The following is an 82,779-nucleotide window of genomic DNA, read 5'->3' on the forward strand; positions in this document are numbered from 1 at the left end:
CTGGTAATTAAATAGTAGTCTTCACCAACACGAACGACGCTGGGATCTGAATAAAAACCGGGAATAACTGGGTTTTGATAGGTGATGGGTTTTGAAGTATCTATACCTGCCTTAAAAGGGTCTGGCGGCGTGGACTGGGCGAAAGAACTAGCAGAAATAAGAAGTAAAAGAGGTAAGAAAAGAAGCTTCATCATTAAGCCCTAAATTGTTAAATCAAAGTTAACATGGGTTATAAAACAGAATATTTCCCCTTTCAATTATTAAAATTGCTGAAATCCTTGTGATTTCAGTTAGTTCCTGATTTTTACTACAAAAAGGCGGCTAGGTTGCCGATAAGACAGATGGAGTACCGTTAACATTTCCAATTAGGTATTAAAGCCGATAACTGGTATTCACAAATACACTTTAATAAGCCCCTAAAAGGGGTATTTTTAGAGAGTCAAAAAAACCGTATACCCTGTTGAGTAGTGCCTGATTATGCTAAATATATTGGAGAATATCTTGTCTTTTAATATGTTCACTTCGAATTTGTTATCAAGTGACATCAATCCTCTGCTATCTATTTTTCAAGATATTCTGAAAGATAAATCGAATACTGATATCGCTGATTTGGCCCAATTATCATCTTTTGTAGTTTTGGGGATTTTTGCGTTTTTAATTATTTATCTGTTTGTTCTCAAGTCGTCGAAAAACAAACTTGCGCGCAAGCAAGCTGCCAATGAACAAGATCTGCAAAACTTACCGACAGGCATAGTTACTCTAGATACAGACGGGCGAATCTTGAACGTAAATGGCTATGGCGCCAAGCTCTTAGGGCGAGAGATAGATAAGTTAAAAGGGCTTAATTTTGCTGAGTTGTTTCGCACAGAAGAAAAAGACAATGTGAATGACGCGCTCAACGCTGAAGAAGCAAAGATTCAAGCCACTGCCCGAGCCAGTAATCTGATTCTAGGAATAAATTTGGGCCAGATGACAGCTGCTTCAGGTTATAAACAACGCAGAATAACTTTATTTGATATTAATAACTTACAGCGGGCGTATAGCAAAGAAAAACAAACTAATAGACAAACTACTCAACTTCTCCAGCAATCTCAGCTAGGTCGTTTAACAGGTAATTTAAAAGATAAACAACTTAAGTTGGATGATATTGCACAAACCATTTGTTGTCATTACGACCATAAAAAGACAGAAGTCGAACTCGGTCAGGTGAGTGAGCGCGTACATCCAGCTGATGTAGAGTTATGGAAGCGCCTGTTAGATAATTTTGCGCTAAAAGGCCAGGCAAATGAGCAACTAAGGCTATTAACTTCAGATTGTGTACCTAACGACGAAAACTTAACTTTTTCGCTTTGCCAACTAAAATTATTCGCTATTGGTGAACCCGAAGAAGGTCGCCATAATGCATTTGAAGCTATTATTTCTACTTCTCCAGCCTTAGCAGAAAAAACAGAGCAGTTAGTTTTTGCTGAAAATCGCTATCAAGCTATGCTCAATGCAACACCCAATCCAATGTATATCATTAATGATGCTGGGCAGATTATTCAACATAACCATCCATTTAGTTCACTCGCCAGAATCGTAAATCCAAAGGCAAATTCTCAAAATCTATTTGATATGGGCGTGTTGCCAGACCAAGCATTGGCGTTGCATAAGAGTACCAATCAACTTTCGAATTTTGCTCAGCAGATTGAGTGTAAATTAGAGTGTCATGATGGCAGAGTCTTGCAAATTCGTTTGTTTGTTTCTTTCTTCAAGAAAACAGATTATTTAGCCAAAACCGAAACTCGATACGCTATCGGCACTATTGTCGATTTAACCCAGTTAGTCGATGCCAAACAACAGCTAGATGAAGAACGTGCCCAATTAGATAATCTATTAAGTTTAGCGCCGGTTGCCATTGCTACAATAGACGCTGAAGATCGCGTCATCATGGCGAACCACCAGATGCTAGAGCGCTTAAAGTATAGTGAAGGGGAACTTAAGCACGGTAATTTCTATCAATTATTTGCCGATGCGGCGCAAGCAGGCACTGCCGCGAAAAAGCTGTCGCAAACTGGCCAGTTGAGAGGTTTCCACGCTAAGCTAAAAGATAAAGAAAACAAATTACATCCAAGCGAACTTCACATTGATCTGATTAATCGAGAGAAACAAGAATATTTGTGTTGGATCGCTGACCGTTCGGATGAACAGTTCCAACAAGACAAGTTTGAAAGTCTGTTGGAAAACAGCAGTATGCCAATGGCGATTCTAGGTAATGATGGCTTTAGTAAAGTCAATGAAGCTGCAACCAACTTCTTTGCTGCCCGTGATGAATATGAGTTACGCAATTTAATGCCATATTCGACTAATTTAAATGCCGACGAATATAAAGCCGACGAGTTAAAGCGACTCATTGATCAAATTAAACTAACTGGAAAAGTATTTTCTCATACTTGGGAATATCAAGTTGGAGAAACCAAGTTGCCTTGTGAAGCTACTTTTGTGCCGATTTTCAAAGATAAACAATTAGAATCCATCTTGTGTATTTGGATGGATAAACGCGAGTTGAAAAAAATCGATCAAGCTAGAATTGAGGCGATCAATTTACAACAAGCGGCGCAACGGGAAATTCAAGAGAAACAGAAATTGCTCTCTAACAGCCAAGATCAGTTGGCGGATAAAATGCGCTCGTTGGCAAATACCGAACAAAAATTACGTTCAGTACAAGTACAGTTTGATGAAACCCGTTCCGAATATACGCAGCTTAAAGAACAGCATGAATCAGTTAATGAAAACTTAATGCAGTTACAACATCAGTATACGCAGTCTCGTAACATGCTGGCTGATGCTCAGCAAGCAAACCAAGATCTGCAACAGCAACTGGACTCTTCCAGCGAACAAGTGAAAGGCTTAAATCATCAACGTGAACAAATCGCCGAAGCACTAAGACAAAGTGAAGACAGATACAAAGATGCGAAAGCTGCCCTAGCATTGAGTGAAGAAAATGCCCGTGAATTGCAATCTCAACTGCAAGACGAAAAAGGTAAGATGAACACCTTAATTGGGCAAATGACTAAAATGAAGAATGCGGTGTCGGATAAAGATGCGCAAATACATCAGGTCAGCAATCAGATACAAGCTTTGCAGTCTCAATTGACCAGTTCAACTAACGTCACTGAGAACTTGAAACAACAGTTGGAAAATCAACGTAAAGCAAGTGAAGAGGCACAAAAGCAAAAACGCCAGATCGAAGAAACCTATAATTTAGCTCAAGCTGAATTGCGTACAAAAGAACGCCATCTTGAACACATGCAAAGTGAAATGCAAAAGCTGGAAGAAATGTCGAATCAAGAAAAAGGCGACATGCAAGCCCAGCAAGAAGCCTTGAAACAGGAGCTCTTGGCTAAACAAGATCAATTGCAGTCAACTAAAGATGCACTGTTAACAGCACAACAAGCTGCTGAACAAGAGAAACAGGCACGGGATCAACAAGAAGCTGAGTTGAAGAAATTACAGCATGAGTTGTCTGAAGCGGAAACCCACGCAGCTCAGAAGCAAGCTGAAATGGCGCAAAAAGAACAGCAACGCAGAGAGTTACAAGAAAAGCTTGCCCGTGAGTTGAAAGCCAAACAACTACAGTTACAGCAAACAGAGCAAGTTCTTAGTCAGAGCAAACAACAAACTGAAGCAGAAAAAGCTGAAAAAGAACAGCAACGTCAGCTATATGAAAAACTCAAAGGCGAGTTAAAAGACATCGAACAACGCTCTGCTGAACAAGAAGCTAAGATTAATCAAAGTGACGAGCAGTGGCAGAAAGATAAATCTGCTATGCGCGAAGAAATTGACGCTAAACGCGAGCAATTGTTACAAACCAAAACTGCCCTTGATGATATTCAACAACAGGCTGATAAAGAGCGTTTAACACGTATAGAGCAAGAGCAGAAACTTAAACAGCTAGCCCTAGAGTTAAGTGATGTTGAACAACGGGCACAAAAACAACAGCAAATGTTGGAAAGTAGTGAAGAGCAATGGCATAAGCATCACGCCGAAATTGAACAGCAGAAACAACAATTACAGAAAGCTTTGGCCGAAGCTACAGAACAAAATCAAATGTTGCAAGGTCAGTTAACGGGTAAGTTAGATGCGCTTAAACAAGCGGAGAATCAGGTTACTGAATCTCAGACGGGTGAACAGGCGTTGCAACAAGAGTTAGAGCAAGCGCGTGCCGCGCGTGAGGCTTTAGAAGAGAAAATTGCATCTCAAGCTGAAAAAGAAAAACAACTGCAACAGCAGTTATCCGAGCAACAACAGGCAATCGAGGCCAAAGAAGCTTCAATTCATGAGTTAGAAGGCAAACAAAAAGCCTTGGCAGACGAGCTAGCAAAAGTGCAGCAGGATTATGCGCAAAGTAAAGAGAGTTTATCCAATCAGCATGATAGTCATTCAAACTTATCTACTCAATTAGAGGAATTGGAAAAGGCACTGGCCGATAGCAAGCAATTATTGGCAGATAAAGAAAATGCGCTGCAAAAAGCACAGTCGGATTTACAAGACAGCCAAAGCAAGTTGTCGGAACAAGAGGAAGCTTTGATCAGTGCTCACAAACAAGAATTAGAGGACGCTTCTAAGGAAGAAGGTGCAGCTAGACGACGTCCACAAATTGAAAAATTGGATATGCCACCACGACCAACTGATTGGTTTGATTTATTGCCTTATCTTCAAAAACAAGGTGAGATTGAATCACTACCTAAGGCTCTAGCAGAACTGATTGACGGATTAGAATCTAATTTGAGTGAGACTGAATCTGCGATAGTTGAAAACGATGTATCGGGTATATTTAGAGGCACCAAAGAGCTTATTAGAATTGCTCATGAGGTAAATTCGGAGGTTCTTACAGATATGCTTTCAGACATCGAAAACGACTGTAAAAGCGGTATGGTGGACAACGTGTCAATCCGCTGGCCAGCAGCTAAACAGAGCTTAGAGAAAACCTTAAGAGTGGTATATTCCCACCTGCACGGGTAAACAAATAATAATGGAGCGGTAAGTAAATAATGGAGCCGTAGTTCATTATTTCGGGAAAATATCCTAGGGTTTTTAATTTAGTTGAGAAATAATGAACTACGGCTCCATTATTTAAATGAACTACGGCTCCATTATTTACTTTCTACCATTCGGTTTGGGGTAGGTTTCTTCTCGGAATTGTTCTTGGCCAGTCATGTCATACATGAAGTAGCCTTTTATGGTCACGGGTAAAGTGCCGAGGTCATCAAATACCTCGTCCCAGAACTGCCATCCTGCTCTTTTCCCACAATAAAAGTGTAAAAATACATTATTTTGTTGTTTTCTTGGGGCACTTTCTAAGAGACAAACTTCCTGTTCGAAAACGCGTTTGTACAAATGAGGTATTTCATAGCCTATCCAATCCATGCTGCACTTTATGGCTTTCATACGTTTGGCGTCTGGTTTTTTCTTACGTACACTCGCAGTTGGCCATTGGCTAAAGGCTTCAAACACTAATTTTGCAAGTTCATCATCCTGATAGGTCAGTATTAACGAAATATGTATGGCTGACATTGCTAGTTCTTCGCGTCTAATGCCAATAAATCAATCTTTACCAAACATACCGGATAATCAGGTTCGTATTCATAATCCTCAATATTGGTTAAACAATCAGCGTGGTTATGTTTTTCGCCATCCTGCATTCTTTCAAAAATGGCAGCTCCATCGTCATCTAGAGCAATCAAACTAGGTAAATAATAATCATAAACCACAAAGGATGCGTGGGTTGTTTGGGGAAATTCAATGAAAGCTTCAGCTTCGTAGATTTGATATCCAGCATGCCCTTCTTCGGTGGATTCGATGACTAAGTATTTTCCTCCTTGGGAAAACCCCCATAAATACGACTGGCCGACCATGGAGCTTTCTTCGTTAACGAGAAAACGAAACCTACCAGCTTGTGTTTTTTCAAATAATAAAAGGTCATCATACATAGGCTCATAACCTTGTGTTCTGGCCTCGCATAATTGGTTGTTAGAATTAGGAATTGCAAAGCATTCCAACGATAGCGTTTCCGATCCGGCTGTGACAGAAAAGGTCAACAAGCAAACTATGAAGCAACAAGCGGCGGTAAAACAAGTTCTAATCGAGAGCATCTTATTCAGTTTCGTTAATAGTTAATTAAGACCATTTCAGTGTAAGAAATATAAAATTATGCCAATCCAAATACAAGGCAGTCCTGTTTGTTTCAAATCTTTTTAAAATAGTGGAGAGCAATAGAACTTTTCATCATTCAACATTGATTTATATAGATTTATTTCCAAATAGTGAGAAAAGATTTCATAGTCTAGCATCCTAAAAGCCCCGTAATCTAATTAACCGATTGATTTTTATTGTAAAAAACAAGTGGTCCGATGTTTGCTGGGTGAATACCATCAATAAATGCTGATCGTCAATCAAGGAGTTGATCAGCTAACGTTAAAATTTTCCTGTAAATTTCCGGAGTAGTGATGTTGTATAGAGTTTTTTCAGTAATTTTCATTTGCGTTGTTTTTATCCTTCCGTCAAAGCAAGCTCAAAGTGCCGAAATCAGTAATTATTTAGGCGCGGCTTCCATAGAATACATGATGGGTTCAGGGGACCTACATGGTGTTCGAGCGGCTATTAGATTACCTTTTTACCATGAATTAGATATGCCTTGGATTGGCCCAATAAATGTTGAATATGAACTTAGTGCCAATGTTTTTGATATTCACGGTAGCTCTAACAATGAGGCAACTTATGGTGCGTCTTTTTCACCTGTATTGGTAAAACGAATAGCAGAATGGCGGAATCATTACCCAATAGACCTTGAAGTGGGTATTGGTGTTGCTTATGTGCACGATGAACGTTTTGGCGGTACTGACATTGGTAGTTCTTACCAATTCGAAGATCGAATAGGTCTTTCTATGAAACTGGGTGAAGACAGTAATGCGGAAATCGGTCTTCGCTATGTCCACTATTCCAACGGGGGGTTTAACACAAAAAATCCAGGATTAGATTTTCTTAGTTTTCTCTACTTACAAAGGTTTTAATTTACGGAACTTGGAAAAGGGTTTTTGTTCGATTTTTTTGGATAAATTTGCCAATCATATCAACAAGTTTTTTAACCTGAGCTCCCTCTAAAGCCGCTAAAAAATATAGTTAACAATATTCAATCGCCAAAAGCGTTGAGTTATCAAGATCAATTTATTATCCTAAGGTGCTGCGCTAATTTTACCGCACTAACTGCTTTTGCAGTTCAAACTTCAAATTTCAAAGGTAAAATATGAAATATCCAAGCACGCTTCCAGTAGCACAGCGCCTTATCCTCGAGCGGATAGTCGACAGCCTTTCTCAAGATCAACGAATTTTAGCCATAGGCGGTAGTGGTTCCTTTGCTTCAAATTCCATGGACGAATATAGTGATTTAGATTTGGTTATCGTAATAAACCCTGATAACTATGACGAGGTAATGCAACAAAGGATAAATATTCTAGACACAATTGAAGGTAAAATTGCCGCTTTCACAGGTGAGCACGTGGGAGAGCCTAGACTGATAATCAGTTTATTTACTCCAGGCCTAATACACGTGGATTTTAAGTTTGTTTCATTGTCTGACGCGGCAGCACGCGTAGATGATACGCAAGTTATTTGGGAAAGAAATGGTGTATTAACTGAAATCTATACCAATTCTACCCATCACTATCCTCAGCCTGATATTCAATGGATAGAAGATAGATTCTGGGTATGGATGCACTATGCCACAGGTAAAATAGCTCGAGGAGAATATTTCGAAGCATTAGAGTTCTTATCTTTTTTAAGATTTATAGTGCTTTCGCCTTTAGCTTTAAAGCAACACGGCCTTACACCTTCAGGTGTCAGATGGATTGAAAAGCGATTGCCAGAATTTAGTCAGCAATTGAAGGCAACAGTCGCGAATGTGAATCGCGAGTCTTTGGTTTCAGCCTATGAAAATGTCATTAGTATCTATTTGGAATTAAGAGAAAATGAGCAGGTCGAGATTAATCAGCAAGCGCAAACTTTAACGCTAGAATATTTTAAGCAGAAACTAACGAGCTAATCTATTCCATCACAACACAGGCAACCCCAAGGTTGCCCATGTAAAATTACACAAATTCAGCAGAATGAATCAATCTTTGTTGTTCGAACTCGTGCGTTGGGGCAACAAATGGTCTAAAACCTTCAATCATGGTTAATACATAGAGTGCGCGGTTTGGTCGACCGTTTCCATCTGCAAATCCATGAGTGCGAGTAAAAGCACCAAGAAAATAACAGGCAAAATTGTCCCAATCGTCATCAGATAACAAATGGGTACGTGCGCCTATGGTACGAACCATATGGGCAACTTTTCTTTGCATCATTTTTGCAGCGCCTGAACTGGGCCAAGGTTGTTCAACATTTAGCGGTCTGCGGTCATGTATAGAGCCTTTAGGAACGAGACGGTCGTGAAGATACTCAAGAGTTTCTAACTGAAAAACCGAACGATTAGAGTGTCTTGCTTCGATAATGACATTAGCTATCTCCATGACTGACATTTCGTTACTATTTGAGCAACTATCTATCCATTTTGCACCTTTGACTGCGTCAAGATCTCTTGGGTTCGCACCGTACTGTGCTTCAGGAATTGAATTAGCCGTTGTACGTAAACCCGTAGCGAGTTGGTTTACAAAGGCTTTTCTAAAAATGCCTTCCACATATTTACCGGTTCTCAATATTCTGGTTCTTTGTCGCACAAGCATTTGACAAAGGCCAAACTTATCCTCCTCCCAATTCCTACTCGTTAGCACTAGTCCAGACAACTTGTATTTATTGGTATACATCCAAAATATGTCTTTAAGAGATTCTTCCGCTATGGGATACCCAATCACGGCTGCTAGTGCATGATACTCTCTTTCGTTTCTTATGAGCGTTTGAAACTGCGCTAGATTTAGCATAGTTTGCGGCTCGCTAATGCGAATTTTTTTCTTCCCAAACAACGACATAAGGCAACTAATCCTTTAATAAAATAGTTCTCAGTTAAACAGATATACTTTTATTGATGAGGGAAAGTTGCAGTTGTTTAAGAAATAATTAGGATAGAAAGTTGCTAGATTCTTTTTCTTTGGAACGATTAACCATTTTGCGATATTTAAATTTCTAGCGAATAAACCACTTGAGTTTAATTATCCATTGCCTTCATTTGCGGTAAATCTACCACGATATTCACTAGGCGATATGGAAAATCGTCGATGAAATGCACGTCTAAACGCATCTGCACTCAAGTAACCGCATGCCTGAGAAATCCGCTCAAGGGGCCATTTTTTTTCAACTAAAAGTTGGCGAGCATAATCTAGACGCAAGGTTTCAATGTATTTTGCAGGCGCTTGCCCCATTTTGCGGGTGAATTGTCGATAAAAATTGCGTTCACTCATGGCACAATGATTTGCTAAATCCCCAACACTAAGCTGTCGTTGAAGGTTTTGCATAATAAAGCCCGTTAATGAGGAAAATCCGGTATCTGCTTTTTGTTGAAATTTTAGTGGTTCAGAAAACTGCGCCTGATCACCCGCTCTTCTGTAATGCACAACCAAATATCGGGCAACTTGCGTAGATATTTCAGAGCCTAAATCGTTTTCTACCAAGCGTAAGGCTAAATCAATGCCTGAGGTGATACCAGCAGACGTGGCAAGATCACCATTGTCTACATAGAGATCATTTTCACAGACCTTAACCTTGGGGTAGGTTTTGGCCAGTTCATCAACAAATGCCCAATGGGTTGTGGCTTTTTTACCATCTAACAGCCCTGTTTCAGCAAGTAGAAAAGCACCTGTACATATGCTGGCTATGCGTCTTGTTTGCGGCTTGATTTTTTTTATCCATGAACACAACTTGAGGTGATTTTGTTTATTACGAGCACCAGATCCACCTGGAATAATCAGGGTGTCTAGTTCAGAAATATCAGTAAGAGACACATCCGCAAATATCGCCAAACCAGATTCGCTTTTATAGCTTTCTTGAGACTCCCCGATAAACACAAAGTCATAAGATGCTTTAGCGATTTCCTTTGCCGCTGAGAACACTTCCAATGGCCCAACTAAGTCTTGACTGTTGAGTCCGTTAAAAAGTAAAAAACCGATCTTTTTGGTTAGCATCTAGATGCCTGTATGTTCATCAGAGTGAATTTCTAATGTAATCATATAATGATTCTCATCATTAAGGGTATCTATTGTAACCCTATGCTCCCAATTTTTGCGTTCACCGCCGTCAACGCCAATAAATTGCAGACTATTGTGTTTTTTATTATCGACTAACTTCCAATTTTTGTCTGATTCCATGGCTATTTGATAAAAGGATAATAATTGTGTATCGGTAGTTGACGATGTTGTTGCTTTATAAGTAGTGCGCCAATGACTTTTATTGCCAAAAGAATAGTCACGTTCAAAATCCACATCTTCTGGCCAATTTATATTGTTATCTGGAAAATACATGTCTGCCATTTGTGCTCTTACAAAACCACCAGTCGGGTCCCAATCGTATTCTAAATGCATGGCTAACGTGCGCGCTTTTTCCAAACCCAACACCTTGCTAACCAAGTGTAACGAAGCATCTAAACCAGAGGATAGCCCTGCAGATGTGATTATTTGTCCGTTATCGACAAAGCGTTTCTCTCTTTGCAGATTAACTTTAGGATAATCTTTTTCAAATCCATTAAGTGCTCGGTGAAAGGTGGTTGCTGATTTATTATCTAGCAGTCCTGTTTCAGCCAAAATATACGCACCAGTACAAACGGATAAAAGATACTGAGTTGAAGCCTGCATTTGTTTTAACCATTCTTTGACAGAAGCATCTTGCATCACATCATGCACATTGCCTCCGGGTACTAATATCGCGTCAACTTGAGGCATATTTGCAAAGCTAAAGGTAGGTGTGACATCCAGACCCATTACGGTTTTAATTGGTTCACCATCAGTTGAAACGGTAAAAACATCAAATCCAGCTTGCCCAAAAACTTCATAAGGCCCAGCAAAATCTATAATCTGAACATCATCGAACATGAGTATAGCGACTTTATATTTTGCGTCAGCGGAAGCGAATGTGGATGAAACTACGAGTAAAAATAGAATTAAATAATACCAAATAGTTTCTAATAAATGTTTCATGGTTGAAGTCCTTAACAATTTAACTTCAGCCTATTTTATATATTTCAATATTGGCAGTTAGCCACATTTACGACAATTTATGCCAATCATATATTTTTATAAAAACGATAACCAAAAGGTCGGACCATTTTTAGCGCAAATAGCGCCTCATTGATATCGACAAACTTAGACATGGCTTGTATTGTTCAAATCTATGTTTTCAACAAGCTAAAAATATAATCAATAGGCTTGTGCATTTTCCGAAGGACTTCAAATGACTAAACCATTTTTTTCTCTTTTCCTGATACTTCTTTCTAGTTTTATTTATGCGTCTGATAATCAATTAACACCAAGGGAAAAGGCCGATGGCTGGCAGCTGCTTTTTGATGGTAAAGACATGTCTCAATGGCGCAATTTTAAGCAAGCAGATTTAAATCCATTATGGGTGATCGAAGATGGGGCGATGAAACTCAGCGGTCCTAATGGTGGAGATATTATAACCAAGAATAGCTACAAGAATTTCGATTTCAAAATCGACTGGAAAATTGCCAAAGCAGGTAACAGTGGAATTCTCATAATGGCGGATGAAGAAGGTAAGTATATCTTTTCACATGCGCCAGAAATTCAAATTTTAGATAACGAACGCCACAGTGACAATAAACTTGAAGATCATCTTTCTGGCTCCCTTTACGATATGGTAGCGCCGCATGAATCTTCATTTAAACCTGCTGGCGAATGGAATTCTGTACGTATTCGATTGGAGGATAATCTGCTGCAAGTTTGGCAAAACGATGTCATGACCACTAATATCGTGGTCGGCAGTCTTACTTGGGATAAATTAGTTAAGGCCAGTAAGTTCGCCACCTGGGAAGGCTTTGGAAAAAATGCTCAAGGGCATATAGGTTTGCAAGATCATGGCGATCAAGTTTGGTTTAAGAACATTAAAATCAAATCTCTAGATTGATCACGATGTTTTGTATACCAAGCTAAACAACAGAAGAATAAAAATAAGGAGTTGTAACTATGTCTGATAAAGTCCATCAGGTAGTTGTCGTAGGTTCTGGCGCCGGTGGTGCTATGGCCGCCTATGAACTGACCAAAGCCGGTATTCCTGTATTAATGCTAGAAGCAGGTAGAGATTATGATCCTAAAACCGAAACACCTATGTTCAATACAAATTATCAAGCGCCGTTAATGGGCACAAGTAACGTAGACAAAGATTTCGGATTTTATGACGCTACTGTGGATGGCGGTTGGACGGTGCCTGATGAGCCATATACCACAGGTGAAGGTTCAGAATTTTTATGGTGGCGAGCACGCATGTTAGGCGGGCGGACCAATCACTGGGGACGTTATTCCTTAAGGTTTAGCGAACATGATTTTAAAGGCAAATCAAGAGACGGCTTGGGGGCGGATTGGCCGTTTGAATATGATGATATTGCCCCTTGGTATGACAAGACGGAATCTCTGATTGGGGTTTGCGGTGCAAATATGGATTTAGACGATATGCCTAAATCTTCCCCTGGCGTTTTACAACCACCGCCTAAACCTAGAGTACCCGAACTATTGGTAGCGGCAGCTGCAAAGAAGCTTGGTATAGCATTAGCGCCAATGCATAGGGCGGTATTAACTCAGCCGCTAGATGACAGACAAAAATGTTTTTATGCCACTAGTTGTGGTCGAGGTTGCTCTATCGGCGCAGCATTTCAAACCACAACCTCACTGATCCCCATGGCTAAGGCTACGGGATTGTTAGAGGTTGTAACCGATGCCATGGTGAGCCAAGTTAACACAGATGCTGATGGTAAAGTAACAGGCGTCACTTATGTTAACAAAAAGACCTCAAAATCAAATACTGTTAATGCAAAGATCGTTATATTAGCGGCTAGTGCCTGCGAAAGTGCGCGCATAATGCTCAATTCTAAAAGTGACAAACACCCCAATGGTGTTGCTAATTCCAGTGGACAGGTTGGGCGTAACATTATGGACTCTACAGGTACTGGATTAGGTGCCACTATCCCTTTATTGAAAAATCGTCCTCGGTATAACGAAGATGGTCACACAGCAAATCATTTATTTGTACCCTGGTGGGGACATGAGCAACAAGCTAAGGGCGAATTAGATTTTCCTCGCGGATACCATTTTGAAATTGGTAGCGGTTTTCGCGAACCTGGTGCTTATGTATCAGGGAATTTCCAAGGTTACGGTGATCAGTTAAAAGACGAAGTAAAATCCAATTATGGCGCCGGTGTCTATTTTGCTCTAAGAGGCGAGATGCTACCAAACGATAACTGCTATATGGAAATCGATGAGGAAGTTAAAGATAAATGGGGTATCCCAGTGGCGAAATTCCATTGGAAGTGGTCTGAACATGAAATTAATCAAGTGGCTCATGGGTTAAAAACAGCCAAGGAAATTTTAACTACAATGGGCGCCGAGGTTGGTGAATTGCCTGCACCAGAAGATGCAATTCTAAAAGGTGGACAAATCATTCATGAGGTTGGTGCTACTCGCATGGGAAAATCACCAAAAGACTCGGTTTGTAATCAGTGGGGGCAAACCTGGGATTGCGACAACTTGTTCGTGATGGATGGTGGTGTCTTTGCCTCAAATCCACATAAAAATTGTACCCTTACCATTTTGACTTTAGCCATGCGAAACGCCAATCATTTAGCTGGCCAAATTCAACAGGGAGTTTATTAAGATGACTGTTGATAAAGATAATTTTAAACAACAAGAAATGTCATACACGCCAAGCATGACTAGACGAGAAAGCCTGAAATGGTTAGGTATTTTGGCGGCCAGCGCAGCTTTGCCAAGTTTGGGAGCTTGTTCAGACGTCGTTAGCTCTAAGGATGCAAACTTAACGGCGGGGCATTGGCCGAAGTTAGATTTAGCGCCAATAAGTGCAAAGGGCTATGGTAAAGATCCTAATATGGTTATTCCGCCAGAATCACCTTGGCCGCTAACGTTATCGCAATCGCAATTACAACAAGTGGCTGTGGTGGCCGACATTATTCTGCCAGGAAAAGATGGTAATCCAGCGGCATCTAAAATCAAGGTACCGGACGTTGTAAATGAATGGATAAGTGCTCCTTATTCTGCTCAGCAGCGAGATCGAATAACCTTTTTAACACTGTTGGCTTGGTTAGATGACGAAGCAAAAATGCGGTTCAAAAAAGATTTCATATCTTGCTCTAGTGTGCAAAGACTGCAAATAATTGACGATATTGCTTATCAGCACGAGAAGGTATCAGAGGCATTTGCACCACCAACGTCTGCATTTTCACGTTTTCGCAGTTTTGTACTAGCGGCCTATTTTTGTTCGCCAACAGGCATTAAAGAATTAGGCTATCAAGGCAATGTACCCATTGCTGGGGATTACCCTGGCCCAACTGATGAGGCCATGGCACACTTAGACGATGTGCTAGATAAACTAGGTTTGTCAGAGTTTGCTTTTACTATGCCAAGCACTGACTAAAACGTTAACTTTCGACTGCAAGTCACTAAGACTTGCAGTCTCACATAATTGTTTTTACTTAGTGGATTTTCGTCATTGAAACTTATTTTGTTACCAGGAATGGACGGAACGGGAGATTTATTCCAACCCTTACTAGAGCAACTCCCAAATTCTTTAGATATTGAAGTTATTCCGTTAAATAGTTTAGAGGGGAATTCATATTCTGAACAGATAAATGAAATTGTGACTAAATTAGGCAACCATCCAATTACCCTTATAGCCGAATCCTATTCAGGTAGAATTGCTTATGAACTCGCTAGAATTCTGCGAAATCAGGTAGTACAGATAATATTTATAGCCAGTTTTATAACGCCACCTATATTTCTTTGTAAAATTGGTCAATTTCTACCAAAGAATGCTTTTAATACTAGGTATTTGCCTAGAGCGCTTCTTGATTATATTGGCTTCAGCGGCTTCGGTGACCAAGAGCTAAAGAATTGGATTTCGAGTGTCATTCAAACTGTACCTTCGAAGACCTTTCACCGACGTATTAGCAACATGGCGAATTTATCTCCCCCAGAAGAAAAGCTAGAAGTTGTAACTACTTACCTGCGCCCTACAAATGATCGACTAGTAGAAGCATCGGCTGTTAAGCAATTGACCAAATTTCTACCTAAAACAAATGTAATTAATATTGAAGGTGGGCATTTTATTGCGCAAACAAATCCCTTAATTTGTGCTCAAATAATTATCAATAGAGTCGTTGGAGCCTAATTTTTTATTGTTTTGGCTGACAAATAAAACTTGAATTTGTCCAAATTTGCCCTCATCTACGTACTTAATTGCTTCAAGAACTCAACTAATAGTTTTACGGTCTCAGTAACTTACCTTAGCATTTCACTATATTGTAGATAATTGATGTTTGATAACGTTTTGCACGATTTTTTAATAATTTGGGCTACTATAGATCCTATTGGCACTATGGCTTTGTTTGCCGGGTTGACGGCAACGCTTCCAGCGAAAGAGCGTCGAAAGACCGCTTATAAAACTATCTTGTATGCTTCATTGATTTTGATTGGCTCCATTGTACTTGGCCAAATATTGTTAACATCAATGGGCATCAGTTTATTGTCGTTTCAGGTAGCGGGTGGCATCATACTTTTCCTATTCGGGTTACAAATGATCTTTACCCACAATAATATGGACGAAACTACAGAGCCAAGACACGATATTTCCGTTTTTCCTTTGGCAATACCAGCCACGGCCTCACCCGGTGCTATTCTTGCGGTGATTTTAATCACTGATAACAATCTTTATTCTATTGAAGAGCAAATGGTTACTACTGCTACCATGCTTATTGTACTCTTAATTACCTTGGTATTGATGTTACTTTCTGGCCGCATAATAAGGATGATTGGTTTGGGCGGAGCATCTTTATTGACGCGATTAATGGGCATGATATTAGCTGCACTATCAGTTGAATTTATTTTGGAAGCGTTTGGATTAGAGCAAGGGCTTAATGCAATGGTATCCTTGGTAGGTTAGTTAATTCAGCTGATTTTGGGGCTTACAACATTCGTTGCAATTTATTTCGAGCCTTAAGCGTTGGGCATTCTAACCCCAAGGAAAATGAAGTTGAAATTTGTTGAAACTAATTTCGATATAAAGTCTTAATTAAGTGATATCCGAAGCGGGTTTTAACCGGACCATGCACTACCAAAATATCTTTTTTGAAGACTATATCATCAAATGCCTTCACCATTTGACCGCGTCGAAATTCACCTAGATCACCGCCTTTTTTCCCAGACGGACAAATGGAGTGTTTTTTGGCAAGAGAGCCAAAATCCTTCCCCTTTTTAATTTGATTTAGAATAGATTGAGCTTCGTTCTCGGTTTTTACTAAAATATGCAGCGCGCAGGCTATAGACATTATTTATCCTAAGCAACTTTATATGTATGTGCCTATTCTACTCCAAAAATACCAATTCAAATTCATTAATTATTTGAGGTGCTGGAATTTTAATAATCCTTTCTGCTTTGCCATTAACATCTAAAAATCGTTGAATTACTACGCTATCCCCCTCAATGCTGACAATTTGGTTCCCTTCTACATTCGCGATACCGTCATCTTGCCAACCACTTACCATGCGTTCGCTAACTGAAATTGGCGGTAATGAAAACACTTTATTGGTAATAGGTAATCCTGGGGTGGTACGTTTTGTTGGCAGGGCAATTATTTGATAGTTAACCGGAATATACATTTGTCCCAAAGCAGGCAAAGAAAATTGGATTATTGATTCTGAAGCTACTTCGGTAGCATATAAATCATCTCCAATCTGAACCTCACCCAAATCAAGAGTTTCTAGTTGTCCTGACACTCCTGCAACCAGCGCATCAGCGGCAATTTGACTCACTAGCTCCTTAGCTACAACGGTGACTCGTTGAGGATTCTGAGGATTATCAAAAGAGGCTGGATCTACATATAATGAATAAGAGATACTATTGTCGAGGTCAAATTGAAAGGATATTGGCGCATAAATGGTCGCTTCAAATACCTCAATGCCGTTAAAATTCCCTGAAATTTCAACACCGTAAATAAAGGCAAAGCCCGGAATTTTGTTCTTGTTGCTTGAAGAGCTGGTACTACATTAAAGTGTTGATCAAACAAAGCTAAGTTTAAATCTGAAGATGCGTTCATTAAGCCTTCTGCCATTTGTTGCGCTATTTGCGTAAACATCATGGCTGCGAGTGTTTCAAAATCCGTGCAATCCGTTTCGCAATAGTCAGGCAGCACAACTAAGGTCAAATCAAGGGACATTGGTTGACATAGGTCATCTTCAGGGTGAATTCTCAAAGGTAATTTCCGGTCGTTATCTTCAACTCGTACTAAGTAGGTAATTCCTGAAACACGAGAGTTATTAGATGAAGAGAAAGCGCTATAAGAATTGCTTTCAAATTCAATATCGTCTTGGCGTATGCGTAAAATCGCTAAATCTCCAATTCTTGAGCGAATCCAATTGGGTACAGCGGTAGTTTCATTCCAGTTGTTATCTTTAAGGTGGGATAAGGACTGCATGACAAAATCTTCGGCAAAGTGATTAAGTCCACTGCGCTCTATAGTTTATAATGTTACCGAATCTAAACTAGGGATAAATTTATTATCTTCGCTGATGCTTAATCTCAGCTGCGCGTTTTCAGAGAAATCTCCATCACCATGGGCCACTAACAATGGAGGTTGTAGAGTATCACCATTGTTTGAAACTAAATTTCCTTCCACGGCGGTTCTTTCGGGAGGGTGCCCGTGACAACCCATTAAAATGAAAGTAATAAGGTATAAAATGGCTGATCCGTTAGCAGTTTTCATAGATTGTCCTCGAGTTACTCTCCCTTTATATAAACAGTGCAGTATAAACTTTGAACAATTAAATAAGATCTATGTATTTACTACCTCAGTTAAATTAAACCTTCCTAAGCGCTTAATTTATTCGACCTTTAAAGGTCTTTAAATTTTTTGATCATAATAAAAAATCCGTCTTTCGGTTTCGTAGTAATAAAACTGCTATTGGCAGCAACAGTAGTGTCACTGTAGAGGAGATAGGAACTGTATTAGCCGGTTCTCTGACCAAAAGTACACCAAATTCCATATCTGAAAAGTCATTTGTGAAAGTTGGATGATCATCACCTATCACCACTACAGGGTCATAGTCGGAATAAAAAGACCCCAAGCTACGATAGAAACCATCGCTATCAGCGTCTTCGCCAAAGAGCATATTCGAAAAAGCAGGTCCTGGAGAAAATACAACTCCCATAATATTGGTGAAATCACGCCATAAATTGACGCCGCCTGCAGTGTGGTCAAGGGTTGCACCTACAGAAGTATTTTCATCTAACGCTGGCGACCAATCTTCAGCAGCGAAAAAAACGTTCATTAGATCAACAACTTCTTGGTTATAAGCTAATCGCCACCCTTCAGGCTGGTAAATGTTTAATGCTTGTTGAATACTCATATTTGCAGTCTCGGGCCATCTTAACCATTCTAATGAATTTCCGCTTACGATTTGCGTATCAGTATTTAAGGTAAATCCGTTGATGGTAAGCAACGACGCTTTAGTTGGAAAAGCCAAAGTAAAAAGAAATAATACCGCAATCTTTAGCAAAAAAGGTTTCATTGTGATTTACCTATGAGCATTTATTTTATCGTTACTTTAGTATAGTTCGAAAAAATTTATATTCTACCCATAGCCTCTGGCTATTCAAACGCTATTTGAATGCTTTTTCACCTAGAGGAAAAATAGATTGCTTTTTTGCAGGGGAGCAATAATCTTTTTAAAAAGTGTAATAAAATAAAACCTTGATACAAGTGAATTCAACACCAAAGCATCGTCGGATTACTTTACATTTGAGTTCAAGTATTTTGCTAACTCTTTGATTTTATTATTCTGGAATAAAACTTGCTGAGCTAATCCCACAGTCGTTTTTTATTTAGTTTTACAATGAAATTTTTATCAGTACTTTTCCTAACGGGGATATTATTCACTTCTTATACCGCTAAATCAGCGTTAGTGACTTATAACTTTGAAGGATATGCAAGCTTTGGTTATGCGGGTAATTCAACAACAGAAGGATATGTGGTTCGAAATTGGTTTGGCGCTGAACCTATAGATCCTTCGAGACCTGTGACGTCGCCGGCAAGTATTAAGTTTGCACTAACAGTCGATGATCAAAATTCACCTAATTCGTATACTTCAAGTAATGGCGCTATCGTTGCTGAATATGCCCAATATACACTGGAAAGTTTGACCTTTTGGTTAGGCACTCAAAGTTGGAGTCAAACTCAAGGTGTGCAAATGACGGTTTTAAATGGTATCGCTGAAGATCCCGGATACAATACTCATGACAGAATTTCTTTTTTTAGCCAAGAAGATTCGTTTTTAGGCCTAAACCGCAATCTATCAATGTTAAGTTCGTATTTTGTAGGTCAAGCAGATGAAAACACCTTTTCGATGTCTGATACTTCTGCGCTTGCCTTTTTTAATGACTTACATGATCCAAATAACGAGCGTAATTCACCTACAGGTACATTGAGATATTTGTGGGAAGACCCTACCACTCCAGGTTTCCAATATGTTGGCGAAATAAATTTAGGTAATATTCAACTAACAGCTGTAGAAACCGCCAACGTATCTGCGCCCACGACTTTTTTGATGTTATCTAGCATGCTGCTGATAGGTGGTTTAGCCCAAAAGCAACGTAAAAAATAACGTTAAAATCTTACGAGGAAGCTTAACAGGCTTCCTCAACTATCTATTTAGTTTTCTTGTCCAAAAAAGTTGTCAAAGCATTACTAAAAGTCGAGGCGTCGCACCATGGGTCAGCATGCCCACAGTCTTTATCTAATTCGATAAAATTAGCATCAATCAAATCAGCAAACTCTCTAGCCGGCTGAGGTGTCACAACTCGATCATCGGCACCTACAATAATCAAAAACTCACCTTTTACCTTGCTCGCAGCTAATGACATATCATTATTAAAATCCATTGCAATGTTATGGGTGAGCATAGCTTGGGTTTGTCTTATTTGATTCCAGGCTTTTCCCGTGGTCATATTAATTCGCTGGGCATTTTCATTAATTCTAGTAGCAATGATTTCTCTTGGAATATCAAGGCTTAGTTTCTCAGGCACAGCACCTAAAAGTTGTATACCCGCAAGCACTTCTAAAGGGGCATTGCATTGGCATTCTAAAAATTGTTTTAACAGCTTGTTTCGGGTGGTCCAATGCGCAATATCAAATGTGGCTAATCGAGGCGAAGCAATGGCTATAGCATATTTTGAAGAAACTTCAGGGTATTGAACTGCAAATTGAAAAGCTTGCATTCCTCCCATAGAAAGCCCAACGACAGCATATAGCTGCTCTATCTGTAAAACTTCTACAAGAAGACGATGTTGGATACTAACCAAATCTGCCATAGTAAATTGGGGAAATTTTTCGTTTGATTGGGTTGCACTGTTGGAAGGTGATGAGGAAATATGGTTGCCCAAGGCATCTATTATAATGATGAAAAATTTTTTTGGATCTATATATTCAGCGTCAGCTAAATAAGCATGTCCTTCAGAGGTACCGCCGTACCATGTTGGTACTAGAATGGCGTTAGATTTTGCTTTATTAAGGGCCCCGAAGGTTCGATAACCTATATTGCATGGAGAAATAACTTGACCAGCAATGAGCTCGCAGGATTTAAAGTGGGCATATTTTTGCTCACTCGCTGCCACAGGTTCTGATATTACAAAGTAACTAGAGAGGAATAGCAGAAACGCGTATTTAAGATAAGTGCTCACTTTACTATCCATCCTTTCCTTGATGCTTTTTTTTGTTGTACCTTAAATGACAATCTTTTACTAGGTTTGGCTTTCTTTTTCCGCAATGACTATCTTTAAAATAAATTTTATTATCAACATTTCATTGATAGTTAAGCAATTATAGCCTTCTTAATAGCCAAAAATAATAATAGTAGAATTTCTCTAACATCTTAAAAGGCAATCTAGCCTACTAAGCGCAACTAAGTTGGAGCAATTATTATGTTAGTGAACGGAAAATGGGATGCAGATTGGCAACCCGTGCAAAAGAAAGATAAAGACGGCAGATTCATTCGTCAGGTATCGTCATTTCGCAATTGGATAACCCCAGATGGCGAAGCAGGTCCGACTGGTGAAGGCGGGTTCAAGGCTGAAGCAGGGCGATATCACCTGTATGTAGCCTATATTTGTCCATGGGCATCTAGAGCATTAGCTGTGAGAGCGCTTAAACACTTGGAAGACTATATCTCAGTTTCAGTTGTTGATCCTCGCATGAGTGACCAAGGCTGGAAATTTGGTGAATACCCTGAATCTACAGATGATCCTTTAAATCAAGCCACTTACATGCATCAAATTTACACTAAGGTAGATCCTGTTTTTACAGGTAGAGCAACTGTTCCTGTGTTATGGGACAAGAAGCGCAATACCATAGTGAATAATGAGTCAGCAGACATTCTACGAATGTTAAACAGTGCATTTTCGAACTTAACCGATGCGGGACCAAACTTATATCCGTCTGAATTGGCAGCAGAAATAGACGAACTGAATGCTGAAATTTATTCCAAGCTAAACAATGGTGTATATCAGGCTGGTTTCGCTTCTAGCCAGCAAGCCTATGAAGAAGCCTATAAGAATGTATTTAGTACTTTAGATAAATTAGAAAACCAATTGTCAGACGGTCGCCAGTTTTTGTTCGGAGACAAGTTAACAGAAACCGATATTCGATTGTTTGTAACGCTAGTTCGATTTGATGCCGCCTACTATGGACTTTTTAAATGTAATCGAAATTTGATTCAGCAGATGTCATTCATGTATCCCTATATGAACCGCATTTGGCAACTACAAGGAATAGCGGAAACCGTTAACTTGGATCATATAAAGACAGGCTACTATTCCATCAAGGCGTTAAATCCAAATAAAATTATCCCCAAAGGACCTCTTGTTTAGAGGTCCTTACATCCTTAGGTATTAAATAAGCCGATTAATCTATTTAACATTCCAAAACTTTACCCCATAGGTTTCCCATAGGTTTTCCATAGACTATTAGACTGCTTATTCTTTTATGGTAGAGGCTAGGAATCTCGTGCTTCGAGATATTTTCGTGACCAAGCCAACTATCATTCAAGGAGGAACCAAGGAATGAGGAAATTTTTTGCTAACTACAAGGGCCGAGAAGCCGAATTCGTTATTCAAAAAATATTATTTTTTACCATACTCTTAATCTTCAATACGCAATTAGCTCAGGCTAGATTGGTGTTAGTGCAAAGCGATGAAGCTTTCGACAATGCTACCCAACTACAATTTTTACCTGAATACGGGTTTGGTGCAGGGCAGAGCCAATTGCAGTTTAGCGTAGGCGCTACTACCTTTGACTTCAACAATACCAGTCCAATAGGAACCTTAGGTCAGAATACTATTGTCGCTTGGAACCCAGACCCTATTATTGTGAGCTTTTCTCCTGGCGTTCAAAGCGTTGGTTTCATTTTTACCAGTGGTGAGTGCAGTGGCAGGGCCCGCTTTGTCGGTACCTTGGGGACTGAAGACCATACTTTAGAGTTTGGTGCCTTTAATTGATTTTTAGGTGCCACAGATATTGGAGACATTACATCCGCGGAGCTTTACAGTACTTGTGCATTTGGCTCATTCAGGGACATGTATTTCGATACTAATGCCATCAACCCTCCGCCAACTGAATCTGCAGATTTGGCTATAGTTCAATTACTGCCTTCAGAAGCAAGCCAAGATAATAATCCAACAGATGTTCCTTTTGACGCGGTGAATTTTGGTCCTGATAATGCGCCCGATGCCAGACTTTATGTGATTCCCCCCACGCACATGGAGATTATTGCAACCAGCCCGACAACACCAGTTAATAACGGTAATGATGCTATAGTAGAATTTGAAATCGGAGATGTTAACAATGGCTCCACCACAAGAACCACAGCCACGGTAGAGTTCCCTCCCTTTTACGCTTCAGGCACCGGCGATGAATATACGGGGTTTTTTCGTTGTAATTCTAGGCTATTGACCATAGGCACAGTGACTTCTGGCGCTATCGATAGTAATTTGTTAAACAATACAATGCTTTCCACAACGCGCTTTGATAACACTTCAAGGCAAAGTGAGCCTGAAATATGCAACAATGGCATAGATGATGATTGTGACGGTCGAACAGACTGTGCGGATAGTGGTTGTTCTTCATCGCCTGCTTGTGCGCCTCCGGTGTTTATTAATAATCCAACACCACCTGATAGATGCATAATCAATGGTAATACAGTGACTTGCTTTAATGGGGAGGATATCGATAATTTTCCCACAGATCCCAATAATATTCCTAATCCCCCACCGCCACAATCGTGCAATTTAAGAGATTTACATGACAATCCAATACCAGCGCCAGCTTGTTGTTGTTCTCATGGACCATGCGATAGAGCTCGATGTGAAGCGATAAATGCAGAACAGATACGGACGGATACGAATTGGGTAGAGCATGCGATTGAAGACCCTGATTTTCCTTCCGTGCCTGATCTAGGTGTGGTGCAGTGCTTTAGAGATGATGAAGATTCTGATGAATGGACGGTAGTACTTTATAATAAGGGAACGGCATTTGCGCATAACGCTAGCGCTCGAATAATAAATGCTCCCGAAGGAATCAATGTTATTGATGGGAATGTTCGTTTTGGTCGTTCGGATGATACAGACCCTGAAGTGATAGGTACTGTGGTTCCAATGGGAAGTACTCATAGTATAGATAAAGCGCACTTTACCGCAGATACTTCAGCCTCAGTATGTAAGGCACTTACTTGGCAAATAACCTATCTGACGTCTGATGAAGAAACATATACGATAGAAGTTCAAGTTTCCGCAGACAGGGACAACGATGGTGTAGCAGATGAAGACGACAATTGTCCTGATACAGCTAACCTGAATCAACTTGATTCCGACCAAGATGGGCAAGGAGATGCTTGTGATATTCCAGAGCCTCTAGTTTGTGGAGATTTGGATGGCGATAGGGACGTTGATAATCTTGATAGAATGCGCTTTATGTCGGCACTTCGCTCTACCAGCGACGATACGAATTACATAGAATTAGCTGATTTCGATAATAATCAACAAATCGATTTTGCGGACTACCAAGCTTGGTATAGTTGTTATACGAATTATATTTCGCAGTAACTAAGTCTGTAGTGGGTGGGTTGATGGCTTCATTCCACTCTTTAAACTCTAGACTACTGATTTAAAGTTGTTTACTTAGGATGGTTGAATCTACAAGGTTCAACCATTTTTTTCGTTTAGTCCAAAAGTACCGAGTCAACTTGTTCAAAGGTTTCAAACATTGGTTTGCCGAAATAGTAGCCTTGTTGTTTAAAAATGCCCATTTCGATTAAACGGTCTCTTTCTGCTCGGGTTTCTACGCCTTCAGCCAAAACGGTAATACCTAAATCTTTACAAAGCTGGGAAACATGAGAAACAATCAACTGTTTACGTTTTGAACTATCGATATCTCTAATCAAAGTGATATCTAACTTAATAATGTCAGGTTGTAAGGATACTAACCAATCGAGATTTGCGTGTTTAGAGCCGAAGTCATCTAAAGCGGTGCGAAAGCCCATGCTTTTATAGCTTTCGATAATATTATAAAGGTGAGGTAAGTCGGCAACATGGTCAGTTTCTACTATTTCAAAACTGATTTTATCCAAGGGAAAACCATAGTCTCTTGCCGCCGCCAAGGTTGTTCGAATACAGTGCTCAGGTTTATAAACAGCACCAGGCATGAAATTGATACTGAGGTTTTTATCTAGTTTCGCCGAAGCTGCTAAAGCGATTGATTTCACGCGGCAGGCTTGATCAAATCGATACACATTTTCTGTGGTCACTTTTTTAAGTACTTCAAAAGCTGACTCACCGTTTAAACCTCTTACAAGGCTTTCATATCCGTAAACTTCAGCTTTCTCTAAATCAACCAAAGGTTGAAATGCCATTGAAAAATTAAAGTCTAAATTTTTGCCATTTCGACAAGCGTTACAAGACAACGAAGGCGCTTGTTGTTCTGTAATATGAATGGGCAATTTATCGGTTTGAAAATAAGGTGAACTCAAGTCATTTATCCTGTTTATCAGAAAATTTAATTTGTTCGAAAATAGTCTGTCGCGCTTTCCAAATAATGTTTTTTATAACGGCAAATTGTCGTTTTTATTTAGTTGCCCCTGATCATCCAAAATATAATGCTCAAGATCATTAGCTAGAATCAAGTTTCCCGAATAATACTGCTTAGCCTCATCTTCAACTTCTTGGATATTATGTCCTTTTGTAGACTTTATTTTACTGTAGTTAAGAGCTTCTATCGAATGGTAGCGAGCACTAAAATGGGTAAGGACGAGATTGGGTATGTTATGCCTTTCAGCAAAACTAGCGACAGCCTTAGCACTGCTATGCATAGGTGATTTACCCACTTTATCGGATATTTCTTGGGTGTAGGTCGACTCGTGCATTAATACATGCGCGCCCTCAGCAACATCTGCCAGTTTTTCAGGGGTATCGTTGTCGCCTGACACAATAATGCGTTTGCGATCTTGGTTTACTTGTCGATAGTCGTTGGCAACTATAGTTCGACCATCACTAAGCTGAACGTCTATCCCTTGTTGTATTTTGCCCCACAATGGACCTTGAGAAATACCATCATCCATAAGCTTTTGTCTATCGAGTTGTACTTTTTTAATGGTCTTGGTAAACACAAATGCATGGGTAGGTACTCGATGTGAAAGTGGAACAGCCTTGACTTCAATAGCATCATCGGAAAATAAAACGCCCTTGCTGTGGGTATGAATGAACTCCATTGGGTAGTTAACAAACATATCGCTTAACAATTGCGTTTGTTTGATAAAGGTCTCAATTTCAGGTGGGCATATTATTGTTAGAGGCTCAGTACGTCCTACCATAGCCGCCGTAGCTAGTAATCCCGGCAATCCGTAGGTGTGATCACCATGTACATGAGTGATAAAAATCGCCCTTAAATTGGCTAAGGAAAGAGGTAAATGCAGCAATCTATGCTGAGTACCTTCGCCGCAATCGACTAGGTACCAAGGCTTTCTGTTGGTAATGCAAACAGCAGTTGCTGATACGTTTCTCGCTTTGGTAGGGACTCCCGATGAAGTACCTAAGATAAATAGCTCCATAAAAATGCTTGAATTAAGGTATGGTAACCAAGTTATAAAGGTTTGTTTAACAATACCTGATGTTCAAGCAACTAACATCCTTTTGTTGCTCAATTTCACAAACTTTATTGTTGTGCTTGATGCGCTTCTTGATCTGCTCGCTTGTCAATTTTATGCTGATCTTCGGACCGGCCTTGACGCCAATAACTGCTGATATAGAGCTGTTGTCTCGGCACTTGATATTCTGAACCTAGAATACTTCGTAAGGTCCGCATGGAAGAAAACTCACATGCTACCCAAACAGCTGGCGTTCCCTCTAGCCATTCAATAGCCGAAAGCGCACTGGGCAAATCTTCACCGTACTCTTTTATCCGCCAAATTATGCGCATATTGTCGGGCAAATCTAACGTCTGGATATCATCTTTTGTCGCGACTTCTATCACCACAAAGCCTTGGGTAACTGTAGGTAATTCCTCAAGGTAATTGCTGATAGCTGGTAATGATGTCATATCGCCCATAAACAACACCCAATCATAATCAGATGCTAAGGCTTTGCTAGCTCCTGGACCAGCAACCAGAATTTGCTCGCCCTTGGTCGCCTGCTTCGCCCAATAGGATGCAGGACCACTTTCAACGGTATCACCATGCAGGGCAAAATCGACCACTAAACGTAGATTTACAGGATCAAACTCGCGCACAGTGTAGGTCCGCATCACGACTTTTTGATTTTCTGTTGACGGCGCTGTTAATGCTTCACCATAACCATTAAACAAAAGCTTTATATAGCTTCCCGATTGCACCTCAGGAAATCGCTTGAGATCATCGCCAACAAATTCGATTCGGCGCATATTTGGGGTAAGCTGAACACTTTGGTCAACAGTTAATAAATATGGCATTCTTTTGTTCATAAACTCTCCTTTTCTCATTAATTGTAAATGATAATTATTATCAATTAAAAGTGAGAAAAAGTGCATTTATTGTTCGATTAAATCGAATTGCGGCTTTTTTGGAAACTAAAAAAGCCCCGGGATCAAATCTGATTCGGGGCTTGGTATACTTAGTAAAACCTTATTGAATGTTGGTTTTAAGACCTCTTCTGATTAACAGCGCATCCGTAGTAGGTTCTTGACCACGGAAAGCTTTATAGCTTTCCATTGGAGGACGAGAATTACCTACTTCAAGAATATTTTTGCGGTATCGCATACCATTTTCTAAGGTCAAACCGCCATTTTGTTGAATAAAGGCAAATGCATCAGCGGCTAATATTTCACTCCACATGTATGCATAATATCCCGCAGAATAACCACCGCCCATAGAGTGAGAGAAGTAAGTTGAGCGATATCTTGGTGGAACCGCTTCAAGATTTACACCGTGTTTTTCTAAGGCTTTTTGCTCAAAAGCACTGACATCTTCTACTTTATCGCCAGCTTTTCGCATATGCCATTCCATATCGAGTAAAGCTGCTGACATATATTCAAGGGTATCAAAGCCCATGTTAAACGTGCGAGAAGTCATAACTTTTTTCAACAAATCTGCAGGAATGGCTTCACCGGTTTGATAATGTTTTGCATAATTTGCGATGACTTCAGGGTGAGCTGCCCAGTCCTCTTCGAAAGTAGAAGGAAACTCAACAAAATCTCGTGATACTGAAGTGCCCGCTAGGCTAGGGTACGCCACATCAGATAACATTCCATGTAACCCATGCCCCAACTCATGGAACATAGTGGTGACATGGTCATAGCTAATAAGCGTGGGCTCGCCTTCAGGGGCTTTAGGAATATTCATGACATTTACCACTACTGGTTTCTTACCTAGTAGTTTAGATTGTCCTACGAAAGAAGACATCCAGGCACCGCCACGTTTACCGTCTCTGGCGTAATAATCGGCATAAAAGATTGCTTTACTTTCTCCGTCAATATCAAATAACTCATAGGCTTTTACGTCAGGATGGTACACAGGCAGATCTGGACGAGGCTCGAAGGTCACGCCATATAAACGATTCATGGTGTAGAACAATCCGTCTTCAAGCACTCGGTTAAACTCGAAATATTGACGCACTTCTTCTTCATCTAAATCATATCTGGCTTGTCTCACTTGCTCTGCATAATAAGCCCAATCCCAAGGTTTAACGTTAAAGTCTCCGCCTTGAGTGTCAATGATGGTTTGAATATCAGCGGCTTCACGCTCAACATTTGCAACCACCGCAGGCACCATGCTACCGAACATATCGAGTACTGCGTCTGGAGTTTTTGCCATTTGCGCATTTAACGAATAGTCAGCCCAGGTGTCATAACCTAATATAGCGGCTTTTTCTGCGCGAAGTTCGGTTAGACGAGCTACTAATGGACGATTATCCGTTTCACCACTTTGAGCACGATTGGCAGAAGCTTCCCAAACACGTTGTCTAAGTTCACGATTATCCAAAGACGCTAAAATAGGTTGGCGAGTAGTGTTTGTAATAGACAGTAAATACTTATCTTCTAAGCCTTCTTTTTCTGCGGCTAGTTTGGCAGCTTTAATTCTAGATTCACTCAATCCCGCTAATTCTTCAACATTCTCAACGACAACTGCGATCTTTTTAGTTTCGGCTAAAAGGTTTTGAGAAAACTGTGTTGTTAGTGTGGAGTGCTCTTCATTAATTGCACGAATTTTAGTTTTTTGCTCTTCGTTTAATTTGGCGCCTGCGCGAACAAAATCATCATAATAGACGTCAATTAACCGCATTGCCTCAGCATCCAAATCAAGTTCATCACGTTGTTCATATAGTGTTTCTATGCGTGCGAACAAATCTGCATTCAACATGATATTGTCATTATGAGCGGCAAGTTTAGGGGCTAGTTCTTTTTGAATTTCACGTCGCTTTTCATTACTGTCGGTGCCAACAAGATTATAAAAAACTCTCAGGGAACGGGTTAACAAAGCGCCACTTTTTTCCATTGCAACCAAGGTATTGTCAAAAGTAGGAGCCTCTGGATTTGCGGCGATGGCTTCTATTTCTTCAATTTTTTCAGCCATACCTTGTTCTATGGCGGGTAAAAAGTGCTTATCTTCAATGACATCAAAATTAGGCGCTTCGTAAGTCAGGTTACTTGCCGTTAATAGTGGATTATTCATAGTGTCAGTGGATGATGCTTGTTCTATAGTTGACCCTTGGCTTGTTTCCGATTGCGTAGTTGTTGGTTCGCTACATGCGGTGCCTAATAGTAGAGCACTAATTCCGATAGCTAATATTTTTTTTTGCATGGGTACTTCTCTGTCGTTTATTCTGGTTGTATTTATAATGTTTAAAGATGTTATACTATAACATCAATTCTCTTATCGTATAGATGTAAATCTATTCGATAGCTGCATTAAAAAGGGATTATTGAACAATTAAGACGTTATAAACGAATTGCTTTATACTGCTCGTTGTCTTTTTACAAGATGTCATGATAAACGGATTAACAGCTAAAAATTAAAATAAATTTCTGGGAAAACTAGTTACTAATGAAATCAAATATATTGTGCAGACTTTCTAGCATAGCAGCCTTAGCTGTATTATCCCTTGGATGTGCTAATACTGATCACCTAGCCTCAAAAGATGTAAGCCTTGTTCAACCTGCTACAATTTTACCTGCAAAAAATAACGGAGTAGCGGATACTCAAAATGTGTTTTCATTAAAAGTAGCAACATGGAACACAGAACATCTGGCTTATCCGATAGACGCAGGTTGTCGGCCTCGAAATCAAGCCGAAATTATACAGTTAAAACAATATATTGAAGCGGTGGATGCTGATATTTTTGCATTGCAAGAAGTAGCCTCTTCCCAAGCGGTTGCACAGTTATTTCCAGAAACCCAATGGCAAATTTATCTATCGGAACGCCCAGATAGTGATCCCTATGTTTGTCGCGAATCCGGTCATAACTCGACTCAACAAAAGGTTGCCTATGCGGTACGAAAAGACATTAAGGTTGATAAGGTAGAGAGTCTTTCAGCTTTTGGCTTAGATAATCCTGGTTTACGATATGGACTAGAATTGAAAGTTGATACTGCAACTGGCCCTCTATGGCTACTCAATGTACATATGAAAAGTGGTTGTTTTGTAGATAATTATAGCCGCAAAGATTCAGAAGCCTGTCAAACCTTTGCAAAACAAGCACCTATATTAGACGCTTGGATCGAAGAAAAAGAAGCAGAGCAGGCTAAGTATATGGTGTTAGGTGACTTTAATCATCGATTAAGCGCGCCTTATAATCATTTAACTCAACAATTATTGACCAATTCAGATGGTTCTGGCTCTAGCTTGAAAAATGCTACGGCCAACTTAATTGGTTGTCATCCATATTATCCTGCACCAATTGATCAGATTTTTGTTGGTGGATTAGCTAACAAATCAACTTCATTTAAAACCCAAGCGCATAATTTTACCGATATGCATCCTGACAATATGTTAAGTGATCATTGCGCAGTGTCAGTGAGCATAGCACAGCAGCAATTACCTATTACAAATGCGGTCAAATGGCTAACCCAAAGTAAGGAATATGAATTCTTAACAACCGCAATATATCAGCAGGCAGCGAATACCATTAACACCATGGATACACCAAAAGATAATTGGGTAGTGGTAATGGATGTAGATGAGACTGTGTTAGATAATAGTGCCTATCAAGTAGCGTTGGATGAAACAGGAGCGAGTTATACCTCTAAAACTTGGGATGACTGGGTCAAAAAAGAGCAAGCAGGGCTTGTTCCTGGCGTACAAAGTTTCATTCAAACAGTGTTAGCAAAAGGTGGAAAACTAGCCTTAGTAACCAATAGAAACAACGCACTTGATGCCTATACTTGGCGTAATTTGCAAGCCCAAGGACTTCCAGTTACAAAAGACAATACTTGTTTAATGGGGCGACTTGCTGAAGATAAAAGTGCAATTAATGGCACTACTATTATTAATGACAAGGACAGACGCCGTCAGTTAGTGAGTAGTGGTCAAGCGCAGTGTTTCGGAGTAACTGATAATTCTGACTGGGCCAACCCACACGAGATTGTAATGGAAGTCGGCGATAATATTGAAGACTTTACCGGTATTACCCAAGAAGAGGCAGAGATCGAAACACTCGCACCTCAATTTCCGGCTCGACTGATCTTGCTACCAAATCCTATGTATGGGTCTTGGTAATCAAAGATTTACACTTTTAAACTGTCAGGTCAGCGCGATTTAGGTGTATATCTATATTCGCTATCCTGGCAATTTTATGGCAATCACGAAGGAACTGAATGCTTGCTGAGTCACCTTTTCTATAGTTGTCATTCATGGCTAAATAAATAATGGCGGCTCGGGACATGCCAAAACTTATGCCTTTCACTTTATCTTTATCAATACCTGCATAGCCCATCATAAAACTTTCAGGGCTAGGTTGAGGAGTAACGGCTACGCCTTGCAAGTCGCTAACCGGCTTGGTGGAGCGTGGAATCAAGCTCTCGAACAAGGCTGCATATCCATATTTTTTTTGATACAGCCTTAAAAATTCTACACCACCATCTAACTCATCTTTGTCTTGGCAATATAAAACAATCTTGTCTGCCCTTTTGCTAGTTCCAGGGCCGGGAATTAACATTTTAGCTGAGCTGGGCATTTTGAACGTAGAGGGTACTTGGGAATTCATTTTCCTAACAATGGCAGTGAATACCTTTGGACAGAATAAGGATTGTGGCGTTACGTAAATGCGGTACATCGCCATATTCTTACTTCTAGGAGTACGATTCCATAAGAACTGGTCCAACATAAATGCTGGGTCTGACTTCACGAGTTCTTTGGCGGTTCTAGGTGCACGGAATCTTCTGGTAGTTTTATCAAAATAACTGTGTTGATAACTATCTTTACCAATATCTTGTAGTAGGGCAAGAGCTGCAGAATCGTTGTTTAGAAGATCTCTGAGCGAGTAAGCCATGTAAGATAGATGATCACCTCTAAAGTGAATGTCGTTTAAGCCCTGAAAGTAAAAAATCAAATCACGACTGACTAAAAATTCTGTTTCAAGTGATGTTAATAATTCACACCAATCGGGTTGCTCTATGCCTTCAAAATAATTGTAATAGTTATAGATTCGACGCGTGCATTCCGCTGCATTTTTTGCCTGCATTATGTGGTCACGATGATGCCAAGCTTTGATTGCAAATTCTAAAAAACCACCACTGGGGTCTGCCATCGAAAATTCCTTCAAATAGAGTTAAAAAAATTATTTCTATCTCTCAATACGAAGGTTGATCAGTGGAAGTTGCAGTGGCTAAAAATGCGAATAAAGCGCTAGTAGAGTATTACCAGCGCTTTACAGAAAAGACTTATAGATACTTTCTCAAAAAGTTGATATAAGCTTTTTGGGCCGCAATGCGGTTCTCTTTTTTAGTAAAGCCATGGCCCTCATCATCAAATAATACGTATTCCACTGGTACTTCATTGGCGCGCATATTTTCAACCATTTCATCACTTTCAATTTGCAACACCCTAGGGTCATTTGCGCCTTGAACGATAAGCACTGGACTTTGTATTTTATCCGCATGAAATAAAGGTGAAATCCGGGTAAGTCGCTCTTTGTCTGTGGCAGGGTCTCCTAACTCGTCATACAAGGCTTGTCTGAATGAACCCCACCAAGGTGGAATGCTTTCTAAGGTCCGAACCCAGTTGGTTACACCAAAAATGTTAATGCCTAGTTTAAACTCGTTAGTAAATGCCATGGCTGCCATTACCATGTATCCGCCATAGCTACCGCCCATAATGGCAATTTTATCTTGTTCCACCCAATCTAAAGATTGCAGATACTTTTTGGCGTACACTATATCTTGCAGGTCGTCTTCACCGTGTTTTTTATCATCTAAATGATAAAAGGTTTTTCCGTAACCTGAAGAGCCGCGATTATTCACATCAAAAATTGCGTAACCATTATTCACCAAATGTTGAATGGTTGGGTTATAGTCTTTTCGCGCTTGACCGCCTGGTCCACCATGCACTAACACAATAGCAGGTACCTTATTGTCGGCAGAGGCAGCATGAGGTCTATACAATAAGCCTGGTACAGATAATCCATCAAAACTTTCGAATCGTTCAACGGTACTTTCTACAAGTTCATCCGAGGACATTTTTGGATTGAGTGTCTTTGATAGCTTTTTGGCGCTGCTGCTCCCCAATTTGTGGTAATAAAGGTTAGACGGAGTCGAATCAGCATTAAGCAAAAATGCGATTGCTGTCTCATCTTGATTAAAGTTCACATTTTGGATAGAGCCTACAGGTAGTTCTGGCAGATCCACAGGTTGTCTGGTTTTTGTATCTATTATGGTGACTTTAATTTTTGCATCTTCATTGGTATTTACAACAATATATCTACCTTGCGGCGAGTAGTAATAATAGGTGATATCCCAATCGGTGGGGTAGGTCAATTCTGTGTTATTGGTAACAATATCGTAGGTGTAGGCTTGATAGAATTCTGAATCTTCATTGCCTGCATAGACAAGTTTATGCTTACCGGGAATAAAGGTAAGCGCGCTGTGTTCAACTTGCGCTTCAGCGTCTGTAATGAGTTTGGGTTTTTTATCGTCGTTAACCAAGTCGATTAAATATAAATCGGTTTTTTGATTCGATATGCTTTTTGAAGCAGCTAGATATCGACCATCTTGACTGATTATATCTAAAGATAAGTTTTCTGTGTTCTCATAAATGAGTGTTCGTGAATAATCTTCGGTTGAGTAACGGTAAAGATCAAACAGGTTGTTATCTCTTTCATTGGTTAAAATATATACCTGAGATTTATCGTCATTAAATGCCAAAAAGGAGGCTTTCAGATTATCTCCCGGCGTTAAATCAACAACGCTACCATCAGACTCTTGAACATAAACATGATCGAGTTCGTCACCACCTTTGTCGCTCACATATAAAAAGCGATTTTCACCATTTAACCAATCTACCACCCAGACAGAATCTTCTGTTGAATTGGTAAGTGCAATGGGATCTCCGCCATTGACAGGATATTTAAACGCGTTAAACACCCCAGATGCATCACTGGAAACTAAAATATATTCGCCTTTTGCATCAATTCTAGAGCCGAGCAAGGTTGTTGTTTCAAAAAAATCTTCTACCGAATACTGGGGAACTTCTTTAACTATCGGTTTTATTTCTTGGTTTGCTGTATCGGCTGGTGGGTTTTCAGTTTGTTCTGCTTCGTTTTTGGGCTGGCAAGCAGTTAGTAATAAGCTTGAGCATAGGAGCAGTGCCAAAATTTTTGTATTCATGGAAATTCCTTTAAACATTAGTGGCATCAAGCCTTGTTTTGTTTTTACGGCAAAATTGAGCAATTTGATTAAACTAAGAGGATTATTTAAAAATAGCAAGTAAGATCTATGCCAGCATGGCGCCCGCAGCAATCAACGTCATTAAAATCACTAACCAACGGTAGCGTTTGTCGGAGAAGCGTTTGATAATCCATATGCCGATGAAGGCTCCTAGAGCTATGGCTGGCAGTGTTATCGCATTTAAGCCAAACGAAGAAAGCGTAATCGTATCCCAAACAAAAATATGAAATGGCACCTTGAATACATTAATGACTAAGAAAAACCATGCGGCTGTACCTATATATTCATTTTTGGGCAGGCGCATACTGAGCAAATAAACTGCCATCACTGGACCTGCTAGGTTACCTATCATGGTGGTTATACCGCCCAAGGTCCCCATCAAGATAGCGAACCAAGTGTAGTCTGGGACAAATTTATTTTTACGAGTTTCTTGCCAAATCATGATGCCTAAGCTGGCAAAAATAATCAGCACCATGATTTGAGTGAAAACAGCATCCGAAATGTTGTCACCAATCAAGGTCGCAATGACTACACCTGCTGCCGCTGCAGGAAAGAGTTTATATAGATAACCCCAATTTGCGTGCCTATGGTAATAAATGACAGCAAATATATCAGCCATGATTAGCATAGGTAAAACAATACCAGCACTGCTTTTAGCACCAAAAATAATCGCCATAACAGGCACGCTCAACATGCCAACACCGTGGACACCTGTTTTTGCCATGCCAATAAAAAAAGCACTAACAAAGAGTAATCCGAGATCCCAGAGGCTTATTGCGATACCAAATACATCAATCATTTTTTATTGTTCTGCATGTCCTAACATTTTGTTGGCGTCTACCCATAGATCAAACTCATCTTCAGTAAGATAGCCTAAAGACAAGGCGGCTTGTTTCAACTTTGTGCCTTCTTTGTAGGCTTTTTTGGCGATTTCGGCTGCTTTGTCATAGCCAATATGGGGATTAAGCGCTGTAACTAACATTAATGAATTGTTCAAATGCTTATCAATGGATTTTACGTCAGGTTGAATGCCAATAACACAATTTTCAGTAAAGCTTTTACAGGCGTCACTTAACAAGGTGGCAGAATTAATCAAATTAAACGCCATCATGGGTTTAAACACGTTTAGCTGGAACTGACCACTACTACCACCAACGGACATTGCAACATCATTACCCATTACTTGAGCCGCAACCATAGTAATTGCCTCTACCTGAGTCGGATTTACTTTCCCCGGCATAATAGAAGAACCCGGTTCATTGGCTGGTAGATGAATTTCTCCAATACCGGCTCTGGGTCCTGAGCCTAACATGCGAATATCATTAGCAATTTTCATTAAGCTAACAGCAATTTGCTTTAGGGCACCGTGGCTTTCAACTAGGGCATCATGGGCTGACAAAGTAGCAAATTTATTCTCCGCGGTAACAAATGGGTGACCTGTTAACTTTGCAATTATCTGTGCAACTTTTTGGGCATAACCTTTAGGTGTGTTCAAACCCGTACCTACAGCTGTTCCTCCTAAAGCCAGTTGGCTTAGATGGGGGAGTGTGTTTTCTAAGGCTTCTAATCCATGATCTAATTGCGTTACGTAACCCGAAAACTCCATGCCAAGCGTCAGGGGCGTTGCATCCATAAAGTGGGTTCTACCAATTTTGACAATTTGCTGAAATTCATCTGACTTTTTAGCTAGTGCATCTCGTAACATCTTTACATTAGGTATGCAGTTTTCAACGATTAATTTATAGCCTGCAATGTGCATGGCGGTAGGAAAAGTATCATTGGACGATTGAGATTTATTCACATCATCATTTGGATGAATTGTTTTATCTGTGTCATTGAGGGAGCCACCTTTTAATACGTGCGCTCTGTTGGCAATAACTTCGTTTACATTCATGTTAGATTGAGTACCAGAACCTGTTTGCCACACCACTAGTGGGAATTGCTCATCAAGTTCACCAGAGAGAATTTCATCACACACTTTGGCGATTAGTTCGGCTTTTTCTTTGGATAATACTGCTAATTCTGCATTGGTTAATGCTGCCGCCTTTTTTAAATAGGCAAAGGCATAGATAATCTGCATTGGCATTTTCATTGTGCTCGATGCAATATCAAAGTTTTGTTTGGACCTCTGGGTTTGTGCGCCCCAATATTTGTCTGCCGGCACCTCAATTGCGCCGATTGAATCTTGTTCCGTTCTCTTTTTTGACATAAGACAGCCTAAATTACATTAATAGAATTAATTGCTACATGAATTAAATCAGGCTGGATTTATCTAGTTTTATAATTTCTTCAGAATACGGTTCAGTTTGCCTTGCCACTCTGGCGCTAGGCTAGATAAGGTTGCCGCCTTTTGAATATCTTGGACACTGTATTCCACACCCTTTGGTGGTTTGGTCATAAACATGATGTCTTTTACACTACAAGTTTGTTGTTCTCGATGAGACAGATTTACAGTATCACCAATAGCAACTGTGCCAGGTTCAAGTACGCGAAAATACCAGCCGGTATTGCCTTGTTCTAAAATAAAGCTATCTACTTTTTTAACATCATATCTATGATTTATTTTAGCGCAGGGCGCTCGCGGCGAACTGACCTGAAGAACTAAAGATCCCATTGTGTAAACATCGCCGATAAACACATTTTCTTCGTGCATATCGGGGATAGAAATATTTTCACCTATGGTACCAATTTGCATCTTACTGGCATGTTCAGGAAAAGCGCTTTGCAGAATTTCATACCCAAGCGTGGAATATTGATGAAACGCCATTTCAGGTCCACCGTGTAACTGTTTGTTACCTTGCTCGTCCTCTACGGCTCCCTCTTTTTCAACATGAAGTTGCTGATACGCTTGTTTAATAATGCTACTTGGCGAGCCTTTGGGACCAAAGGGCTGGGGCTTGCCAGCAAAAAGATGAGTTACCTGCATTGTTGTATAAACCTGTCGAACTAGCCTAGCTTCAGTGTATGCTAAATAACACCTTATTTGTACAGTCAAATTTTTTAATTTTTTGGTGTAAACCTTTTTGAGCTCAGTTGCGACTATAGATTCAAGACGGACACGAAAATGAGAAAAATGAGACATCACTTGAACCTAGTGACGCCGATGGAAATACAGGAATGTAATGAAGATAGCTTAATAGCTTCAGCTCGCGCTGGGGACGTTTCTGCCTTCAAAACCATTTATGAGCTGCATATAAACCGAGTTTATGGGCTATGTTTGCGCTTGTGCGCGGACAAAAGTTTGGCAGAAGACGCGGCGCAAGAGGTATTTATTCAACTGTGGAACAAATTAGACAACTTTGATGGCAAGAGCAAGTTTTCTACTTGGTTACATAGTGTTACTTCCAATGTCACTATTAGCTATATCCGTAAACAGCGGGGCTGGTGGCAACGAATGTTTGATATTGAAGCTTCCGACATAGATGAAAGAAGCGCTGACTTAATTACAGATTTAAGTGACCTAGAAAAAATGATCTATCGATTACCTGAGCGAGCTAGGTGGGTGTTTGTCCTCCATGCAATTGAAGGTTACCGGCATGAACAAATAGCAGAAACCTTAGATATTGCAGTAGGTACAAGCAAAGTGCAATTTCACCGAGCAAGAACCATGATTGAGGAGTGGATGGGAAATGAGTAAGCAAGATAGATTAACTCGACAAATCAACGAGCTTGCACGTGAAAAAACGCCACAAAGAGATCTTTGGCAAGGCGTTGAACATGCAATTACTCAAGGTTCTACCAAGGTTGAAACAAATTGGCGACCTCAACTAGCAATTGCGGCATCTCTGCTTCTAGTGGTGTTGGTTGGGTATATGGGATACCAATCAGGCATTAATACACAAAGTTCAATAATTGCAGAGCAAATGAGCGAGCAATATTTGAAACAACGAGAAGAATTATTGGTGAGTTTTCAAGATAAACCTGCCACCACAGAAAATTGGCAACAACAACTTGACGATTTAGACCGAGCAGCAGCTGCGATAAAAAGTGCGTTGCAAGAAGACCCGAAAAATCCAGCGTTGCTGCACATGCTTAAGCAGGTGTATGAGCAACAATTGAAACTGATTGAGCGTGTGCATGCGCCATCATGGCAAAAAATTTAATAGGAAAAGGTGTAATTATGACGAAGTTAACGAAATTGATATTGGGTTCAGGTATGCTCCTATTACCTCTGTGCTTAATGGCGAAAACTCAAGTCAACAAAACCTTGGACGCAGATCCTAACAGTATTGTGGAAATAGAGCACACTGCAGGTAAGGCCAGAATAGAGGGGTGGGACAAAAATCAAGTTAAAGTGGAAGGTACTTTAGGGGATGACACCGAAGAGTTTAAATTTGAGCGCAATGGCAAAACTATACAGATCATTGTTGAAACTGAAACCGGCGGCTGGGGCAATTGGGGCGGAAGCAATGTTGACGAAGATAATTTGCGAATATTTGTACCTAAGATGGCTACAATAAATTATCAATCGGTAAATGCTGATGTTGATATTTTGGATATAGCCGGAGGGGCTGAAGTAGAAGTCATTAATGGCGAAATTAAAGCCAAAAACATTGCCGGTGGACTGGAAATGACCACAGTCAATGGTGATCTTAAAGGTGATGATATCAGCGGAGACGTGGAAGTTGAAGCTGTAAATGGTGATATAAAATTCTCCCACAAAAATGGTGAAAAAGTCCAAGTCGTTGCAGTTAATGGCGATATTGAATTTGCTTCAGAGGCCAAAGACATAAAGATTGAAACGGTAAACGGTGATATGGAAGCCATTTTAACTAACGTCAATTCAATGAGCTTAGATACGGTGAACGGCAATATTGATGTTTATCTGAGTTTACTGGACGGCGCAAGAGTGCGCGCAGCCTCAGTTAGCGGTGATATGGAATTCTTTTTCGACAAAGACGTGCAGGCAAAATTTGATATTGAAGCCCATGCCGGCGGTGATATTACCAATAAGCTTACCAACCAAAGAGCGCAAGAAGCAGAGTTTGGTCCAAGATCTTGGTTGGAATTTTCAAAAGGCAATCCAAAAGCCTCAGTGAAAGTATCTACGGTAAGCGGTGGTATAACATTAAACAGTAAAAAATAATAGGTTATTAAAAAACTATCTATAACCCAGCCCAGCTTATGCTGGGCTGGGTTTTTTAAATGCATAAGACATCTTTGCTTGGTATTGCTTACGTAAACCGCAATTGCTTTTCTGTATAGACTCAGTAAGCTATGAAAAGCAAGTCTATGTGATATGGAAGTGACATGAACAATAAACATATCAGTGTATTTACGCATTCTTTGCATCAGTTACTGCAAATAATTTGTAAAATCGATTTGGCTGTAGAAGGCAACGAAGATATTTTATTTAAGCGGCTAGCGGAAGATATGTTGCCATTAATTGTTCAAGCAGAAATTGCGGCGAGTTTTGCTTTACGTGCCTGTTGTCCCATTGCTGGTGTGAAAACCTCTACCTTTGTCAAACAAGAAAAGAACTTTCAAGGGATTAAGTTGCAATTAGCCCAAACTATTGAATACATCGAAAGTTTGGATAATTCAAAAAATGATTTTTCAGTCACCATATTGGATCGGGCCGGTCCTATTCCTGTAGAGCTAAAGGCGGATGATTTTCTATTGGAATTCGCTTATCCAAATTTCTATTTTCATATCAGCATAGTGTATGCCATAGCCAGAGCTAACAATGTCCCCTTAACTAAAGGTGATTTTGATGGAAAACATCAATATCCCGAAGGTTTTTCATTTGAAGCCCAATAATCTGGAAACTGTTTAACTCTCTATATTGATAAGCCGCAATATAGTGTTTAACATGAAAATTCTGGTATGGACTAAGTATCTCACTTTCAAGGTTGGACTCTAATTGTCAAAGCTCATAGCTGAAATCAAACGTCGCCGAGTAGTACAAACCTTCGTGCCTTATTTAGCATTAGTATGGCTACTTTTGCAGATTGTCTCGGTACTAACGCCTATGCTGAATTGGCATCCATTGGTAAATACCTTGGTTGCGGTGGTGTTGTTTGCCGGAATCCCGGTGATGTTATATTTGTCTTGGTATTTTGACTTTACTGCTGAAGGACTAAAACCGGTTTTTGCATCTGATCAACAAGAAGATGAACTGGCTAAATTTGGACTTGTTCATTGGATCTTTCTGATTGCTATCACCTTATGTTCTGGCTATATAGGTTATCAAGTTTATTATGATATTAAATCAGAGCTTGATAAACAGGCTGAGCCAGAAGATGCCAGTTTCTCTGCTAATTCTATTGCGGTTATACCCTTTAAAGATAACAGTCCAAGCCAAGATCAAGACTATTTAGCACAGGGTATCGCAGAAGAAATTTCCAATCTTTTAGGTCGCTTTAAAGAGTTTAAAGTAGCCTCTACCAGTTCTACCTCACGTTTGGCTGACCAACAATTAACACCGGTAGAAATAGCAAAGTTAGTGAATGTACAAACGGTAATAACCGGTAGTGTACGCAAAAATGGTAACCAGCTAAAAGTGTTTGCTGAATTGCTAAATGCTGAAGATGGTCGGGTGTTATGGTCAGACAATTTTTCACGTAATTTTGAAGACATCTTTTTTATTGAATCAGAGATTGCCCGCTCAATTGTAAACTTGATTCAAGATAGCTATGTGACCTCAGATCAAATGGCTAATCAGGCGAGAACCCAAAGTACAGAAGCTTATGTGGTATATCTGAAAGGTAGAGAGCAATATAGCAAGCAAACTACCGAATCCATGAAGCAGGCTCGGGCATTATTTGAACAAGCCATAGGTTTGGATCCAGAATATGCTCAAGCTTATATTAGCTTGGCTGATACCCTTCTTTTGCTGTCTAAAGGCGATACTAGATTTGGCGTTTTAGATCCTGATATTGCAGTTAATCTAGCCACTGAGAAAATCAATAACGCCCTGTTGAGATCAGATACCAATGCAGAAGCTTTTGCAATTTTAGGCAAAACATTTGAATTGACTGGTAATCAACAAGACGCATTAGATGCCTATGAAAAAGCCACAGAATTAAACCCCAGTTTAGCCAAAGCCTATATGTGGAAGCATTTATTGCTTAAAAATATGGCACGCTATGCAGAGTCTTTTGAAGCGATTGAAAAAGCTATTGAGCTTGATCCTGTATCGCTCGCGACCATGTCTAATTATGCCTTGGCATTAGAGTATATAGGTGAAGTAGAAGAGGCTAAGAAACAATATAGCCTCATCAAAGAGTACTTTCCCGAATTTTCTTATACAGATGATTAGGCTTTTAGTAAGTTCCAATTTATTGAATAAAATAATAAAAAAGCAATTATAAAAGAATATGAGGTTTCGGAAGGTTTCTTTAAATCAATTATGATTGTCTATAAAAAGGTAAGTTATGAAGTATTCAAAATTCAATGTGAAATATAACAGCTGTTCTGCTGGCTTTTCTGTTATCCATATGATTGACCTTACCTGGACATAGAACAAGCTATGAGAATGACAATGTTTCTTTATTTATAACCCCCTCAACCTATTCTTATCTTTCCCAATCGGCGATTACAAAAATATAACATTCAATTTTTGTCTTGGTTTCTTTTATGTCATGGCTCAATTCATAACCGACTGAAATCTATCAAATTGATTATCGAACTCGAATAAGCCATCAGAACCCCTTTAACTTTTTTGTAAACAAATTGTATAAATGAAACACTTGTAAACGTTTACATAATCAGCTACATTTACGCAAATTTTTAAATAAGTAAAAGGGATTAGATGCAGTTAGCAGGAATCGATATCGCCATTATTCTGGCATATTTAGTCGCTATTTTAAGTATAGGTCTACTACTTAAACGCCGCGCCGCCAAAGATCTTAGTGCGTATTATCAGGGTGGAAAAACCTTGCCTTGGTACATGTTAGGCTTATCCAATGCCTCTGGTATGTTCGATATTTCAGGAACCATGTGGTTGGTTACCTTGTTATTTGTTTATGGGCTTAAAAGTATTTGGATACCATGGTTATGGCCTGTGTTTAACCAAGTATTTCTAATGGTGTTCCTATCCATTTGGTTGCGCCGTTCTAACGTATTAACCGGTGCAGAATGGATGCGAACCCGTTTTGGCGATAGCCAAGGCGGAAAGCTCTCACATTTTATCGTTATTCTATTTGCCATAATAAGTGTATTGGGATTTCTCGCTTATGGATTTGTTGGTGTAGGAAAATTCGTCGAGATATTTATTCCCTACGAAACTGTTGCCCCTTATTTGCCTTTCACACTAGCGCCAGAATTTGTACCGCATTTTTACGGCATTATCTTTACCACAATAGCAACCCTTTACGTAATGATGGGTGGCATGATGAGTATCGTATGGGCCGATGTGTTGCAATTTACGATTATGACCTTCGCATCCTTGGCAATCGGTATTATCGCTATGACACAAGTGTCACCAGAAGCGTTAAATAGCGCGGTGCCAGAAGGTTGGACAAATCCATTTTTCGGATGGAGTTTAGAATTAGATTGGTCAGCGCTGATAGCTGAAGTCAATGACAAAATTCTCTCTGACGGTTATTCACTGTTCAGTATATTTGTCATGATGATGTTGTTTAAAGGCGTTTTAGTAAGTGCTGCTGGCCCTGCTCCCAATTATGATATGCAGAAAATACTCGCCACGCGTTCACCCAAAGAAGGCGCGTTAATGAGTGGATTCGTTTCTATTGTGTTAATGCCAATTCGCTATTTCATGATTGCAGGCTTTACCGTATTGGCCATAGTATTTTATGAGCGCTTGGATTTGATGTCAGGTGGTTCACTGGATTTTGAAAACATTCTTCCAAGTGCAATTTTGGAATTTGCACCTGTAGGCATTTTAGGTATCTTGCTCGCGGGTTTGATCTCCGCCTTTATGTCAACTTTCGCGGCTACAGTAAATGCTGCACCTGCATATTTGGTTAACGATATTTACTATCGATATATCAACCCAAATGCGTCAAACAAAACCTTAATCAGAGCAAGTTATATCGTCTCTGTTAGTGTAGTGCTAATTAGTACTGTCATTGGACTCTATGTGCAAAGTATCAATAGTATTTTGCAATGGTTGGTGTCTGGACTGTGGGGCGGTTACGTAGTATCTAACGTGCTCAAATGGTATTGGTGGCGACTCAACGGCTTGGGTTATTTCTACGGCATGTTAGCAGGAATAGTCGGGGCTCTCGTTCTGCCACCTGTCGCCGGCGCCTTGTTCCCAGAATTGAGCTCGGATCTTCTGCCTCTAACAGTGTTCCCTGTGTTGTTAGTAATATCAGGTTTTATCTGCATCATGGTCAGTATCAAAACTGATTCTGATGATATCGAAGTACTTAAATCCTTCTATAAAACGGTCAAGCCCTGGGGCTTCTGGGGACCAATAAAAGAACAGGTGATGAAGGAAGATCCATCATTTGAACCAAATAACAACTTCAAACAAGACATGTTTAATGTGCTAACAGGCGTTATTGCACAAACAAGTCTGGTAGCACTCCCGATATTCATTGTGATCAAAGAATGGGGCTCACTTACAACAACTCTCGTCATTCTCGCGATAAGCGCAATTCTGCTGAAGCGAAATTGGTACAACAAACTTGATGAAAACGCAGCATGAATAAAGATTTAAATAAATACGGCTATTTCGATAACACTCAATATGAATATGTGATAACCAGCCCTTTTACTCCGTCACCTTGGATCAACTATCTAGGAAATGATGGCTTTCATGGGCTTATATCAAACACTGCTGGTGGTTATACTTTTTATCGCGACCCCAAGTTTCGTCGATTAACTCGCTACAGATACAATAACGTACCTGTGGATACCGGTGGCCGTTATTTCTATCTGACCAATAATGACAAAGCTTGGTCGTTAACAGGTCGACCAATGGACACAGCATTGGATGAATATGAATGTCGCCATGGTATGGGTTACAGCAAAATATCCTCGAGCTTCCAAAATATTAAGGCCAGTGCCACTTATTTTGTACCTTTAAATACTACAGCCGAAGTCTGTATCTTAAGCCTAAAAAACACCTCTGATAGCGAACAATCTATTGGTCTGTTTTCATTTTTGGAATGGTGTTTATGGAATGCGGAAGATGATGCGGCAAACTTCCAGCGCAATCTATCAACTGGCGAAGTTGAAGTGGATGGCAGTACCTTGTATCACAAGACAGAGTTTCGTGAACGCCGTAATCATTACGCTTTTTATCATGTAAACACCGAAATCCAAGGGTTTGATACTTGTCGCGATAATTTCCTAGGGCCCTATAAAGGCATGCACAATCCTCGTGCGGTCCTAGAACGTAAATCAAACAATTCAAAAGCAAGAGGCTTTTCGCCCATTGCATCCCATCATATTGAATTGAATTTAGCGCCTAACGAAGAAATCGAACTGGTTTTTGTGATGGGCTATTGCGAACTCGATGAAGCTCAAAAGTGGGAAAGCAAAGGTGTAATTAATAAGGGGCCAGCGAAAGCTATGATCGCCCAGTTTGATACAGTGGAAAAAGCAAAGCAAAAGTTGCTTGAACTTAATCAATACTGGCGAACCTTGCTGAATAAATGTCTTGTTAAGACGCCAGATGAAGCCTTTGATACCAGTATTAATATTTGGAACCAATACCAAAACATGGTGACCTTCAACCTTTCCCGAAGCGCCAGTTTTTATGAAAGCGGTATAGGCCGAGGCATGGGGTTTAGAGATTCAAACCAAGATACCATCGGCTTTACACACATGGTACCAGCAAAAGTAAGAGAGAGAATTCTCGATCTTTCGGCAACTCAAAAACCCGACGGTTCCGCATTTCACCAATATCAACCGCTAACCAAAAAGGGCAATGCGAATATAGGTGGTAACTTTAATGACGACCCAATGTGGTTAGTCTTGTCTACGGTGAACTACATCAAAGAAACCGGTGATTTTACTATCTTGGATGAGCAAGTTCCTTATGATAATGATATGTCAAACATGGCAAGTCACTTTGATCACCTTCAACGGGCCTTTGACCATGTTGTTAATAATTTAGGTCCTCATGGATTGCCATTAATTGGACGAGCAGATTGGAATGACTGTTTAAATCTTAATTGTTTTTCAACCGACCCTAATGAATCTTTCCAAACTACCCAACGAGGCAAATCAGACGTTGCTGAATCTGTAATGATTGCTGGTCAGTTTGTACTTTATGGACGTGATTTTGCTGAGCTTTGCAAGGTCACAGGGCGTCAGGAACTAGCCGATGCCTGTCTGCAACATGTTGAAAAAATGGTTGAGACTATTAAGACTCACGCATGGGACGGAGAATGGTTCTTGCGCGCTTATGATGCTAATGGTGAGAAAATCGGTTCAAATGAAAATGAAGAAGGTAAAATTTTCATTGAATCTCAAGGTTTCTGCGTAATGGCGGAAGTAGGCGTAGATGACGGTAAGGCACAGCAGGCAATGGATTCTGTGGAAAAAATGTTAGCTACTGACTACGGTATTATGTTGCAGCAACCTGCATTCAGTGAATACAACAAGTACTTAGGTGAAATATCGTCTTATCCCCCTGGATATAAAGAAAACGCAGGTATCTTTTGTCACAATAATCCATGGATTCTGATCAGTGATGCTATGTTAGGCAATAGTGATCGTTGTTATGATTACTTTTCTCGCCTATGTCCTTCGTATTTACAAGACACTCAAGATCTTCGTCGATCTGAACCTTATGTCTATAGTCAGATGGTGGCAGGTAAAGACGCAGAGTTTCCTGGGCAAGCTAAGAATTCATGGTTAACAGGTACAGCCGCATGGTGTTACTATGCTGCAGTACAATACATACTCGGTATTCGGCCAGACTATCATGGTCTAGTAATCGCGCCTTCTATCCCATCTTCTTGGGATAAAGTGGAGGTGCATCGTGAGTATAGAGATGCTACTTACGACATAGAAATTGTGCGCCGGACAACGGGTAAAATAAACAATATAGTAGTGGAAGTTGACGGAGTGAAGATGAAAGATAATCTTATTCCTTATGATTTATTTCATAACCATCACTCTGTACGAGTCACTTTACTCGATTAACAAGAGAGCACAATATGTTGAATCTACCAAAGGCAATGATAGTGTTTTGGGGGTTGAGTTACGCAGCCTTTGGCTGCGTTTCTGTGTCTCCCAATATTATACAAGACCCAACTCTCCACTCTTCAACAGCCTTTGATAGTGCTCAGTTAATAAAACAGAACAAAATAGCCATTCAAGCAAATCGTTTCATAGATGAACACAATGAGACCTTCGTTTTTAAAGGCTTTAACATTGCTTCTCCAGAAAAATTGATCAAAGACGGGAAATGGGACAAAGCCATATTTGCAGAAATCAAACGCTGGGGAGCAAATACCGTTAGATTGCCGGTGCACCCAATAGGATGGCGCAGATACGGTGAAGATGAATATCTGAAATTAATCGATCAAGCCGTAGTTTGGGCAAATGAATTGGATCTTTATTTAATAATTGATTGGCATTCAATTGGATATTTGCTCAATGAAACCTTTCAAAATCCAATCTATGAAACAACAGTAGAAGAGACCTTAAGGTTTTGGCAATTGGTCGCTAGGCGCTATGCCAATATTCCTACCCTAGCTGCTTATGAAATCTTTAATGAACCTACTGATAAACATAGTAAAACCGGACGGGAAAACTGGGCTGAATGGAAAGCATTCAACGAGCGAGCTATCGATATTATTCAGGCGTTTGATGATCAAACTATAATCTTAGTGGCTGGGTTTAATTGGGCCTATGAACTCAAAAACGCTAAGCAAGCTCCCATCGAACGAACCGGGGTAGGCTATGTGTCTCATCCCTATCCGCAAAAAGAGAGACCTAATCCAAGAACAAAAGAAGCCTTATTTAAACGCTGGACAGCAGCATGGGGTATTTTGGCAGAGGATTATCCGATTATTTTAACAGAATTGGGTTGGGTCGCAGAAGATGGGCACGGTGCTCATATCCCGGTGATTGATGATGGCAGTTATGGCCCTTACATCATGGAATACATACAACAAAACGGGCTTTCATGGACCGCTTGGTGCTTTGATCCCAATTGGTCGCCGACCATAATTCAGGATTGGTCATATACACCGACAGAACAAGGGGAGTTTTTCAAGCAGGTGCTAGCCGACCAACAGTAACATCAAGTCCCTGCTTTAGGTGCGGCTGTGCTTTGTCGCACCACGAGTTCAAAAGGCAATTGCATGACTTTTTGTTCCGGCTGTTGCCCTTTCATTAATTTAAGCAAGGTTTTCATACATTGCCGCCCTAGAGCTTCTAAGGGTTGCTTAATGGTAGTTAGTTTTGGCGACATTAAACTGGCATAGCTGATATCATCGAAACCAATGATCGACATATCCTGAGGGATGTTATATTCGTTTTCTCTTAACGTGTTCATGGCGCCTATGGCCATGTCATCACTAAAACAAAATACCGCCGTTGGTCGACTTTTCAATTTTAATAATTTTTCCATAGCCGCAATACCTGATTCGACACCATAGTCACCAGTAATAATGTATTTTTCATCAATGGGAATATCGGCTTTTTGTAAGGCCTTTTTATAACCCGCTAATCGATCTCTGGTACTAGGTGTTAAGCTAGGGCCCTTAATAGCGGCTATTTTTGTGTGCCCCAAGGAAATTAAATGTTCAACAGCAGTTATTGCACCGGCTTCATTATCAATGGTAACTTTACATACATCAGCATGATCAATTTCCTCACATGAATTCACTATGGCAGGAAGCTTGGTTAAATTTCCAAGTTCAAAAGGTAATCTGGGAGTAAAAACCAATATGCCATCAGCTTGCCCTGATAATACCATCTCTCCATAATGACGTTCGCGTTCTTCACTGTTTTGAGTATCACCTAGCAACACAGAATATCCTGCATCCATAGCTTCTCGCTCAATCGCGCGAATTATACTGGCATTTACTTGGTTAGTAATATCAGGCATTACTACCACCACATTGCCACTCTTTTGGGTACGTAAACTGGCACCAAATCTATTGGGTTTGTAGCCAGTAGCATTAACGGCTTCCATCACCTTAGAGCGGGTATTTTCGGTGACAAGTTCAGGGTTTGATAAGGTGCGTGATACAGTTGCAGATGAAACACCTGCTTTTTTTGCAACATCTTTAATGCCGATTTTCATTCATACCACTCTGTTTGCGGGTTGCTCTATGCGAAAACGATTTCAAAATCATCTGAATTACAGATATTAAAAAAGGACTAAAGCCATCTTGGCGACAATAATAGCCGAATTTATGTTAATAAAGGGAGATTTTTTTGCAATTATTTTGTAATCGGTTTCATCTTTTCAGTTGACGATAATTTTAGAGGTACCAAGTGAGCTATCGCCTTTGCTAAAAGTCTTTCAACTGTTACCTTGTTATTTCCTGTTACTTAGATACCATATCAATAAAGACATTCTTGCTAATTTATCGCATACTATTGGGCCAATTAACTAGGCAGTAATTTCTGTGGCAACCGAAAATAATTCTTCTAACATTGAAAAACTCCATATTCCTCCGCACAGCATAGAGGCGGAACAATCTGTTTTAGGGTCTTTGATGATCTCCGCAGATGCTTGGGATAAAGTCGCTGATCTTATTGTTGCCGAAGATTTCTACAATCACGCCCATAGAGTTATATATCGTGGCATTATTAGGCTAATTAATAACAATAAATCGGTCGACATCGTCACTTTAAAAACAGAACTTGAAGCGCATAACGAACTAGACGCCGCAGGTGGATACGCCTATTTAATCGAACTAGCCAAGAATACGCCAAGTGCCGCCAACGTCGCCGCTTATGCCAATGCAATTCGTGAACGGGCAGTGATAAGAGAACTGATTGGCGTCGCCCATGATATCGCAGATGTAGGGTTTAACCCTGAAGGTCGCGAAGCTAAAGAAGTATTAGACTATGCAGAGACAAAAGTATTTGAAATTGCAGAAAAGCGTACTTCTTCTAGCGAAGGGCCGGTGGATGTAAAAAGCGTCCTTAAAAAGACTGTTGATAGACTCGATGAGTTAGCTAAACAAGACCAAGAAGTTACTGGCGTATCCTCTGGTTACACCGACTTAGATAAGATGACCAGTGGATTGCAACGCTCAGATCTCATAATCGTTGCAGCCAGACCATCAATGGGGAAATGTATCGTTAGTGGCTCACAGCTGGTAAATCCTGAGACAGGTGCGTTGCAAAGCATAGATCACATGGTTGAAAACAAAATATCAGGGGTTAGTGCGCTTAATCATGACTTTAGCATGCAAAAAGCAAAAGCGTCGCATTTTGTGGATGACGGGATAAAACCTGTGTTTAAAATCACTACAGCTTTGGGCAAAGTGATTGAAACTACTCTTACACATCCGTTTTTAAGTGGTAACGGCTGGCAACCTCTAGCTAAGTTGTCGTCTGGGGATAAAATCGCAGTGCCGCGCGCTATGCCCATTTTTGGTAATAAAAAAATATCTACGTCTTTGCTATCAACTTTGGGATTCCTAGTGACTGGCAGAGTTAACGCTAAAGGCGATTGCTTTGTCTTTAATAATAGAAAAGCCGCTCAATTGGCTCAACAGGCGTTTGCTGAATCTTCAGGTCAACCTTTGAACTTAGTAAAAACCTCTACCGGTTTTGCGCTTTCCATTAAAGCCTCTGTAGCGCCGTTAAAAAAAGTAAAAAACCTTTGCGCTTGGATGCAGCAACTGGCTCATCAAACTGTTGCCCCTTTAATCAGCCAGCAAGCTCAGTTTTTTTCCGGCAATGACCTAGCTTTGGGTGCCGATTTGGTACCCTTTACTGTAGAAACGGTTTCTACTAAAACGACCAAAGAAGTTCTTGATCTTCAATCACTGCCGCAGCAAGTCTTTGAATTAACAAAAGATCAATTAGAAAAGTTATTAACAAGCATTTTTTCAGCTTGTGCACAGGTGCAAGTCGAGAATCAGATAGCAATAAACCTGAGATTGAAAAATCAAGGTTTGGCACGCCAAATTCAGCACCTGTTATTGCGATTTGGCATAGTTGCTCACTACGTTGAAGTAGAAAATTCTCACCAAATTTGTTTACGACATCATGAAAGTTTATTAGTCGCTTTGTCTACCTTTAGTATTGCAGGTCAGGAACATCTCTGTCAGCAAGCGTTAGAGACTTTGAGAACAAGTAGAAAATGTAGTTTGCAAGAAAGTTTACCAGCAAGTTTAACTGTTTATGCTGACCAAATAGCTCAAGAAGCAGGTCTGCCCACAGGCATAAATAGCTTACATCAGTTGCAAGGGCTGGCGACTAGGCTAAACGACGAATATCTGAATCAAATGGCCAACGCCGATATCTACTGGGATGAAATAAAAAGCATAGAATTTACAGGTCACAAGCAGGTATATGATCTAACTGTGCCAGAGCTACACAATTTTATAGCGCAAGACATATGCGTACATAACACTACCTTTGCCATGAACCTGTGTGAAAATGCCATGATGATGCAGGATAAACCTGTATTGGTATTTTCCTTGGAGATGCCTTCAGAGCAGATCATGATGAGGATGCTGGCCTCTTTAAGCCGAGTCAATCAAACCAGTATCCGAACTGCGAAACTTGCTGATACGGATTGGGCTAGATTGCAGCAAACCATGAAAGAGTTGCACGACAAAGATAACCTCTATATTGATGACAGTTCCGGGCTAACGCCAATGGAATTGCGCACTAGAGCGCGTAAACTTGCCAGGGAGCGTGGTGGTTTATCCTTAATCATGGTGGACTATTTACAATTAATGCGAGTGCCAAGTTTATCTGATAACCGAACCTTAGAAATTGCGGAAATTTCTCGCTCACTCAAAGCACTAGCAAAAGAACTGGAAGTGCCAGTTGTTGCATTGTCTCAGTTAAATCGTGGCTTGGAACAAAGGGCTGATAAGCGTCCTATTAACTCAGATTTACGTGAATCTGGCTCTATTGAGCAGGATGCCGACTTAATCATGTTTATTTACCGCGATGAGGTATACCATGAAAATTCAGAATATAAGGGTATTGCTGAAATTATCATTGGTAAGCAGCGTAACGGACCCATAGGTACCTGTAGATTGACTTTCCAAGGACAATTTTCCCGCTTTGACAACTATGCGGGACCCGCCTTCGAAGATGAATACTAGAAACAAAAAAGGCAGATGTAATCATCTGCCTTTTGCTTAGTTTGAGTATTTTATCTAGTTACTTTAGTTTGTATTGTAGTACTTACTTTAGCTTCAATACGGCGGTTTAGTCTGTGTGCTTCAGCCGTGTTTTCAGTGTATTTAAGCTTAGTTTCACCGTAACCAACAGCACGTAAACGCTTAGCATCAATGCCATGTTCATTAATTAAGAAACTACGAACAGCATTCGCACGTTTTTCTGAGAGCATCTGATTGTAGGCTGCATCACCTACAGCTGAAGTATGACCTTCGATTACCGCATCAGTGTTCGGGAAACGTTCCATGAAAGCAACAAACTCTTCAATTTTCTGAGAATCAGGGTTGCTGATAACACTGCTGTTATTCGGGAACAAAATGTCTAATTCAATAGCCACTTCAGATTCTTGCAGAATTGAACAGCCGTCTTCATCTACTTTGTCTGCTACTGGAGTATCAGGACACTTGTCATCTTTATCCAGCACACCGTCACCATCAGAATCTTTCAATGCACAACCAACGGCATCTACTTCAACACCAGCAGGCGTCGTAGGGCACTGGTCAACGCTGTTAAATACACCGTCGCCATCTAAATCTATATTACAACCAGTGGCATCAACCTGTGTTCCAGGAGGCGTAGTTGGACAACGATCAACTGCGTCATAAACGCCATCACCATCAGTATCAGGTTGCGCAGCAGGCGCTTTGTTCTGACCGAAAATATAAGCTAATCCAAGCTTAGCACTATATTCGTTGTAGCCTTGACCAAAATCATAATAAGTCGCTAACTCGGTGATAACACGCCAATCTTCAGATACAGCCCAGTGTTTTCCCACACCAGCTGCGGCCATACGATAATCATCGCGTAAGCTTTGCTCACGCACACCACCGAACAAATAGGCGACATCATCTTCTAAGAAATACATCATGTCGGCGCCAATCATGGTGCCATCATCCGCAAGGGCTAGAGGATTGTTGTTGTCTTTGTCAATTAATACTCGACCTAATTCGAAACGAACGGCCCATGAAGGGTCAAAACGAAAACCTAATTCTGCGCCAAAGCCTTTACCATCATCTAAACCGCCAACGGGTTCATGTTTCTCATCGTCAGCATTGTAATAACTTGCAAAACCACCTATCCAAGATTCATAGGGAGGAGCTTCTTGGGCCATAATTGCAGTTGAGACAGCTGTAAGGGAGATGCCAGCCAATAAAGCTAGTTTTTTCATGTTTTAAATCCTTTTTTAGATTTTTTAATAATTCAACAGGGTATTTGGCGAGTTGAGTTCATATTACTAATTATTAAATGATATTTCTAAGTATGCATTACCTTGTTCGCTTTCAAAAGCTAATAAGATCACTGGACTTTCTATATCATGTTTTATTGTATGCCGATGACCGGTAATAATACGAGGGATTGCCATTTCAAAGTCATAGCCTTTTTCGGACAATGTACTTTTAGCACCACCACATATCATGTTGGTAATTTCACCCACCATATCTTTTACTTGCTCATCGATACTTGTTACGCTCTCACCGAGCATATTGTTCATTATACTAAAGGCTAAGTCTTGGTCGAACACTATGGCTAAAGAACCTCTGGTTTGGGGTCCTCGCATAGTGATCAATCCTGTTACATCACCTTCAGATTCATCACTTGTTTTGCGCTTAGGTTTGTTGGGCGCCAGCTCAATCATTGCCATAGTACTTAGCACATTTTGCATAGAGGCTATGAATGGATTGATAAATTCAACGTTCATACTAGCTCATCGCGTTACATTGCTTACAAGTACCGTGTGCCTCAATTGTTTGTGTTCTTATTATAAAGGCATTCTGTAACGCTTGTGCTTCTAGAGTATCTTTCACTCCTTCAGACTGTATTTCTTGTACATCTCCACATTTATCGCAAATTAAAAACTGGACAGGATGTGAGCAGTCAAAATGATGACAAGCCTTAAATGTATTAGTAGATTCAACTTTGTGCACAAGCCCAAGATTTAAGAAAAAGTCGAGAGCTCTATAAATGGTCGGAGGTTTGGCATTATCGTCCGTCTCACGAAGTTTATCTAACAGGTCATAAGCACCTATAGATCCATTTTCGAGCAATAATAATTCGTAAACCTTTGCACGAATCGGAGTAAAACGATTACCATTGTTTTCACAATACTCACGCGCCTTATTTAACAAAGTTTGTTGTTTATTGTTTAAATGCGTTGTATTAGACAAAAAAACTCCGACAATTAATATCAACACTAAAGCAAGTATATCATTGCTTCGTTTGTGAACAAGATTGAAAACACGTAAAGTGCCAATTATATAACATAATCTTACAGGAATCTTGATGAAGTTTGTTTTCGCACATGACAAGTTAGTTATAAAACAGTCAGTTGACCACGGTGCAATTCCTGAATTTCTACGAAATTTAAACTTAAACGAATTTTCTTCCTCCTATGAAGACGTCGTAAAATATTCCGCTTTAAATGGACGTCACCATCACTTACTTGATTTGCATAAATCACAAGTAGACGAAGAGTCTTGGCAATTAGTAAGTCTGCGAGAGCTTCTGTTTTCTCTTCCCGATCAAGATTTTGCCAGTGTTGCGCAAGCTTGGCAGTATGCGCAATTTTTAAAAACCCATAGATATTGCGGGCAATGCGGCTCACAAATGTATCGAGTGCATTGGGAAATGGCTACCCATTGTCATAAATGTCAGCACCGATGTTATCCTCGCGTAAGTCCTTGCATTATTGTAGCTGTGCGCAAAGACGATAAAATTTTATTGGCTCAAGGTGCCCATCATAAAACCAGAGATATGCACTCGACCTTGGCCGGTTTCGTTGAAAGTGCTGAGTCGTTGGAACAAGCCGTGCATCGAGAAGTGTTTGAAGAAGTAGGGATTCAAATTAAAAATCTTAGATACTTTGACAGTCAGCCTTGGCCATTTCCTCATTCTTTGATGTGTGGATATTTAGCTGACTATGCCAGCGGGGATATTAAGGTGGATGAGAAAGAAATACTTAACGCCGATTGGTTTGATGTAGATCACTTGCCGAATACGCCGCCAACTGTTTCAATAGCGGGCCGTTTGATCAAGGCAACGATTGAACTTATTAAAGGTGAGCAAATCGGCTGAAATAGCATGGGAATCTGGGCTAAAAAACAGTACACTTGCGCCTGATTTTAAAGACCAACTAAATACCGAATTATTTGTATAAGAGAGAAATATGACAGGCCTGAAAAATGACCGCTATTTACGTGCACTATTAAAACAACCCGTTGATGTCACACCCGTGTGGATGATGCGTCAAGCAGGGCGTTACTTGCCTGAGTATCGAGAAATTCGAGCAGAAGCAGGTAATTTTATGGCCTTGTGTACCAATCCTGAATTAGCATGTGAAGTTACATTACAGCCTCTACGTCGGTTTGAACTTGATGCGGCCATTCTGTTTTCCGATATTCTCACCATTCCTGATGCTATGGGACTAGGTTTATACTTTGAACAAGGTGAAGGTCCCAAGTTTAAAAAAACAATTACTAGCGAACAGGATGTTAAGAATTTGCCTGTTCCAGATCCCGAACTATCATTGACTTATGTGATGGATGCGGTTCGCACTATTCGAAAAAATCTTCAAGGTAGCGTTCCTTTAATCGGTTTTTCAGGTAGTCCTTGGACCTTGGCGACCTACATGGTTGAAGGCGGTTCTAGTAAGGCTTTTACCAAAATAAAGAAAATGATGTTTAGTTCACCTCAAACCTTGCATGCTCTATTGGATAAACTAGCTGATTCAGTTATTTCATACCTGAATGCACAAATCGCCGCTGGTGCTCAGTCTGTTATGGTGTTTGACACTTGGGGAGGCGTTTTAAGTCCAAGAGATTACAAACTATTCTCATTGCAGTATATGCACAAAATTGTCGATGGACTTACTCGCGAGTATGAAGGTCAGAAAATCCCAGTGACGCTATTCACCAAAAATGGCGGTATGTGGCTTGAGCATATTGCAGCTACAGGTTGTGATGCTCTAGGTTTAGATTGGACCATAGATATTGCCGATGCTAAAGCCAGAGTAGGTGACAAAGTAGCCTTACAAGGAAATATGGATCCTTCCGTTTTATATGCACCTGCGGAGCGTATTGAGCAGGAAGTGCAGGATATTTTACAGGGATTTGGCGAGGGGACAGGGCATGTGTTTAATCTTGGACATGGTATTCATTTAGATGTACCACCAGAAAATGCCAAAGTATTTGTAGACGCAATACACAAATATAGCGCTCAGTATCACAAATAAAATCTAAGCATCTCTAGGCAGGCCTTTACGGACGGTTCTGGCCAGCCTTGCTTGCTGACGATTGACTTGAGCTTTATCAGCGCCGTCTGATTTTTTTCTTTGTTGCTGGTCCAGCGCCCAACGATAATGCTGATTAAGTGTATCATTGGATTCTTTGTCTAAGGCAGCGCTGAGTGCACTTTCTATAGCCTCAGAGTAAGGCGCGTTGCCTAAGGCTATGGAAATATTTCGACGCCATTTGATAATGCCGATGCGACGAATGGGCGAGCCCTGAAGCTTTTGCATAAATTCTTCTTCTGACCAATAAAACAGACGCAATAAGTCTGCATTTTTTAGCCCATACAAATCGTTAAACCCTGTTTCTTGGGTAAGTTGTGCCTGCTTATTGTAAGGGCAAACAAGCTGACAATCGTCACACCCATAGATGCGGTTTCCCATTGCTGTCCTGAAATGTTCAGGAATAACACCTTCATACTCTATGGTTAAATAGGAAATACATTTATTGGCATCAATGGTGTAAGGTGCCACTATTGCATTTGTTGGGCATATAGAGATACATGCATTGCAACTACCACAACCTTCTTCTACTGGCTGGTCGACGGGTAGGGGTAAATTAATAAAAATCTCACCTAAGAAAAACCAAGAACCCGCTTCTCGATTCAATGTGAGTGAGTGCTTACCAGTCCAGCCAATTCCTGCTTTCTCGGCAAATGCATGTTCAAGCACAGGGGCTGAATCAACAAAAGGCCGATAGTCAGTATCTGTAAAATGTTCGGTGATTTTCTCGGCTAATTGCTTTAGTCGTTTGCGGATTAATTTATGGTAGTCTTTGCCTAGCGCGTAGCGACTGACAAAAGCTTTCGTAGGTTGTTCTAAATTGTCGGCAAAAGCTGCATCATCTGGCAAATAGTCCATGCGCACACTTATGATCCTTGATGTGCCCGGATGCAATCTTTCTGGATATAGACGTTTTTCGAGATTTCGTTGAAAAAAATCCATTTGCCCGTGGTATCCTTTGTCCAACCAAGCTTGTAAATAGTCGCTATGTTGACCAAGGTCAAGATCACTTATACCAACTTGTTGGAAACCTAGCGATTTCCCCCACGCCTTGATATTGTTTGCAAGTTGAATTAGGTCAATTGTTGGAATTAAGGACATAAGCTCATGTTAGACAAAATAAACGCACCCAGCTTAACACAAAAACTCTATCGGGCTGATCAGGTTCGTTTGCACGAAAAATCTGCCGCCGAAAAACTTGGCCTAGAAATGTACAGCTTAATGCAACGTGCTGGCAAGGCTGTTTTCGAAGAATGTGTAAACTTAATTCCTAATGTGGACCGTTATCTAGTATTGGTAGGCGTTGGCAACAACGCAGGGGATGGATACGTTGCCGGACTGCAAGCAAAAATTGCCGGTAAAAACGTTACTTTATGCGCTGTAGACCCTAAGCGAGAATTGTCGGGTGATGCAGCAAGAGCACGTCAAGAATGGGAAGCCAATGGAGGAAAAGTTGAAACCTTCAGTCCTGATTTACTTGAAAAAGCCGATATTGTGATTGATGGCTTATTGGGTACCGGCATCAATGGCATCATCCGAAATGAATATGCAGACGTTATCGATACCATCAATCACTCAGATATCCCCGTGGTAAGTATCGATGTGCCTAGCGGCTTAGATGCAGATACAGGCGAATCACTTGGCCGCTGCGTACAAGCAGATGTCACAGTGACTTTTATCGGCATTAAAATGGGCCTTACAACAGGTGCTGGTAAGCAATCCTGTGGCAAATTAGTGTTTAAAGATTTAGGGGTAGGCAAAACTTTCGCTTCTTTAGCCAGAAGTGATGCCCGAGCCTTAGATATGAAGCATTTTAGAGGCATGGCACCAAGAGATATAAATAGCCATAAAGGCAGTTATGGTCGATTGCTATGTATCGGCGGCAATGCAGGTATGTCTGGCGCAATTCGTCTAACCGCAGAAGCGGCGTTGCGCACCGGCACTGGTTTGGTCAAAGTGTTTGCTCATGAAGCGTCTAAAGTGCAGATTTGTGCTGGCCGCCCAGAACTTATGGTGATAAGTGAAGGTCTAGAAGATGCATTGGAGTGGGCAACCTGTATCGCACTTGGACCAGGCTTAGGAAGAGATGATTGGAGTAAGTCAATATTCGATAAGGTGATGGAATATACTCAACGAAATCCAAAACCTATAGTGGTTGATGCAGATGCGTTAAATCTAAAAGCCGTAAATGCCACTTTCGTATCTCTGCCTGATTGTGTTGTTACGCCGCATGCTGGAGAGGCGGCTAGACTGTTAAACGTGAGTATAGATGAAATCGAATCCAATAGATTTAATTATGCCCGGTTGTGCGCACAAAGATACGATGCAGTATGTGTATTAAAAGGCGCTGGAAGTATTATTGATGATCAACGACATTCTTGGGTATGTCGCCATGGTAATCCTGGTATGGCAACAGCAGGAATGGGGGATGTATTAACCGGCGTCATCAGCTCACTCATGGCCCAAGGCATCGATAAATCAATGGCTTGTCAATTTGGGGTATCATTGCATGCTAAAGCAGGTGACATGATTGCTGAGGAATATGGTCAAAGGGGTATTATTGCCAGTGATTTATTCCCTAAAATCAGATTGCTAGTCAATCAATAAGGTTAATTAAGGTGTTATGCAAGTTACAGTCAATGTCAATGACGAAACCCAAACCCAAGCGCTTGCTGTAGGGTTTGCTCAAAACTTAAAAGCGTCCGGTTTAGGTGGCGCTGTTATTTTTTTACATGGCGATTTGGGGGCCGGGAAAACCACTTTTTCTCGTTTTTTGCTACAATCATTAGGTCATGATGGAAAAGTGAAAAGCCCTACTTATACATTGGTTGAACCCTATAATATTGCCGGCATGGATGTTTTTCACTTTGACCTTTACAGATTAGCAGACCCCGAAGAACTTGAGTTTATGGGGATAAGAGATTATTTTAATGCAAATGCTTGTTGTTTGGTGGAATGGCCTGAAAAAGGTGGACATTTATTACCAACAGCGGATGTTGAACTTAATATCCTGTTTACAGAACAGGGGCGGTCCTTTGAATTTAGCGCGCTTAGCGAACGCGGTCGCCGTTATATTGCGAACCTATAAGAATAATAAAATGCAACTAGGGTTAGTGCAAAAAATTGTCACGTGGAGCATAGGAATAAGTTTTATCCTATTTTCTACTGTGAGTTACGCCGATAAAATTACCGATGCTAGATTTTCTCATGCAGCGGACACAAGCCGTTTAGTCTTAGAATTAGAAGACGCCCCAAGCTTTACTTACTTTTCCCTGAAAAATCCAGATCGTCTGGTAATTGACTTACAGGATGTGAAACGGAATTTCGATTTTACATCGGTGGGAATCACAGGTGCACTGGTCTCGAAAATTCGTCATAGTAAGCCAAAAACAAAAGCTGATACCCGTCTTGTTATTGAGTTAACCAAGAAACCAAATGTAACCTTGTATGCCTTAGCAAAAAATGACGATTTTCCCGATCGTTTGGTCATAGAAATGGTCGATCCTGATCCTGTTCCAGTGTTGATTAATAATCAAGGGCCTGACCGCGATAAGGATATAATTGTTGTGGTTGATGCCGGACACGGCGGCAATGATCCTGGCTCTATTGGACCCTCTGGAAGTTACGAAAAAAATATTACCCTAAGCATCGCTAAAATGCTGCAGGACTACATCGATAACGAACCAGGCATGCGCGCCATTATGACGCGTACTGGGGACTATTATATTTCGCCCAATGACAGACCAAAATTCGCGGCCAAAGAACGAGCAGACTTGTTAATTTCCATTCATGCCGATGCTTTCACCACACCTCAACCACGAGGGGGTTCAGTGTGGGTGTTATCCAAAGGTCGCGCAGACAGTGAATTGGGTCGGTTACTGGAGCAGACGGAAAGAAGCTCTGCTTTACTTGGAGCTGCTGCGGGTGTAATTGAAGATAGAGATACTGAGCGCTACTTCGCAGAAACTATTTTTAACATGTCGATGGATTTGTCTCGTGCCTCTAGTTATGAATTGAGCAACAATGTCATTGGGCAAATGAAGAACATCACTAAAATGCACAAAAGGTCGCCACAAAGTGCCAGTTTAGCTGTGCTTACAGCATCTGAAACTCCTTCTATTTTGGTTGAAGTGGGTTTTATCAGTAATCCTCAAGAAGAGAAAAATTTAAATTGGGCACAGCACCGCAAGCGTTTAGCCAATGCGATGTTTGTTGCAATTAAGCAATTTTTCCAGAAAACGCCACCAGATGGCACATTATGGGCTCAGTGGAAAAGTGAGAAGCCCAAGCAACATAAAGTAGAACGCGGTGACTCCCTTTCTCTTCTGGCACAACGATATGGTGTTACGGTTGGGCAAATTAAGACTGAAAATAACCTGAAATCCGACGTTGTTCGCGTTGGACAAGTATTAAAGATCCCGCGCGCCTAATGACCACTGAAGAAAGTCGTCAAATACGGATACTACCGCAACAATTAGCCAATCAAATAGCTGCTGGGGAAGTGGTAGAGCGGCCCGCATCCGTAGTTAAAGAATTAGTTGAAAATAGTCTTGATGCCGGCGCGTCCTCGATTCAAATTGAAATCGATATGGGAGGACATAAACGCATATGTATTCGCGACGACGGAAAAGGCATAGCAAAAGATCAACTGTCCTTGGCATTAAGTCGACATGCCACCAGTAAAATATATTCGTTGGATGATTTGGATGCCATTATGAGTATGGGATTCAGAGGTGAGGCGCTTGCTAGTATCAGTTCTGTGAGTCGTTGCACCTTAACCTCAAAAACTCAACATCAAGAAGCTGCTTGGCAAGCTTCCGCCGAAGGCTCTGACATGGTGGTGGATATCATTCCCGCAGCTCATCCTAAAGGTACTTCAGTAGAAGTCATCGATCTTTTTTACAATACGCCTGCGCGCAGAAAATTTCTGCGCGCGCCCAAGACAGAATTTCAGCACATTGAGCAAATCGTCAAGCGAATCGCGCTAGCTTACCCTCAGATCAGTTTCGAACTTAAACACAATGGTAAACGGGTATATAAATTTACTGGCACCGATCAACAAAAACGCATACTTCAAGTGTGTAAGAATAAGTTTTTGGACGCAATGCTTCCGCTAGATTATGCATATGAGCAAATTAAGATCAGTGGCTGGATCACGCCGCCGGGAAATGGCTTTGATAATAATGAAAATCAGTTTTTGTTTATCAATCATCGCATGATGAAAGACAGGCTTTTAATGCATGCATTGCGTCAAGCCTATGAAGGCATGTTGCCAGACGCAAAGCATCCTGGGTTTGTGATTTTTTTAGATATTCCGCCAAATGAACTGGATGTGAACGTGCATCCTGCAAAACATGAGGTAAGGTTTAGAGAGTCTCGACATGTACATGATGTATTCTACAGCGCTATTAATCAAAGGTTGATTTCAGATTCAACTGAATCATTTGATAAAGAGTCGCAACCAACAGATATACATGAGCCTAGCCATAATTATATTCGTCCTTTGAATACTGAAGTGGTCAGCACTACTAACCCTACAAGGCAGTCTCTAGGTGGCGGTTATAGTTTTAATAAGCCCTCGGCTAGTCATATAAAAAAAGCCAGTCAATCTTATCACCAGTTAATGCAGGTAAGCTCACAAGACGAACAAGGAAATTCTGAGCAATTTATCTTAATCAAAGATACCCTTCTAATAAGTAAGAACGAACAACTTTGGGCGCTTAAAACAGATAAAATTGCCCATGCTCTGTTAACTAAAAGGTTAGATACTGACGCATCCGAAAATGGCATAACAATGCAGCCTTTGTTGATGCCGATTTCGGTATCCGACACAGGTTTCGCGCAATTTAAGCAAAAATTACAGGATATGGGGTTTAACCTACACCAACATAACCAAAAATTGATGCTAAAACAGGTGCCAAGTTTTTTACGCAGTTTACCGTGGGCGCAGATATTTCCAGCATGGGTGTCATTCCATCCAGATTCTGAAGCAGCTTTGCTAACAGGATTAGCGAAAGCTTGGTGTCGCTCCGTGGTTTTGGACCATACTCTTGTCAAAAGTTGGATAATAGAATTGGGAGACAGTTTTACATCCGTGTTGCAACTTAGTGGTCAGCAAATTCAAATAGAGTCTTTGCTAGATGACTGACCCGCTACCAAATGCTATTTGTATCATGGGACCAACAGCTTCTGGCAAGACTGATTTGGCGATTGAACTTGCACAACACATAAATGGTGAAGTGATCAGTGTTGATTCGGCTTTAGTGTTTCAAGACATGAACATAGGCACAGCGAAACCAACTATGGACGAAAGGCAAGGGATACCGCATTGGTTAATTGATATATTAAGCCCAGAACAAAGCTATTCTGTCTCTGATTTTATTATTGATGCAGAAAGTAAAATACGGGAGATTCTGGTTAAGGGCAAAATTCCAATACTAGCGGGTGGCACCATGATGTATTTCAATGGGCTAATCAATGGCATTTCCCAAATCCCAGCCAGTGATGCTGTCACCCGAGAAAAAGTAAAATCTTTAATTGAAGAACAGGGCCTTGAATCTGTGCATGCGCAATTGGCGCAGATAGATCCAGAAGCTGCACAACGATTGCATCCAAATGATACCCAAAGAGTATCAAGGGCGATGGAAGTTTATTTAGCAACTGGCCACTCGCTCACTCATTGGCAACAACAAAAAGCAACACCTTCTGAATTCAATTTTACTCAATTTGCTATTATGCCGACCGATAGAAGCCTTCTGCATCAGGCGATTGAAAGGCGTTTTGATCTAATGTTGGAAAAAGGATTTATTGATGAAGTGAAGTTTTTATTAGAAAAATATCAACTACACGAAGACTTGCCAGCCCTTAGAAGCGTGGGATATCGTCAAATATTTGAGTATTTAAAGGGTAAAACAACCTTTAACGAAATGCGTGAACTTGGTATTATTGCAACACGTCAACTTGCCAAACGCCAAATAACATGGCTAAGGGGTTGGGAAAATTTGACGAACTTAGAAACTGGTGATATAAAAAATTTATCCATAGTTCTTAAAAAAGTGGGTACATAATACCTTTTTTTTGGTGTACACTAAATATTCACATGGGTAACAAAACATAATAATAAATAAGGACATAGAATGGCAAAAGGTCAGTCTTTACAAGACCCATTTCTAAACGCACTTAGAAAGGAACGCATACCAGTTTCAATTTATCTGGTAAATGGGATTAAACTACAGGGTCAAGTGGAGTCATTTGATCAGTTTGTAGTGTTGTTAAAAAATACTGTGAGTCAGATGGTATATAAGCATGCTATCTCAACGGTAGTGCCTTCACGCGCTATTACAATGCCCACAAATCACGGTGATAGTGAGGGCAATCAAGATTAATTGGAGTTTACTGTTTGTTTGATCGTTTTGAAGCGGGTGAAAACGCTGTACTTGTTCATGTAGATTTTTCGGACGATCAAACAAAGGAAGATATCCAAGAATTGCAAATGTTGGTGTCTTCTGCTGGTGTAAACCAGTTGGCCGTTCTTACTACCAAGCGTAATGCACCACATGCCAAATATTTTGTGGGCAGTGGTAAAGCGGAAGAAATCGCCGAAGCCGTTAAAGCATTAGAAGCTGATGTGGTTATCTTCAATCATTCCTTATCTCCTGCACAAGAAAGAAATATTGAATCCTTAGTCAAATGCCGTGTGTTGGATCGCACCAGTTTGATTTTGGATATCTTTGCCCAACGAGCACGTACTCACGAAGGTAAGTTGCAAGTTGAACTTGCGCAATTAAAACACTTATCTACGCGTTTGATCAGGGGTTGGACACACTTAGAAAGACAGAAAGGTGGTATTGGGCTTAGAGGTCCAGGTGAAACCCAGCTGGAAACAGATAGGCGTTTAATCCGCGGGCGTATGAAAGCTATTATGCGTCGCCTTGAACGGGTACAAAAACAGCGAGAACAAGGGCGTCGTTCGCGCCAACGCGCTGAAATACCAACAGTTTCTTTGGTTGGCTATACCAACGCTGGCAAGTCAACGCTATTTAACAGCATTACTCAGGCTGGCGTATATGCGGCTGACCAATTATTTGCCACCCTAGACCCAACCTTGAGAAAAATTGAGATCAGTGAAATCGGCCCAGTTATTTTAGCGGATACAGTTGGATTTATTCGCCATTTACCTCATGATTTGGTGGCGGCGTTTAAAGCAACTTTGCAAGAAACCCAAGAAGCAGACTTACTTTTACATGTGGTTGACTATTCTGACGGTCAATATAAAGAGAATATGGATCAGGTCAACAATGTATTAGAAGAGATTGATGCTCTAGAGGTGCCTCAACTCATTATTTGTAACAAAATCGACCGCTTAGAAGCTGTTTCGCCAAAGATTGATAGGGACCAAGATGGTAATCCCATTAGGGTTTGGATTTCAGCTGCTCAAGATCAAGGTATTGATTTATTAAAAAATGCCCTCACTGAACGTCTTAGACGGTCCATGGTCAATTATACATTATGCATTCCACCTGATGATGGAAAAATTCGTGGTATGTTGTATGAGTTGAATTGCATCTTGGAGCAAGAATATTCAGACAAAGGCGATTGGGTGGTAAATGTACAGATGCCAACAGCGGACTGGCATAGAATGGATAAAAAAGTCGATAATCGATTAAGCCAATATATTGTGCATTAATATTGTTTTCACACTTAGTTGACCTTTTGTTACAGTTTTCGTATCGATTGGTAAAACTATTCGAGTTTTAATCTAGTATAATAACTAGCTAACGTATTTATTGGAGTATGAACTTATGGCTTGGAACGAGCCTGGCGGTAATAACGATAAAGATCCTTGGAAAAACAAAGGCGGTAATGATCAGGGGCCACCTGATCTTGATGATGTATTAAAAAACCTCTTTGGTAAATTTGGTAAAGGTAAATCTTCTGGTGGCGGCAGCGGTAACTTCGGCGCTAAAGGCATTGGCCTAATAGTCGCAATAGCCATCTTTATTTATGGTTTAACAGGTTTCTACACCATTAAAGAAGCGGAACGAGGTGTATTACTGCGCTTCGGTGAGTACGTAGGACTGGTAGATCCAGGTCTACAATGGAAGTTCACTTTTATTGATGAAGTGATTCCTGTCAATATTCAAGAGATTAACTCACTATCTTCTCGTGGTGCTATGTTAACAGACGATGAGAACATGGTAAGTGTAGAAATGGAAGTGCAATACCGAGTAATGGACCCCCAGCAATGGGTATTCTCGGTGGTGAATCCCAGAGTTAGTTTAAGTCACGCTTTTGATAGTGCTATTCGTTATGTGATTGGTCATTCAAACATGGATGATATCTTAACAGGCGGTCGTGAAGATATTCGAGGCAGAGTATTAGAAGAACTTCAGGGAATAATTGAACCTTACAAAATGGGTGTTTCAATCATAGATTTAAACTTCTCAAACGCGCGTCCACCGGAAGAAGTGCGTGAAGCCTTTGATGATGCTATAGCTGCTCAGGAAGACCAAGTTAGGTTCATTCGTTTAGCTGAAGCCTATGCCAAAGAGCGTGAACCAGAAGCTCGCGGTGTTGTGAATCGTATGCTTGAAGAAGCTCAAGCTTATAAAGAGAGAGTTATCCTTGAAGCACAGGGTGAAGTGGCACGCTTCGAAGAGTTATTGCCTCAATACGAAGCTGCGCCTGAAGTAACACGTCAACGTTTGTACCTAGAAACTATGGAACAAGTGTTTGGTAACACCAGTAAAGTCATGGTTGATACTGAAGGTGGCAATAACATGATGTACTTGCCATTGGATAAGATTATGCAACAACAGCAACAAAATACAACGAATAGAACTTCAACTAGCACTACACCTAGTCGTTTCCAAGACATAAACGATAGTTCTAGCAGTTCTAGCCAATCAAGTAATCGTAGTAGTAGACAGGGGAGAAATTAGTCAATGAAACCATTTGCAGCAATCCTCTTAGTAGTCGCATTATTGCTTGGATATAATTCTCTCTTTGTTGTCGAGGAAGGCACAAGAGCCATTGTTATTACTTTCGGTAAAGTAAAAATGGATGATTCTGGCACGCCTGTGGTCTATGAGCCGGGTCTACACGGAAAGATCCCGTTTTTTGCCCGCGTACAACGACTAGATGCACGCATTCAAACCTTGGACGAACGTGCTGACCGCTTTGTTACCAGTGAAAAAGAAGACTTAATCGTTGATTCTTACGTTAAATGGCGTATTCAAGACTTTGCTCGTTATTACCTGTCGACTGGCGGAAACATTATGCAAGCAGAAACCCTGTTAAAGCAAAAAGTAACCAACGGTCTACGTTCTGAATTTGGTACACGTACTATTAACCAAATTGTTTCTGGTGAACGTTCTGAATTGATGGATGATGCGTTAACACAGGCCAGCAGTAGTTCGAATGAACTGGGTGTTGAAATTTTAGATGTGCGAGTTAAGCAAATTAACTTACCAACTGAAATCAGTAACAACATCTTTAACAGAATGCGAGCTGAACGTAACGCAGCTGCTCGAGAATACCGCTCTAAAGGTCAGGAACAAGCAGCCATAATTGAAGCTAATATAGACGCTAAAATCACTGTAATGTACGCAGATGCTGAACGAAATTCACGTCAGTTACGCGGTGAAGGCGATGCTATTGCAGCTGAGATATATGCCAATACTTACAACAAGAACCCAGAGTTTTATTCGTTCTTAAGAAGTATGGATGCGTACAGAGCAAGCTTTAACAGTAAAAATGACATTTTGGTTGTAGAACCAGACAGTGACTTCTTTAAATATATGAAGCAAGCATCTGGCAAATAATACACCAAGCTATTTGCATATCGAAAGCCTCTTTAAGTAGAGGCTTTTTTTTGCCTGAATTTCGCTATTTCAAGCTATTAATGGTTAGCTTGATATAATTTGTTAAAGTCAGCTACCGAGCAAGGCTCACCAAACAAAAAACCTTGTACTAGATGACAATCATGATTTATCAGATAACTCTCTTGCGCTGGGGTTTCTACTCCTTCGGCAATTACCTTCAGTTTAAGGTTATTTGCCATAGCAATTATGGCATTGACTATAGCTTGATCATCTTCACTATTGGCCAAATCAATAATAAAAGAGCGATCAATTTTTAAGGTATCAATGGGTAGATGCTTCAAATAAGAAAGTGAACAATAGCCGGTACCAAAGTCATCAACTGAAATACTGATACCAGAGTCTTTAAGTTCCTTCAGGAACATTTTTACTTTGTTGTAATTATTAATTAATACACCTTCAGTTACTTCTATTTCGAGTAAATTGGGCGCAATATTCTTTTGCGTAATGACGTTACGGAAAAAGCCTATAAGATTAAGATCATAGATTTGTTTAGGTGAAAAATTCAAAGAAATCGGCACTACAATTTGGGCTTTTTTCTGTTGAGTTAAAATATCGCATACTTGGGTAAAGACCCAGCGACCAATGGTGTTGATAAGCTCCGACTTTTCAGCGATGGGAATGAACTCTTCAGGCGATATAGTTTCGCCGTTTAAATGCCAACGTAATAAAGCCTCTGCTTTTATAATTTGCTTACTGTGCAGGTCATAGATGGGCTGCAAAAATAGTTCAAATTGATCTTTCTCGATGGCATGTTTCAGCGCTTCTTCTAACAGAATACGTCGTCGAGATTTGCGTTTTAAGGCTTCGGTGTAAACTACCACATCATTACTCATTGACGCTTTTGCTGTAGACAGTGCTAGGTCAGCACAACCTAATAATTCTTCGCTATTGATAGCATTTTGTGGAAAGTGTGCGACACCAATTTTGACTGACAGTTCGCAACGGCTATTGCTTTTGGTATATAAGGGTTGGCGACAAATATTGCTTATATCGCGAGCGAGCATTTCAATATTGTCTTGATTTTCATTTAGAGTGTCAGGGTCACTCGCATTCTCTAGTCGACGCATGATCATAAATTCATCGGCGCCAACACGGGTCATAAAGTCGCCCTCTTGCAATATGGCAGAGATACGTTTTACCATTTGGATCAAAAGGTCATCACCATCAAGATAACCATATAATTCATTGACGCTTCTAAAATTCACAATATCGATATTTAACAATGCCACAGCTTGTTTGTTATCTACTAACTGATGCAACTCTTGCCAGAAGAATTGTCTGTTTGGTAAGCCCGTAAGCGGATCATGTAGCGCCAGTTCTTCGTTGGTCTGAAGAAGATATTTTACTCGGGAGATGTCGCTAATTGTGAAAATCCAAAAAGTGCTAAACCCTATTCCATTTAGTACAGGATGAATATTTACCTTTAGCCATTTATGCGGCGTCGGCGGAGAATGCCAATACAGTTCTCCAGCCCAAGATGTAGTACCCGATAAAATATCTTCAGAAGCTCCGTATTGCCGATCTACTAGCCCCTTAATAGTGGCTAAGATATCAAACGTTTGGTTACTCGGGCTTTTTTCGAATATTTTCCATGCTGCTGGGTTAACTTCTTTAATTACGCCTACTGAATCTGTTATTAGAACACCTATGTCAGCTTTTCTTATCGCGTCAAGTATAGGCAATTCGGTTTTTGCTTCGGCAGATTCAATTAGAAGACTTCGAATTCGTTCACTTAAATAGTCATGGCGTTCAATGACTTCATCGTTGGAAATAAGTAATTCGCGCGCTATCTGTAACGTTTCTTTTTGTTGGTGATAAAGCTGAGCCTGATTCTTAATGATTAAAAACTGGCCTTCGGTTACATGTGCGGCGATGGCCTCTAAATAGAGTTCACCATCAGCCGTAATTTCTGTCCAGATACCGCTTTCAATCTGCCCTTGTACTTGCTTGCGCCAATATTCATTGGCATCGAACATGAAGTCATCTAAAAATAATGATTGAGAATCAATGTTAACTTGTTGGCCAACAGCAAGATTTTTGAATAATTGACTAACCCATTCATTTTGCGCATAAATCATCTCAAACAAATTATCTTTTAATCGTTTCAAGATAATGCAATCAGCAATTCCTAAAGATTTAATCAGCGATAGATGCATAAGACTAGCTCTCTGTGATTAATTTGCCTATTTGCTCAAACATTTCTTCTACCGACTGTCCTGTTTTAGCACTGGTGGTAAATATACGGTCAAAACTTTGCGCGTGACTGTCTACGATGGATTGATCCCATTTTATTGATTGGGGTAAATCGTCTTTGTTAATAGCTAAAATACTTGGTACATCAAGATGTTTTTTCGTTAATGAATAGATTTCCATTAATTCTGAAACAGAGCTAAAGCGGGATTTATCAGCAACGAAAATGAGACCAGAAGCGCCACGCAGGTAGCGCGGATTAAAATGGCTATATTTATCTATGCCCTCTAAATCCCATATCATAAGTTGCACGGGGCGAATGCCATTTATTAGCAGTTTTTTGTCTATTTTTACGCCAATAGAGGTTAGGTATTTTTCTGAAAAAATACCCTCTACAAACTGCTTAATTAGACTGGTTTTGCCGACCCCTGTAGGTCCTAAAACACAGATTTTCTTCTGCAACATAATCGTCTGATTATCTCTTGAGTTAATAGAGTGCGGCGAAGATGACCTTCCTAGCATTTGAATTCTTTCCTGATGTTTCTATTTGGCTTGCTGCGACCGAAACAACTTCAGTTTCAAGTAAACCACGACGCAATAACTCTCTTCTGACTTTACTTGCCCGTTCAATACTTAGCACTTCATTTCTTGACTGTGCGCCAAGTGTATCGCTAGCCCCAATGATTAGCAATGTCGGCGTAATTTGAATATTTTCAGCCAGCTGCTTCAATCGCTGAAAAGTACTCACCACTTCATCTAGTTTTGATTGAGCTTGTGGATGCATAGTACTCTGGTTTACGTCAAATAGCACCTGAATACTGGCCAGTTGCGCACTTAACTGGCCTATCATATTTCTAATCATAGGTGCAGTAGATTCATTACTTGAATTAAGCCTGTCTTGTTTTAGCGTGGGCATGCCAATACGATCAAGGTCAATACCTGGAATGGCTGATAATGATTTCTCTAAAGCAATCACATCAGAATATTGTGCGCTTTGTAAAGCTTCAATTTTTCCTTCATTGTAGTTAAATCGAGGATCTTCTTTAATTAACGTTTGAATTTTATTGTCAATAACCTCTGGAGCATCAGAAATGAAAGAAATTTCATTTACCTGAATCCAATCAGCTGGGAGGTTAAGAGACTCCAGCCATTGGCTCACAGAAATGGCAGACTTATCCCGTAGTAAGGTAAGCTCTATGTCTTGCAATCCTCGCACACTCGCACTTGTTACCACAATACCATTATTAGTGTTTGATTCTCTAAGAGACGATGCAACATTCGAAGTTTGCCAACTTAAATAAGCATACCAGCCTGCCAGTCCAGCTAGAATTCCGATAAATACCCAAGCAAACCAGGCTTTTTTTGGGGGGGTACTTTTTTCTTCAAACAACAAACATTCTTCGAGAATTGGCGTGGTTTCGGCGAAGGGCGTTTTGTCACCATCAAAATTCTGAATTTCCTTAATATAGAGTTTGTGGATGTACTCTAAGGTTGATTGCAATTTTGCTTTTGCAGAAGGAGAGATTGAACCTGTTACCGATGCAACTAATGCTACTGACGGGCCTTGCTTAATAAATAAGGTAAAATCATCGGTTTTAATTTCGTCTAATTGCTGATCGTGTTGCAGTTTGGATGAAAATGAATCCGCGACAAAATCATTTATTGCGGTGAGCATGGCGGAAACCAATTCAGAATTTTCATCAACTTCATTGGTTAGATTCACCGCATTTAGTAAAGCACCAGTTTCCTTGTGAATTAACAGCACATTGTGGATTTGAAACACATAGGTTTGAGATGCAACGTAAGTAGCGTAGGGCATTCCTGCTCGCCATGCGCGATAACGCCAGAAAATGGACTCCATAGAAACTGATTTTTCGATAATTTCATTAGTCTTCTCAATAAAATCTCTTAAGCTAGCGGCTACATATTTTCTGACCAAGTCACCAACTAACGGAAAAATGTAATTCAACATTTCACCACGTTGTCGGGTGAATGAATGCTGCATACTTTCTTCAACAACTGGTATTAAAACCTTAGACACACTCTGATCGGTTAATTCTCGATCTCGGATCGCTTCGGTCACTACCTCTTTGACCATTTCACGAGTGTTTTCCTGCAGTTCTGCTTGATGCTCTGTCAATGGTTGATGTAGCAACAGATAACGAAGTTTTTCGAGATCCTTCTCTGCCTGTTGTTTTAATTCTTCGGGGTCGTTATCCACTAGTTTTGACATAACTATAAGTCAGGTGATTTTTATCAATCACCCGCCTCTAGATTATTAGCAACATTTGCCAATAATTGGGCCAGCGTTTTACGATCGGTTTTACTGGTGGTTAGCTCGTTGGTAACGGAGTCTAACTTCGCCATTAAGCGTTCTACCGCGTCTTTTAGCTCTCCTTGCAGTTGATTAACCTCTTCATCCAAGCGTTTATGCAATTGTTGAGCATCGTCTTGGGCAGCGTTTTCGGCCATTTCCAATTGGCTACTTAATGAATTTGTGGTGTCTAGGAATGCCTGTTTGTTACTCTCTTGAATTTCGTTAGATTGTGAAAGTTTAAGTAATAAATCCGCTTGATTGTCAGCCATATTCTGCTGGACCAGGCTGAATTGCTCCGAAAAATGAGTCTGTAACTTAGACATTTCATCGGTCAAACGTTGATTTAATTGCTCAATCTTAGCGTCTAGTTCTTGTTTGGCCGCACCAAAAACAATTAATCTAAGTTGTTCTAGATCGTTCAAGGGGTCATTTGACGCGTTATCAGGAATCACTTTTGTTGCCATAATAAAAGTCCCTTAGAATTTTGGCGATAATTCATACCTAGTTCAGGTATAAGCTATTATAACTGTATACAATTTAAGCGCTTCACACAATTATATATGAAAAGCTTTTAGAACTTAGGTAGTATAGCCGAGTTAGGGAAAAAAGAAGCCATTGGCTGTAAAAAACTCTTCGCCTTTACACCTATTAAAAATACGACAGATTTAAAAATAACAATAAAATGAGGAACCTGCGTTTTGTCTAAAAGCTCAACAACGGAAAATTCACAACAAAATAATTCACCAAACAACAGTGGATGGTTTTCAAAATTTCTCTCCACGGTTGAGTGGCTAGGAAATTTATTACCTCATCCTATTACGTTGTTTGCTTCTTTGGCTTTATTTATCGTTATTCTCAGCGGTATTTTGGGATATTTCGATGTATCCGTACTCGACCCTCGTCCAGTGGGTGCTAAGGGCCGAGAGGCAGATGGGGTCATTGAGGTCATCTCTTTACTCAATGCAGAAGGTTTGCAACGCATTGTCACTGGCTTAGTTACCAATTTTACTGGTTTTGCGCCACTTGGCACTGTATTAGTGGCTCTTCTTGGCGTCTCGGTGGCTGAACATTCTGGTTTGTTGGCTACCATTATGCGCGCAATGGTAATGAATGCTTCTAAAACCGCAGTAACTGTAGTGGTGGTTTTCGCCGGCGTGGTCTCCAATACTGCATCAGAGTTGGGCTACGTGGTCTTAATTCCTTTGGCAGCTATGATCTTCCATTCTTTGGGCCGACATCCTTTGGCGGGGCTTGCCGCTGCTTTTGCCGGTGTTTCCGCAGGGTATAGTGCAAACTTACTATTAGGTACAGTTGATCCCTTATTGTCAGGGATTACCCAAGACGCGGCTAGAATGATAGATCCAGAATACATTGTAGGGCCTGAAGTTAATTGGTATTTCATGTTTGTTAGTACCTTTTTAGTGGCCGCTATGGGGGCTTTTGTCACTGAAAAAATTGTAGAACCTCGGCTAGGTAAATATGACCCCTCTGAGGCTGCCATAGATCTTGGGCAACAAAAAATGGAAGAGCCCAATGCCCAAGAAATAAAAGCAATGAAGTGGGCAGGGGTAGCCTTTGTGGTCGTCTGCGGTATATTGGCGCTAACCATAGTGCCGGAAAATGGTATTTTACGTCACCCAGAAACGGGTGCAGTTGCTGGTAGTCCATTTTTAAAAGGAATTGTGGCTTTTATCTTTATTACCTTTGCAATTCCAGGTTTTGTGTATGGCCGAATTGCTGGGACCATGAAAAATGACCGGGACATCATTGATGCCATGGCGAAAAGCATGGGGTCTATGGGGCTATACATCACCTTAGTGTTTTTCGCAGCTCAATTTGTGGCCTTTTTTAAATGGACAAATCTTGGCACTGTGTTGGCAGTGAAAGGTGCCGCTTTCTTACAAGCTACCGGCTTCGATGGACCTGAAGTATTTGTGCTATTTATTCTCATGTGTGGCGTTGTGAATCTATCCTTAGGTAGTGCTTCAGCTCAATGGGCGGTGACGGCACCTATTTTTGTCCCTATGTTGATGCTCATTGGCTTTGCGCCTGAAACTATTCAAGCGGCATACAGAATAGGAGATTCTGTGACCAATGTAATTTCACCTATGATGAGTTACTTTGGGCTCATTTTGGCCATAGCGGCCAGATACAAAAAAGATTTGGGAATGGGTACTCTAATTGCCACTATGTTGCCTTACACCCTAGTCTTTATTGTTGGATGGTCCATATTATTTTATATTTGGGTATTCTTATTCGGCTTCCCTGTTGGTCCAGGTGCAGAAACCTACTATACCCCGGTGACAGGCTAGTATTTGGCAAAATGTTAAGTTGGCATTTGGTCTTAGTGCCAACTTTTTCGTATAACAAGCTAATTAACTAAAAATCATTACTTATGAAGTTTAAGGCGCAGACAGCATTTACTCATCAACAGCGGGATAAGTTAGGTGTTCTGATTACCAACTTAGGCACACCTGAAGCACCTACTGCTCAGGCGTTAAAACCTTATTTAAAACAATTTTTATCTGATCCTAGAGTGGTTGAAGTTCCTAAATTAATTTGGTGGTTCATTTTAAATGGCATCATATTGAATATTCGACCTAAGCGATCAGCAAAAGCCTATGAAACTGTGTGGACGGATGAAGGATCACCCTTATTAACTCATACCAAGGCGCAAGCTACTGCAATAGATAATAAGCTTAAGGCAGAATTTGGCGATCAGGTAGTGGTAGATTTTGCTATGCGCTATGGTCAACCTTCGGTGACATCCGCAATAGACAAAATGCTAAACTCAGGGGTTAGAAAATTATTGGTATTGCCTTTGTATCCTCAATATTGTGCTTCAACTACAGCGTCCACCTTTGACGCTGTTGCAGAAGATTTTACTCAGCGCCGATGGATACCTGAATTACGTTTTATTAATCAATATCATGATAATCCCAGCTACATTAAATGCGTAGCCGACAAAATTAGAGCGCATCGAGAAGTCCATGGAAACGCAGATAAGCTCGTTTTTTCTTATCATGGCATTCCAAAACGTTATTTGCTTAATGGCGACCCTTATCATTGTCAATGTTACAAAACGTCTCGCCTTATTGCGACCGAACTAGGCTTATCAGAAGACGAGTATTTAACCAGCTTTCAATCAAGATTTGGTCGCGAAGAATGGTTGAAACCATACACCGATGAAACCTTAAAGTCGCTACCTGCAAAGGGTGTGAAAAGTGTACAAATTGTTTGCCCAGGCTTTTCATCTGATTGTTTGGAAACTATAGAAGAAATTGGCGAAGAAAACCGAGAGTATTTTCTGCATAGTGGTGGTGAAAGTTATCAATACATAGCCGCTCTAAATAGTGATGAACAACACATCGATATGCTGGTTGGATTAGTTAAAGAGAATATTGCTGGCTGGCAGATAGAACAAGACACGACACAAAGAGCGCAACTTGCAAAAGCTTTGGGTGCAGATAAATGAGTGAGCAAAAAGACCAAGATTCTTACGAATTTCGTGCGCCAAAAGAACTACTTAAAGCCCAGTCTTTAGCCAACTTGTTAGATTATTCTGTACGCATTCCAATTATTAACTTCCACATTGGTTTGGATTCTTTAATAGGGCTAATTCCAGGTGTTGGGGATGGCTTGATGATGTTACTTTCTCTACGCATCATTTGGTTAGCGCGTAAAATGAATGTACCTAAACCTCTGATCTCAGTTATGTTACGCAATACTGTTATCGACTTTGCTCTGGGCTTGATTCCTATAGTGGGTGATATTGCAGATATGGTATTTAAAGCTAACATTCGAAATGTGCGCATAATGGAGAAATATTGGGTATCGCAAAATAAAGATGCCATTGATGCCATGTCGGCGAAAAAATTACAACAATGGGAAGAACAACAAGAAAAACTCGACTCTCACACCGATGGGTAAGCATGTTTTTCTAAATCTTCTAACTTGACCAATTCTAGGGCTTTACTATTGGTTGCCGCGAGAATCACAGGTGGTGCTACTCCTGCGACCAATGCTTGCTGCCATCGACTGGCACATAAACACCAGCGATCGCCAGGCTTTAATCCAGGAAATGAATATTGGGGCATAGGTGTGATAAGATCATTGCCCATAGATTTTGAATAATTGAGAAATTCTGTTGTCATAATTGCACAAACACTGTGGTTGCCAAAATCGCCATCAGGAACATAACAGAATCCTTCACGCGTAAAACCTGTATTTCCACAACAAAGGAGCAGAGGATTACCATAAACATTGGTCGCATTGGCCATAATGGACTCCAATTATTAAACGTAAAGAAGTGAACGCTTTATAAGGTATACGATGTTAGATAAAAGTGAGCTTAAATCAGTTACCAGTCAAGATACAACCCTTTCATCCGAGGAAATCGCAAGATTTGATCGCATGGCCGAGCAATGGTGGGATCCCAATGGGGATTATAAGATGGCATTGCTATTTAACGAGGCAAGGGTAGCGTATTTTGTTGAGACTATATGCAGCCATTTTAAACGCAGTGCGAGTGCCCGAAATTGTCTTTCTGGATTGAACATTTTGGATTTAGGCTGTGGTGGAGGCTTAGTCAGTGAGGCTTTGGCGCTCAAGGGAGCAAAAGTTGTCGGTATTGATGCCAGCCAAACCAGCGTTGAGGTAGCTAAACGTCATGCGGTGAAATCGGGCGTTTCTGTGGATTATCGCCATCAGACCTCCAAGCAATTAGTTGATGCCCGAGAAAGCTTTGATGTTGTAATCAATGCTGAAGTTATCGAACACGTTCCCGATCAAAAAACCTTAGTCAAACACTGTGCTTATCTTACCAGAGTGGGGGGACTAACAATTCTTGCGACTTTGAATCGAACAGTTAAATCCTATTTTTTTGGCATCATTGGTGCTGAATATATTATGCGATACTTGCCTGTGGGAACGCACTCTTGGGGCCTTTTTGTCACGCCTCTTGAACTTAATAGTTGGGCCTCTATGAGTCGTCTTCAGTTAATTGAAGAAAAGGGTATGAGTTACAACATGTTTACCAAATCGTGGAAACTGAACGCGAATTTAAGTGTTAACTATGTGCAGGTGTATAAAAAGCTACCACCGCAAAACTAAGGTTTATTCTTAACTCGAATAAATTCCTCGGAGGTATTTGAAATTTTAGCGAAAAATAAAGCTTATGCGCTAAAGCAAATAGGTGTTTTTACCGATGAATCTATACATTGATAGGCGTCTTTCGTCTTTATCACTGAGCCCGATACTGCGGCGTAGAATAATCAATAAAATTGTCTGTTTTGGAATATTGAATGCTATATGACCTCATAGCCGTTCTTAACTTGATCTTAATACTAGTGCTGGTTGCTTTAGTATTATTTAGGGATCGTCAAATTCAAAACAAGAAAACGCGCCACATCAAACAACAAAGTGAGAAGAGCTGGCCTAGCCACACCAATTTAGACTCCCAAGCATTGGATAATCGTTTGCTTAAGCAGGCGGATGATGCGGTAAAATTTACCCAAACCTTTCAAAAGTTTGTGCCCAAACAATTTTTAGCCCATTTTACTCGCAGTGGATTTGATTCTATTCAACTAGGTCAGGCGATTGAAGCTGACGTGTCGATACTTTTTTGTGATATCCGAGGTTTTACTACCTTAGCTGAAAAGATGCCCCCGAAAGATTTAATTACCTTCTTGAATTCTTATTTTTATCGTATGAATGATCCTATTCACGAAAACGGTGGTTTCATCGATAAATTTATTGGTGATGCCATTATGGCATTATTTGACCGACCGGATAGCGAGCAAGCCAATAATGCTTATGATGCTATTAAAGCTTCTTCTGAGCTTTATCGCGCGTTAGAGTTGTATAATAGTCATCGTAAAAAGACAGGGTACGATCCTGTAAGAATTGGCGTTGGCGTACATCATGGGTCTGTGGTAATTGGTACTGTTGGCTCTGAAGATCGCATGGATACAACGGTAATTGGAGATGCAGTTAACGTAGCAGAAAGGGTGGAAAAACTCAGCGCCGTCTATGAAGTCGATATTTTGGTTACTGACGATCTACTTGAGCGTGCTTTAGAAAAAGGTCGTTTCGCCTACCGCTTTGTTGATCGCCTTAAAGTCAGAGGCCGTGAAAAGTCATTAGATGTGTATGAAATCTTGGAACACCTAGCATCTGATGTTATTCAGCAAAAGCTTGAAGTCGCCAGATTAATTCAATCGGGTGTAAAACATAGACTAAAATCTGAATGGGATTTGGCAATAAAGGAATTTGAGCAGGCAATTTCTATGAACCCTGATGACAGATTAGCCTTTTATCATCTTAAACGGTGTATAGAAATTAAAAATTCTCACATTGAAATGGCAGATATAAACACACTCTAGTAATTATCCATTATTCAAATTCAAAATAGGCAGTTCGGTAAAATTCTGCCACACTTAGCTCAAACTGCGTTAATAAGAGCTAAAGCAAATGCGAATTTTTGATACCAAAACAGCCCCTACACCTCGTCGAGTTAGAATTTTCCTAGCAGAAAAAGGCATCGAAATGGAATACGTGCAGATTGATTTGCAGAAGGGCGAAAACTTATCCCCAGAAATGCGTGCTAAAAATCCTATCGGTAAAATTCCAGTATTAGAACTGGATGATGGAACCTGTATCAGTGAAAGCGATGCCATTTGTACTTATTTTGAAGCCTTGCATCCTGAACCTCCCTTAATGGGGCGCACACCTTTGGAAAAAGGCGTTATTGCACAATGGGCTCGACAAGTAGAATTTGGTTTATTTATGCAAGTCGGAATGTGTTTTCAACACTCTACTGGATATTTTAAAGACCGTATGAATCCGATTCCAGAATGGGGCGCTGAAGCCGGAAAAAATGCCAGTAAATTCCTGCATTTATTGAACAAACGACTAGCCACACTAGACTATGTAGCAGGAGATAGTTTCAGTATCGCGGATATTACGGCTTTATGTGCCATAGATTTTGCGCGGGTGGTGAATATTCGAATAGATGAAAAGCAGACCGCTTTGCAACAGTGGTACAATAAAGTCAGTAGCAGGCCTTCAGCGAAAGCCTGATACTGCTAGAGTGCGCTGGAATTAATCAGGATAAAGACCAGGCTCGGGTTGATGCCGTCATTTGCATATCTTCGTAATTTCCAGGTACTTGATCGTAAGCAAGTACCTTTTCACCTACTAGTTGTGAATTCACATAGGCTTCAAGCACAATTGAGCGCAAGTTAAACAAAAAGCTATACAGATAATATTGGTCATCCTTCTTAGCTTCTTTGTTTTGTCCATTAATAAGCCATAGCATTTGTTCTTGCAGTTTAGCTGGCAAATTGTACATGCTGTAAACAATCTCTGTTTGTTGTTTATTCGACAAACTCACAAAATTGCTATTCAGATTTTTTTCACAATAGGCATCAAATACCTGCATGCCTTTTTTAAACTTCTGTTGCTCATCTTCATCTAACAGTTTGGCGAACAGCATATCTAAAAACGGAATTGTCGCTACTGCTTCCGCCCCAGGAACATCCTTTGAAGATGGTATAATGACATGACTAATTTGTTCCAACATATGTGCTTGTTCAGAGCTTAAATACTGCCACTCTCTAACATTATTAGACTGTGCATAAGCGGTGTTTAGCATGCCTATAATACTTGAAGAAGAAATAACAAGACCAGAACCTAAAGCGATAGATTTTAACGCCTGTCTACGAGTCATATTCATAGTTTATTCTCCTTTATGAGGTTGGCAGCGTAATTTGCGGCTCGCGCCGTAAACGCCATATAAGTCAAGGAAGGATTCTGGCAAGCAGCCGAGGTCATGAAAGCGCCATCAGTGACAAATACATTGGGTACTTCGTGCACCTGATTATAACCATTTAGCACTGATGTTTTAGGATCTCGGCCCATGCGAGCTGTGCCCATTTCATGAATACCAAGACCAATGCCATAGCTGTTTTCAAAAGTATGCACATTTTTATATCCGGCTCGCTCGAATATCTTCTTAGCTTGTACCTTCATATCTTCGCGCATGGCAAGTTCGTTTTTCTGCAGTTCAGCAGAGAAGGTAATGGTCGGAATACCCCATTTATCGCGTTTATCAAAGTTAAGGCGCATATGGTTTTTGTGATTTGGTAAAATCTCACCAAATGCCATCATACCAATTCGCCATTTACCAGGTTTGGTGATCTTGTCTTTAAGAGGTTCGCCGACAGATAATTCACGCACTGCTGTAGTCCAGTTTTCACGGTTAGCAGAACCTTGGAAACCATAACCACGAACAAAATCTTTTGCTTGAGACTCTTCATCCATATTTCTAAATCTAGGAATGTAAAAGCCATTTGCTCGTCGACCTTTATAGAACATATCATCAAAGCCATCGACTTCAGCAGAAGCGCCTATGCCGAGGTGATGGTCCATAATATTGTGACCTAGCTCACCAGAATCATTGCCAAGCCCGTTAGGAAAACGCTCAGAAACAGAATTCAAGAGAATAGACGCTGACGCCAATGCAGACGCACAACTGAATATGACTTTGGCAAACACTTGAGATTTTTCCATAGTCTCAGCGTCGATAATATTTACCCCAATGGCACGTTTTTTATCATCATCGTAGATAATGGAGTGCACAATAGCATTGTTGCGAATTTCGCAATTTCCGGTCGCTAAAGCGGCAGGGAGTGTTGATGATAGGCTACTAAAATATCCCCCAAACGGACATCCAGCACTGCATCTATTGCGGTACTGACACTTATTTCGCCCTTTGAAAGGTGTATTGTCAGTGATATGTGCGGTGCGACCTATGGTTAATAGATAGTTGTTACCCCATGTGGCCATTTTATTTTGCAAGTCTCTTTCGACCGCGTTGAGATGCATAGGGGCTAAGAACTTTCCATCGGGTATTTGGGCGATGCCTAAATTTTCTCCTGAAACACCAATAAAACTCTCTACTTTGTCATACCAAGGCTTGATATCCGCATAGCGTACTGGCCAATCGACGCCAATATTTTCTTTTTTATTCGCTTCGAAATCTAAATCACCCAAGCGATAGCTTTGGCGTCCCCAGGTAATAGAACGGCCACCTGTGTGGTAACCTCGCATCCAATCAAAGCGTTTGTCTTCGTAATAAGGATGTTCTTTATCATTTACGAACCAATGGGACATAGACGGACTGGTAGTATACCCAGTGCGGTTTTGTTTGAATTGATTTTCTAGTGCTTCTGGTGAAGGGCGTCCTTTTAATTCAAAGTCCCATGGATCCATCCACATGGTTTTATAGTCTTTGATATGCTCAATGTTGCGACCTCTTTCCAGCACTAAGGTCTTTAATCCATTTTCGCTGAGCTCCTTTGCTGCCCAACCGCCAGAAATGCCACTGCCAATTACTATTGCATCATAGGCCATAAATTATCTCGCTGTTATTATCTTTTTATAAACGATTGGCGCATTATGCCAGCACGTCTTTGTTAACATCAATTTAAAGTTTCACCTAATAATACTCGCTATTGAATATGTTGCGATTGTTAAAAATGACAACGCGGTTTTAAAAATTCGCAATTTTTGTCAAGTTTAGTGCGTTTCATTGTTTTACTATTGGTTTATTGTTAGAAAACGCAAAGCCTTGTTGTGAGATGTATAAACTAAAAATCCAGAAAGCCCTGTTATTTGCAGAACAGAATCTTGATCAGCCATTAGGGTTAGAACAACTAGCTCTACAAGCGGGTATTTCTAAATATCATTTTCACCGTCTAAGTGCTGACTTTCTGGGAATTTCCAGTGTGCAACTCATAAAGTTGCTACGGATAAAAAGAGCGGCGTTTCAACTAGCGTATCGCAAACACATAAGTATAACGGACATAGCCTATACGGCGGGGTTTCAATCTCCTGAAACTTTTAGCCGTGGGTTTAAGCAGATTTTTAACATATCTCCCTCTTCGTTTAGAAAGGCACCAGATTGGTCTCGTTGGGAGTCGTTTGAAGAGCAATTGATCAACATTCAAGTGAAATTAGAGGAAACGAAAATGGATACGCAAAATTACGATGTAGAATTGGTGGAGCTTCCTAATATCCCGATTGCAGTCATCAGTCATCGCGAAAGTCCGAATCAAATTAGTAAGACCATTGGTCAATTTATCGCATGGCGCAAACAAGTGGGGTTACCACCTACACGAAGTAGAACCTTTAATTTATTTTATAACGACCCTAATGAAGTGCCGGAGAATGAATATCGCTTGGACATTGGCTGCCAAATTCCTGTTGGAACTGAAATTGAGTCTGACTTTATTAGTCAATCAAAAATTCCAAAAGGACGATATGCAAAATTACGAGTAAAGGGAGCTGATCATGGGCTAGCATCGGCAATTCACTATTTATATAACCAATGGTGGCCGACTACAGAGTATAACTTAAAAGATATGCCCTTATTGGTAGAGCGCGTAGTGTTCTATCCAGATGTTCTCGCAGTTGATGCTATTACGGATATCTTTTTGCCCTTAGCTTAACCTTGGAATATTATTTCCCGTTAGTTAATTTTACACTGTGAATAAAATGCTCAATAAATCAGTGACTCAGACGTTAACTTAGATACACTAAGCTCGATTATCGAAAGTTACCATTGACTAGCATTAAAACCATTCCTAAATCTCAAGCACCCGCTGTACAGAACATTTTGCAGCGAATGCCAAAAGAAGTTGCAGACAGCTTTACAGAGGAACAGCTGAATCACTTGCATGCAGCTTTAGGGGTACGTAGCTGGAAAAAACATGCGGTAGATCTTCGGTTCTCATTTGCGATACCGCTAACGCGAGCACGTTACTATTGTGTTTTCCTTTTAGGTAAAAACCGTCGAGAACTTTCCAGACGAGAAGCACGTATCTCTGCAATTACTACTGCACTACTGGTAACGCTTTTTATCACCGCCTGTACTCTGTTTGGCTTGTTAGTCTTGTATCTAATCAAATCGGCTCTGGGGATAAATTTGATAGAAGGATATTCGACAGGTATTTGGGATTGGTTCAAAGAGACTTTTTTATAAAAATCTCTTTGAAATGTTGTCAGATTTCGCAAATTTAAGGTCTACTTTGTTCTTAAACCGGAAGTAAGCAACAAATAGTTAACTACGAAGAATCGTCATCGTGTATATGGACTCCCTTTTCAGATCAAGGATTATTTGGACATTTTTAGGAAGAATGCA

Annotated in this window: 74 protein-coding genes (1 of these 74 only partly in view); 41 read left to right on the forward strand and 33 right to left on the reverse strand. The window is 40.4% G+C overall.

Features of this window, described 5'->3' with window-relative positions; translation table 11 throughout:
• Positions 1-194 carry the beginning of a glycoside hydrolase family 43 protein gene (locus ACNKW3_RS09635; protein WP_427399081.1) on the reverse strand. It extends 1,399 nt beyond the left edge of the window, so only the first 194 of its 1,593 coding nucleotides appear in the window; the start codon lies at positions 192-194; its stop codon lies off the left edge, out of view.
• 307 nt (positions 195-501) lie between these two features.
• Between ACNKW3_RS09635 and ACNKW3_RS09640 the strand changes: the two genes are divergently transcribed.
• A complete protein-coding gene (locus ACNKW3_RS09640) occupies positions 502-5,004 on the forward strand; it encodes a PAS domain-containing protein (RefSeq protein ID WP_427399082.1) in 4,503 nt (1,500 codons plus the stop codon).
• 135 nt (positions 5,005-5,139) lie between these two features.
• Here the strand turns inward: ACNKW3_RS09640 and ACNKW3_RS09645 are convergent, their stop codons facing one another.
• A complete protein-coding gene (locus tag ACNKW3_RS09645; protein WP_427399083.1) occupies positions 5,140-5,556 on the reverse strand; it encodes a hypothetical protein in 417 nt (138 codons plus the stop codon).
• A 2-nt stretch (positions 5,557-5,558) separates the two neighbouring features.
• Entirely contained in the window at positions 5,559-5,972 is a 414-nt protein-coding gene (locus tag ACNKW3_RS09650; protein WP_427399084.1) for a hypothetical protein, read from the reverse strand.
• Between the two features lie 516 nt (positions 5,973-6,488).
• Between ACNKW3_RS09650 and ACNKW3_RS09655 the strand changes: the two genes are divergently transcribed.
• Both ACNKW3_RS09655 and ACNKW3_RS09660 read left to right on the forward strand, forming a co-directional pair.
• Positions 6,489-7,052 (forward strand): acyloxyacyl hydrolase, encoded by a 564-nt coding sequence (locus ACNKW3_RS09655; protein ID WP_427399085.1) that lies wholly within the window; start codon positions 6,489-6,491, stop codon positions 7,050-7,052.
• A gap of 233 nt (positions 7,053-7,285) precedes the next feature.
• Complete coding sequence (locus tag ACNKW3_RS09660; RefSeq protein ID WP_427399086.1) at positions 7,286-8,080, forward strand: nucleotidyltransferase domain-containing protein; 795 nt, start codon at positions 7,286-7,288, stop codon at positions 8,078-8,080.
• A 46-nt stretch (positions 8,081-8,126) separates the two neighbouring features.
• Here ACNKW3_RS09660 and ACNKW3_RS09665 read toward each other — a convergent pair whose 3' ends face one another.
• The 3 genes from ACNKW3_RS09665 to ACNKW3_RS09675 all read right to left on the reverse strand — a co-directional run bounded on the left by ACNKW3_RS09665 (position 8,127) and on the right by ACNKW3_RS09675 (position 11,159).
• Positions 8,127-9,002 carry a hypothetical protein gene (locus tag ACNKW3_RS09665; RefSeq protein WP_427399087.1) on the reverse strand — a complete coding sequence of 292 codons (876 nt, stop codon included), beginning with the start codon at positions 9,000-9,002 and terminating at the stop codon, positions 8,127-8,129.
• 180 nt (positions 9,003-9,182) lie between these two features.
• Positions 9,183-10,151, reverse strand: coding sequence for a GlxA family transcriptional regulator (locus ACNKW3_RS09670; RefSeq protein WP_427399088.1), 969 nt, complete (start codon positions 10,149-10,151; stop codon positions 9,183-9,185).
• Complete coding sequence (locus tag ACNKW3_RS09675) at positions 10,152-11,159, reverse strand: DJ-1/PfpI family protein (protein ID WP_427399089.1); 1,008 nt, start codon at positions 11,157-11,159, stop codon at positions 10,152-10,154. It abuts the gene before it with no gap.
• 253 nt (positions 11,160-11,412) lie between these two features.
• Here ACNKW3_RS09675 and ACNKW3_RS09680 point away from each other — a divergent pair, with 253 nt between their 5' ends.
• The 5 genes from ACNKW3_RS09680 (at position 11,413) to ACNKW3_RS09700 (ending at position 16,143) form a co-directional block, all read left to right on the forward strand.
• Positions 11,413-12,102 (forward strand): 3-keto-disaccharide hydrolase, encoded by a 690-nt coding sequence (locus ACNKW3_RS09680; protein ID WP_427399090.1) that lies wholly within the window; start codon positions 11,413-11,415, stop codon positions 12,100-12,102.
• Between the two features lie 59 nt (positions 12,103-12,161).
• Positions 12,162-13,841, forward strand: coding sequence for a GMC family oxidoreductase (locus tag ACNKW3_RS09685; RefSeq protein WP_427399091.1), 1,680 nt, complete (start codon positions 12,162-12,164; stop codon positions 13,839-13,841).
• 1 nt (position 13,842) lies between these two features.
• Positions 13,843-14,619 (forward strand): gluconate 2-dehydrogenase subunit 3 family protein, encoded by a 777-nt coding sequence (locus ACNKW3_RS09690; RefSeq protein WP_427399092.1) that lies wholly within the window; start codon positions 13,843-13,845, stop codon positions 14,617-14,619.
• 75 nt (positions 14,620-14,694) lie between these two features.
• Positions 14,695-15,372: an alpha/beta fold hydrolase gene (locus ACNKW3_RS09695; protein ID WP_427399093.1), complete on the forward strand. Its 678-nt coding sequence runs from the start codon at positions 14,695-14,697 to the stop codon at positions 15,370-15,372.
• A 144-nt stretch (positions 15,373-15,516) separates the two neighbouring features.
• A complete protein-coding gene (locus ACNKW3_RS09700; RefSeq protein WP_427399094.1) occupies positions 15,517-16,143 on the forward strand; it encodes a MarC family protein in 627 nt (208 codons plus the stop codon).
• 106 nt (positions 16,144-16,249) lie between these two features.
• On the opposite strand, the gene ppiC is transcribed toward ACNKW3_RS09700, so the two are convergent.
• From ppiC to ACNKW3_RS09725, 5 genes are all read right to left on the reverse strand, one after another.
• Entirely contained in the window at positions 16,250-16,528 is a 279-nt protein-coding gene (gene ppiC, locus ACNKW3_RS09705) for a peptidylprolyl isomerase PpiC (protein WP_427399095.1), read from the reverse strand.
• 37 nt (positions 16,529-16,565) lie between these two features.
• The gene (locus ACNKW3_RS09710) at positions 16,566-17,012 is read right to left on the reverse strand and encodes a hypothetical protein (RefSeq protein WP_427399096.1); all 447 of its coding nucleotides are present in this window, start codon (positions 17,010-17,012) and stop codon (positions 16,566-16,568) included.
• Positions 17,013-17,074: 62 nt separating this feature from the next.
• A complete protein-coding gene (locus ACNKW3_RS09715; RefSeq protein ID WP_427399097.1) occupies positions 17,075-17,674 on the reverse strand; it encodes a hypothetical protein in 600 nt (199 codons plus the stop codon).
• A 45-nt stretch (positions 17,675-17,719) separates the two neighbouring features.
• Positions 17,720-17,962, reverse strand: a complete 243-nt coding sequence (locus ACNKW3_RS09720; protein WP_427399098.1) for a hypothetical protein — start codon at positions 17,960-17,962, stop codon at positions 17,720-17,722.
• Between the two features lie 151 nt (positions 17,963-18,113).
• Positions 18,114-18,767 (reverse strand): hypothetical protein, encoded by a 654-nt coding sequence (locus ACNKW3_RS09725; protein ID WP_427399099.1) that lies wholly within the window; start codon positions 18,765-18,767, stop codon positions 18,114-18,116.
• A 324-nt stretch (positions 18,768-19,091) separates the two neighbouring features.
• Here ACNKW3_RS09725 and ACNKW3_RS09730 point away from each other — a divergent pair, with 324 nt between their 5' ends.
• Positions 19,092-19,859 carry a hypothetical protein gene (locus ACNKW3_RS09730; RefSeq protein WP_427399100.1) on the forward strand — a complete coding sequence of 256 codons (768 nt, stop codon included), beginning with the start codon at positions 19,092-19,094 and terminating at the stop codon, positions 19,857-19,859.
• A 43-nt stretch (positions 19,860-19,902) separates the two neighbouring features.
• On the opposite strand, the gene ACNKW3_RS09735 is transcribed toward ACNKW3_RS09730, so the two are convergent.
• Positions 19,903-20,934: an alpha/beta fold hydrolase gene (locus ACNKW3_RS09735; RefSeq protein ID WP_427399101.1), complete on the reverse strand. Its 1,032-nt coding sequence runs from the start codon at positions 20,932-20,934 to the stop codon at positions 19,903-19,905.
• Positions 20,935-21,174: 240 nt separating this feature from the next.
• Here ACNKW3_RS09735 and ACNKW3_RS09740 point away from each other — a divergent pair, with 240 nt between their 5' ends.
• The 3 genes from ACNKW3_RS09740 to ACNKW3_RS09750 all read left to right on the forward strand — a co-directional run bounded on the left by ACNKW3_RS09740 (position 21,175) and on the right by ACNKW3_RS09750 (position 24,348).
• On the forward strand, positions 21,175-22,119 hold the full coding sequence (locus tag ACNKW3_RS09740) for a glutathione S-transferase family protein (RefSeq protein WP_427399102.1): 945 nt from the start codon (positions 21,175-21,177) through the stop codon (positions 22,117-22,119).
• Between the two features lie 192 nt (positions 22,120-22,311).
• A complete protein-coding gene (locus tag ACNKW3_RS09745) occupies positions 22,312-22,746 on the forward strand; it encodes a hypothetical protein (protein WP_427399103.1) in 435 nt (144 codons plus the stop codon).
• Between the two features lie 78 nt (positions 22,747-22,824).
• The gene (locus ACNKW3_RS09750) at positions 22,825-24,348 is read left to right on the forward strand and encodes a hypothetical protein (protein WP_427399104.1); all 1,524 of its coding nucleotides are present in this window, start codon (positions 22,825-22,827) and stop codon (positions 24,346-24,348) included.
• Between the two features lie 116 nt (positions 24,349-24,464).
• Here the strand turns inward: ACNKW3_RS09750 and ACNKW3_RS09755 are convergent, their stop codons facing one another.
• The 4 genes from ACNKW3_RS09755 to ACNKW3_RS09770 all read right to left on the reverse strand — a co-directional run bounded on the left by ACNKW3_RS09755 (position 24,465) and on the right by ACNKW3_RS09770 (position 29,570).
• Positions 24,465-25,271 (reverse strand): EAL domain-containing protein, encoded by an 807-nt coding sequence (locus ACNKW3_RS09755; protein WP_427399105.1) that lies wholly within the window; start codon positions 25,269-25,271, stop codon positions 24,465-24,467.
• Between the two features lie 72 nt (positions 25,272-25,343).
• Positions 25,344-26,348 (reverse strand): ribonuclease Z, encoded by a 1,005-nt coding sequence (locus ACNKW3_RS09760; protein ID WP_427399106.1) that lies wholly within the window; start codon positions 26,346-26,348, stop codon positions 25,344-25,346.
• A 104-nt stretch (positions 26,349-26,452) separates the two neighbouring features.
• Positions 26,453-27,235, reverse strand: coding sequence for a siderophore-interacting protein (locus tag ACNKW3_RS09765; RefSeq protein WP_427399107.1), 783 nt, complete (start codon positions 27,233-27,235; stop codon positions 26,453-26,455).
• A 160-nt stretch (positions 27,236-27,395) separates the two neighbouring features.
• Positions 27,396-29,570 carry a M3 family metallopeptidase gene (locus ACNKW3_RS09770; RefSeq protein WP_427399108.1) on the reverse strand — a complete coding sequence of 725 codons (2,175 nt, stop codon included), beginning with the start codon at positions 29,568-29,570 and terminating at the stop codon, positions 27,396-27,398.
• A 243-nt stretch (positions 29,571-29,813) separates the two neighbouring features.
• Here ACNKW3_RS09770 and ACNKW3_RS09775 point away from each other — a divergent pair, with 243 nt between their 5' ends.
• Positions 29,814-31,484 (forward strand): HAD family acid phosphatase, encoded by a 1,671-nt coding sequence (locus tag ACNKW3_RS09775; protein WP_427399109.1) that lies wholly within the window; start codon positions 29,814-29,816, stop codon positions 31,482-31,484.
• 16 nt (positions 31,485-31,500) lie between these two features.
• Here the strand turns inward: ACNKW3_RS09775 and ACNKW3_RS09780 are convergent, their stop codons facing one another.
• The 5 genes from ACNKW3_RS09780 to ACNKW3_RS09800 all read right to left on the reverse strand — a co-directional run bounded on the left by ACNKW3_RS09780 (position 31,501) and on the right by ACNKW3_RS09800 (position 37,574).
• On the reverse strand, positions 31,501-32,514 hold the full coding sequence (locus ACNKW3_RS09780; protein WP_427399110.1) for a hypothetical protein: 1,014 nt from the start codon (positions 32,512-32,514) through the stop codon (positions 31,501-31,503).
• A 133-nt stretch (positions 32,515-32,647) separates the two neighbouring features.
• Positions 32,648-34,588, reverse strand: coding sequence for a prolyl oligopeptidase family serine peptidase (locus tag ACNKW3_RS09785; protein WP_427399111.1), 1,941 nt, complete (start codon positions 34,586-34,588; stop codon positions 32,648-32,650).
• A gap of 106 nt (positions 34,589-34,694) precedes the next feature.
• Positions 34,695-35,447 carry a sulfite exporter TauE/SafE family protein gene (locus ACNKW3_RS09790; protein ID WP_427399112.1) on the reverse strand — a complete coding sequence of 251 codons (753 nt, stop codon included), beginning with the start codon at positions 35,445-35,447 and terminating at the stop codon, positions 34,695-34,697.
• Between the two features lie 3 nt (positions 35,448-35,450).
• A complete protein-coding gene (fumC, locus tag ACNKW3_RS09795; RefSeq protein ID WP_427399113.1) occupies positions 35,451-36,857 on the reverse strand; it encodes a class II fumarate hydratase in 1,407 nt (468 codons plus the stop codon).
• Between the two features lie 69 nt (positions 36,858-36,926).
• Positions 36,927-37,574: an MOSC domain-containing protein gene (locus ACNKW3_RS09800; protein ID WP_427399114.1), complete on the reverse strand. Its 648-nt coding sequence runs from the start codon at positions 37,572-37,574 to the stop codon at positions 36,927-36,929.
• A gap of 147 nt (positions 37,575-37,721) precedes the next feature.
• Between ACNKW3_RS09800 and ACNKW3_RS09805 the strand changes: the two genes are divergently transcribed.
• The 8 genes from ACNKW3_RS09805 to ACNKW3_RS09840 all read left to right on the forward strand — a co-directional run bounded on the left by ACNKW3_RS09805 (position 37,722) and on the right by ACNKW3_RS09840 (position 47,817).
• Positions 37,722-38,285: an RNA polymerase sigma factor gene (locus tag ACNKW3_RS09805; RefSeq protein WP_427399159.1), complete on the forward strand. Its 564-nt coding sequence runs from the start codon at positions 37,722-37,724 to the stop codon at positions 38,283-38,285.
• The gene (locus ACNKW3_RS09810) at positions 38,278-38,751 is read left to right on the forward strand and encodes a hypothetical protein (RefSeq protein ID WP_427399115.1); all 474 of its coding nucleotides are present in this window, start codon (positions 38,278-38,280) and stop codon (positions 38,749-38,751) included. The genes ACNKW3_RS09805 and ACNKW3_RS09810 overlap by 8 nt, the downstream gene beginning before the upstream one ends.
• A 17-nt stretch (positions 38,752-38,768) precedes the next feature.
• Positions 38,769-39,734 carry a DUF4097 family beta strand repeat-containing protein gene (locus ACNKW3_RS09815; protein ID WP_427399116.1) on the forward strand — a complete coding sequence of 322 codons (966 nt, stop codon included), beginning with the start codon at positions 38,769-38,771 and terminating at the stop codon, positions 39,732-39,734.
• A gap of 164 nt (positions 39,735-39,898) precedes the next feature.
• On the forward strand, positions 39,899-40,408 hold the full coding sequence (locus ACNKW3_RS09820) for a DUF1993 family protein (RefSeq protein WP_427399117.1): 510 nt from the start codon (positions 39,899-39,901) through the stop codon (positions 40,406-40,408).
• A 103-nt stretch (positions 40,409-40,511) separates the two neighbouring features.
• A complete protein-coding gene (locus ACNKW3_RS09825; protein WP_427399118.1) occupies positions 40,512-41,909 on the forward strand; it encodes a tetratricopeptide repeat protein in 1,398 nt (465 codons plus the stop codon).
• A gap of 492 nt (positions 41,910-42,401) precedes the next feature.
• Positions 42,402-44,264, forward strand: a complete 1,863-nt coding sequence (locus ACNKW3_RS09830; RefSeq protein ID WP_427399119.1) for a sodium:solute symporter family protein — start codon at positions 42,402-42,404, stop codon at positions 44,262-44,264.
• Complete coding sequence (locus ACNKW3_RS09835) at positions 44,261-46,714, forward strand: GH36-type glycosyl hydrolase domain-containing protein (protein WP_427399120.1); 2,454 nt, start codon at positions 44,261-44,263, stop codon at positions 46,712-46,714. Before ACNKW3_RS09830 ends, ACNKW3_RS09835 begins: the two co-directional genes overlap by 4 nt.
• A gap of 14 nt (positions 46,715-46,728) precedes the next feature.
• Positions 46,729-47,817 (forward strand): glycoside hydrolase family 5 protein, encoded by a 1,089-nt coding sequence (locus ACNKW3_RS09840; RefSeq protein WP_427399121.1) that lies wholly within the window; start codon positions 46,729-46,731, stop codon positions 47,815-47,817.
• A gap of 2 nt (positions 47,818-47,819) precedes the next feature.
• Here the strand turns inward: ACNKW3_RS09840 and ACNKW3_RS09845 are convergent, their stop codons facing one another.
• Positions 47,820-48,827: a LacI family DNA-binding transcriptional regulator gene (locus ACNKW3_RS09845; RefSeq protein ID WP_427399122.1), complete on the reverse strand. Its 1,008-nt coding sequence runs from the start codon at positions 48,825-48,827 to the stop codon at positions 47,820-47,822.
• 328 nt (positions 48,828-49,155) lie between these two features.
• Between ACNKW3_RS09845 and dnaB the strand changes: the two genes are divergently transcribed.
• Positions 49,156-51,825 (forward strand): replicative DNA helicase, encoded by a 2,670-nt coding sequence (gene dnaB, locus ACNKW3_RS09850; protein WP_427399123.1) that lies wholly within the window; start codon positions 49,156-49,158, stop codon positions 51,823-51,825.
• 50 nt (positions 51,826-51,875) lie between these two features.
• On the opposite strand, the gene ACNKW3_RS09855 is transcribed toward dnaB, so the two are convergent.
• The 3 genes from ACNKW3_RS09855 to ACNKW3_RS09865 form a co-directional block, all read right to left on the reverse strand.
• Positions 51,876-53,069 (reverse strand): OmpA family protein, encoded by a 1,194-nt coding sequence (locus tag ACNKW3_RS09855; RefSeq protein WP_427399124.1) that lies wholly within the window; start codon positions 53,067-53,069, stop codon positions 51,876-51,878.
• 66 nt (positions 53,070-53,135) lie between these two features.
• Positions 53,136-53,600: a chemotaxis protein CheX gene (locus ACNKW3_RS09860; protein WP_427399125.1), complete on the reverse strand. Its 465-nt coding sequence runs from the start codon at positions 53,598-53,600 to the stop codon at positions 53,136-53,138.
• Position 53,601: 1 nt separating this feature from the next.
• Positions 53,602-54,066, reverse strand: coding sequence for a transcriptional repressor (locus ACNKW3_RS09865; protein WP_427399126.1), 465 nt, complete (start codon positions 54,064-54,066; stop codon positions 53,602-53,604).
• 115 nt (positions 54,067-54,181) lie between these two features.
• On the opposite strand from ACNKW3_RS09865, the gene nudC reads away from it, so the two are divergent.
• Together nudC and hemE are read left to right on the forward strand one after the other, a co-directional pair.
• On the forward strand, positions 54,182-54,973 hold the full coding sequence (gene nudC, locus ACNKW3_RS09870; protein ID WP_427399127.1) for an NAD(+) diphosphatase: 792 nt from the start codon (positions 54,182-54,184) through the stop codon (positions 54,971-54,973).
• Between the two features lie 91 nt (positions 54,974-55,064).
• Complete coding sequence (hemE, locus tag ACNKW3_RS09875) at positions 55,065-56,129, forward strand: uroporphyrinogen decarboxylase (RefSeq protein ID WP_427399128.1); 1,065 nt, start codon at positions 55,065-55,067, stop codon at positions 56,127-56,129.
• Between the two features lie 3 nt (positions 56,130-56,132).
• Here hemE and queG read toward each other — a convergent pair whose 3' ends face one another.
• Positions 56,133-57,287 (reverse strand): tRNA epoxyqueuosine(34) reductase QueG, encoded by a 1,155-nt coding sequence (queG, locus tag ACNKW3_RS09880; RefSeq protein ID WP_427399129.1) that lies wholly within the window; start codon positions 57,285-57,287, stop codon positions 56,133-56,135.
• Positions 57,288-57,293: 6 nt separating this feature from the next.
• Between queG and ACNKW3_RS09885 the strand changes: the two genes are divergently transcribed.
• From ACNKW3_RS09885 to hflC, 9 genes are all read left to right on the forward strand, one after another.
• Positions 57,294-58,793, forward strand: a complete 1,500-nt coding sequence (locus ACNKW3_RS09885; RefSeq protein WP_427399130.1) for an NAD(P)H-hydrate dehydratase — start codon at positions 57,294-57,296, stop codon at positions 58,791-58,793.
• Positions 58,794-58,809: 16 nt separating this feature from the next.
• On the forward strand, positions 58,810-59,274 hold the full coding sequence (tsaE, locus tag ACNKW3_RS09890; RefSeq protein WP_427399131.1) for a tRNA (adenosine(37)-N6)-threonylcarbamoyltransferase complex ATPase subunit type 1 TsaE: 465 nt from the start codon (positions 58,810-58,812) through the stop codon (positions 59,272-59,274).
• A 10-nt stretch (positions 59,275-59,284) separates the two neighbouring features.
• Positions 59,285-60,616, forward strand: coding sequence for an N-acetylmuramoyl-L-alanine amidase (locus ACNKW3_RS09895; protein ID WP_427399132.1), 1,332 nt, complete (start codon positions 59,285-59,287; stop codon positions 60,614-60,616).
• Positions 60,616-62,334, forward strand: coding sequence for a DNA mismatch repair endonuclease MutL (gene mutL / locus ACNKW3_RS09900; RefSeq protein ID WP_427399133.1), 1,719 nt, complete (start codon positions 60,616-60,618; stop codon positions 62,332-62,334). The genes ACNKW3_RS09895 and mutL overlap by 1 nt, the downstream gene beginning before the upstream one ends.
• Entirely contained in the window at positions 62,327-63,253 is a 927-nt protein-coding gene (gene miaA, locus ACNKW3_RS09905) for a tRNA (adenosine(37)-N6)-dimethylallyltransferase MiaA (protein WP_427399134.1), read from the forward strand. The genes mutL and miaA overlap by 8 nt, the downstream gene beginning before the upstream one ends.
• 69 nt (positions 63,254-63,322) lie before the next feature.
• Entirely contained in the window at positions 63,323-63,571 is a 249-nt protein-coding gene (hfq, locus tag ACNKW3_RS09910) for an RNA chaperone Hfq (RefSeq protein WP_427399135.1), read from the forward strand.
• A gap of 14 nt (positions 63,572-63,585) precedes the next feature.
• Positions 63,586-64,872 (forward strand): ribosome rescue GTPase HflX, encoded by a 1,287-nt coding sequence (hflX, locus tag ACNKW3_RS09915; RefSeq protein ID WP_427399136.1) that lies wholly within the window; start codon positions 63,586-63,588, stop codon positions 64,870-64,872.
• A 115-nt stretch (positions 64,873-64,987) separates the two neighbouring features.
• A complete protein-coding gene (gene hflK, locus ACNKW3_RS09920) occupies positions 64,988-66,127 on the forward strand; it encodes an FtsH protease activity modulator HflK (protein WP_427399137.1) in 1,140 nt (379 codons plus the stop codon).
• Between the two features lie 3 nt (positions 66,128-66,130).
• Positions 66,131-67,009 carry a protease modulator HflC gene (gene hflC, locus ACNKW3_RS09925; protein ID WP_427399138.1) on the forward strand — a complete coding sequence of 293 codons (879 nt, stop codon included), beginning with the start codon at positions 66,131-66,133 and terminating at the stop codon, positions 67,007-67,009.
• Positions 67,010-67,086: 77 nt separating this feature from the next.
• Here the strand turns inward: hflC and ACNKW3_RS09930 are convergent, their stop codons facing one another.
• Genes ACNKW3_RS09930 through ACNKW3_RS09945 form a run of 4 tightly spaced genes read right to left on the reverse strand, consistent with a single transcriptional unit; the run spans position 67,087 to position 72,040 of the window.
• Entirely contained in the window at positions 67,087-69,225 is a 2,139-nt protein-coding gene (locus tag ACNKW3_RS09930) for a putative bifunctional diguanylate cyclase/phosphodiesterase (RefSeq protein ID WP_427399139.1), read from the reverse strand.
• A 4-nt stretch (positions 69,226-69,229) separates the two neighbouring features.
• Entirely contained in the window at positions 69,230-69,724 is a 495-nt protein-coding gene (locus tag ACNKW3_RS09935; RefSeq protein WP_427399140.1) for a Rab family GTPase, read from the reverse strand.
• A gap of 22 nt (positions 69,725-69,746) precedes the next feature.
• Entirely contained in the window at positions 69,747-71,492 is a 1,746-nt protein-coding gene (locus ACNKW3_RS09940) for an OmpA family protein (RefSeq protein ID WP_427399141.1), read from the reverse strand.
• Positions 71,493-71,515: 23 nt separating this feature from the next.
• Positions 71,516-72,040 carry a hypothetical protein gene (locus ACNKW3_RS09945; protein WP_427399142.1) on the reverse strand — a complete coding sequence of 175 codons (525 nt, stop codon included), beginning with the start codon at positions 72,038-72,040 and terminating at the stop codon, positions 71,516-71,518.
• 234 nt (positions 72,041-72,274) lie between these two features.
• On the opposite strand from ACNKW3_RS09945, the gene ACNKW3_RS09950 reads away from it, so the two are divergent.
• From ACNKW3_RS09950 to ACNKW3_RS09960, 3 genes are all read left to right on the forward strand, one after another.
• Positions 72,275-73,888, forward strand: coding sequence for an AbgT family transporter (locus tag ACNKW3_RS09950; protein ID WP_427399143.1), 1,614 nt, complete (start codon positions 72,275-72,277; stop codon positions 73,886-73,888).
• Between the two features lie 83 nt (positions 73,889-73,971).
• Entirely contained in the window at positions 73,972-75,051 is a 1,080-nt protein-coding gene (gene hemH, locus ACNKW3_RS09955; RefSeq protein WP_427399144.1) for a ferrochelatase, read from the forward strand.
• Positions 75,048-75,506: a DUF4112 domain-containing protein gene (locus tag ACNKW3_RS09960; protein ID WP_427399145.1), complete on the forward strand. Its 459-nt coding sequence runs from the start codon at positions 75,048-75,050 to the stop codon at positions 75,504-75,506. The genes hemH and ACNKW3_RS09960 overlap by 4 nt, the downstream gene beginning before the upstream one ends.
• On the opposite strand, the gene ACNKW3_RS09965 is transcribed toward ACNKW3_RS09960, so the two are convergent.
• Positions 75,491-75,856 carry a DUF2237 family protein gene (locus ACNKW3_RS09965; protein ID WP_427399146.1) on the reverse strand — a complete coding sequence of 122 codons (366 nt, stop codon included), beginning with the start codon at positions 75,854-75,856 and terminating at the stop codon, positions 75,491-75,493. The genes ACNKW3_RS09960 and ACNKW3_RS09965 overlap by 16 nt on opposite strands.
• A gap of 52 nt (positions 75,857-75,908) precedes the next feature.
• On the opposite strand from ACNKW3_RS09965, the gene ubiG reads away from it, so the two are divergent.
• The 3 genes from ubiG to ACNKW3_RS09980 all read left to right on the forward strand — a co-directional run bounded on the left by ubiG (position 75,909) and on the right by ACNKW3_RS09980 (position 78,656).
• Positions 75,909-76,688, forward strand: a complete 780-nt coding sequence (ubiG, locus tag ACNKW3_RS09970) for a bifunctional 2-polyprenyl-6-hydroxyphenol methylase/3-demethylubiquinol 3-O-methyltransferase UbiG (RefSeq protein ID WP_427399147.1) — start codon at positions 75,909-75,911, stop codon at positions 76,686-76,688.
• 191 nt (positions 76,689-76,879) lie between these two features.
• Entirely contained in the window at positions 76,880-77,959 is a 1,080-nt protein-coding gene (locus ACNKW3_RS09975) for an adenylate/guanylate cyclase domain-containing protein (protein ID WP_427399148.1), read from the forward strand.
• Between the two features lie 88 nt (positions 77,960-78,047).
• Positions 78,048-78,656, forward strand: a complete 609-nt coding sequence (locus tag ACNKW3_RS09980) for a glutathione S-transferase family protein (protein ID WP_427399149.1) — start codon at positions 78,048-78,050, stop codon at positions 78,654-78,656.
• 25 nt (positions 78,657-78,681) lie between these two features.
• Here the strand turns inward: ACNKW3_RS09980 and ACNKW3_RS09985 are convergent, their stop codons facing one another.
• Positions 78,682-79,311, reverse strand: coding sequence for a gluconate 2-dehydrogenase subunit 3 family protein (locus ACNKW3_RS09985; RefSeq protein ID WP_427399150.1), 630 nt, complete (start codon positions 79,309-79,311; stop codon positions 78,682-78,684).
• On the reverse strand, positions 79,308-80,990 hold the full coding sequence (locus ACNKW3_RS09990) for a GMC oxidoreductase (protein ID WP_427399151.1): 1,683 nt from the start codon (positions 80,988-80,990) through the stop codon (positions 79,308-79,310). The genes ACNKW3_RS09985 and ACNKW3_RS09990 overlap by 4 nt, the downstream gene beginning before the upstream one ends.
• Before the next feature lie 227 nt (positions 80,991-81,217).
• On the opposite strand from ACNKW3_RS09990, the gene ACNKW3_RS09995 reads away from it, so the two are divergent.
• The gene (locus ACNKW3_RS09995; protein ID WP_427399152.1) at positions 81,218-82,087 is read left to right on the forward strand and encodes an AraC family transcriptional regulator; all 870 of its coding nucleotides are present in this window, start codon (positions 81,218-81,220) and stop codon (positions 82,085-82,087) included.
• Between the two features lie 113 nt (positions 82,088-82,200).
• Positions 82,201-82,620 (forward strand): hypothetical protein, encoded by a 420-nt coding sequence (locus tag ACNKW3_RS10000; protein WP_427399153.1) that lies wholly within the window; start codon positions 82,201-82,203, stop codon positions 82,618-82,620.
• Positions 82,621-82,779: the final 159 nt, after the last annotated feature.

Source organism: Glaciecola sp. 1036 (assembly GCF_050306235.1).
In the GTDB taxonomy this organism is placed as follows: domain Bacteria; phylum Pseudomonadota; class Gammaproteobacteria; order Enterobacterales; family Alteromonadaceae; genus Glaciecola.

What these genes read in the sequence shown, in the direction of transcription:
- ACNKW3_RS09645 (WP_427399083.1), bottom strand. Translation starts at nt 5,556, where the DNA reads ATGTCAGCCATACATATTTCGTTAATACTGACCTATCAGGATGATGAA.
- ACNKW3_RS09650 (WP_427399084.1), bottom strand. Translation starts at nt 5,972, where the DNA reads ATGTATGATGACCTTTTATTATTTGAAAAAACACAAGCTGGTAGGTTT.
- ACNKW3_RS09655 (WP_427399085.1), top strand. Translation starts at nt 6,489, where the DNA reads ATGTTGTATAGAGTTTTTTCAGTAATTTTCATTTGCGTTGTTTTTATC.
- ACNKW3_RS09660 (WP_427399086.1), top strand. Translation starts at nt 7,286, where the DNA reads ATGAAATATCCAAGCACGCTTCCAGTAGCACAGCGCCTTATCCTCGAG.
- ACNKW3_RS09665 (WP_427399087.1), bottom strand. Translation starts at nt 9,002, where the DNA reads ATGTCGTTGTTTGGGAAGAAAAAAATTCGCATTAGCGAGCCGCAAACT.
- ACNKW3_RS09670 (WP_427399088.1), bottom strand. Translation starts at nt 10,151, where the DNA reads ATGCTAACCAAAAAGATCGGTTTTTTACTTTTTAACGGACTCAACAGT.
- ACNKW3_RS09675 (WP_427399089.1), bottom strand. Translation starts at nt 11,159, where the DNA reads ATGAAACATTTATTAGAAACTATTTGGTATTATTTAATTCTATTTTTA.
- ACNKW3_RS09680 (WP_427399090.1), top strand. Translation starts at nt 11,413, where the DNA reads ATGACTAAACCATTTTTTTCTCTTTTCCTGATACTTCTTTCTAGTTTT.
- ACNKW3_RS09685 (WP_427399091.1), top strand. Translation starts at nt 12,162, where the DNA reads ATGTCTGATAAAGTCCATCAGGTAGTTGTCGTAGGTTCTGGCGCCGGT.
- ACNKW3_RS09690 (WP_427399092.1), top strand. Translation starts at nt 13,843, where the DNA reads ATGACTGTTGATAAAGATAATTTTAAACAACAAGAAATGTCATACACG.
- ACNKW3_RS09700 (WP_427399094.1), top strand. Translation starts at nt 15,517, where the DNA reads ATGTTTGATAACGTTTTGCACGATTTTTTAATAATTTGGGCTACTATA.
- ppiC (WP_427399095.1), bottom strand. Translation starts at nt 16,528, where the DNA reads ATGTCTATAGCCTGCGCGCTGCATATTTTAGTAAAAACCGAGAACGAA.
- ACNKW3_RS09715 (WP_427399097.1), bottom strand. Translation starts at nt 17,674, where the DNA reads ATGCAGTCCTTATCCCACCTTAAAGATAACAACTGGAATGAAACTACC.
- ACNKW3_RS09720 (WP_427399098.1), bottom strand. Translation starts at nt 17,962, where the DNA reads ATGAAAACTGCTAACGGATCAGCCATTTTATACCTTATTACTTTCATT.
- ACNKW3_RS09725 (WP_427399099.1), bottom strand. Translation starts at nt 18,767, where the DNA reads ATGAAACCTTTTTTGCTAAAGATTGCGGTATTATTTCTTTTTACTTTG.
- ACNKW3_RS09730 (WP_427399100.1), top strand. Translation starts at nt 19,092, where the DNA reads ATGAAATTTTTATCAGTACTTTTCCTAACGGGGATATTATTCACTTCT.
- ACNKW3_RS09740 (WP_427399102.1), top strand. Translation starts at nt 21,175, where the DNA reads ATGTTAGTGAACGGAAAATGGGATGCAGATTGGCAACCCGTGCAAAAG.
- ACNKW3_RS09745 (WP_427399103.1), top strand. Translation starts at nt 22,312, where the DNA reads ATGAGGAAATTTTTTGCTAACTACAAGGGCCGAGAAGCCGAATTCGTT.
- ACNKW3_RS09750 (WP_427399104.1), top strand. Translation starts at nt 22,825, where the DNA reads ATGTATTTCGATACTAATGCCATCAACCCTCCGCCAACTGAATCTGCA.
- ACNKW3_RS09760 (WP_427399106.1), bottom strand. Translation starts at nt 26,348, where the DNA reads ATGGAGCTATTTATCTTAGGTACTTCATCGGGAGTCCCTACCAAAGCG.
- ACNKW3_RS09765 (WP_427399107.1), bottom strand. Translation starts at nt 27,235, where the DNA reads ATGAACAAAAGAATGCCATATTTATTAACTGTTGACCAAAGTGTTCAG.
- ACNKW3_RS09770 (WP_427399108.1), bottom strand. Translation starts at nt 29,570, where the DNA reads ATGCAAAAAAAAATATTAGCTATCGGAATTAGTGCTCTACTATTAGGC.
- ACNKW3_RS09775 (WP_427399109.1), top strand. Translation starts at nt 29,814, where the DNA reads ATGAAATCAAATATATTGTGCAGACTTTCTAGCATAGCAGCCTTAGCT.
- ACNKW3_RS09780 (WP_427399110.1), bottom strand. Translation starts at nt 32,514, where the DNA reads ATGGCAGACCCCAGTGGTGGTTTTTTAGAATTTGCAATCAAAGCTTGG.
- ACNKW3_RS09785 (WP_427399111.1), bottom strand. Translation starts at nt 34,588, where the DNA reads ATGAATACAAAAATTTTGGCACTGCTCCTATGCTCAAGCTTATTACTA.
- ACNKW3_RS09790 (WP_427399112.1), bottom strand. Translation starts at nt 35,447, where the DNA reads ATGATTGATGTATTTGGTATCGCAATAAGCCTCTGGGATCTCGGATTA.
- fumC (WP_427399113.1), bottom strand. Translation starts at nt 36,857, where the DNA reads ATGTCAAAAAAGAGAACGGAACAAGATTCAATCGGCGCAATTGAGGTG.
- ACNKW3_RS09800 (WP_427399114.1), bottom strand. Translation starts at nt 37,574, where the DNA reads ATGCAGGTAACTCATCTTTTTGCTGGCAAGCCCCAGCCCTTTGGTCCC.
- ACNKW3_RS09805 (WP_427399159.1), top strand. Translation starts at nt 37,722, where the DNA reads ATGAGACATCACTTGAACCTAGTGACGCCGATGGAAATACAGGAATGT.
- ACNKW3_RS09810 (WP_427399115.1), top strand. Translation starts at nt 38,278, where the DNA reads ATGAGTAAGCAAGATAGATTAACTCGACAAATCAACGAGCTTGCACGT.
- ACNKW3_RS09815 (WP_427399116.1), top strand. Translation starts at nt 38,769, where the DNA reads ATGACGAAGTTAACGAAATTGATATTGGGTTCAGGTATGCTCCTATTA.
- ACNKW3_RS09820 (WP_427399117.1), top strand. Translation starts at nt 39,899, where the DNA reads ATGAACAATAAACATATCAGTGTATTTACGCATTCTTTGCATCAGTTA.
- ACNKW3_RS09830 (WP_427399119.1), top strand. Translation starts at nt 42,402, where the DNA reads ATGCAGTTAGCAGGAATCGATATCGCCATTATTCTGGCATATTTAGTC.
- ACNKW3_RS09835 (WP_427399120.1), top strand. Translation starts at nt 44,261, where the DNA reads ATGAATAAAGATTTAAATAAATACGGCTATTTCGATAACACTCAATAT.
- ACNKW3_RS09840 (WP_427399121.1), top strand. Translation starts at nt 46,729, where the DNA reads ATGTTGAATCTACCAAAGGCAATGATAGTGTTTTGGGGGTTGAGTTAC.
- ACNKW3_RS09845 (WP_427399122.1), bottom strand. Translation starts at nt 48,827, where the DNA reads ATGAAAATCGGCATTAAAGATGTTGCAAAAAAAGCAGGTGTTTCATCT.
- ACNKW3_RS09855 (WP_427399124.1), bottom strand. Translation starts at nt 53,069, where the DNA reads ATGAAAAAACTAGCTTTATTGGCTGGCATCTCCCTTACAGCTGTCTCA.
- ACNKW3_RS09860 (WP_427399125.1), bottom strand. Translation starts at nt 53,600, where the DNA reads ATGAACGTTGAATTTATCAATCCATTCATAGCCTCTATGCAAAATGTG.
- nudC (WP_427399127.1), top strand. Translation starts at nt 54,182, where the DNA reads ATGAAGTTTGTTTTCGCACATGACAAGTTAGTTATAAAACAGTCAGTT.
- hemE (WP_427399128.1), top strand. Translation starts at nt 55,065, where the DNA reads ATGACAGGCCTGAAAAATGACCGCTATTTACGTGCACTATTAAAACAA.
- queG (WP_427399129.1), bottom strand. Translation starts at nt 57,287, where the DNA reads ATGTCCTTAATTCCAACAATTGACCTAATTCAACTTGCAAACAATATC.
- ACNKW3_RS09885 (WP_427399130.1), top strand. Translation starts at nt 57,294, where the DNA reads ATGTTAGACAAAATAAACGCACCCAGCTTAACACAAAAACTCTATCGG.
- tsaE (WP_427399131.1), top strand. Translation starts at nt 58,810, where the DNA reads ATGCAAGTTACAGTCAATGTCAATGACGAAACCCAAACCCAAGCGCTT.
- ACNKW3_RS09895 (WP_427399132.1), top strand. Translation starts at nt 59,285, where the DNA reads ATGCAACTAGGGTTAGTGCAAAAAATTGTCACGTGGAGCATAGGAATA.
- mutL (WP_427399133.1), top strand. Translation starts at nt 60,616, where the DNA reads ATGACCACTGAAGAAAGTCGTCAAATACGGATACTACCGCAACAATTA.
- miaA (WP_427399134.1), top strand. Translation starts at nt 62,327, where the DNA reads ATGACTGACCCGCTACCAAATGCTATTTGTATCATGGGACCAACAGCT.
- hfq (WP_427399135.1), top strand. Translation starts at nt 63,323, where the DNA reads ATGGCAAAAGGTCAGTCTTTACAAGACCCATTTCTAAACGCACTTAGA.
- hflK (WP_427399137.1), top strand. Translation starts at nt 64,988, where the DNA reads ATGGCTTGGAACGAGCCTGGCGGTAATAACGATAAAGATCCTTGGAAA.
- hflC (WP_427399138.1), top strand. Translation starts at nt 66,131, where the DNA reads ATGAAACCATTTGCAGCAATCCTCTTAGTAGTCGCATTATTGCTTGGA.
- ACNKW3_RS09930 (WP_427399139.1), bottom strand. Translation starts at nt 69,225, where the DNA reads ATGCATCTATCGCTGATTAAATCTTTAGGAATTGCTGATTGCATTATC.
- ACNKW3_RS09935 (WP_427399140.1), bottom strand. Translation starts at nt 69,724, where the DNA reads ATGTTGCAGAAGAAAATCTGTGTTTTAGGACCTACAGGGGTCGGCAAA.
- ACNKW3_RS09940 (WP_427399141.1), bottom strand. Translation starts at nt 71,492, where the DNA reads ATGTCAAAACTAGTGGATAACGACCCCGAAGAATTAAAACAACAGGCA.
- ACNKW3_RS09945 (WP_427399142.1), bottom strand. Translation starts at nt 72,040, where the DNA reads ATGGCAACAAAAGTGATTCCTGATAACGCGTCAAATGACCCCTTGAAC.
- hemH (WP_427399144.1), top strand. Translation starts at nt 73,972, where the DNA reads ATGAAGTTTAAGGCGCAGACAGCATTTACTCATCAACAGCGGGATAAG.
- ACNKW3_RS09960 (WP_427399145.1), top strand. Translation starts at nt 75,048, where the DNA reads ATGAGTGAGCAAAAAGACCAAGATTCTTACGAATTTCGTGCGCCAAAA.
- ACNKW3_RS09965 (WP_427399146.1), bottom strand. Translation starts at nt 75,856, where the DNA reads ATGGCCAATGCGACCAATGTTTATGGTAATCCTCTGCTCCTTTGTTGT.
- ubiG (WP_427399147.1), top strand. Translation starts at nt 75,909, where the DNA reads ATGTTAGATAAAAGTGAGCTTAAATCAGTTACCAGTCAAGATACAACC.
- ACNKW3_RS09975 (WP_427399148.1), top strand. Translation starts at nt 76,880, where the DNA reads ATGCTATATGACCTCATAGCCGTTCTTAACTTGATCTTAATACTAGTG.
- ACNKW3_RS09980 (WP_427399149.1), top strand. Translation starts at nt 78,048, where the DNA reads ATGCGAATTTTTGATACCAAAACAGCCCCTACACCTCGTCGAGTTAGA.
- ACNKW3_RS09985 (WP_427399150.1), bottom strand. Translation starts at nt 79,311, where the DNA reads ATGAATATGACTCGTAGACAGGCGTTAAAATCTATCGCTTTAGGTTCT.
- ACNKW3_RS09990 (WP_427399151.1), bottom strand. Translation starts at nt 80,990, where the DNA reads ATGGCCTATGATGCAATAGTAATTGGCAGTGGCATTTCTGGCGGTTGG.
- ACNKW3_RS09995 (WP_427399152.1), top strand. Translation starts at nt 81,218, where the DNA reads ATGTATAAACTAAAAATCCAGAAAGCCCTGTTATTTGCAGAACAGAAT.